The 83,736-nt window shown below is 61.1% G+C and carries 78 protein-coding genes and 5 tRNA genes; 47 read left to right on the top strand and 36 right to left on the bottom strand.

Annotation, left to right across the window (positions count from 1 at the left end; all coding sequences use genetic code 11):
* The first annotated feature begins 112 nt into the window (after positions 1-112).
* Together D0N36_RS12185 and D0N36_RS12180 are read left to right on the top strand one after the other, a co-directional pair.
* A complete protein-coding gene (locus D0N36_RS12185; RefSeq protein WP_116941841.1) occupies positions 113-343 on the top strand; it encodes a hypothetical protein in 231 nt (76 codons plus the stop codon).
* Between the two features lie 181 nt (positions 344-524).
* Positions 525-1,220: a metallophosphoesterase family protein gene (locus D0N36_RS12180; protein WP_116941838.1), complete on the top strand. Its 696-nt coding sequence runs from the start codon at positions 525-527 to the stop codon at positions 1,218-1,220.
* Positions 1,221-1,309: 89 nt separating this feature from the next.
* Here the strand turns inward: D0N36_RS12180 and D0N36_RS12175 are convergent, their stop codons facing one another.
* On the bottom strand, positions 1,310-2,110 hold the full coding sequence (locus D0N36_RS12175) for a hypothetical protein (RefSeq protein ID WP_190242647.1): 801 nt from the start codon (positions 2,108-2,110) through the stop codon (positions 1,310-1,312).
* A gap of 82 nt (positions 2,111-2,192) precedes the next feature.
* Positions 2,193-2,696, bottom strand: coding sequence for a helix-turn-helix domain-containing protein (locus D0N36_RS12170; protein ID WP_116941836.1), 504 nt, complete (start codon positions 2,694-2,696; stop codon positions 2,193-2,195).
* 101 nt (positions 2,697-2,797) lie between these two features.
* Between D0N36_RS12170 and D0N36_RS12165 the strand changes: the two genes are divergently transcribed.
* From D0N36_RS12165 to rpiB, 3 genes are all read left to right on the top strand, one after another.
* On the top strand, positions 2,798-4,090 hold the full coding sequence (locus tag D0N36_RS12165) for a serine hydroxymethyltransferase (protein WP_116941834.1): 1,293 nt from the start codon (positions 2,798-2,800) through the stop codon (positions 4,088-4,090).
* A 155-nt stretch (positions 4,091-4,245) separates the two neighbouring features.
* On the top strand, positions 4,246-5,106 hold the full coding sequence (tatC, locus tag D0N36_RS12160) for a twin-arginine translocase subunit TatC (RefSeq protein ID WP_317191467.1): 861 nt from the start codon (positions 4,246-4,248) through the stop codon (positions 5,104-5,106).
* A 71-nt stretch (positions 5,107-5,177) separates the two neighbouring features.
* On the top strand, positions 5,178-5,609 hold the full coding sequence (gene rpiB / locus D0N36_RS12155) for a ribose 5-phosphate isomerase B (protein WP_116941830.1): 432 nt from the start codon (positions 5,178-5,180) through the stop codon (positions 5,607-5,609).
* Positions 5,610-5,831: 222 nt separating this feature from the next.
* Here rpiB and D0N36_RS12150 read toward each other — a convergent pair whose 3' ends face one another.
* From D0N36_RS12150 to D0N36_RS12115, 8 genes are all read right to left on the bottom strand, one after another.
* Entirely contained in the window at positions 5,832-6,443 is a 612-nt protein-coding gene (locus D0N36_RS12150; protein WP_116941828.1) for a TetR/AcrR family transcriptional regulator, read from the bottom strand.
* A 50-nt stretch (positions 6,444-6,493) separates the two neighbouring features.
* A complete protein-coding gene (locus D0N36_RS12145) occupies positions 6,494-7,147 on the bottom strand; it encodes a carotenoid biosynthesis protein (protein ID WP_190242646.1) in 654 nt (217 codons plus the stop codon).
* A 140-nt stretch (positions 7,148-7,287) separates the two neighbouring features.
* Complete coding sequence (gene crtD, locus D0N36_RS12140) at positions 7,288-8,760, bottom strand: 1-hydroxycarotenoid 3,4-desaturase CrtD (RefSeq protein WP_116941823.1); 1,473 nt, start codon at positions 8,758-8,760, stop codon at positions 7,288-7,290.
* A 108-nt stretch (positions 8,761-8,868) separates the two neighbouring features.
* Positions 8,869-10,062, bottom strand: coding sequence for a class I SAM-dependent rRNA methyltransferase (locus D0N36_RS12135; protein ID WP_116941820.1), 1,194 nt, complete (start codon positions 10,060-10,062; stop codon positions 8,869-8,871).
* 72 nt (positions 10,063-10,134) lie between these two features.
* Positions 10,135-10,680: a hypothetical protein gene (locus tag D0N36_RS12130; protein WP_116941818.1), complete on the bottom strand. Its 546-nt coding sequence runs from the start codon at positions 10,678-10,680 to the stop codon at positions 10,135-10,137.
* Positions 10,681-10,775: 95 nt separating this feature from the next.
* Positions 10,776-11,231 (bottom strand): SRPBCC family protein, encoded by a 456-nt coding sequence (locus D0N36_RS12125; RefSeq protein WP_116941816.1) that lies wholly within the window; start codon positions 11,229-11,231, stop codon positions 10,776-10,778.
* Between the two features lie 55 nt (positions 11,232-11,286).
* Positions 11,287-11,961, bottom strand: a complete 675-nt coding sequence (locus tag D0N36_RS12120; RefSeq protein WP_147320849.1) for a hypothetical protein — start codon at positions 11,959-11,961, stop codon at positions 11,287-11,289.
* Complete coding sequence (locus D0N36_RS12115) at positions 11,961-12,791, bottom strand: metallophosphoesterase family protein (protein ID WP_116941849.1); 831 nt, start codon at positions 12,789-12,791, stop codon at positions 11,961-11,963. Before D0N36_RS12115 ends, D0N36_RS12120 begins: the two co-directional genes overlap by 1 nt.
* Before the next feature lie 529 nt (positions 12,792-13,320).
* Between D0N36_RS12115 and radA the strand changes: the two genes are divergently transcribed.
* The 4 genes from radA (at position 13,321) to D0N36_RS12095 (ending at position 18,634) form a co-directional block, all read left to right on the top strand.
* The gene (gene radA / locus D0N36_RS12110) at positions 13,321-14,709 is read left to right on the top strand and encodes a DNA repair protein RadA (protein WP_116941847.1); all 1,389 of its coding nucleotides are present in this window, start codon (positions 13,321-13,323) and stop codon (positions 14,707-14,709) included.
* 270 nt (positions 14,710-14,979) lie between these two features.
* Entirely contained in the window at positions 14,980-16,434 is a 1,455-nt protein-coding gene (locus D0N36_RS12105; RefSeq protein WP_116941812.1) for a TlpA family protein disulfide reductase, read from the top strand.
* A gap of 171 nt (positions 16,435-16,605) precedes the next feature.
* Complete coding sequence (locus tag D0N36_RS12100) at positions 16,606-17,244, top strand: RNA polymerase sigma factor (RefSeq protein ID WP_116941810.1); 639 nt, start codon at positions 16,606-16,608, stop codon at positions 17,242-17,244.
* The gene (locus tag D0N36_RS12095; protein WP_116941808.1) at positions 17,231-18,634 is read left to right on the top strand and encodes a TonB family protein; all 1,404 of its coding nucleotides are present in this window, start codon (positions 17,231-17,233) and stop codon (positions 18,632-18,634) included. Before D0N36_RS12100 ends, D0N36_RS12095 begins: the two co-directional genes overlap by 14 nt.
* A gap of 251 nt (positions 18,635-18,885) precedes the next feature.
* Here the strand turns inward: D0N36_RS12095 and D0N36_RS12090 are convergent, their stop codons facing one another.
* Both D0N36_RS12090 and D0N36_RS12085 read right to left on the bottom strand, forming a co-directional pair.
* On the bottom strand, positions 18,886-19,173 hold the full coding sequence (locus tag D0N36_RS12090) for a hypothetical protein (RefSeq protein ID WP_116941806.1): 288 nt from the start codon (positions 19,171-19,173) through the stop codon (positions 18,886-18,888).
* An 84-nt stretch (positions 19,174-19,257) separates the two neighbouring features.
* Positions 19,258-19,482 carry a dodecin family protein gene (locus tag D0N36_RS12085; protein ID WP_116941804.1) on the bottom strand — a complete coding sequence of 75 codons (225 nt, stop codon included), beginning with the start codon at positions 19,480-19,482 and terminating at the stop codon, positions 19,258-19,260.
* 201 nt (positions 19,483-19,683) lie between these two features.
* Here D0N36_RS12085 and fumC point away from each other — a divergent pair, with 201 nt between their 5' ends.
* From fumC to D0N36_RS12055, 6 genes are all read left to right on the top strand, one after another.
* The gene (gene fumC, locus D0N36_RS12080) at positions 19,684-21,081 is read left to right on the top strand and encodes a class II fumarate hydratase (RefSeq protein WP_116941802.1); all 1,398 of its coding nucleotides are present in this window, start codon (positions 19,684-19,686) and stop codon (positions 21,079-21,081) included.
* A gap of 146 nt (positions 21,082-21,227) precedes the next feature.
* Positions 21,228-21,824 (top strand): GNAT family N-acetyltransferase, encoded by a 597-nt coding sequence (locus tag D0N36_RS12075; protein WP_116941801.1) that lies wholly within the window; start codon positions 21,228-21,230, stop codon positions 21,822-21,824.
* The gene (locus tag D0N36_RS12070) at positions 21,808-22,209 is read left to right on the top strand and encodes a diacylglycerol kinase family protein (RefSeq protein ID WP_116941798.1); all 402 of its coding nucleotides are present in this window, start codon (positions 21,808-21,810) and stop codon (positions 22,207-22,209) included. The genes D0N36_RS12075 and D0N36_RS12070 overlap by 17 nt, the downstream gene beginning before the upstream one ends.
* 165 nt (positions 22,210-22,374) lie before the next feature.
* Entirely contained in the window at positions 22,375-22,848 is a 474-nt protein-coding gene (locus tag D0N36_RS19645; RefSeq protein ID WP_218136886.1) for a DUF6970 domain-containing protein, read from the top strand.
* 127 nt (positions 22,849-22,975) lie between these two features.
* Positions 22,976-23,479: a DinB family protein gene (locus tag D0N36_RS12060; RefSeq protein ID WP_116941796.1), complete on the top strand. Its 504-nt coding sequence runs from the start codon at positions 22,976-22,978 to the stop codon at positions 23,477-23,479.
* A 156-nt stretch (positions 23,480-23,635) separates the two neighbouring features.
* Positions 23,636-24,262, top strand: coding sequence for a thioredoxin family protein (locus D0N36_RS12055; protein WP_116941794.1), 627 nt, complete (start codon positions 23,636-23,638; stop codon positions 24,260-24,262).
* A 17-nt stretch (positions 24,263-24,279) separates the two neighbouring features.
* Here D0N36_RS12055 and D0N36_RS12050 read toward each other — a convergent pair whose 3' ends face one another.
* Complete coding sequence (locus D0N36_RS12050) at positions 24,280-24,762, bottom strand: DUF4293 domain-containing protein (protein WP_116941792.1); 483 nt, start codon at positions 24,760-24,762, stop codon at positions 24,280-24,282.
* 90 nt (positions 24,763-24,852) lie between these two features.
* Between D0N36_RS12050 and D0N36_RS12045 the strand changes: the two genes are divergently transcribed.
* The 5 genes from D0N36_RS12045 (at position 24,853) to D0N36_RS12025 (ending at position 30,263) form a co-directional block, all read left to right on the top strand.
* Positions 24,853-26,052: a thiolase family protein gene (locus D0N36_RS12045; protein WP_116941790.1), complete on the top strand. Its 1,200-nt coding sequence runs from the start codon at positions 24,853-24,855 to the stop codon at positions 26,050-26,052.
* A 141-nt stretch (positions 26,053-26,193) separates the two neighbouring features.
* Entirely contained in the window at positions 26,194-26,733 is a 540-nt protein-coding gene (locus tag D0N36_RS12040) for a GNAT family N-acetyltransferase (RefSeq protein WP_116941788.1), read from the top strand.
* A gap of 107 nt (positions 26,734-26,840) precedes the next feature.
* On the top strand, positions 26,841-27,632 hold the full coding sequence (gene truA / locus D0N36_RS12035) for a tRNA pseudouridine(38-40) synthase TruA (protein ID WP_116941785.1): 792 nt from the start codon (positions 26,841-26,843) through the stop codon (positions 27,630-27,632).
* Positions 27,633-27,830: 198 nt separating this feature from the next.
* Entirely contained in the window at positions 27,831-29,591 is a 1,761-nt protein-coding gene (locus D0N36_RS12030) for an ABC transporter ATP-binding protein (protein WP_116941783.1), read from the top strand.
* 147 nt (positions 29,592-29,738) lie between these two features.
* Entirely contained in the window at positions 29,739-30,263 is a 525-nt protein-coding gene (locus tag D0N36_RS12025) for a hypothetical protein (RefSeq protein ID WP_116941781.1), read from the top strand.
* 77 nt (positions 30,264-30,340) lie between these two features.
* Here D0N36_RS12025 and D0N36_RS12020 read toward each other — a convergent pair whose 3' ends face one another.
* The 3 genes from D0N36_RS12020 to D0N36_RS12010 form a co-directional block, all read right to left on the bottom strand.
* Positions 30,341-31,015: an outer membrane beta-barrel protein gene (locus D0N36_RS12020; RefSeq protein WP_116941779.1), complete on the bottom strand. Its 675-nt coding sequence runs from the start codon at positions 31,013-31,015 to the stop codon at positions 30,341-30,343.
* 205 nt (positions 31,016-31,220) lie between these two features.
* Positions 31,221-31,293, bottom strand: a tRNA-Pro gene (locus D0N36_RS12015).
* Positions 31,294-31,346: 53 nt separating this feature from the next.
* A tRNA-Pro gene (locus D0N36_RS12010) sits at positions 31,347-31,420 on the bottom strand.
* Between the two features lie 279 nt (positions 31,421-31,699).
* Here D0N36_RS12010 and D0N36_RS12005 point away from each other — a divergent pair.
* Positions 31,700-32,095, top strand: a complete 396-nt coding sequence (locus tag D0N36_RS12005; RefSeq protein WP_116941777.1) for a T9SS type A sorting domain-containing protein — start codon at positions 31,700-31,702, stop codon at positions 32,093-32,095.
* Positions 32,096-32,207: 112 nt separating this feature from the next.
* On the opposite strand, the gene D0N36_RS12000 is transcribed toward D0N36_RS12005, so the two are convergent.
* The gene (locus D0N36_RS12000) at positions 32,208-33,992 is read right to left on the bottom strand and encodes an ABC transporter ATP-binding protein (RefSeq protein ID WP_116941775.1); all 1,785 of its coding nucleotides are present in this window, start codon (positions 33,990-33,992) and stop codon (positions 32,208-32,210) included.
* 403 nt (positions 33,993-34,395) lie between these two features.
* Here D0N36_RS12000 and D0N36_RS11995 point away from each other — a divergent pair, with 403 nt between their 5' ends.
* From D0N36_RS11995 to coaE, 10 genes are all read left to right on the top strand, one after another.
* Positions 34,396-35,487, top strand: coding sequence for a Glu/Leu/Phe/Val dehydrogenase dimerization domain-containing protein (locus tag D0N36_RS11995; protein ID WP_116941773.1), 1,092 nt, complete (start codon positions 34,396-34,398; stop codon positions 35,485-35,487).
* Positions 35,488-35,584: 97 nt separating this feature from the next.
* The gene (nusB, locus tag D0N36_RS11990) at positions 35,585-36,769 is read left to right on the top strand and encodes a transcription antitermination factor NusB (protein ID WP_116941771.1); all 1,185 of its coding nucleotides are present in this window, start codon (positions 35,585-35,587) and stop codon (positions 36,767-36,769) included.
* A gap of 166 nt (positions 36,770-36,935) precedes the next feature.
* A complete protein-coding gene (locus D0N36_RS11985) occupies positions 36,936-37,247 on the top strand; it encodes a YtxH domain-containing protein (RefSeq protein WP_116941769.1) in 312 nt (103 codons plus the stop codon).
* A gap of 222 nt (positions 37,248-37,469) precedes the next feature.
* Positions 37,470-38,480 (top strand): isocitrate/isopropylmalate dehydrogenase family protein, encoded by a 1,011-nt coding sequence (locus D0N36_RS11980; protein WP_116941767.1) that lies wholly within the window; start codon positions 37,470-37,472, stop codon positions 38,478-38,480.
* A gap of 216 nt (positions 38,481-38,696) precedes the next feature.
* Positions 38,697-39,224: a DUF1573 domain-containing protein gene (locus D0N36_RS11975; protein ID WP_116941766.1), complete on the top strand. Its 528-nt coding sequence runs from the start codon at positions 38,697-38,699 to the stop codon at positions 39,222-39,224.
* Positions 39,225-39,309: 85 nt separating this feature from the next.
* Positions 39,310-39,630 carry a preprotein translocase subunit YajC gene (gene yajC / locus D0N36_RS11970; RefSeq protein WP_116941764.1) on the top strand — a complete coding sequence of 107 codons (321 nt, stop codon included), beginning with the start codon at positions 39,310-39,312 and terminating at the stop codon, positions 39,628-39,630.
* 182 nt (positions 39,631-39,812) lie between these two features.
* On the top strand, positions 39,813-40,733 hold the full coding sequence (locus tag D0N36_RS11965) for a YbbR-like domain-containing protein (RefSeq protein WP_116941762.1): 921 nt from the start codon (positions 39,813-39,815) through the stop codon (positions 40,731-40,733).
* 607 nt (positions 40,734-41,340) lie between these two features.
* Positions 41,341-41,835: a hypothetical protein gene (locus D0N36_RS11960; protein ID WP_116941760.1), complete on the top strand. Its 495-nt coding sequence runs from the start codon at positions 41,341-41,343 to the stop codon at positions 41,833-41,835.
* Complete coding sequence (locus D0N36_RS11955; RefSeq protein WP_116941758.1) at positions 41,823-42,584, top strand: hypothetical protein; 762 nt, start codon at positions 41,823-41,825, stop codon at positions 42,582-42,584. Before D0N36_RS11960 ends, D0N36_RS11955 begins: the two co-directional genes overlap by 13 nt.
* Positions 42,585-42,620: 36 nt before the next feature.
* Positions 42,621-43,223, top strand: coding sequence for a dephospho-CoA kinase (coaE, locus tag D0N36_RS11950; RefSeq protein WP_116941755.1), 603 nt, complete (start codon positions 42,621-42,623; stop codon positions 43,221-43,223).
* Positions 43,224-43,363: 140 nt separating this feature from the next.
* Here coaE and D0N36_RS11945 read toward each other — a convergent pair whose 3' ends face one another.
* From D0N36_RS11945 to D0N36_RS11930, 4 genes are all read right to left on the bottom strand, one after another.
* Positions 43,364-44,536 (bottom strand): GNAT family N-acetyltransferase, encoded by a 1,173-nt coding sequence (locus D0N36_RS11945; RefSeq protein WP_116941753.1) that lies wholly within the window; start codon positions 44,534-44,536, stop codon positions 43,364-43,366.
* A gap of 70 nt (positions 44,537-44,606) precedes the next feature.
* The gene (locus tag D0N36_RS11940; RefSeq protein ID WP_116941751.1) at positions 44,607-46,295 is read right to left on the bottom strand and encodes a glycosyltransferase family 39 protein; all 1,689 of its coding nucleotides are present in this window, start codon (positions 46,293-46,295) and stop codon (positions 44,607-44,609) included.
* A gap of 72 nt (positions 46,296-46,367) precedes the next feature.
* Positions 46,368-46,442: transfer RNA gene (locus D0N36_RS11935), tRNA-Val, on the bottom strand.
* A gap of 22 nt (positions 46,443-46,464) precedes the next feature.
* A tRNA-Val gene (locus tag D0N36_RS11930) sits at positions 46,465-46,542 on the bottom strand.
* A gap of 162 nt (positions 46,543-46,704) precedes the next feature.
* Here D0N36_RS11930 and D0N36_RS11925 point away from each other — a divergent pair.
* On the top strand, positions 46,705-49,212 hold the full coding sequence (locus D0N36_RS11925; protein WP_207190724.1) for an AsmA-like C-terminal region-containing protein: 2,508 nt from the start codon (positions 46,705-46,707) through the stop codon (positions 49,210-49,212).
* A gap of 191 nt (positions 49,213-49,403) precedes the next feature.
* On the top strand, positions 49,404-50,303 hold the full coding sequence (locus D0N36_RS11920; protein WP_116941748.1) for a TerB family tellurite resistance protein: 900 nt from the start codon (positions 49,404-49,406) through the stop codon (positions 50,301-50,303).
* Positions 50,304-50,435: 132 nt separating this feature from the next.
* Here the strand turns inward: D0N36_RS11920 and D0N36_RS11915 are convergent, their stop codons facing one another.
* Both D0N36_RS11915 and D0N36_RS11910 read right to left on the bottom strand, forming a co-directional pair.
* The gene (locus D0N36_RS11915; protein WP_116941746.1) at positions 50,436-51,602 is read right to left on the bottom strand and encodes a mechanosensitive ion channel family protein; all 1,167 of its coding nucleotides are present in this window, start codon (positions 51,600-51,602) and stop codon (positions 50,436-50,438) included.
* 164 nt (positions 51,603-51,766) lie between these two features.
* On the bottom strand, positions 51,767-52,996 hold the full coding sequence (locus D0N36_RS11910; RefSeq protein ID WP_116941743.1) for a Glu/Leu/Phe/Val dehydrogenase dimerization domain-containing protein: 1,230 nt from the start codon (positions 52,994-52,996) through the stop codon (positions 51,767-51,769).
* A gap of 231 nt (positions 52,997-53,227) precedes the next feature.
* On the opposite strand from D0N36_RS11910, the gene D0N36_RS11905 reads away from it, so the two are divergent.
* On the top strand, positions 53,228-53,536 hold the full coding sequence (locus D0N36_RS11905; protein ID WP_116941741.1) for an ArsR/SmtB family transcription factor: 309 nt from the start codon (positions 53,228-53,230) through the stop codon (positions 53,534-53,536).
* Positions 53,537-53,656: 120 nt separating this feature from the next.
* Here D0N36_RS11905 and hemA read toward each other — a convergent pair whose 3' ends face one another.
* Positions 53,657-54,928, bottom strand: coding sequence for a glutamyl-tRNA reductase (gene hemA, locus D0N36_RS11900; RefSeq protein WP_116941739.1), 1,272 nt, complete (start codon positions 54,926-54,928; stop codon positions 53,657-53,659).
* Positions 54,929-55,190: 262 nt separating this feature from the next.
* Between hemA and D0N36_RS11895 the strand changes: the two genes are divergently transcribed.
* Positions 55,191-56,384 carry a sensor histidine kinase gene (locus tag D0N36_RS11895; protein WP_190242645.1) on the top strand — a complete coding sequence of 398 codons (1,194 nt, stop codon included), beginning with the start codon at positions 55,191-55,193 and terminating at the stop codon, positions 56,382-56,384.
* 181 nt (positions 56,385-56,565) lie between these two features.
* Here D0N36_RS11895 and D0N36_RS11890 read toward each other — a convergent pair whose 3' ends face one another.
* The 5 genes from D0N36_RS11890 to D0N36_RS11870 all read right to left on the bottom strand — a co-directional run bounded on the left by D0N36_RS11890 (position 56,566) and on the right by D0N36_RS11870 (position 60,237).
* Positions 56,566-57,642 carry a lipocalin family protein gene (locus D0N36_RS11890; protein ID WP_116941734.1) on the bottom strand — a complete coding sequence of 359 codons (1,077 nt, stop codon included), beginning with the start codon at positions 57,640-57,642 and terminating at the stop codon, positions 56,566-56,568.
* 56 nt (positions 57,643-57,698) lie between these two features.
* Positions 57,699-58,181 (bottom strand): hypothetical protein, encoded by a 483-nt coding sequence (locus D0N36_RS11885; RefSeq protein WP_147320848.1) that lies wholly within the window; start codon positions 58,179-58,181, stop codon positions 57,699-57,701.
* 28 nt (positions 58,182-58,209) lie between these two features.
* Positions 58,210-58,926, bottom strand: coding sequence for a carboxypeptidase-like regulatory domain-containing protein (locus D0N36_RS19640; protein WP_242478896.1), 717 nt, complete (start codon positions 58,924-58,926; stop codon positions 58,210-58,212).
* A gap of 116 nt (positions 58,927-59,042) precedes the next feature.
* Positions 59,043-59,384, bottom strand: a complete 342-nt coding sequence (locus D0N36_RS11875) for a hypothetical protein (RefSeq protein ID WP_116941730.1) — start codon at positions 59,382-59,384, stop codon at positions 59,043-59,045.
* 139 nt (positions 59,385-59,523) lie between these two features.
* Complete coding sequence (locus D0N36_RS11870) at positions 59,524-60,237, bottom strand: peptidase associated/transthyretin-like domain-containing protein (RefSeq protein ID WP_116941728.1); 714 nt, start codon at positions 60,235-60,237, stop codon at positions 59,524-59,526.
* A gap of 359 nt (positions 60,238-60,596) precedes the next feature.
* Between D0N36_RS11870 and D0N36_RS11865 the strand changes: the two genes are divergently transcribed.
* Both D0N36_RS11865 and D0N36_RS11860 read left to right on the top strand, forming a co-directional pair.
* Positions 60,597-62,267, top strand: coding sequence for an amino acid permease (locus D0N36_RS11865; RefSeq protein ID WP_116941725.1), 1,671 nt, complete (start codon positions 60,597-60,599; stop codon positions 62,265-62,267).
* A 152-nt stretch (positions 62,268-62,419) separates the two neighbouring features.
* Positions 62,420-64,687 (top strand): M3 family metallopeptidase, encoded by a 2,268-nt coding sequence (locus tag D0N36_RS11860; RefSeq protein ID WP_116941723.1) that lies wholly within the window; start codon positions 62,420-62,422, stop codon positions 64,685-64,687.
* A gap of 182 nt (positions 64,688-64,869) precedes the next feature.
* On the opposite strand, the gene D0N36_RS11855 is transcribed toward D0N36_RS11860, so the two are convergent.
* Entirely contained in the window at positions 64,870-67,644 is a 2,775-nt protein-coding gene (locus D0N36_RS11855; protein ID WP_190242644.1) for a TonB-dependent receptor, read from the bottom strand.
* A gap of 307 nt (positions 67,645-67,951) precedes the next feature.
* Here D0N36_RS11855 and D0N36_RS11850 point away from each other — a divergent pair, with 307 nt between their 5' ends.
* Both D0N36_RS11850 and D0N36_RS11845 read left to right on the top strand, forming a co-directional pair.
* Positions 67,952-68,179 (top strand): hypothetical protein, encoded by a 228-nt coding sequence (locus tag D0N36_RS11850; protein WP_116941719.1) that lies wholly within the window; start codon positions 67,952-67,954, stop codon positions 68,177-68,179.
* 305 nt (positions 68,180-68,484) lie between these two features.
* Positions 68,485-68,763 carry a hypothetical protein gene (locus D0N36_RS11845; protein WP_116941717.1) on the top strand — a complete coding sequence of 93 codons (279 nt, stop codon included), beginning with the start codon at positions 68,485-68,487 and terminating at the stop codon, positions 68,761-68,763.
* Positions 68,764-68,878: 115 nt separating this feature from the next.
* Here the strand turns inward: D0N36_RS11845 and D0N36_RS11840 are convergent, their stop codons facing one another.
* On the bottom strand, positions 68,879-69,832 hold the full coding sequence (locus D0N36_RS11840; RefSeq protein ID WP_116941715.1) for a DMT family transporter: 954 nt from the start codon (positions 69,830-69,832) through the stop codon (positions 68,879-68,881).
* 194 nt (positions 69,833-70,026) lie between these two features.
* Complete coding sequence (gene dusB / locus D0N36_RS11835; protein ID WP_116941713.1) at positions 70,027-71,016, bottom strand: tRNA dihydrouridine synthase DusB; 990 nt, start codon at positions 71,014-71,016, stop codon at positions 70,027-70,029.
* A gap of 167 nt (positions 71,017-71,183) precedes the next feature.
* Between dusB and D0N36_RS11830 the strand changes: the two genes are divergently transcribed.
* The 4 genes from D0N36_RS11830 (at position 71,184) to D0N36_RS11815 (ending at position 75,770) form a co-directional block, all read left to right on the top strand.
* Complete coding sequence (locus D0N36_RS11830; RefSeq protein ID WP_190242643.1) at positions 71,184-72,233, top strand: CPBP family intramembrane glutamic endopeptidase; 1,050 nt, start codon at positions 71,184-71,186, stop codon at positions 72,231-72,233.
* Positions 72,234-72,448: 215 nt separating this feature from the next.
* On the top strand, positions 72,449-73,327 hold the full coding sequence (locus D0N36_RS11825; protein ID WP_190242642.1) for a phosphatidate cytidylyltransferase: 879 nt from the start codon (positions 72,449-72,451) through the stop codon (positions 73,325-73,327).
* Between the two features lie 145 nt (positions 73,328-73,472).
* Complete coding sequence (locus D0N36_RS11820; protein WP_116941707.1) at positions 73,473-74,768, top strand: Glu/Leu/Phe/Val family dehydrogenase; 1,296 nt, start codon at positions 73,473-73,475, stop codon at positions 74,766-74,768.
* 321 nt (positions 74,769-75,089) lie between these two features.
* The gene (locus D0N36_RS11815; protein WP_116941704.1) at positions 75,090-75,770 is read left to right on the top strand and encodes a phosphatidylserine decarboxylase family protein; all 681 of its coding nucleotides are present in this window, start codon (positions 75,090-75,092) and stop codon (positions 75,768-75,770) included.
* A gap of 70 nt (positions 75,771-75,840) precedes the next feature.
* On the opposite strand, the gene D0N36_RS11810 is transcribed toward D0N36_RS11815, so the two are convergent.
* Entirely contained in the window at positions 75,841-76,773 is a 933-nt protein-coding gene (locus D0N36_RS11810; protein ID WP_116941702.1) for a carboxypeptidase-like regulatory domain-containing protein, read from the bottom strand.
* Between the two features lie 66 nt (positions 76,774-76,839).
* Positions 76,840-77,370: a dihydrofolate reductase family protein gene (locus D0N36_RS11805; protein ID WP_116941699.1), complete on the bottom strand. Its 531-nt coding sequence runs from the start codon at positions 77,368-77,370 to the stop codon at positions 76,840-76,842.
* A 309-nt stretch (positions 77,371-77,679) separates the two neighbouring features.
* Between D0N36_RS11805 and D0N36_RS11800 the strand changes: the two genes are divergently transcribed.
* On the top strand, positions 77,680-78,162 hold the full coding sequence (locus tag D0N36_RS11800; protein ID WP_116941696.1) for a GAF domain-containing protein: 483 nt from the start codon (positions 77,680-77,682) through the stop codon (positions 78,160-78,162).
* Positions 78,163-78,320: 158 nt separating this feature from the next.
* On the opposite strand, the gene D0N36_RS11795 is transcribed toward D0N36_RS11800, so the two are convergent.
* A tRNA-Met gene (locus D0N36_RS11795) sits at positions 78,321-78,393 on the bottom strand.
* A 230-nt stretch (positions 78,394-78,623) separates the two neighbouring features.
* Between D0N36_RS11795 and D0N36_RS11790 the strand changes: the two genes are divergently transcribed.
* Positions 78,624-79,784 carry an alpha/beta hydrolase gene (locus D0N36_RS11790; protein ID WP_242478895.1) on the top strand — a complete coding sequence of 387 codons (1,161 nt, stop codon included), beginning with the start codon at positions 78,624-78,626 and terminating at the stop codon, positions 79,782-79,784.
* A gap of 59 nt (positions 79,785-79,843) precedes the next feature.
* On the opposite strand, the gene D0N36_RS11785 is transcribed toward D0N36_RS11790, so the two are convergent.
* Positions 79,844-81,712: a BamA/TamA family outer membrane protein gene (locus tag D0N36_RS11785; protein ID WP_190242641.1), complete on the bottom strand. Its 1,869-nt coding sequence runs from the start codon at positions 81,710-81,712 to the stop codon at positions 79,844-79,846.
* Between the two features lie 183 nt (positions 81,713-81,895).
* Between D0N36_RS11785 and hemW the strand changes: the two genes are divergently transcribed.
* Together hemW and D0N36_RS11775 are read left to right on the top strand one after the other, a co-directional pair.
* Positions 81,896-83,032, top strand: a complete 1,137-nt coding sequence (gene hemW / locus D0N36_RS11780) for a radical SAM family heme chaperone HemW (protein ID WP_116941689.1) — start codon at positions 81,896-81,898, stop codon at positions 83,030-83,032.
* A gap of 141 nt (positions 83,033-83,173) precedes the next feature.
* The gene (locus D0N36_RS11775) at positions 83,174-83,659 is read left to right on the top strand and encodes a hypothetical protein (RefSeq protein WP_116941687.1); all 486 of its coding nucleotides are present in this window, start codon (positions 83,174-83,176) and stop codon (positions 83,657-83,659) included.
* The last annotated feature ends 77 nt before the right edge of the window (positions 83,660-83,736 follow it).

The raw sequence follows: 83,736 nt of genomic DNA, 5'->3' as shown, positions 1-83,736 counted from the left end.
GCTTCCGACCCCACAGTTCGCTCCAGAATTTAACGCCCGATCAAGTAATGGCAGCCGCTATTACAGTCGAGCTTCAAAACGCCTGAGCCTCTAGTTTTGGGCGGTCCAGCTATTGGGGGGAGGTCAAAGCAACCAACAGTCGCCGGAACATAGTGGCAACCCGGCGGGCCAGGGCCAGCGTAAAGCCGACCCGAACAGCAAGCCCCTCGCCACCGGCGAGGACCAGAAAGACCTCGCCGACGAGTACACTGACGACGGGCTTGACGAGATTCCGCCCCACCTCGTTAACAACCCGAACCGCAACTACGACAAGCCCGATATCGACAAGCCGCCTTACAGCTAAGCTGTTGCATGCTATTTGGAATCCGAACGAGCATTCAGGCAACTGAGTGCTCGTTCGGGTTTTGGCCCCTACCTTCCATTGCGCTTTGCGGGCAGATGCTTCTCGTTGTATTCCCTAAAACGCATCCGTTTTCCAGCTAAAAACCGAACAGCGGATAAGATCCCAGCTAAGAGCGAAAAACATGGCCCGCTACGCCCTCACCGATATCCACGGCTGCCTGCTGACACTGCGCGCGCTACTGGCACGGCTGCCGCTGCGCCCCGCCGACGAGTTGTACTTTCTGGGCGACTACGTGAACAAGGGCCCCGATAGCCGCGGAGTGCTCGACTACCTGATGGCCCTGCCCGGCCAGGGCTACCAGGTAGTCTGCCTGCGTGGCAACCACGATCAGGAGCTGCTCGATGCCGCCGAGGGCCGCACCGACCAGGCCTGGCTTGGCACTACCGAGCGCGCCCTGACGCTGCGCAGCTTCGGCATTACCAGCCTGCAGGAGCTGCCCCTGCCCTACCTGCGCTGGCTGCGCGAGCTACCTTATCAGCTTGATATTGCCGGCTGGACGCTGGTGCACGCGGGTTACGATTTCCGCCAGCCCGCCGCCGCCATGCGCCGCGACTGGCGCACCATGCTCAATACCAAAGCCTTTGTGTTTGATGCCTCGCGCCTGCAGGGCCGCCGGCTGGTACACGGCCACGTACCCACCCCCTACGCCGAGGTGCAGCGCCGCCTGGCCCACCACCCGGGAGCAGTCTGCCTCGACACCGGCTGCGTGTACCGCCACAACCCCGAGCTGCGCCACTTGGCCGCCTTCAACCTCGATACTCACAAGCTGACTTTGCAGCCCAACATCGAGCCGGAATACCCGATTGCGAAACGGTAAGTTTAAGTAAGCGAACGATAAAGCCTCTGTCATTCTGCGAGCAAGGCAGGATAACAGAGGCTTTTTAGCTTTTATTTTCTCAGCACTGCTTACTCCTTCAGCACATCGGAGCGCAGCACGCGGCGGGCCGCCTCCTGATAAGGGTTGCGCGGGTCGTTAGACACGGCGCGCAACGTGTTGCGGGCGGCCGTGGTTTGCTGATTTCGCCAGTAAGCCATGCCCAGATGGTAGCGGGCCCGGCCCGCCAGCGGCGAGCTGGCCTGCGTGGCTACCCGCCGCAGAAATGGCTGGGCTGCCTGAATCTGCTCGGGGTCGTCTTGGCTCAGCAGGAAGATGCCGTTGTAGTAGGTAAGCGTATCCTGGCCGATAGCGTTGGTGGGAATACGTTGCAGTGCCTGTAACGCCGGCGGATATTGCCCCTCGCGGTAAAGACGCATGGCCTCGGCCAACAGGGGCCGCTTGCCTTCCCGCACCACCGAATCAGACAGGCCGGCTTCTGGCTGGTAGTAGCGGTTCCAGCTGTTGGCGGCCGAAGGCGCAGCAGGCCGCCACATCAGCCACAAACCCAACAGCGCCAGCAGCACGCCGCCCACCAGCACACCCCAGCGCCGCTGCTGCTCACGCTGGCGCCGCCGCACCCGCGAAAGGGCCAGCTGGCGCTGGTCGAGGCGCTGGTCGAGGGCCAGCAGGCGCTGGCAGAGGGTTTCATGGCCCGCCACCCAGCGCAGGTCGGCCGTCAGCTGCTCGTATTGCTGGTAGGCCTGGTAAAGGGCGGGGTCGGTTTCGAGCCGGGTTTCGAAGGCCTCCTGCTCGGCGGCGCTCAGCTGGCCGTCGGCAAAGCGTTCCAGCTCTTCCAGGTAGAGGCGCAGGTCGGGGGCGGGCAGGGGCATAAGGGCAGAAATAGCGGCAGGCGGGTGAATCGGACGCGGGGCACGCCGGAGCTAAGCTACGCAGAAGCGCGGTGCAACAATACTAAACGGCGGCGCGCAGGCGCAGCTCATACAGCTTGCGCAGGCAGGCCGACTTCTGCATCCGGGCCACGTTGGCGTTGGCGAAGCCCATCTTGCCGGCCATTTTCTCGAAGTGGTAGCCCCGAAAATAAAAGTACATCAGCATCTTCTGGCAATCGAGGCCCAGGGTGCGGAACAGGGCCAGCAGGTGCTGGCGCCGCCCGCTTTCGTGGGCCGGTAGCCGGGCGGTGGTGCGGGCGGCGCGCACCTGCTCGTCGGCCAGGCCATACACGTAGGCGCGTACATTATCGGGCACCTTGGTCAGGCGGCCATCGGCTACCTGGTCGTAGAACTCGACCAGCACGGTGCGCAACAGCTCGTGGGCGGCAGGCGGCTCCAACTGGTGCTGCCGCCGGGCCCAGCGCGCAAACAGCGTCCGGTTCTGCTCGTAGAACTGCACCAGAAATGACTGATTGCCCACGCGAAGACTCGTCAGGACTTCGGCAAGTTGCTGGGGTGTATCCATAGGAAGGGCAAGATAACGGGAATGGATGAATGAGTGCGTGAACTGTTATTCTCTTCTTTGCCTCAGTCACTCATTCACCGCTTCGCCTTACCTTTGAAGATATGGAAACTCAAGCCCGCGTCCTCGCCCCCGATACCGCCATTTTCGACCTCATCAAGCAGGAGAAAGCCCGGCAAACCCACGGAATTGAACTCATTGCCTCCGAAAACTACGTTTCGGAGCAGGTGATGCGGGCCCAGGGCTCCATCCTGACCAACAAATACGCCGAAGGCCTGCCCGGCAAGCGCTATTACGGCGGCTGCGAAGTGGTCGACCAGATTGAACAGCTGGCCATTGATAGGGCCAAGGAGCTGTTCGGGGCGGCCTGGGTGAACGTGCAGCCGCACTCCGGGGCGCAGGCCAACGCCGCCGTGATGCTGGCCATTCTCAACCCCGGCGACAAAATTCTGGGCTTCGACCTCAGCCACGGCGGCCACCTCACGCACGGCTCGCCGGTCAACTTTTCGGGCAAGCTCTACCAGCCCAGCTTTTATGGGGTTGAGCCCGAAACCGGCCTCATTGATTTCCAGAAAGTAAAGGAAGTGGCCCGCCGCGAAAAGCCCAAGCTCATTATATGCGGCGCCTCGGCCTACTCGCGCGACTGGGACTACCAGGCCCTGCGCGAAGCCGCCGACGAGGTGGGCGCCCTCCTGCTGGCCGATATTTCGCACCCCTCGGGCCTTATTGCCAAGGGCTTGCTGAACAATCCGTTCCATCACTGCCACATCGTAACCACCACCACGCACAAAACCCTGCGCGGCCCCCGCGGCGGCCTGATTATGATGGGCCAGGATTTCGAAAACCCCTTCGGGTTGAAGACGCCCAAGGGCGAAACCCGCATGATGTCGGCATTGCTCGACTCGGGCGTGTTCCCCGGCACCCAGGGCGGCCCGCTGGAGCACGTTATCGGGGCCAAGGCCGTGGCGTTTGGCGAGGCCCTCACCGACACCTACGCCGACTACACCCGCCAGGTAATCAGCAACGCCCAGGCCCTGGCCGGGGCTTTCGTGGAGCGCGGCTACCAGCTGATTTCGGGCGGCACCGACAACCACCTGATGTTGATTGATTTGCGTAGCAAAGGCCTGACCGGCAAGCTGGCCGAAAACACCCTTGTGAAGGCCGACATCACCATCAACAAAAACATGGTGCCCTTCGACGATAAGTCGCCCTTCGTAACTTCAGGGATGCGCATCGGGTCGGCGGCCGTTACCACGCGCGGCCTCACCGAGCCCGACATGGTGCGCATCGTGGATTTTATCGACGAGGCCCTGACCCACAACGCCGACGATGCCCGCCTGGCCAAAGTGCGCGGCGATATAAACGAGTGGATGCAACAGTACCCACTCTTCGCTTAAAGATTAAAGGCGGAGAAGTCTGAAAGTCCGTAAGCCGCGTATCTAGGGCTTGCTGAGTTGGAAAGCCGGGAAGTTGCGGGGAGAGTTAAAATCCCTTGCCTCCTGGTTCCCTTTCTTACTTCCCAACTTCCCAACGTATAAATCAACCCCACCAAGTGTCTGTAACTCAACCCGTGCTGGGCAACCAGCAGGAAATGTCGTTTATCGACCACCTGGAGGCGCTGCGCTGGCACGTTATCCGGGCGGCCATTGCCGTGGTAGTGTTTGCCCTCGGGGCCTTCTTTTCCAAGGATTTCCTCTTTCACGACCTGATGCTGGGCCCCTCGCGGTCCGATTTCTGGACGTACCGCATGTCGTGCAAGCTGGCCGCTTTTCTGGGCGCGCCGGGCCTGTGCATCGATAAAATCGGCTTCGTTATCCAGAACCGCGAGATGAGCGGACAGCTGACTATGCACATCAGCACAAGCTTTATTGTGGGTCTGGTGCTGGGCTTTCCGTACCTGTTCTGGGAGTTGTGGCGCTTTATCGAGCCGGGGCTGTATCCAAACGAGCGGCAGAATTCGCGCGGGGCGGTGCTTTTCGTGTCGTTGCTCTTCATTGCGGGCTTGCTGTTCGGCTACTACATTGCCGCGCCCATGAGCATCCAGTTCCTGGCCGGCTACGTGGTAGATGCCAGCATCGAGAACCAGATTGACATGCAGAGCTACCTGAGCACGCTCACGACTATGAGCCTGTCGTGCGCCTTCGTGTTCGAGTTGCCAATGATTGTGTTCTTCCTGGCTAAAGCAGGCCTGATTACGCCCGAAATCATGCGGGTGTACCGCAAGCACGCCATTGTCGTCGTGCTGGTTATTGCCGCCATTATCACGCCGCCCGAAGTCACCTCGCAAATCATTGTAACCATCCCCATCATCCTGCTCTACGAGCTGAGCATCCACATTGCCCGCGTGGTAACGCGCAACCGCACCGCCTCACTCAACGCCCAGCTGGCCGAGAACAAAGGCGTAGCGGAATAACAAACCGCGAGCTACAAGTTGCAAGCAGGTTCTGTCAGCTTGAAGCTTGTAGCTCAATAAAATCCCACCCCATGAAACTAGCCATCGGCTCCGACCACGCGGGCTTCGACTACAAGCAGATGCTGCTGCAGTGGCTGCGCGACAACGGCTACGAGGTGCAGGACTTCGGCACCCACTCGGCCGATTCGGTGGACTACCCCGATTATGTGCATCCGCTGGCGACAGCCGTGGAAAACGGGGAGTTTGAGCTGGGTCTGCTGCTGTGCGGCTCGGCCAACGGCGTCTGCATCACGGCCAACAAGCACCAGGGCATCCGGGCGGCTATTGCCTGGGAGCCCGAGCTGGCCGCGCTGGCCCGCCAGCACAACAACGCCAACATCGTTTGCATCCCGGCCCGTTTCGTGAGCGAAGAAGCCGCCCGCGCCATTGCCAGCCAGTTCCTCAACACCGCCTTTGAGGGCGGCCGTCACCAGAATCGGGTAGACAAAATTGCGACTGTTTAACTCATTGAATCCGTGCGGGCTGTCATTGCAAAGCACGTAACGCATCGAGCCGGCATGCGCCGCTAATGCGTCCTTTTCGTACGCAAAGCCTTGTTAAGCAGAGAGCCCCCAACGCCAGCACTGACGTTGGGGGCTCTCTGCTTAACAAGGCTTTGTGCCAAGCGAAAAGGAAGGGTTGCCCTGGCTCAGGCTAGCACTGAATTGCGGCTTACTCGCGCGCCGCTAGAACCGCTCGAAATGGGTGGCAACGGCGTGCAGGCCGGCAGGAGTGCAGAGGCCGCGCACGTAGGGCGTAAAAATATTGTGATATATCAACGACAGGTCCAATTCGTCGGGCGGAAACAACTGCTCGTTGAGCACCAGGCTGAACTGCGCCAAGATAATGTGGGCAATCAGGCTGGCATCAAGGCTGGCGCGGAACTGGCCCTGGTCGATGCCGCCCTGCAACAGCCGCACCAGCAACGGACGGGCATAGGTGTGCAGGTGCTCGTCGATAAGCTGCCACGCCCGCGGGAATTGTGTCCGCATGATGTGGTAATCGTAGTGGGGAGCCTGACGCAACTCGTTCATATCATAGCGGAGCAGTCCTACCAGGCACTCGGCGGGCGTATCGAGGTTGGCAAATAGCTCGGCGTGCTCCTGGCGCTGGCGGGCCAGGTTGTGCTCGGTTACGGCACACAGCAGCATTTCCTTCGAGCCAAAGACCTGCCGGAACTCGGTGGGGGTGCAATCGAGCGCGGCTGCCAACTGCTCCTCGTGGGGCAGGCGCACCCCTACCTCTCGAAATAGCGCAGCCGCGCGGTCTAGCAGCTGTTGACGTACAATTTGCTCCATATAAAGCAGTTAAAAGCGGCAGAACACGCATTGGCGTATGCCGCACTTACTCAAAGCAACATACCTAGGCTGAAGAAAAACAGCAGTTGTATCAGGTAGACGAACGGCGCCAGCGCATTGCGCTTGCTGAACTCGACCCGGTTGAAATAGACCTGAAAAATCAGGCTCACCACAAACCAACCCTTAAAGTTAAGCAGCGGAATAACGTCGTACTGCCAGCTCCAGAAATCGTAATGTACGGCCACCGGCTCAATACAAATATCAAGCCCAACCATTAGCGTCGCCGCCGCTATGGCCCGTACAAAGCCCGGCACCGGCAGGTAAGTGGCCAGCACACCGGCCGAATAGGTCACAATCACCCAGTTAACACCAATCATCACCGGAACTTCCAGCCACTTGATGCCCAGCGAGGCGCCGTACTGGTAGTGCCCAAACAGCAGGCCCGTGCGCACGCCTACCACCTCCACAAAAAAGCCCATAAGCGCAATAACGGCGCAGAAACTCCAGAACGCGGCCGTGCGCCGGGGCTGAAAAGCCAGCAGCAGCCCCAGCGTAAGCAGCAGCGTGAGGGGCATGAAGCGCAGGAAGAACTCCGGACTTTCGGAAAAAGCCAGCCCCACGAAACCCGTGACGTGAAACAGCAGCAGCACGCCCTGGGCCCAGCGCAGTCGCCGTTGCTGCCGCTCGGCGCGGACAGCGGCCATCGGGACTGCCACAGTATGTTGTTGGGTAGATTCGGGCATTTTGATGATTTCGTGATCAGCAATCAGGACGGAAGAGGGGCCTTCCAGGCAAGGCCTGGGGCTTTGCCGATGCGGTAACTTCTGTTATTGGTTGCTAACGCTCAATTATTCATTAAATCAGAAACGATGTGGGCGGAGAGCAGGCAGAGCGGAATGCCACCGCCGGGATGCACCGAGCCACCGCAAAAGTACAGACCTTTCAGCCGCCGCGAAAAATTGGGGTGGCGCAAAAACGCAGCCAGCGCGTTGTTGCTGGAGCTACCATACAGTGCCCCCCCAAACGACGACGTGCGAGCGGCAATACCCGGCGGGTCCCAGACGTGCTCGGCCCTGATAAGCGGCCCGATATCGGTGCCCAAAGCCTGGCTCACCCGGCGCAGCACCGCCGCGCGGGTCTGGGCCACCAGTGCCGGCCAGTCCTGGCCCTGGTCATGGGGCACATTTACCATCACAAACCAGTTTTCGTGGCCTTCGGGCGCGTCGGTGGGCGTGTGGCCGCTGGTGATGTTGACGTACACCGTGGGGTCGGGGCTGATGGTTTGCTGCCCGAAAATGGCCTCGAACTCACGCTTGTAATCTTCGGAGAAGAAAATATTGTGCACGCCCAACTCGGGAAAGCGCCGGGCCACGCCCCAGTAGAAAATAAGCGCCGACGACGACCGGGGCTGGCTGAGCGTGCGCTCGGGCGCCGGCTGCGTGGGCAGCAAATGGCGGTAAGTGGGCACCACATCCATGTTGCTCACCACCTGCCCGAACTGGTAGGTATCCTGGTCGGTGCGCAGGCCGGTTATATGGCCGCTTTCAGTCAGGATTTCGCGTACCGGCTCGTTGTAGCGGAACTCCACCCCCAGCTCCTCGGCCAGCCGCACGAGGCTTTGGGCAATGGCATAGATGCCGCCCTCAGGATAGAACGCGCCAATGCCGTGCTCCAAGTGCGGAATCATGCTCAGCGTGGCGGGCGCCTGGTAGGGGTCGGAACCGTTGTAGGTGGCAAACCGGTCGAAGAGCTGCACCAGCCGCGGGTCAGAAAAGGCGGCTTCGTGGCGCTGGTGCATGGTGCTGGTGAGGCCCAACTGGGGCAGCGCGGCCAAGGCTTTCAGCACATCGGGGCTGAGGTAGGTGCCGGCCTTGTGCAGGCTTTTTTGCAGAAACGTACCCGCCGTAGCGTCGTAGGCCCGGCCGCTGCGGGCCAGGAAAGCGCGCACGTCGGCGGCCGGCACGCCCAGCTTTTCCTCTACTTCGCGGGCAAACTTCTTCTCGTCGGCCCAGGCTGTAACGCGGGTGCCGTCGGCGAAGAAATACTCGGTAATCGGGTCGAGGCGTTGGTAGCGGAAGTAGTCGGCCGGGTTACGGCCGGCTAACTCAAATAGCTCATCCACTAAGTGCGGCAGCGTAAAAAGCGAAGGGCCACCATCGAAGCGGTAGCCGCCGGGCAGTTCCACTTGGTGCATTTTGCCTCCGAAGCTTTCCTGGGCCTCGAACACCACCACCCGGTGGCCCCGCACCGCCAGCCGCACCGCCGTAGCAATACCGCCGATGCCGGCTCCGATGATGGCAGTGGGAGTCTGGGTCATGTAGTTGAGTTGATGGCGGGTGGTAGAGGCGGGACTTAGCTGCGCCCCTACTTGTTGAACGTAGCTCTTCCCAAACCCACAACTTCAAATTCGGTTCAACCCAAATGCCTATTCCACGGCCAGCACCAACCCTTTGAGGTAGGCACCTTCGGGATGGAAGAGGCTCACGGGATGGTCGGCGGGCTGGGTGAGGCGGTGCAGGATGCGGGCGGGGCGGCCAGCCTCGATGGCGGCGGCCAGCACCGCGCCCTCGAACAGCTCGGGCGACACTACCTGCGAGCAGCTGAAGGTGAACAACAGTCCGCCGGGCGCAATTTGGCTGATGCCGGCCGCGTTGAGGCGCTTGTAGCCCATCAGGGCATTGTGGCGGGCCGAGAGGTGCTTGGCGAAGGCGGGCGGGTCGAGCACGATGAGGTCGTACTGTTCGTCGCGGTGCTGCTTCATGAAGCTGAACACGTCCTCGGCAAACGCCTCGTGCTTGTGGGCCAAACCGGTGAGGGCGGCGTTACGCTCGGTCAGCTCGATGGCCCGCTTGCTCGAATCGACGGAATGTACCAGCTCGGCGCCGGCCTGCAGGGCGTAGGTGCTGAAGCCGCCGGTGTAGCAGAACGTGTTGAGCACCCGGCGGCCGGGCGCGTAGCGGGCCAGCAGGCTGCGGTTGTCGCGCTGGTCGATGAAGAAGCCCGTTTTCTGGCCCGTTTCCCAATCCACGACGAACGGGTGGCCGTTTTCGTGCACCACGTGCTCCTGGCCGCTGCTTTCACCCAGCAGGTAGCCGTTCTGCGCGCCCGGCGCGGCTTTGGCGGGCACGGTTTCGGCGCTCTTGTCATAAATGGCCCGCAGGCCCGGAATGACGGCCTGCAGGGCGGCCGCAATCAGCGGGCGCGACTGATACATGCCCGCGCTGTGAGTCTGGACTACAGCCGTGTCGCCGTACACGTCGATAATGAGGCCTGGCACGCCGTCGCCCTCGGCGTGGGTGAGGCGGTACACATCGGTGTTGCCGGTGCCGGTGAGGCCCAGGCCCTGGCGCAGTTGGTAGGCGTTGCGCAGGCGGTTTTCCCAGAACGCGGCGTCGGGCAGCTGGGCATCGGGGCCGAAATCGAGCAGGCGCACGGCAATCGAGCCGGGCGCGTAGTGGCCCACGCCCAGCACCTCACCGTTGGAGGCGCGCACCGTTACGGGCGTGCCTTCCGTTACCTCGCCCTCCATCCGGCCAATGGCCCCCGAAAACACCCACGGGTGGCGGCGGCGCAAGGATTGGTCTTTTCCGGGTTTGAGTGTGATGGTAGCGGCTGACATGGCGGCGAATTTAGAAATGGAGTGCAAAGGTAAGAACCCCGGCTCCGCTACGCACCAGCAGTTGCCGGGCCCTTACCGAAACGGGTCGAGGTAGGCCACCAGCACCGCCAGCGCCGACAGCCCCAGCAGCACGGCCCATACCGGCCCGCCCCAAATCAGCAGACCAATGAGCGAAATCGGCCCCACCACTAAGCCCAGCACGCCCAGTACCGTGGTGCCCAACCCTACTTCGGTCACGGCCTGTGCTCCATCAGTAGCACCGGCATTGCGCCGTACCGGCCGCAGCACCGCCGTATAGGCCGACCGGCCCACCGGCGACAAATGCCGCGCTAACCGTGCCGGAACCGCTAAGGGGCGCTCCTGAGCCAGCCGCCGCATCGGGCGGGCGGCTGGCGGCCGAACAGCGGCCGCATTGGCCCCTATGGCAGCCGGCGCAGGCGTTTCAGCGAGCCGCGGTTGGGCGGCAGGCGTTGGCTGGGGCACGTGGGCTACTGCCGGGCCGGGCCGGAACTGGTAGGCCGACTGGGCACTACGGCAACCACCAGCCGCAGCCAGCAGGCCGGCCGCAGCGCAGCAGGAAATGAGAAAACGGCGGGCAGGAGTGATGAAAGAGGGCATAGGTGGCGAGCTGAGAGGCGGCAAGATACGCGGGCCGTCGGGCCCTATACGGCAAGCCGCTCACCCGCGCTGTCCGGCAGCCGCCAACGCCACCGTTATTCGGCGGCGGGAGGCCCGAACCAGCGGCGGTAAATGGGCCGCCGCCAGGCAAACTGCCCCCACACAGCCGGCCATAGCAATCGGTCGAGCAGCGGCGAGCCAGTGCGGTATTCCAGATCTTCCACAATGTAGGTACCGCCGCCGGGTGCAGGCTGCAGCAGGTGGCGGTGCTGCCAGTAGCGGAGCGGAGCCGGCAGCTTATCACCTTCATCTACAAAATAATAGGTGCCGTTGGCGGTAACGCCATGGTCAGTGATAAGGGAAGTCCAGCCCTGGTGCAAGGGGCCGGCGCCCAATTCCAGGTGCACCTCGTCGCCGCGCCGGCAGCCATCGAAGCGCAGCAGCTTAAACGGCGGAAACGGCGGGGCCAGGGCCAGAAACAGCTCGCGGGTAAAGCCTTCCCAGACTTCGGCGGGCGCGGCGGCCACGTGGGTACGCAGGTATAGATTCATGCCAAGCTAACTCCCTAATTGGGGCGCGGGTTTAGATAGGTGCGCAAGGTGCCGGCTAAAACTCCAGCTTTAGGCCCAGCGCCAGCGTAGTGATGTCGGGCAGCGAGAGGGCCCGGCGGTTCAGGTAGTAGCTGATGGCGTACAGGTCGTTGGTGGCCAACTCGTAGTAGCCCGTGAGGCGGCGGGCCCGGCCGCTGGGTGCATCGGGCAGCGCGTAGCTCAGGCTGCTGCCCAGCACCGGCCCTACGCGCGTGGTGCGCGACCACCAGTAGTAATCGTCGGGGTACTGGCCTTCCTCGCCAGTGTTGCGCAACCCGAAGGTGTAGCTGCCATACACGCCCACTGCCAGCGGCGTGAAAGCCAGCCTGGAGCTACCCAACGGCAGTTCCCAGGGAGCGTATTTCACCTTAACGGAAGCAATAGTGAGGGCCGTACCCGCATGGCGGGCGGGCACGTAACCCACCAGCGCGTCGAGGTCGAGGCGACGATGGGCGAAGCTCAGGCCGCCACCTACGCTCAGCATGCCCACACCGCCGCCGGTTTGTAGCACCACGTGGCGCGGCAGGTAGCCAATACGCTGCCGACGGGCCGACTTCGCCAAGCCCAAAACGGGTGGAACTGCCACAGAAACCGTGACCGAATCGGAGCCGGTAGGACCGTTGGAGACCAAAGGTGTGGCCGGCGTGGCCGGGGCAGCCAGCAGCGCCGCCAGAAGTAACGTCGGAGCCATTAAAAGGAGACTTGTTTGAGCCGGAATTGCTTGTCGCCGAACACCGTCACGACGAGATACTTCCGCTTCTCGAAAGCATAAGAGTTGACGTAAGTAACGCCATCGTTGAACGGCTGGCCCACGCCGTAGTCGTGGCGGTGGCCATTCATTTCGAATACCAGGCTAGGTGTTTCGCGCAGGGTTCCGGCGTAAGCATCGCGCAGGGTCGGGTCGAAATCACCATCGTGGGGCGGTACGTGGCTGATGACGACCGAGCGGCTGGCCCCGTTCAGGTCGGCCAGCTGCCCGCGCAGCCAGGGCACATCGGGCACTCGGCCGTTGAAGTTGTACTCGCGGCTGTTGGTGTCAATCAGCACAAATTTTGTGTCGGCATACACAAAGGAGTAGTTCAGGGGACCAAATATTTCCTGGTAAGCCTCGCGGCCGTTGGCCACGTGGTCGTGGTTGCCGATGACGGTCAGGTAAGGCACCTTCAGCTTGCGCAGCTCATTGTCTATCCAGCGCATTTCGCGGCCCAGCCCGAAGTCGGAAATGTCGCCGCTGACCAGCATAAACTGGATACCGGGCTGCTGATTGACACTGCGCACCAAGTCCTGGGCATCATCGTAGAACCGTTGCGAGTCGCCGGAGAATACAAAGCGCAGCGTATCGCCGGGCGGCAGCGGCGCGGCAGTCAGGCGGGCCAGGTTTTTGGCCGTCAGATCTTTCTGGTCGGCGCGGGCGCGGTGGTCGTTGGGGCTGAATTCAACCAGCTCGCAGGCGCTCAGTCCGGTGGCCAGGGCCCCGATAAGTGCGTTCCGCAGGAAGGAGGAAGAAAAAAAAGAAAACATGCTGGTCGGCTGATACATTTCCCGGGCAGCAAGCGACAATCGTTGCAGGGCGGAAAAAGCTGTATACCTTTTATAACGTCTCTTTGTTGAACCCGAAACCTGTTTGAGGCCCCGCAAACCCGCTTTCGGGCCGGCTCGTTTCCGGCATAAAGTCCGTTTGGAAGGAATTGGCCGTGCAAAACCAAAGCAGCGGACAATCTGAAGAAAATCTGAGTTTCTGACAGTTTTTTTTTCCGTTGGGCCGTAGCCGGCTTCTGTTGCTCCCTCCTGGCCCTTCCCCGTCTGCCATTTCCTACCGCGGCAGCCCCAATGCTGGCCTCGCCTAAGTTCCTGCGCCCTGCTACTGGGCCGGCCACCGGGCGGTTTCTGCGGGGCTCATCATTTGACCACCCGATCCGCTTATTCGGGCAATTGCGCGGGCAACGCGGCCTTTGCCAGCTACGGCCTGGCAGGAAAGCTGTTTCTTGCCAAACTTTTTGGCTTTGTGCCGCATTTATTAGTTTTCTCCCTCCTGATTCTTACTGCCGGCATGGCCAAAACTAAAACCCTGTACTTCTGCCAGAACTGCGGCGCGCAGTCGGCTAAATGGATTGGCCGCTGCCCCAGCTGCGGCGAGTGGAACACGTACGTGGAAGAGGTAATCACGAAAGCCGACCCCAACACGGCCGCCAACGCCTGGAAGGCCTCATCGTCGGTGGGCGGCACCTCTAAAACCGCCAAACCCAAGCCGCTGGGCGAAATTATTTTTGAGGAAGAATCGCGCCTCAACACCCACGACGACGAGCTGAACCGGGTGCTGGGCGGCGGGCTGGTACCCGGCTCGCTGGTGCTCATTGGCGGCGAGCCGGGCATCGGCAAAAGCACGCTCATGCTCCAGATTGCCATGCAGCTCGATGGCCTGCGCATCCTGTATGTGAGCGGCGAGGAAAGCGAGCAGCAGATAAAGATGCGGGCCGAGCGCCTGGGCCGCCAGCAGCCGGGCCTGTACATCCTCACCGAAACCAATACCCAGAACATCTTCCGCCAGATAGACCATCTCCAGCCCAACGTGGTGGTAGTCGATTCCATCCAGACGCTGCACAGCTCGCTGGTCGAGTCGGGTGCGGGCTCAGTGAGCCAGGTGCGCGAATGCACCGCCGAGTTGCTTAAGTACGCCAAGGATACCGGGGTGCCGGTGCTGCTCATCGGCCACATAACCAAAGATGGCTCCATTGCCGGACCCAAAATTCTGGAGCATATGGTGGATACCGTGCTGCAATTTGAGGGCGACCGGCACCTGACCTACCGCATTCTGCGCACGATTAAAAACCGCTTTGGCTCGACTTCGGAATTGGGCATTTATGAAATGCAGGGCTCCGGGCTACGGCAGGTAAGCAACCCCAGCGAAATCCTGCTTAGCCAGCGCAGCGAAATCCTGAGCGGGCTGGCCATCGGGGCCACGCTGGAGGGCAACCGGCCGCTGCTGGTGGAGGTGCAGGCCCTGGTAACACCGGCCACTTACGGTACGCCCCAGCGCTCGGCCACCGGCTTCGACGGCAAGCGCCTGCAAATGCTGCTGGCTGTGCTGGAGAAGCGCAGCGGCCTACGCCTGGGCCAGCATGATGTGTTTTTGAACATTGCCGGCGGCCTGCGCCTCGAAGACCCAGCCTTGGACTTAGCCGTGTGCGCGGCCGTGGTCAGCTCGCTTAATGATGTGCCCATCCGGGGCGAAATCTGCCTGGCGGCGGAGGTGGGACTGAGTGGTGAAATCAGGGCCGTGAGCCGCCTCGACCAGCGTTTGGGCGAGGCCGAAAAGCTGGGCTTTGCGGAAATGTACATTTCGCAGTTCAACGCCAAGGGTCTCGATCTGGCCCGCTATGGAATTCGGGTGCACCCGGCGGGCCGGCTCGATGAGGTACTGACGGGATTGTTTGGCTGAACCGGACGAATGTGGCCGTTGCGAGCAACGACCGGCGCAATTGCAACGGAGTTGTAAAAATCCTATATTTTCCGGAGCTGGTACCGCCCTAAACCAAGCACGTATAAAACTTTGTCTGTTTTGCCCGACCCGGCAAAAAAACTACCGGTTCCTGTTGGTCGTTGTGGTTTATTCCAACGTATCTTCGGTTTTGAAATTGACTTATACCGCGACCCATCTGCTTCCTTCTCAGGAGCGGGCCGCCGGTAACCAGCCCTTTGCTTTCGCCCGATGACGCATCGTTTTTCGCTTCTTCCAATTACCATTTGGGCTGCTCTGCTGCTGGCGCCGCTACTGGGACAGGCCCAGGGCACGGTAGTGCTTACGGGCAAAGTCAGTGGCCGGCTCAGTAGCGATACGGTAGCCGTGTCGGTACGCGAAAACCCGCTGGAAGCGCACGAGCAAATCACGTATGCCCGTCTCGACAGCAAGGGCGAGTTTCGGCTGGCGCTGGCCGTGCAGGGCCCCACCCGGGCCGAGCTGGTGTACGACGATGACGTAACGGAGCTGTTTGTGGAGCCCGGCAACCAGTTCGACGTACGTTTCAAGAGCAACGATTTGGCAGGTACCGTCCGCTATAAAGGCCGCGGAGCCGAGGCCAATGCCTTTCTGGCCGAGATGGAAGCCAAATTCGTAGAGAATGAAGGCTTCCAGGTACTGCCCGACAACATTATGTTTTATGAGGTGCCGTTTCTGGAGTTTCTGGACTACCGCCGCAAGGAGGAGCTGAAGTTTCTGGAAACCAACGCCGATGGCCTGAGCCAAGCGTTCAAGGACTTCGTGCAGGCGCGCATTACCTACAGTTACGCCAACGACCGGCTCACGTTCCAAGATCTGCGCGAGCAGGTAGTAGCCACCGAGGGCCGGCTGAAAATGTCGCCCACTTACTACGACTTCCTCAACGATAAAAGCCTGATTGATAATGCTTCGGCTAGCCGCAATGGCCTGTACCAGGAATTCCTGCTCAACTACATCCATCACCTGGCTACCAGCAACGGCAAGCAGCGCACCGACCCCGATTTCTACCAGAATTGCTACGAACTGGCCGACAAGCGGCTGAGCGGCTCCATCAAGCCCATCGTGCTGGGCCGCATCCTCAAGGAGTCGTTCCGCTTCGGCCACATCAAGCAGTCGGCGGCTATGCTTGCTGAGTATCGCGCCGTAGACAAAACCAACCAGTACTATCCGCTGCTGAAGGCCGATTTTGAGCTACACAAGGATTTTGCTATCGGCGCCCCGGCGCCCAATTTCCGGTTGGTTTCGACCACCGGCGACACTACCAGCCTGCGGCAGTTTGCAGGCAAGCTAGTGTACCTCAACTTCTGGCGTACCACCAGCGGCCTGGCCCTGCGCGACCTGCCCTACGCGGCCGATCTGGCCAAGCGTTTTGAGGGCAAAAATATTGTGTTTCTGAACGTGGCGCTCGATGAGAACGAAGGCGCCTGGAAGCAGTTGGTAATCAGCAAGAAGCTGCCGGGAATGCATGTACGGGCCGGCGGAGGTTTGCGCTCGGCCGTGGCCCGCTCCTATGGCGTGCAGGACGTGCCCACGTATTTCCTGCTGGCCGAAGACGGCACCTTTCTGAACACCCGACCCAAGCGCCTGAGCAGCCGTGCCGCCGTCGACGAAATCAAGGAGTCGTTCGGCAAGGCTAACACCTATAGCAGCACGCTGGAGAAGAAATAATTTCGCTGGGAAGCTAGAAGTCAGGAGCCAGAATACCAGAATTGTTATTTCGAATAGCGCGAGAAATCTGACCTGAATCGTTGTTCGAAATCGTTCAACGGTTTAACTCAACTTCCTCCTGCGTCGGAATGACAGTTCTGTTATTCTGGCTCCTGTTTTCTACCTTCCCGCATGTTCTTCCGCCGCCCTGCGCCTGCTTCCGCCGAGCCGCTGACTGATACGGTGTTGCTGGCGCGCTACCGTGCTCAGGGCGACGTGCATGATGTGGGCATCCTCTACGAGCGGCATATGGCAGCCGTGCTGGCCGTGGCGCGCCGTTACCTGCGCGACGAAGCCGACGCCCAGGATGCGGTGATGCAGCTTTTTGAGCAGTTAGTCGAGAAGCTGCGGCGGCACGAAGTGGAAAACTTTCCGGCCTGGCTGCACGCTACGGCCCGCAACCACTGCCTGATGCAGCTACGAGCCCGGCAGCGGGCCGGCCCCGCGGCCGGCGGGGCGCTGGTAGTGCACTTCCCGGATACTGCCGGTATGGAATCGGCCGCCGCCCGGCATCAGGGGGATACCGACGAGGAAGCCGCCGACGCCGAAGAGCACGAGCAGCAGCTCCAGCGCCTCGAAAGCACCCTCGCCGAGCTGCCTCCCGACCAGCGCCAGTGCCTGGAGCTGTTTTACCTCGAAAAGAAAAGTTACCGCGAAGTGGCCATCCTCACCGGCCTCGACCTGAAGGCCGTAAAAAGCCACCTCCAGAACGGCAAACGCAACCTGCGCCGCCACCTGCAAGCCAGCCCCGCCCCCGATGCTTCGTCCTGACGATTTCACTACTGCCCCAACCTCCCGGCACCTGCCCACGGAGCTGCTGCGCCGGTACGTGGCCGGCGAGCTGAGCATGGCCCAAGAGCATACTATAGAAGCCCACACCCTGGAGTGCCCACAGTGCGCAGAGGTGCTGGAGGGCCTGGAAATGCAACCCGCCGCCGTTACCGACGCCAGCCTGGCCGAGTTGCGCCAACGGCTGCACGCCCGCGTGGCCGAACTAGCCGACCAAGGCCCTGCCGGCGCAGTAGTGCGCCCCTTGTGGTGGCGCCCCCTGGCAGCGGCAGCGGTGCTGCTGCTCATGCTGGGCGCCGTGGCCTGGCTGGTACTGCGGCCCGTCACCCGGCCCGAAATAGCCGCCCGCTCATCCCAGACCACTAAAAAAGCCCAGCGCGCCGCTGCTCCGATTGTTGCCTCAGCCGAACCGGCTACTGAATCAGCCGAATTGACGGCGGCCTCTGCGCCTGAGGCAGCGGTAGTGTTGCCGCCTGCCCAGCCGGTTCGGCCAGCATTGGCAGCAGCATCGGCAACACTGCCCGCAGCCCGCGCAAAACCAGCCGACGCAACTGACGCTACGGCTGCGGTTGAAGTGACAGGTTTAGCCAGCAGTCCGAATACCGCCGTTTCGGCTGCCGCTGTTGTTGCTGCTACCCCTCCAGACACCGCGGCACTGGCTTCGGATGCGGCCACCCGGAGCCGGCCGGCCACCGCCGACCAGTTGGCCGCCGAAACCCGCACTGTGGAACGGCCCGAAAAAGCCCGCGCTTTTCGGGCGGCGGCTCCGGCAGCAGGCCTGGGGCGCATGGTGCAGGGCCGCATTGTAGATACGGCCGGCCAGCCCCTGCCGGGCGCAACGGTACTCGTGCCCGGCACAAGCGCGGGCGTGAGCACCAGCGCCGATGGCCGGTTTGCGCTAACCGTGCCGCCCGGCAACCGACAACTGGCCGTCAGCTCCATTGGCTACACCACCCAGACCCGCTTTCTGCAGCCCACCGACTCGACCCTGACCCTGGCGCTGGCCCCCGACACGAAGCAGCTCAGCGAGGTGGTAATCGTGCGGCGCGAAGCCCCACCCGGCCTGCCCAGTCTGGGGCCGCTACCGGCCGGCGGCTACCCCGCCTTCCGCCAGTACCTGCACGACAGCCTCAATTACCCAGAGAGAGCCCGTGACCGGAAACAGGAAGGCACCGTGCGGCTGCAATTCACGGTGGGCACCGATGGCAGGCTGTCCGACATCAAAATCGTGCGCCGCCTCTCGCCCGAGTGCGACGCGGAGGCCGTACGGCTGCTAAAAGAAGGACCGTTGTGGTTTCCAGGAGCCCAGAACGGCCGTCGCACGGCCCGCAAAGTCGAAATCAACGTGCCGTTTTCGTTGGAGAATCGGTAGAGTCTGGGCAATAAGAGAAAGGCAGACAGTAGGGGTTTTACACGAACCGTTCGTGTAAAACCCCCACTGTTTGCCTTCCTCTTTGGTTACTTAACCCGAGTTGCGAAGCAAGAGCGGCCTAAGACGCAGGGTTTGTTCGCGCCCTACACCACTCACAAGCATAGCATACCCACGCAACGGTGAACGGGGCCAGCCAGCGCTATACGTTACGCCGGTAGCCTGCCTCGGCGCCCGACTCACTTAAAAAAACACTAGCCGCTGTAGCCGCCGCCGCTTTCGGGGGCGGTGGCGCTACCGCCGGCCTTGTCGGGCGTGGGCAGTTCGGGCTCGGTTTTTACCTGCACGTTGCTGTAGTCGGGAGTACCGTTGCCCTCAGTAGGAACTGGAGTTTCGTCGGTAGCGGAGCCGCCGTCATTTTTAGGTGCCGGAGCCTCTTTGTTTTCGAGGTGCGGCGGCGTAATGGCAGACGGCTGGCTGGTGGTAGGCTGGTCGCCGGGCGTGGCCAGGGCGTCGGATTCGTCTTCGAAAGTCTTTTTCATGGGATAGAAAAGGGAGGAATAAGGGTTCTGCGTGAACTGCAGCCAGCAACGGCCTGCCCAAATAAAGCCAGGGCTATAGGGGGTTTAGCCGATAGAATTACCGGAACGCTCTACGGCGAAGCTGATTTTTGCGGTAATCCGGTACTCAGTAATCTTGTTGTCGCGCACTTTGCAGCTCTGGTCTTTGATGTAGATGGAGCTAATGCCCTTAATGGTAGACCCGGCTTCGTTGAGGGCATTTTGCATAGCATCTTCGAAGCTTTTTTCGGAAGAGGCCAGTACTTCGATTACTTTTTTGATCGAGCTCATAGAACGAGAGTTAAAAGGGTAGAAAAACGAACAACTGCTCGGTTCTACGGGGCCAGTGGCTCGGCGGACGAATAGTAGCCCGGAAAGGCCGCTACTGCTGCGGACGAACTGGTTTTGGGAGTCCGTGTAGGCGGCTCGCGGCGGGCTGCGTACTTTTACCACCGGGGTTTCCCTTCATCAACTACCTTTCTACTGCTGATTATGACCCAGTTCCGCCAGGAAAAAGACACGATGGGCACCGTGCAGGTGCCGGCCGACGCCTACTACGGCGCCCAGACCCAGCGCAGCATCGACAATTTCCAGATTGCCCAGGACATCAACCGGATGCCCAAGGAAATCATCCGTGCCTTTGCCTACCTCAAGAAAGCCGCCGCCCTCACCAACCAGGAAGCCGGCGTACTCGATGCTGATAAGGCCGCGCTGATTGGCCGCGTGGCCGACGAGATTCTCGAAGGCAAGCTCGACGACCAGTTCCCGCTGGTGGTGTGGCAGACCGGCTCGGGCACCCAGAGCAACATGAACGTGAACGAGGTAATTGCCTACCGCGGCCACGTGCTACAGGGCGGCAGCCTCGCCGACGAAAAGAAGGTGCTGGCACCCAACGACGACGTAAACAAGAGCCAGAGCAGCAACGACACCTTCCCGACGGCCATGCACATTGCGGCCTACAAGATGCTGATGGAAACCACCATCCCGGGCCTCGAAAAGCTGCGCGACACGCTGCGCGCCAAGAGCGAGGAGTTCATGCACGTGGTTAAAATTGGCCGCACGCACCTGATGGACGCCACCCCGCTGACCGTGGGCCAGGAGTTTTCGGGCTACGTGAGCCAGCTCGACCACGGCCTGCGCGCCATCAAGCACACGCTGGCCCACCTGAGCGAGCTGGCCCTGGGCGGCACGGCCGTGGGCACCGGCATCAACACGCCCGCCGGTTACTCCGAAAACGTGGCCCGGCACATTGCCCAGCTCACCGGCCTGCCCTTCATCACAGCCGAAAACAAGTTTGAGGCCCTGGCAGCCCACGACGCCATTCTGGAGTCGCACGGCGCGCTGAAGACGGTGGCCGCTTCGCTGATGAAAATTGGCAACGATATCCGCCTACTGGCTTCGGGCCCGCGCGCCGGCATCGGCGAGTTGCACATCCCCGACAACGAGCCCGGCTCCAGCATCATGCCCGGCAAAGTGAACCCCACCCAGTGCGAGGCCCTCACGATGGTGGCCGCCCAGGTAATGGGCAACGACGTGGCCATCAACATTGGCGGCATGAACGGTCACTTCGAGCTGAACGTGTTCAAGCCGATGATGATTTATAACTTCCTGCACTCGGCCCGCCTCATCGGCGACGCCTGCGTGAGCTTCAACGACAAGTGCGCCGCGGGCATCGAGCCCATCAAGGCCAACATCAAGAAGCACGTAGACAGCAGCCTGATGCTGGTAACGGCCCTCAACCCGCACATCGGCTACTACAAAGCCGCCGAAATTGCCCAGACGGCCCACAAAAACGGCTCGACCCTGAAGGAAACCGCCATCCAGCTCGGCTACATCACCGCCGAGGATTTCGACGCCTGGATGAAACCCGAGGAAATGGTGGGCATGTAGGTTTCAGAGCCTGGTATAAGAACGTCATTCTTCGCTGCATCCTGAATGACGTTTCGGTTATTCGCTCGTGAGCCGCTGCCCCGCCCGGGGTGGCGGCTTACTTTTTTTCCGGGCATCTTTACCAATATCCGTAAATTGATTCTGCTATGGATTTCTCTCAGAACATCATCCTCGAAAACGAGCGGGCCCAACTGCGGCCCCTCACAACGGCCGACTACGAGGCCCTACTATCCGTGGCCGCCGACCCCGAGTTATGGGCCTACACCCTGACCCGCGCCGACGACGCCATTGGGCTGGCCGCCTATATTGCTCAGGCCCTGGACGGCCGCGAGCGGGGTCTGCGCTATCCGTTGCTCATTATTGATAAGCAAACCGGGCTGGCCGCCGGCAGTACCAGCTTTTACAACGTAAGTGCCGAGGAAGCGCGCATTAGTATCGGGTACACCTGGCTGGGCACCGAGTTTCAGCGCACCGGCCTGAACCGGGCCTGCAAATACCTGCTGCTGCGCTACGCGTTCGATGTGCTGGGCTGCGAGCGGGTTGAGCTGGAAACCGACGCCCGCAACACCAAGTCGCGCGAGGCAATGCGCCGGTTGGGGGCCACCGAGGAAGGCACGCTGCGCAGCCACCGCTACACCCAGGGTGGCGTGCGGCGCGACACAGTGATTTTCAGCGTTATTCGCTCTGACTGGGAAGAGCTGCGGGCGCGCGTGTTCCGCCAGACCGATGACGACCGAGCCTAAGCCACCACCGCCCGTCCCTGGGCGACCCACTACCCTGCTGCTGCGCCGGATGGCCAGCTTCGGCCACGCCTTCCGGGGTGTGGGGGCGGCATTGCGCACCGAGGTTCACCTCTGGTTTCATGCCGTTGCCACGGCCGCCGTGCTGGGGCTGGGGCTGTACTGCGGCCTGGCGCGCTGGGAATGGGCGGCCGTGGCCCTGAGTGTGGGCGCGGTGTGGTGTGCCGAGCTGCTGAACACGGCTATCGAGGCAGTCGTCAACCTGGTGTCGCCGGAGTACCACCCGTTGGCGGGCCGCGCCAAGGATGTGGCCGCCGGTGCCGTGCTGGTAATGGCCCTGGCCGCGCTGGTGGTAGGCCTGCTGGTGTTCGGGCCGTATTTCTTTTAGGCGCCGGGAGGGACCGTCATTCAGCGCGCAGCAAAGAATGACGGTCCCTCCCGGATTATAGCTCCAGCCAACGAACTACGGCGGGGCTTCGTACCATGACTGGGGCGCACGGCGGCTTTCCGGCAATTGCTGGCAAGGGCCGTTTTTCCGCCACCCACTGCCTGTATGCGAACTTCTTTTCTGCTGACGGCCGGCCTGGCGGCGGCGCTGTTTACCACTACTACGGCCTGCCAGCGCGGCATAGCCCTTACCACGCCCACCGACCCGCCACAGTCGGGCAACGCCAACGGGGTATCGACGCCCGCGCCCACTAGCGCCAACACCATCGAGCCCACGCCCAACCCCGAGCCCACCTTCAGCACGGCCAAGCGCCCGGCCTGGCTCGAAGAGAAAATTAAGGCGCATTTTGAGGCAAAAAAGGCCAATCCGCCCATCCAGATCTATAGCTACCAGTACAACGGCGCTACGGCATACTACGAAACGGCCGGCTGCTGTGACCAGTTCAGCAACCTGTACGCCGCCGATGGCAAGCTGCTCTGCCACCCCGACGGCGGCCTGACGGGAAAGGGCGACGGCCAATGCCCCGATTTTACCAAAGCCCGAACCGAAGAGAAGCTCGTCTGGAAAGACCCACGGTAGTTTTTCTGTAGAAATACGGAAGGCAACAGGGGAAGCGAGATAATGTAGTTTTGTGTCCTTCCCATTTCTCTTTCGTTACGCGCGGTCGGGTCGCACCGCTCCCGTCTCCCATTTCATTTTCAGTAGAATGATTAACACCATTGAAAAGCTTGGCGCATACAACGTGTGGGCCAACAACACCCTGCTCGGCCACCTTGATAGCCTCGTAGCCCAGGGCGCCACGCTGCCCGCAGGCGGAATGCGCATCTACAGCCACGCACTCAACGCCCAGGCCATCTGGCTCGGCCGCCTCACCAACACGGCCAGCCCCGTAAAAGTGTGGCAGGAGCACGATTTGGCCGGCCTGCACCACTGGCACGAGCAAACGTCGGAGCGCTTCCATCAGTACTGCCAGCAGGCCGACGATGCGGAGCTGAACCGCCTCATTACGTACACCAACTCGGCCGGCGACGGTTTCACCAGTCAGGTTTCCGATATTCTGACGCACATGCCCATTCACGGCAACTACCACCGCGGCCAGGTGGCCAAGGAGCTGCGCGCCGCCGGCCTGGAGCCTATCAACACCGACTTCATCACTCACTGCCGCGAACTGTCGGCTAAGGCTGCGGCGGCCGACGTGCCCAGCCTGTAGCCCGGCCGAAAGCTGCTTACGCGTATCGGGCAGTGAGCAAACGCAAAACCCTTTCGGGCGGCTCGGGCAGCCAACCGAAAGGGTTTTGCGTTTGTTAGAAAGAAAGCGCGTGTGGCTGATGCTGCCGCTCTACCGTTTCCATCCCTTCCCCTTTCCATGACCAACCCGCCTATTCCGGCCCAGCCGCCCGTGCTCAGCGCCGAGCGCCTCGCTACGGCCCTTTCCTACGCCCAGTACCGCCAGCGAATCGATGAGCTGATGGCCCAGGGACAGACCACCGGCGAGACGCAGTCGCCCGAACTGACGGATTACGCCAGGCTCAACATCCAGCGCATGCAGCGCCTCGACAAGAAAGCGGAACTGCTGCCCGAGCTGCAGCAGGCCTTGGAGGCCCTGACGCGGGAGTATGCCTGGGTTATTATTACCGAAGGCTGGTGCGGCGACGCGGCCCAGATTGTGCCCGTACTCGAAAAAATGGCCCAGGCCAGTAAGGGCCGAATCAGGACGTACTACTTGCTGCGCGATGAAAACTTGGACCTGATGGACCGCTACCTCACCAACGGCGGCCGGGCCATCCCGAAGCTGCTGGTGCTGCACGCCGACACCCGTACCGAGGTAGCCAACTGGGGCCCGCGCCCCGCCGAAGCCCAGGATTTATTTCTGGAAACCAAGGCGGCCGGTGCTACTCACGAAGAATTTGCCGAAAAACTGCACGGCTGGTATGCCCAGGATAAAACCCGCGCGATTCAGCAGGAGCTGCTGGCGTTGGTGCGGGGCCTGTAAAAGGCTACTGCAAACTGCTACCGCAGCCGGTCCATGCTGCGAACCAGCCGCTCATCGCGCCGGATGAAGCGGCTGGCCAGCAGGTTAAGCATCAGGGCCAGCGTGGGCAGGTAGAACCCGGCCTCATAAGTGCCGATAAGCTTGATGTTGAGCAGCTGCTCGCCCTGGCTGGAGTAGTAAAAGTTGGCGGCGATGGTGCCCACAATCAGCAGGAAGTTGAGCATGCCCAGCTTGAGCTGGTTGAAGCGGTTGCGGAACTGGAAGATGGATAGCAACGCCACGGCCGCCGAAGCCACGGCCAATGCCGCAATGGCCCAGGTATTGGTTGCGCCGAGGGTGCTGCCGCCCGGCGCGGCACTGGCGAAACTGAGCGTAAAGGCCGTTAGCAGGGCCGTTCCCTGGCTGGCGGGGTCGGTTTTAGTCCAGATGGGCACCACCAGTACGCTGAGCATGGACAGGGCCAGCAGCAGCAGAAATACGCTTTGGATTCTTTGTATCATCTTTGTGGATTGACTGTTCGGCTGACTAAAAACGCCCCTGCGGGACGACAAAAGTAGCCAACTGCGACCAGAAAAACAGGATTCCTCTCCATGCCTACCGCCTATATCGTGGACGCCGTCCGCACTCCCATTGGCAAATTTGGCGGGGCGCTCAGCAGCGTCCGCCCCGACGATATGGCCGCCCACGTCCTGCGTGAGCTGCTCCGCCGCAACCCCACCCTCGACCCCAGCGCCGTTGAAGACGTGATTCTGGGGGCTGCCAACCAGGCTGGAGAAGACAACCGTAACGTGGCCCGTATGGCTGCGCTGCTGGCTGGCTTGCCCGTTACGGTGCCCGGCAACACCGTCAACCGCTTGTGCGCCTCGGGCCTGCAGAGCATCATGGACGCTTCGCGCGCCATCCGGGCCGGCGAGGGCGACGTGTACCTGGCCGGCGGCACCGAAAGCATGACCCGCGCGCCCTTCGTAATGGCCAAATCGACGACGGCCTTCGACCGCGACTTTACGGCCCACGACACCACGCTGGGCTGGCGCTTCGTCAACCCCAAGCTCTCGAAGCTGCACCACCCTTACGCCATGGGCGAAACGGCCGAAAACGTAGCCCGCCAGTACAACGTGAGCCGCGCCGACCAGGACCAGTTCGCCTTCGACTCGCAGCGAAAGTACCAGCGTGCCTTCGAGAAGGGCCGCTTCCGCCGCGAAATCGTGCCCGTATTCATTGCGAATCCGAAGGGCCATGCGGCTCTCTTCGATCAGGATGAGCACCCGCGCCTTTCCACCCTCGAAAAGCTCGCCACGCTACGGCCCGCCTTCCAGGTAGATGGCAGCGTAACGGCCGGCAACTCGGCCGGCATCAACGACGGGGCCGCCGCCCTGCTCCTGGTAAGTGAAACTGCTTTGGAGAAGTATGGCCTCAAGCCCATGGCCCGGGTAGTGGCCTCAGCCGTTACCGGCGTCGACCCCGCGTACATGGGCATCGGGCCGATATCGGCTACCCGTAAGGTGCTGGAGCGCGCCGGCCTCAGCATCGACGACATCGACCTATTCGAACTCAACGAAGCCTTTGCCGCCCAGGCCCTGGCCTCCATGCGCGAGCTGGGCATCGACCCGGCCAAAGTGAACGTGAATGGCGGCTCCATTGCCATCGGCCACCCGCTGGGAGCCAGTGGCACCCGCATAACGGCCACGCTACTGCACGAAATGCAGCGCCGCGACAATGTGCGCTACGGCCTGGCCACTATGTGCGTGGGCGTCGGCCAGGGCGCGGCTATTATTTACGAGAAGCTGTAGGTACGAGCTGTAGCGCGAACCGCAGAACAGTGAAACTAAGCTCCGGCTTCGCCTATCATTTCTGACTGCCGCGCCGCGTGTAATCGTTCAACGATACGCGAAGCCGGAGTTTCGCGCTACAGCCGATAGTATAATTCATTCATGCACGACCCGCTGCTGAACCCGACACTGGAGCTGCCCGTAACTGGGGCCCGGCTGCGGCCCTGGACGTTTGCCGATGCGCCAGCCCTGGCCCGCCATGCAAACGACGACCGGGTAGCGCGCCACATGCGCGACACGTTTCCGTTTCCCTACTCGGCCGGCGACGCGGAGTTTTTCCTGTGTCTGGTGGCCGACAGCACCCGCGACCTGTTTCTGGCCATTGAAGTTGACGGCGAGCCGGTGGGGAGCGTAGGGGTCCACTTCAAAACCGACGTGCGCCGCCGCTCGGCCGAAATCGGATATTGGCTCACGCCCGCCTGCTGGGGCCGGGGGCTGGCCACGGCCGTCGTGCGCACCACCTCGGCCTACGTGCTGGCCCATTTCGACGTCTGCCGGCTCTACGCGGTAGTATTCGCCAACAACCCCGCCTCAGCCCGGGTGCTCGAAAAGGCCGGCTACGAGCTCGAAGGCCGCATGCGCCGCAGCGTAGTAAAGGATGACCAAACCCTGGATTCGTTGCTCTACGCGCTGGTGGTATAGCGTCCTTGAGCTGTTAGCTTGTAGCTGACAGCTGTTAGCTCTCTACTGACATAACGACTTCACAAAAAAGCTAACAGCTCTCAGCTAAAGGCTAACAGCTCAAAAACATGCGCTACTTCCTGCACCTAGCCTACGACGGCACTGAGTACCACGGCTGGCAGATTCAGCCGCGGGTGACGACGGTGCAGCAGGAGTTGGACCGCTGCCTGAGCCAGGTGCTGCGCCAGCCGGTGTACTGCCTGGGCAGCGGCCGCACCGATTCGGGCGTGCATGCCAGCCATCAGGTGGCGCATTTCGATGCCGATGTGCCCGACAGCCTCGATTTGCCCACGCTGCTCTACCGCCTCAACCGGGCGCTGCCCACCGGCATTCGGGGGCAGGTGCTACACCCGGTGCCGGCCGATGCCCACGCCCGCTTTGCGGCCCGGGCCCGCACCTACGAGTACCATGTGCGTCTCATCCCCGACCCCTTCGCCACCCGCTTCAGCCTCTACCTCGACCGCGCCCCCAACCTGGAAGCCATGAACGAGGCAGCGGCCCTGCTGGTCGGCACCCACGATTTCACCAGCTTTTCCAAAGTGAAAGGTGCCGAGAAGCATTACAACTGCACCTGCTTCGAGGCCGGCTGGCACCTGGAGCCGGGCGGATTGGTGTTCCGCATCCGGGCCAACCGTTTCGTGCGCGGCATGGTGCGGCTGGTGGTGGGAACCCTGCTGAGCGTGGGCCGGGGCAAGCTGAGCCCGGAGCAGTTCGGCGAGGTTTTCCGGAGCCTGAGCCGCGTGCACGCCAGCGGCGCGGCCCTGGCCGGCGGCCTGTTCCTGTGCCGCGTCGAGTACCCGGCCGAGCTGGTAGACGCGGCGCTGCTGCCCGCCGGGCTGCCGTATTTTAAAGGGGAATAGAACGGAGCTGAAATAGCACGTCATTCAGAGCGAAGCGAAGAATATCGCGTGAAGTCGTTGAGCAAGCATTGGCCAGCGTCAGCATGCGAGATTCTTCGCTTTGCTCTGAATAACGTGCCATTCTGACTTCTATCTTCTGGCTCCTCCTCACATTCCGCCCGCCGGCTGGTTACCTTTGCATTCTCGTAGAAACCACGAATGGAGCAAGCTACCCCCGCCACCAAAACCGGCAACGTATTCGACTGGCAGGTGCTGCGCCGGCTGATGAAGTACGTGCGGCCCTATAAGCGCGTCTTTTATTTCCTGATTTTCCTCACCGTTGCCACGGCCGCGCTGGGCACGCTGCGGCCCTTCCTGATTCAGCAGATGGTCGATGTGAGCATCGAGCAGGGTGATGTGGCAGGGCTAAACAAGATGTTCGGGCTGCTGCTGGTGCTGCTGACGGGCCACGCCGTGGTCAGCTACCTGCAGACGTATTTCGGCGGCTGGCTGGGCCAGTACATCGTGCGCGACATCCGCGTCGACCTCTACCAGCACATCCTCGACCTGCGCCTCAAGTTCTTCGACCGCACGCCCATCGGCCAGCTCGTCACGCGCAATATCTCCGACGTCGAAACGCTGTCGGACGTGTTCAGCGAGGGTCTAGCGGCCATGATTGGCGACATTCTGCAGCTCGTGTTCATCGTGAGCTTCATGTTTTACATCGACTGGCGGCTGACGCTTATCAGCCTGTCGGTGATTCCGCCGCTGCTCATCAGCACCTACGTTTTCAAGGAGAAAATCAAGCAGTCGTTCCAGGAGGTGCGCACGGCCGTGTCCAGCCTCAACTCCTTCGTGCAGGAGCACCTGACGGGCATGAACGTAGTGCAGATTTTCAACAACGAAGCCCGCGAGCAGCGCAAGTTCGAGGCCATCAACCAGGAGCACACCCGCGCCAACGTGCGCTCGGTGCTTTACTACAGCATCTACTTCCCGGTGGCCGAAGTGCTGGCCGCTGCCGGTGTGGGTCTGCTGGTGTGGTACGCCGCCCAGGGCCAGATTGAGGGCACGATTTCCAAGGGCGCGCTCATCGCCTTCATCATGTACAACGCCCTGTTCTTTCGGCCCATCCGCCAGATTGCCGACCGGTTCAACACGCTGCAGCTGGGCCTGGTAAGCACCGAACGCCTGCTGAAGCTGCTCGATAGCAAGGAGCTGATACCTGACAATGGCTCCTACATTCCCGAGCAGCTGCGCGGCGACGTGCAGTTCGAGCACGTCTGGTTTGCCTACAACGACGAGGATTGGGTGCTGCGCGACGTGAACTTCGATATCAAGGCCGGCCAGACCTACGCCTTCGTGGGGGCCACCGGGGCGGGCAAAACCAGCATTATCAACCTGCTGAGCCGCTTCTACGAAATCAATAAAGGCACCATCCGCATCGACGGCCACGACCTGCGCGACTACGACCTCAAGGACCTACGCCGCCACATCGGCGTGGTGCTCCAGGACGTGTTCCTGTTCGCTGGTACTATCCGCGACAACATCACGCTGGGCAAAACCGACATCTCCGACGCGCAAATCTGGGAAGCCGCCGACCTTGTGGGTGCCCGCCGCTTCATCGAGCGGCTGCCCGGCGCCCTCGACTATGCCGTGATGGAGCGCGGCGCCACCCTCTCGGTGGGCCAGCGCCAGCTCATAAGCTTCGTGCGGGCCATGGTGTACCAGCCGCGCATCATCATTCTCGATGAGGCCACTTCGTCGGTCGATTCGGAAACCGAGGAGCTGATTCAGCAGGCCATCGAGAAGCTGATGCAGGGCCGCACGAGCCTCGTTATTGCCCACCGCCTGAGCACTATCCAGAAAGCCGACCAGATTATCGTGCTCGACAAGGGCGAAATCAAGGAGTCGGGCACCCACGAGGAGCTGCTGCGCCACCAGGGCTTCTACGCCAACCTCTACCAGATGCAGTACGCTTGATTTTGAGCCTACCAGAACGTCATGCAGAGCGCAGCGAAGCATCTCGCGTGCTGACGGTGCTACAGTGATTCAACGCCAGCACGCGAGACGCTTCGCTGCGCTCTGCATGACGTCCTTTTTGACAGTTTTTTCTCTCTTATTTATTCCATGAATCGTATTCTCCTTGGCCTCTCTTTGCTGCTGATTGTTGGTTTCTCGGCGGTGTACTGGCAGATGGGCGGCTTCAAGGCCGCTACCGTTACGCTCGAAACCACCACCCAGCCCTACTTTGTGGCCGGCCGCTACTACGCTGGCCCGGCCAACGACGAGGCGTTTGGCGACCTGACCCGGGAGGCTTACAACGTGCGCAAATCGGGCAAGCTGCGCGGCGACTTTGGCAACATCTTCTACAACAGCCCCGAAAGCACCCGCGACTCGGCCCGCGTGTTCGTGGGCGTACTCGTGGCCGATACCACCAGCCAAACGCTGCCGGCCGGCTACTCCTACCGCACGTTCGCGGCTGGCCAGCGTTTGCTGCACGCCCGCATTCAGGCCAGCTACCTCGTGGCTCCCGACAAGCTCTACTCTGGCATCAAGGCCGCCGCAGAAGCGCAGAAGCTGACACTTTCCCACCTCTACTTGGAGCACTTCCCCGACCAGGGCGAATCGGAAGTTTTTGCAGTGGTGAAGTAGATTTTTGTAGTTCCTAAACGTCAAACGCCCTCCCGAAGCTTTCGGGAGGGCCGTTTGGCACGGGTAATTTTGTGGATTTAGTTGCGGCCAAGGTAGAGCGAGATGCCTAGGTTCAGGTCGTTGAGGCCGAAGCCGAAATTGAAACTACTATCAGTCGTACGGAGCCCATTTTGGCCATATGCCGTCTTCACGTGGCCGTATCTTACTCCGCGAAGAGCGAGTTCCAACCCCAGCTTATCAACGGGGAAAAATACGATGCCCGGCAACAGATTAGCATATAAACCCCATTGCCGACTCGTGATTGGATAAGGTGCCGCGACATCTGGGCTGTTGGAATTATAAACGTTCTGATAGCCGCCGCCTAGCTGGCCGTATAAAGCGAATTTATCCCCCAAAAATTTATAATAACGACCGAAGATTCCGCCGCTTAATGCTCTGGTTTTCCTCTCTTCCTTCTGGACCTGCCCAAGGGATAAAGCGTAGTTATAGTTTTGGGAAGCAGCCAGATATAGCCCGCCTGTTATGCCTAGGGCTAGATTATCAGCCACAAAATAGCCGCCGCTCGGATTAAAATTGAATTGCTTGTATTTCACGTCTAGGCGTTGGCCCCTAATAATCGGAGAGCTTGTTTCCTGCTTCTGCTGGCTATAGCCAATAGAGCCGGTAAGTAGCTTGGTACCAGCCGAAATCTGAGCCTGGGCCGATAGGGCACCGGCGCTTAGGAGAAACGCGCCGAGGAGGGCCTTTTTCATAGTAGAGGAAAGATAAAAAATAGGCGAAATTGAGCGTTTACTGATGATCGGACGACGATTCAACGGCCGCTTTATATTCTTTAGTATCGGTATAACTCTATCTATTTTCTATGGCTCAACTCCCACCGACATCCAATTGCCTTAAACGCCAAACTGCCCGCCGGACCAAAGTCCAGCGGGCAGTTTGAGAGAGAGTACGGTGAAGTCGGGGTGGCAGGATTCGAACCTGCGGCCTCCTGCTCCCAAAGCAGCGCGATACCGGGCTACGCTACACCCCGAAAAAAAGCCTCCGGGTGGGGTTCCCGGAGGCTTAATCGAAAAACATTCGTCGTCGGAGTGGCAGGATTCGAACCTACGACCTCCAGCACCCCATGCTGGCGCGATACCAGGCTACGCTACACCCCGATGAATGATGAGGCAAAGGTAAGGCTACCGGTGGCTATGATGCAAGCAAACCCGCGGTTTTTCTTGCGCCTGAGCGGGGCCTGTTGCCAGTGAAACCCTTTATGCAACTGTTTGCGTGTTGATTGTCTCCTACTGCGAAAGCAACGGCCGCCAAATAAAGTTGGTTTGGCGCGCTTCTTGTCCAGCATTGGCGGCTTACTTTTAGGCCGGCAAAACCGGTAGCAGGGGTGTTCATCGTATCTTCCCTGCCCGCATTGAACCTCGTTTTTCAGCACGTCTATGAAAACCTTTACTTTCCTGGTTTGCCTGCTGGCGTTGCTGGCGGTTGGCTCCGTAGCGCGGGCCCAGGCCCCGGCCGCTACCACCGTAGCCGCGGCTCCCCCGGCCCTGATTACCAACAAGATGGAGACGCCGGCGGCTCATAACGAGGCCCTGAAGTTGCGGCTCGACCTCAACCCCGTTACCAACGCCCTGACCGTGCGCACCGACGCCACCGGCCCTACCCGCATCGAGGTCAACGGTATCGATGGCCGCCCCGTCATCACCCGCGACGTGCTGCTGGCCGGCGAGTCGGCGGTGGTGCTCAGCGTGGCCAACCTGCCCCGCGGCGCCTACATCGTGAAGTGCGTGGCCGGCGAGCGGCGTGGCATGAAGCGCGTGATTCTGGGGCAGTAGCTTCTGTAAGTCAAAGAGAATAGGTCAAAAGTAAAAGCCGTTGAATGGGCCAAGCGCCAATATTCAACGGCTTTTACTTTTGACCTTTTCTCTTTGACTTACTCTTTACCCCCTACGCTTCTTCGCTCTGGAGCTGCCGCTCGTAGAGGGCGCGGTAGAGGCCCTGCTCGTCGCGCATGAGGACTTCGTGGGTGCCGTGCTGCACAATCTGGCCGTCGTCGAGCACCAGGATTTCGTCGGCCAGCTTTACCGAGCTCACACGGTGGCTGATGATGAGGCTGGTGCGGTTGTGCATGATGCGCTGCAACGCCCCCAGAATGGCGTTTTCGGTGTCGGTATCCACGGCCGAGAGGGCGTCGTCCAGAATCAGGATTTTGGGTTCCTTCACCAGGGCCCGGGCAATGCTGACGCGCTGCTTCTGCCCGCCCGAAAGCGTAATGCCCCGCTCGCCGAGCTTGGTATCGAAGCCCTGCGGGAAGTCGATGATGTTGTTGTACACGTTCGCGTCGCGGGCGGCTTGCAGCATCCGGGCCTCGTCGGGCTCATCGAGACCGAAGTTGATGTTATTGCGAATGGAATCGGAAAACAGAAACACGTCCTGGGGTACGTAGCCAATCTGGCTGCGCAGCGAGGTGAGGGCCAGGTCGCGCACATCCACGTTATCGACGCTGATGCTCCCCTCGGTGACGTCATAAAGGCGCGAGAGCAGGGCCGCCACGGTGCTTTTGCCCGAGCCGGTGTTGCCGATAACGGCTAGCGTCTGGCCCGGCCGGATGCGGAACGACACGTCGCGCAAAGCCTGGATGCCGGTGTCGGGGTAGGTGAAGGAAACGTGCTCGAAAGCAATGTCGCCCTTGATGTCCAGCTCAATGTTCTGGCGCGAGACGATATCCGTTTTCTGGTCCAGAAACTCGTTGATGCGGGCCTGCGAAGCCTCGGCGCGCTGCACGAGCGAGGAAGTCCAGCCCAGAGCCGTAACGGGCCAGGTGAGCAGGTTCACGTAAATCAGAAACTCGGCAATGCTGCCGGTGGTAATCGTGCCCCGAATCACTTCCTGGCCGCCTACCCACACAGTAATAATCGTGCTCAGGCCCACCAGAAACAGAATCAGGGGGAAAAATAGCGAGTTGACGAAATTCAGGCTCAGCGACTTTTCCTTGTACTCGTTGGAAGCCGCCGTGAACTGCCGGTGCGAGTCCTGCTCGCGCACGAACGACTTGATGACCCGGATACCCGAAAAGGCCTCCTGCACGAAAGTCGTCATGCCCGAGAGCGAGCGTTGAATTTCGTCGGATTTGCGCTGGATGATGTTATTGACGTAGAAAATGCTCACGCTGAGTACCGGCAGCGGCAGCAACGTGTAAAGCGTCAGCTTCACGTTCACCATGAGCATGAGCGGCACGATGAGCACGAACAGCAGCACGAGCTGCATAAAATACATGATGGCCGGCCCGATATACATACGCACCCGGCCCACATCTTCCGAAATGCGCGACATCAGGTCGCCGGTGCTGTGGCGGCGGTAGAAGCTCAGTGGCAGGCTCTGGTAATGCTGATAAATTTCGTTCTTCTGGTCGTTTTCCACCAGCCGGCTCATCACGATGAGTGTCTGGCGCATGAAAAACAGGAAGATGCCCCGTAGTAGCGCCATGGCCAGAATCAGCAGTGCGTAGAGCAGCACGTTGCGCCCGAACAGCTCGTAGACCTGCGTTTGAGCGCGGGTACCGCCGTAGAGGTGGTAGAGGTCTATGCCCTCGCCTACCAGATCGAAGGCGTAGCGCACAATCTGGGCCGGGAAGATGGCCAGCAGCGTGCTCAGGCCCACAAACAGCACGCCCCCAAGGAAGTGCCATTTGTAGCGCAGCAGGTATTTGTTGGTTGCGGAGAGTGCGGGCACTAGGCGGAATTGAAAAGTTTGGCAACAGGAAGTTAGAAAGCCAGAAAACGCGGAAAGGGTTTCATTGGGTTATCTGACCGGCGTAGAGATGCCCTATTTTGCGTCCGTTGCACGACCTATATAGTACGAGCAACATCCGCAACGACGATACGCAAAATAGTGCGCCTCTACCCGTACCGTAATTTCTAACTTCTAAACTCCCGCAAATCGGCGTACTTTTGCACCCGAATTGCGGGGGCATCGGGCCGGAGCCGCGCGGGGCGTTCATTGAGCGAAGGGAAAACAGCCACAAGGCGTTACCAATCGTTTAACGACTGCCGGGCGTTGGCAGCGGGCCGCAACCACCGCGAAGGTACGCCAATCCTCCCCTTCCCACCCACCCATTTTCCATCTCCCCCACGTTATGGTTGAAACGCAAGTAGTAACCGAGGCCTCCATTTTCGGACAGATTGCCGAGTTCCAGCACGAGCAGGTAGTGTACTGCCACGACCACGAAACCGGCCTGAAGGCCATCATCGGCATTCATAACACCGTACTCGGCCCTGCGCTGGGCGGTACCCGCATGTGGCACTACGCCTCCGACGCCGAAGCCCTGAACGACGTGCTGCGCCTAAGCCGCGGCATGACCTACAAGGCAGCCATTTCGGGCCTGAACCTGGGCGGTGGCAAGGCCGTCATCATCGGCGACGCCGCCACCATGAAAACCGAGGCGCTGCTGCGCAAATTCGGCCGCTTCGTGCAGAACCTCAACGGTAAGTACATTACGGCCGAAGATGTGAACATGACCACCCGCGACATGGAGTTCATCCGGATGGAAACCAAGCACGTTTCGGGCCTGCCCGAGAGCATGGGCGGCAGCGGCGACCCTTCGCCCGTAACGGCGTACGGTACCTACATGGGTATGAAAGCCGCCGCCAAGCGCGCTTTCGGCTCCGACTCGCTGGCCGGCAAGCGCATTGCCGTGCAGGGCATGGGCCATGTGGGCACCTACCTGCTGGAATATCTGCAGAAAGAAGGCGCTCAGCTCATCGTGAGCGACTATTATGAAGACCGGGCCCTCGACGCGGCCAACCGCTTCGGTGCCCAGATGGTCGGCCTCAACGACATCTACGACCAGGACGTGGACATCTACTCGCCCTGCGCGCTGGGTGCTACGCTCAACTCCGATACCATTCCGCGCCTGAAGTGCCAGGTAGTGGCCGGCTGCGCCAACAACCAGCTGGCCGATGAGAACATCCACGGTCCCGAGCTGGTGAAGCGCGGCATCGTGTACGCCCCCGACTTCCTCATCAACGCCGGCGGTCTCATCAACGTGTACTCGGAAGTAGTGGGCGGCAACCGCGAGGCAGCCCTCATCCAGACCGAGAAAATTTACGACATCACCACGCAGGTGCTGGCCAAGGCCGAGCAGGAAGGCAGCCACCCACAGGCCGCCGCCACCCGCCAGGCCGAAGAGCGCATCGCCGCCATCGGCAAGGTAAAATCCACTTATTAATTTTTAGAGCTTAGTGATTTGTGCATAGTGCTTAGGACTCAATAGAACAGCCTAAGCACTATGCACAGATTACCAAGCTCTAAACCAATTCTACCCAATGCTCAACCGTCGCACGCTCCGCATCAAGGTCATGCAGGCCCTGTACGCCTACCATCAGGCCGTCGGGTCCGATTATTCTTTGGCTCTTGAGCGGATTGCGGAAGCCTTCCTACCCGACCTGACGGCGGCTGAAGCCCCCGACCGCAAGCTGCTGCAAGGCCAGCGCAAGATGGGCGAGGTTATCTTCAAGGAGTGGCACAAATCGGGCGAAACCCCGGAGCCGACCGACGATGCCGACGTGAACGACGCGGTGCAGGAGGCCATCAAGTTCTACCAGAAGGCCGTAGCCAAGGACAAGGTGTACTATGCCGGCCAGCTGGTGAGCGGGGCCGAGGGCATTCATGACCAGTATCTGCACCTGCTCAACATTCCGGAGGTGCTGCTGCAGATACTGCAGCAGGAGCGTGGCCGCGACTCGCGGCGGCTGACGGCCTCTCCGGAGCCGTTGCTCGACACCACCCGGCTCTCGGAAAACCAGGCCCTCATCAAGCTCATGGAGAACCTGCAGCTGCAGGATCTGACCATCCGGCGCAACCAGAAGTGGCACGGCCAGCCTGAGCTGGACGCGCTGCGGGCAGCCTGGCGCAATGAGATGAAGCAGGACCCCGCGCTGCTGAGCTATCTGGCCGCCCCAGCCGGCAGCTACGCCGAAGACCAGGAAATGCTCAAGCACCTCTACAAGGAGTTCGTGTTTAAGGGCACGGCCCTGCCCGAGTACATTGAGGAGGACGACCAGAACTGGGAGGAAAACCGCTCAGTGGTGAAGAACCTGGTTATCAAAACGGTGAAGATGCTCGACGAGGCCGCCGACGAGAATATGGTGCTCATGTCGCTGTCGGCCAACTGGGCCGAGGACAAGGAGTTTGCCGAGAGCCTCTACCAGCAGACGCTGGCCGACGACGCGCAGTACGAGCAGCTTATTGCCGACTCGTCGCAGAACTGGGACGTAGACCGCGTGGCCCTGACGGACAAGATTCTGCTGAAAATGGCGCTCTGCGAGATGCACCTGTTCCGGGCCATCCCAGTAAAGGTGACCATCAACGAGTACATCGAGATCAGCAAGAACTACAGCACGCCTAAAAGCAAGCAGTTCGTCAACGGCATCCTCGACAAGCTGGCCCAGGACCTGACGGCCAGCGGCGCCATCCGCAAGTCGGGCCGCGGTTTGCTGGACAATCAGTAGTCAGATACGGGTACAAAGACATGAGAAGTAAGACGGATGCTCCGTTAGGGCGAATCGCTGTCTCACCTCCCGCGTCTTTGTACTCGTGTCTTATGCCAACTACTCCCTACTCATCTGCGTACTTATAGCTAATATTCCTTTCCACCTCCCCGTACTCACCTCTCCCATGAGTAGCAAAACCACTACTGGTATTCTCTGCTTTGCCGGCGGCGCCCTCACCGGGGCCGTGGTTGGCCTGTTATATGCCCCCGAAAAGGGCCGCGAAACCCGTAGCTGGCTCAGCTACCAGCTCGAAAAGTACCGCGAAACCCTGGCCGACCTCACCGAAAACCTCGTAACGAGCCGCTCCGACCAAGGGCCCAGCTCGGCCAAGAGCGAGGGCCAGCGCGTAATTCAGGATGCCAAGAGCAAGGCCGAACAGCTGCTGGGCGACGTCGACCAGCTCATCGACCAGATTAACTCGCGTAAAACGCTGTAAGCAGCTCTACCACGCACCGGATATCCGGCGCACCGTTGCGGATGCTTTCTGCTTTTTTGTTGTTTCTGTTCAGAAAAGTGCCGGAGAACTGACGCAACTGTCGGGGCTTCGGCACTTTTCGTTGCCCGCTCCGCTTCGGTATCGGTACCTTTACGGAAACGTTCCCGCTACTGCTGCTCCGAGCGGCCGGGCCGCCCTTCAAACCATCAACTCTTCCACGCAATGCAACTCATCACCCTCATCCCCGGCGACGGTATTGGTCCCGAAATCACGAAAGCAGTAACCGATATTTTTGCCGCCGCCGAGGTGCCGGTGCAGTGGGAGGAGCAGAACGCGGGCCAGACCACCTTCGATGCCTCGGGCGAGCTTATTCCACAGGCCCTGCTCGACTCGCTGGAGAAAAACCGGGTGGCCCTCAAAGGCCCTATCACAACGCCCGTGGGCAAGGGTTTCCGCAGCATCAACGTGAGCCTGCGCCAGAAGTACGACCTCTACCAGAACGTACGCCCGTCCCTGACTACCGCCGGCATTGCTTCGCGCTACGCCGATTCGGGCATCGACTTGGTGCTGTTCCGCGAAAACACGGAGGGCCTGTACTCGGGCTTGGAGGTGTACGATGAGAAGCTGGGCATTGCCGACTCGTTCAACCGCATTACCCGCGAGGGAGCCCGCAAAATCTGCCGGGCTGCCTTTGCTTACGCCGCCAAGCACAAGCGCAAAAAGGTAACGCTGGCCCACAAAGCCAACATCCTTAAAATGGCCGGTACCATTATGCTCGAAGCCTGCCAGGACGCCAGCCGCGAGTTTCCGCAGATTCAGTATGAGGAGAAAATCATCGACAACATGTGCATGCAGCTGGTGATGCGGCCTGAGCAGTTCGATGTGATTGTAACCACCAACCTGTTCGGCGACATCCTCTCCGACCTGTGCGCCGGCCTGGTAGGCGGCCTGGGCGTGGTAGCTGGCGCCAACATCGGCGACGACATGGCCATTTTTGAGGCCGTCCACGGCTCGGCCCCCGACATTGCCGGCCAGGGCAAGGCCAACCCCACCGCCCTGTTACGCTCGGCCCTGATGATGCTGCACTACATCGGTCAGCACGACAAGGCAGACCAGATTGAGAAAGCCCTCAACCTGACGCTCCAGGACAAGAGCAAGTGCACCGGCGACCTGGGTGGCTCGGCATCTACCAGCGAGTTCACCCAGGCCATTATCGGCAACCTGGGGAAGTAAGAGGTGCGAGGTGAGCTGTTCGCCCTATCGTTCCGGCGAAGAAGGAGTCCAAGTTAAGCCATTTGAACGCTGGTGTTCAGCTATTTGACTCTGACTCATCCTTCTTCGGAGTGACAGGGCCGTTGTTCCACCTCATTTCTTACTGCAACTCAAGCGTGCTTATCTTTGTCTTTTAGAAGCCATATATCGGCTTCTCATCTTGATTTTCAGTCTCCTATGAAACGTACACTGCTTTCTTCTCTGCTGCTTTCCAGTGCGCTTCTGTTGGGCGCCTGCAACAACAACCCGGGCGAAGTGGGCACCGAGGGCATGAATGCCGCCGCTGCCGATGCCAACGCTGCCACGGCTGCCCCGCTCATCGACAATCCCAACGTGAGTTCGGAAACAGAGGCGCCCAACCCCAACGCGCCGGTCATGACTTTTGCCAAAACTGACCACGACTTCGGTGATATTCAGCCGAACGCGGTAGTGAAGACCACCTTTGAGTTTACCAACACCGGTAAGTCGCCGCTCATTATTGAAAACGCCACGGCCGCCTGCGGTTGCACCACGCCCAACTGGACCAAGGAGCCTATTGCGCCCGGTGGGAAGGGCATTATCGACGTACAGTTCGACGCCCACGGCAAAACGGGGATGCAGAACAAGGAAGTGGCTATTCAGGCCAACACCCAGCCCAGCATCAACAAAGTGGTCATCAAGACCAACATCCTGCCCGACGGCCAGAACGGTCCCTACCGGCAATAAGCCAACGGCAGAGGGGAGCGGACGGTAGCGCCCGCTCCCCCCTGCCGTTGCCAACGCTGCCTCTCTCCCGCTGAAACTCCCGCTTATGTTCGCTTCTCTTTTGCTGCAAGTCCCCGCCGCCGGTGCCGGAGGTCTTATCCAATACCTACCCCTCGTGGCCATGGCCGGAGTGGTTTACTTTTTCATGATCCGGCCCCAGCAGAAGCGCACGGCCACCGCCAAAAACTTCCGCGCCAACCTGGCCAAGGGTGCCCATGTGGTAACCATTGGCGGACTGCACGGCAAAATCGTGGACCTGAGCGAAGAATCGGTGACGGTGGAAGTAGATAAGGCTGTACGCCTGCGCTTCGACCGCGCGGCCATTGCCCGCGAGGTAGCCAGCAAAACCACCGCAGCGGCCGAGTAGCACCTGCGGCGGAGTACCAGTCCGGCTCTTATAGTATCTTGTGGATTCCGGAATTCCGGCTTCGGGCGCAACCGGAGGCCGGAATTTTGGTTTTTGCATCGGTTTCCGCCGCGTTTTCACCTTTTTTCAGTTGACTTCCTGTGTCGTCTGCCCACCCCAGTATTCGTCTGCTTCGCTGGTTCTTGCGCCCGTTTTTCGGGCAGGAGCGCAGCTATTGGCGGGCCGTACTGGCTTGCTTTCTGGTAGCCAGCACCTTCTGGCTGCTCAACGCGCTCAACAAAACCTACACCACCCGCATCAGCTACCCGCTGCTGTGCCGCTACGACAACACGCGTTTTGTGCCGGTGCAGCCGCTGCCCAACGAAGTAGCCGTGAACGTAACCGGCCGGGGCTGGAAACTGCTGCGGGGCCAGCTACCACTGGAGGTGCGCCCCGCCGAAATAGTGCTGCGCGACCCGGCCACCCGCTACCTCACGGCCGGCAGCCTGCGCCCCGCCCTGCAGCAGGCGATGGATGGGCTGCAGCTTAATTACCTGATTTCTGATACGCTGTGGGTTGACCTCGACCGGCTGGTAAGCCGCCGCCTGCCGCTGGCCCTAAGCCCGGCCACCGACGGCGCCGCGCTGCCCTACGAAGCCCGCTTCGAGCCAAACGCCGTCACCTTCACTGGGCCAGCCAGTAAAGTCAACTCCCTACCCGACCCCTACCCCGTACACCTGCCCCAGGCCCCGGCCGGCTCCACCCAGGGCGACGTACAGGTGCCCATTGGCGGCCCCGATCAGGTGCAATCCGATGTAACCGATGTACGCGTGCGCCTCGTGCGCCGGCCCGTAGTAACGCTGCCCGTAGATGTGGTGCCCGAGCTGCTCGACGCGCCCGCCGGCCGCCGCTTCCGTCTGACGCCGGCCACGGTACGGGTGCGGCTGCAGTTCTTCCCCGAAGACACAGCAGCCTTCCGGCCCGACCAGTTGCGGGTGCAGCTGCACTACGGCCAGTTCGCCAGCCCCACCGACTCAGTACTGCGCCCCTTCCTGTCGCGCAAACCACCCCAGGTACGCGGCTACCTCGTGCTCACCCGGGGCGTGCGGGTGCAGAGCGAATAGTACACGTCTGGCTGCCGGAAAGCGTGATAAAAGGCTCCGGTTCTGCAAACGCCAAAGCCCCGAAGAGGTAGCCCAAGTTGTTTGTCAACCAGTGCTCCTCTACGGGGCTTTATTAGCCTATATCACTCACTATTATACAAATAAGCCTTTCAGCCCTGCTGTCTTTGTGCCGTTGCCCAAAGTTTAAGGAACCGGGTATATACCCCGCCCACTGTTGCGCTCAACTGAAAAAGGACTGCTTGGGTCTGGCTGGCGGCTTCTCCTGCTTGCTGGGGAAAAGCAGGTTTAAAGAACCACTTAAAACACTGTTGTTATCGTGGTTACGCGTCCCACAGCACGAACAGGTGCTCTGGAAGTACGTGTTTTTCCGGGCACAGTAAGGGCATTTCATGTACGCACTGATTGCGGTTAGTGAAGCCGGGTTGCACTTTGCTTTCCCCGCTGAGGGAGCTTTTTTGCGGCTTTTCAAAAGAACTGCCAAGAGAACAGAAGAGGAGGTTGTATAGCTTCTCCCTATTTGCTGAGCACAAAATTCTATTTCTATCCGCATATCCGCAAAGGCCAAAAATTTCTTTTTCTTTGGGGTTCGACTACGCCCTGCCCCACTGTGCCCCGCCTTACCCCACCCACTCATGCGGCCCTGCAGGCCGCCGTTGCGACCCGCTTTGGGCAGCCGCTACGCTACCCCAGCCACTGCGACGCCCTTGAGGAGGAGTTGCGCCAGGCGCCAGCCACGAGCGGACGACGGCTCAGCCCCAGCACGCTGCGCCGGTTTTTCGGCCTCGTTGAAAAAGAAGGCGGCTACCATCTGCACACGCTCGACACGCTGGCCCGCTACGCCGGCCACGCCGATTTTGCGGCCTTCGGGCAGGCTTTAAGTCAGCAGGCGAAAGTAGAAGCCGGCCACCTCGCCGATATTCCGGAGCTGCTGGCCATGCAGCAGCTGGCGTACTCCGAGCGCCTGCTGCTGGGCTATTTCCTGGGGCGCATCACGCGGCCGGCCATGCCTACCGGCCCGGCTCCGGCGCTGGCGCTGCGGCTGGCCGCCCACCGGCCGGGCAGGAGTACTACGTCGAGTCGTTTGTGGATTTGGCTTACCTGAACGGGGCCTATGGCCAGGTGTTGAACACGTATCTGCAGCACAACGCCACGCCCCAGGCCCAGCTTTTTGGGCACTGCACGCTGTTTCTGGGTGAGTTTCTGGCCCAGAATGAACCGGCCTGGCGACGGCGGCTGGCGCAGCTGCTGGCCCTGCCCCTGCCCGCCGAATGCCACGCGTTTCCGCACGGCCGCCGGGCTTTTGCCGAGCTGATAGCCGCCCACCATGATGCGCCGCAGCACCCGTTTCCGACCGCGCTGCTAAGTAGGCTACGGCAGCAGGCTACTGCCCATGCCGCCCGCACGGTGGCTGCCCCGGCCGCTTTGCCGGCCTTCTACAACCTGTTTCCGGCGGGGTTTCATTTCCTGGTAGCCGAGGCACTTTTTCTGACTGGCCAATACGAGGCGCTTGGCGAGTGGGTGGCCGCTACCTGGACCGAGGCTCCGGCCGTGGCCGCACTCGAAAACAACGTGTACACCGAGCTGCTATACGCTTTCGAAGCAGTAGCGGCCCACCGTACGGGCCGGGCTGTACACCGCCCCACGCGGCTGCGGACGCTGTTTATGCTCGATACCCACGGCTGGCTGCTCGATTATTACCAGGTACACCTGTGGCTCGTGGAGCTGCATTTTGCAGCCAGTACGGCCGAGCAGCAGGAACTGCGCGGCTATATAGATACTTTTGCGCTGCAGCACCGAATGCCCTTTTTCGGGCAGCTGGCCGGCCTTATTCCTCCGGCCGCACCGCTGTAGCAACCAATCCCGATTCGCTCACTAAACGCCAGCCAGATGCTCAAAATAGGAATCACGGGCGGTATCGGCTCGGGCAAGAGTATGGTGGGCCGGCTGTTTACCGTGCTGGGCGTGCCCCTCTACGACTCCGACAGCCGGGCCAAGCAGGTAATGGCCCACAACCCGCAGCTGCGCCGGGAGCTGACTGAAGCGTTTGGCGCCGAAACCTTCGACGCTTCCGGCCGCCTCGACCGCACTTACCTGGCCCGCGTCGCCTTCCCCGACCCCGCCCAGCTGGCCCGCCTCAACGCGCTGGTACACCCCCACGTCGGCCGCGACTTTGCCGACTGGGCCACGGCCCGCCATGCCGAGGGCCACGCCTATGTGCTCAAGGAGGCCGCGTTGCTCTACGAATCAGGCGCTTACAAACAGCTCGACCGCATCACCACCGTTTTTGCGCCCCAGTCCCTGCGCCAGCAGCGGGTGCTGCTCCGCGACCCGCACCGCAGCGCGCAGGATGTACTCACCATCATCGGCAAGCAGTTGAGCGAGGACGAAAAGCTGGCTCGCGCCGACTACGTGATACATAATGACGACGAACACCTGCTCATCCCGCAGGTGCTGCAGCTGGATGCGGAGTTGAAGGGGCTAGCAAAGTAAAGCCCTGTCATTCAGAGCGAAGCGAAGAATCTCGCAGGCAGTAGTAAATCTGTTATCAGAAGTTGCCCTTGCCCGCGAGATTCTTCGCTTCGCTCTGAATGACAGATCTTTTACCCTGACATATTCCTTCACTTCGCCAACTACCGGATAATCGGGCTGCGCTCGAACGGCCGTTCGCGGTCGAAGAGGTAGCGGTACGTGACGTGGGTTTTGTAGATGCGGGCGCCGATGGAGCGCGTGAGGGCCAGCATGCGGGGGTTGAAGTCACCAATCCAGTTCATCTCAATTTCGCGGTAGCCGGCGCGCATAAACTCGGCGCGGGCATGCACCATGAGGGCGCTTTCGACGCCCTGGCCCTGCCACTCGGGCACTACCCCGAAGATCACGCCAAACAGCTTTTTATCGCGGCGCAGCATGTATTGGCGCTTTTCCCAGAGGAAGCGCAGCTTGGCCAGCAGCCCGAACCGGCGGCTGACGTGCTTGAAAATCTGATTTAATTCGGGCAGGCTCACGAAGAACGCAATCGGCTCGTCGTTGTGGTAGGCAAACCAGAGCAGGCGCTCGTCGAGCACGGGCTGCATCTGCTTCACCAGCTCGCGGGCCTTGTCGAGGCTCATGGGGTTGATGCCGCTATGGTTGGCCCAGGCCAGGTTGTACACATGGTGGAAATCATGGGCCAGCTTCTCGGTGTCGCGCTTGTTGGCGTGCCTGAACTGAAAAACCGGGTACTGTTGCGCGTACTTGTCGAAGGCCCGCGAAAACGTAGCGTGCAGCGGCATATCTACGTCGCGGTAGCAGGTATACTGCCGGAAAAACAGCTCGAAGCCGTACTGCTCGAACAGCGGCTGATAGTAGGGCTGATGGAAGAACATACCGTAGTTGGGCTCGGTAAAGCCATCCGTCAGCAGTCCCCAGAACCGGTCCCGCTCCCCGAAATTGATGGGCCCGTCCATGGCCTCCATGCCGCGGGCGGCCAGCCAGTGCCGGGCGGCTTCAAACAGCTCGTTGGCCGTCGCCTGGTCGTTCTCGCACTCAAAAAAGCCCATCCCGCCCACCGGCAGCGTGGGGTCGGCCGGCCCGGCATCACGATTGACGAAGGCCGCCACCCGCCCCACCACCGTGCCGGCCGCGTTGGTTAGCACCCAGCGGATGGCCTCGCCCCGGACAAGCAGGCCATTTTTGGCCGGGTCGAATACGGCTTCAACATCTGGGTCGAGGGGCGAAATCCAGTTGGGCTGATTCTGGTAGAGCCGGACCGGCAGGTCGAGAAACTGGCGGACGAGGGCGGGGCTGTTGACTTCGAGGAGCGGCATATTTTTTTTAAGCTAGCAGCCAGCAGCTGGTAGCTGCTGGCATGGGAGAAATTGGCCCGATAAGCGCGGGCTACCGGCGGGCAGCTCCGGCACGAGGCCTTCGGAAGATGCTCAGCGTTTTTATTCCCTCAACCCGGAGCGTATAGATTTCGGTGCCTAGCGTATCGGGGTAGGCCTGCGGATGCCAGCGGTAAGCTCCCATAAAGTAGTCGGCTTCGGCCAGCGGCACATACTGAATACGGTGCCGCTGGGCAGCGGGCAGCATCAGGCTGTTGTTGTACAGCGGATGGTAGTTGGGCACGGTTACGTTGATGCGCACCGGCCCGGTCGGCTGATTTGCCAGCAGCCACTCCAGCCCCCGACGGTACGAAAGGCCCCAGTAGTCGCGCTCGAACAGCCGCTCGGCTGCCGGGGCACTCAGAAAGCTGAAATAGAGGTTCTGAAACGGATGCATGCGCGCCATGCGCCACACCGTGTGGGCCGTAGCCAGCCCGAAAACGGCCAGCCCGGCCAGGGCCAGCTGCCGGCCCCGCCCCGGTTGCCGGCTACGGCACCAGACCAGCTGTACGCCCCGGGCCGCCAGCAGCACCAGCGCCGGATACACAAAGTACAGGTGCCGCCAGCCGTCGTAGATGGAAGCGCCCATCAGTATCACTACCCCAATCGGGCCCAGCAGCCAGGTAGCCACTAGCGCATCGAGGGCAGGCCCTGGGCCAGCCGGCCATACCCGCCGGGCCAGGGCCTGCCCCCAGCGCCAGCCCACCGCCCCCAGCCCCACGGCCGCTGCCAGCGAGTACCCCACCGGCGTCGTTATCAGCAACCAAACCGGCACGTAATGCCACGGAACCCCGGCCGATTTGTAAAACTGCCCCCAGTACAGGTTGGTGAACTTCCAGGGATAATGCATGGCATGCGCACTGACGTCGAGCAGCTTTGGCAGCGAATGCACCCACAGATAGGGCCAGATACTCACCAGCCCCCCCAGCGCCGCCACCACTACCAAAGCACCCATTCGGCCGTAGGCAGGCCGGGCTGCGGGCTGCGGCCGGTAATGCCCAGCGGCGGCCGTTAGTGCCAGGCCCAGGGCGGTAAACAGCAGCAACTGCAGGCCCTGCACCCGGATACCGGCTGCCAGCGCTATTGCCAGGCCGTGCACCAGGGCCCGGCTCGGCGTGGGCCGGGCCAGCAGCCGGGCCAGCGTGTGCATAGCCAGGGTAAAGCACGCCATAAATACGATGTCCTTGCCATTGTAGAAAGCCTCGGCAAAAAACCGGGGCGAGGCCACCAGCAGCGCAGCCGCCAACAGGCCCCAGCGCCAGCTGCCAAGCCAGCGCCGGGCCAATTGGTACACTGCCCATACGCCGCCGACAAACACGCCGAACACCATCAGGTGGCGTACCAGAAAGTAGGAGCGGGAGTCGTGGTCGGTGAAGAGGAAGTTTACAACGACGGCTGCCATTTCGAACAGCGGCCCATGATGGGCATCGGGGAAGTCGCGGATGTCGGGGGTGATGGCGAAAGTAGGGTGCTGCCGCAGCCCCTCGCCCACCGGCAGCAGGCTGGCCAGGTATTTCAGGTTGACGAGGCCATTGAGGTGGTTGTTGGCCTCATCCCACGACACGCCATAGTCGGCCACCAGCAGCATACCCAACGCCAGCAATAGCCCAAAAAACAGCCATTCGGCCAGTTTACGGCCGCCCTGGGGCTCTTCGGGCAATGGCAGCCACTGCGGGGCAGACGTGGTTTTTGATCGGAACATGCAGTACGAAGAAGCCTGAAAACCGGCCCAAAACAAAAAAGGACTGCCGTTACCGGCAGTCCTTTTACTGTGTGGGAGATACTGGGTTCGAACCAGTGACCCTCTGCTTGTAAGGCAGATGCTCTGAACCAGCTGAGCTAATCTCCCGATGGGTGAGCGTACTAAAAAATGGTGGGAGATACTGGGTTCGAACCAGTGACCCTCTGCTTGTAAGGCAGATGCTCTGAACCAGCTGAGCTAATCTCCCGATGGGCGTTTCCCGTCGTTTGGGATGGCAAAGATGGGGGCTCATTTCTGAAAACGCAACACTTTCCCCCATCTTTGGGCGAAGAAATTTTCCTGTCAGGGCTACCTCCATAGGGAACACCCTGCCAGTCAGAAATTTCTATTGCAAAAAAACACGCGGCCGGTGGGCAGAATTCTGAAAATTGTGGGGCTGACGCTACTGAGCCTGCTGCTGGCAGCCGGCTTGGGCCTGTGGCTGGGCCAGGACTGGCTGATTGGCCGCTTCGTAGTGGCCCTCAACCAGCACCTGGCCGTGCCCGTGCGCGCCAGCCGCCTCGACGTATCGGTACTCGACCAGTTTCCGCGCCTGTCCATTACACTGCACGATGTGGTGATGCAGGGCTCGTTGCCCGCCGATACCACCCGGCTGCTGCGGGCCCGCCGCCTCTACTGCGCCTTCGACGCCCTCGACTTGCTGCGCGGCCATTACCGCATCCGCCGCCTCACGCTGGCCGACGGGCAGCTGCACCTGCACCGCGACGCCACCGGCCAGCCCAACTACCTCATTCTGCGGCCCGACACTGCGGCTTCCGATGATGAGCAACCGTTCGCGCTGGAGCTGCGCGGCATCCGGCTGGAGCGCGTGAGGGCCACCTACACCGATGCGGCCCGCCGGCAGTTTTTCGCCTTGCAAACGCCCGATTTGCGGGCCGCCGTGCGTTTGGTCGGCCCCCGCGTGGAAGTGGCCGTGACGGGCCCGGCCCGCATCGAAACCGTACGGCTGGGCTCCGACGACTACTTCCGGGCCAAGGATGTGCGTCTGAACGTACTGCTCGACGTCGACCGGGCGGCGCAGTTAGTCAACATCAGCCCCTCCACCATTGCCGTGGGCCCGGCCAGCTATTCGGTTTCGGGCACTATCGATTACGCGAAGGCCTCCCAGCTTGATTTGCGGGCAGCCGCCCGCCAGGCCGACTTGCAGGCCGTGCTGGCTCTGCTACCGACCCGCCTGACGCAACGGCTGGCCGGCTACCGAAGCCGGGGCCAGGTATACTTTGAGGGCACCGTACGCGGGGAGTGGTCGGAGCAGCGTAACCCGGCCGTGGAGGTGCGGTTTGGCTGCCGGCAGGCCTCCTTCTTTCACCCCGAATATCGCCAGCAGGTAGAGGCCGTAAGCCTGACGGGCCAGTTTAGCAACGGTGCGGGCCGGACGGCCAGAACAGCCGTCCTGACCTTGAAGCAAGTGCGCGGGCAACTGGCCGGCCGGCCGTTTAGCGGCAGTATGCGGCTCGAAAACCTGGCGCAGCCAACGCTGCAGCTGGCGTTGCAGGCCGAGCTGGATGTAGCCCGGGCACTGAAGTTTTTTCCGGTGGCGGCCGTGCGCTCGGGTGCCGGCGAGGCCAGCCTGCACCTGGTGCTGAACGGGTCGCTGGCAACGCTGCGCCGCCGGCCTTCAGCCCAACAGGCCAGTGGCAAGCTGGCACTACGCGGCGTTACGCTACAGCTGCGCGACTTCCGGCAGCCGCTCACCGGCCTTACGGGCCAGCTGGAGTTACGCGGGGCCGATGTGGCTGTGAGCAGCATGCAGGGCCGCCTGGGCAACTCCGATTTCCGGGGCCGGGGCACCGTGCGCAACGCCACCGGCTGGGCCCTGAGGCCGGGCCAGCCGCTGCGGATTGAGGCGACGGTTACCTCGCAGCTACTCGATTTCAACCAGTTGCTGTATGCCTACCAGCCGGCGAGCGGCCAACGCGGCAGCGGCGGCGCGGCCCAGGCCGGGGGCCTGCACGTACCGGCCCGGCTGGTGCTCGATGTGGGGCTGCAGGCCCAACAGGTGCGCTACCGGCGGCTGCGAGGCCGGCAGTTGCGCGGCACTCTCCGGCTGCAAAACCAGGTGTTCAATTCGCCGGGCCTGCGCCTTACGGCCGCTGGGGGCCAGCTGAGCGTGCGGGGCACCGTGGATGCCCGCCGGCCCCAACTGCTGAAGGCCAGCACTGTGGCCAGCTGCCAGCAGGTACAGCTGGATAGTCTGTTTTACGTGTTCGAGGATTTCGGCCAGCGCTTCCTCACCAGCCGCCACCTGCGGGGTATGCTTACCGCGTCGGCCGAGTCGGACACGTACTTTGATGGCCAGCTACGCCCGCTGACTGACCGCCTGGAGGCCCAGGTGAAGGCTACCGTCCGGCAGGGCGAGCTACTCAATTTCGAGCCCCTGCAGAAGCTCAGTCTGGTAGCCAACCGGGCTACGCTGCGCCATCTGCGCTTCGCCGAGCTGCAAAACGACTTCTATATCCAGAGTCGCACGGTGTACATTCCGGAGATGGAAATCCGCTCCAACGTGCGGGCGGCGGCCCTTATCCGGGTTACGGGCACCCACACCTTCGACCAGCAGCTCGACTATCACGTGCGTATTCCGCTGCTGCCGGGCCTGCTGCCCCGCACTGCTGCCCGTGCCGATGGCCCCACGCTGCGCCTGGGCATAAAAGGCACCGAAAGCAACTTTGTGGTGCGCTACGAAACCGGCTTACTCTCGCGGCCGGCTTCGCCGGGACGTAACCCGGCAACTGGCCCGGCCACGGCTGTCCCGGCCGATCCGGGTACAGCCGCGCCCAAAACCCGGCCTTCGTGGGAGCTGAAGAAGCCCACGAAAAAGCCTGCCGAGCCCCAGCCGGGCGACTACTTCGAGTTTTGAGCCACCGCCGTTGGCAGTGGCCGGTGAGTGCTCTCAGGCCCTACTTGTGCCCGTTATTCTAGCCTTCGTACGGTTTTTCAGCGGCTCGGAGCACCATTTTGGGATACTTGTTCGAGCCCGGGCCAACCTCAATCTCAAAGCCGCGTTAAGGGAGCAGAATATAGTCTTCCCACCTCCTTCTAACTTCAACCATGAACGACTCACAACTGCTCCAGAACTACTCCGACCAGGAAAAAGCGGCCTATCTGAGTGCTATTGCCAGCCTGGCTTCGGCCGACCGGGAGGCTTCGGCACCCGAAATCGAGTTTTTGCAGCAGCTTGCCCACCAGGCCGGCCTCAGTGGTGCCGCTACCCAGCAAGTGCTGTCGGCTGCCAAAAGCTCGAACAACGAAACGGTACAGAGCAACCTCGACACGTTGCGCAGCAGCGACCTGCGCTTCTCGCTCGTTACCGACCTCATCAGCTTCGCCCGCGCCGATGGTGCCTACTCGAATACCGAGGAAGAGATGGTAAACAAGATTTCGCAGTACCTGGGCATCAATGAGGAGCAGCAGCACACGCTGGAGCAGGTAGTGGACCAGGCTTCCAACATACCCCACAACGCCAGCGACCCGGCCAAGCAAAGCTTTTTGGGCGGCATTGGCGACAAGCTCGAAAGCGCGGGCATTCCTAAAAACGCCCTGATGGCCGGCCTGCTCGGTATTGTGGCCCCCATGGTGATTTCGAAGGTGATGGGCGGCCGGGGCCAGAGCGGCGGCGGCGGAATGATGGGCGGCAGCATGGGCGGCCTGCTCGGCGGCGCGGCTCAAAGCGGCATGGGCGGCTTGCTGGGCGGCTTGCTCGGCGGCGGCCTGCTAAGCGGCGTAATGGGCGGTGGACAGCAGCAGCCAACAGACCAGTACGGTAACTACCCGCAGCAGGGCACACACACCGGCGGCGGCGGCCTCGGCTCCCTCATGTCGATTCTGGGCGGCCTGGGTGGCCAGCCCAACTCGCAGCCTCGTAGCAGCGGTGGTGGCGGCCTCGGCGGCCTGATGGGCGGAGGCCTCGGCGGCTTGCTCGGGGGCCTGCTAGGCGGCGGCAGACGTTAGGCTATTCGCTGAAAAACGAAAAAGGGCGTCGCACTCAGCTGAGTGCGACGCCCTTTTTCGTACGGCTTTTTACGAATTTCTGCAGGGTGTCCGGCGCTCCTGTACGGGCGCTGACAGCAGCCGGCCCGATATTCAGGAGTTGGCAATCGACTGGCCGCCACCCTGGGGCTGCAGGCTTTTGGGCAAGTCGGAGGAGCCACCGGTGCCGCCGGATAGCCGGGTCATGGTGGTGTCAACGAAGTCGGCCCCCACTTCCTCCACTGCCGAAACGATTTTGAAATTGATTTCCTCCATCACATCGAGGTACTCGTCGTAGCTGTCGGTACGCACATAGTACTGCACCCGCACGTCCTTCGAATTAGATGTCAGAGAGGTGAATTTCACCTGCACATCGGGCTCGATGAGGCGGTGCGTGAGGATGGCCTCGCGTACCAGCTCGATGATGCGGTGGAGCTGGGTGCTGGTCGTCATTTGGGTGAGCGACATCATGAAGAACACCCGGCGGGAAGTGCGGCGCGAGAGGTTGTCGAGCGGCTTGTCGATCATGGATTTGTTGGGCACCGTCACGTAGCTTTTCTCCACGGTACGAATCCGGGTACTGCGGAAACCGATTTTCTCTACCGAGCCCGTCAGCTCGCCCACACTCACCAGGTCGCCCACCTCAAAGGGCCTGTCCAGGAAGATGGTAAACGAAGCCAGCAGGTTTTCGAGGCTTTCCTTGGCAGCGAAAGCCACCGCCAGCCCGCCAATGCCCAGGCCGCCCACCAGGGCCGTTACATCGATGCTGAACACGCGGCCCAGCACCACCAGAAAGGCAATAATGCCTACGAATAGCTTGATCAGGTCGCGGGCGAAAGGCACGAGCTGGTTGGTGAGCCGCGAGGGGTCGCGTAGAGCCCGTTTCATAAACACGAGCACCGCCAGGTCAATCATGCGCAGAAAAATCCAGGTAACGCCCGCTATAAAGGCAATCTGGTACACCCGGAAGGCCAGCTTCGCAAACCATGGCGTGTTATGGCCCACCTCCGAGGAGCGCACCGGAATATCCAGCACGCTGTAGGCGATGAAGATGGTGATGAAGAAGATAACGACGCTGATGGGCTTGATGAGCAGCTCGTGAAACTGCTGCTCCGTAACGCCCTCGCCCACCTTCTTGAAAAACCGGAACAGCACCTTCGTCAGCAGGCGCGACACCAGGTTTTTGAACACGAAACCAGCCAGCAGAATGGCGGCGGCTGTCAGGTATTCCTGCACTTCAATGCCGAGAATGTGGTAGTGAAGGATTTCGGAAAGGGGCATAAGCGCGGGTAAAAAGGGTAAAGGGGCAACAAACAAGCCGGCCGCCAGCTGCCCCGGCGGGCAGCAAGCAGACGGCTTGTTAAGACTGTGTAACGCAAAGATTCGCTTCGCGTTATGCGCGGCCCGGCTGCAAATACCGGGCCGCGCACCTGGCTTCCCGGGAGCTACACCAGCTGGCGCAGCGCCATTTCGAACGACTTCTGGGCCAGGCCGGTGCGCTCCTCGCCCTGGGCGCGGGTGCGCTCCAGCGCCGCCCGGATGATACGCGAGGTATCCTCGAAAATAGCCTGATCGGTAATTTCGGCATCCGACTCCATCAGGTAGGCAAACACGCGGGCCATGCCGCAGTTGGCAATGAAATCGGGGATGACGCTGACGCGGGCATCGGCAAACTCGCCAGTGGGGCCGAAGAAGATTTCGGGGTCCTGGAAGGGCACGTTGGCCCCGCAGGAAATAACCTCAAGGCCGTTGGCAGCCAGGGCTTCTACCTGGGCTTTGGTAACGAGGCGCGAGGCGGCGGCGGGCACAAATATCTCGGCCCCACTGCTCCAGATCTGCTCGTTTATTTCCTCAAACGACAGCTTGTTGTCGGCCGTCAGCTCGTTGCCCTGGCGGTCGAGCATCAGCTGGCGGATTTCTTCCAGCCCGAAGCCTTCGGTGCGCAGCAGCCCGCCGGCCCGGTCGATGATGCCGGTGATGCGGGCGCCCTGGCTGGCCAGGTAGTAGGCCGCCGCGGCCCCCACGTTGCCCCAGCCCTGAATAATGGCCCGCTTGCCTTCCATTGAGCCATTGCCCCACAGCGCGTAGTAGTGGCGCACGGCCTCGGCCACGCCGTAGCCGGTTATCAGGTCGGCCACGGTGTACTTGCGGCGCAGTTCGGGCGAGTAGGCTACGTCTTCGAGCACCTTCACCACGCCCTGGCGCAGCTGGCCCAGCTTCTGAATTTTCTGGGGCTCGGTGGCCTGATAGTGGCCATTCACCACTCCTTCCTGAGGGTGCCAGAGGCCGTATTCTTCGGTGATGGGAATGACTTCGTGGATTTCGTCCACGTTCAGGTCGCCGCCCGTGCCGTAGTAGTTTTTCAGGAGCGGGAAAACGGCCTTGTACCAGCGCTCCAGCACGCCGCGCTTGCGGGGGTCGCGGGGGTCGAAGTTGATACCCGACTTGGCCCCGCCAATGGCCGGACCCGATACAGTGAACTTCACTTCCATGGTTTTGGCCAGGCTCTCGACCTCGCGCTTATCGAGGCCCAGACGCATGCGGGTGCCGCCGCCGGCCGCGCCGCCTCGCAGCGAGTTGATGACCACCCAGCCTTCCGCTTCAGTTTCGGCGTCCTGCCACTCAAATACGATTTCGGGGCGTTTATTTTCAAACTTGGCCAGCAGGTCTTTCATCAGGTAGGAGAGGGTGGGGTAAGACGGTAATTTCGGCAGCAAAGGTAGGCACACGGGCGGCAGGCCCCGTCGGGCGGCGGGTTCCGCCGCCCGTTACTTACCCCGCTAGTGTCGGGCTTACCCAATATTTACAGGTACAGTATTCCGGTAAAAGGAACTTTGCAGGCCTCGAATATCGTATTAGCCCTATTCACGCTTACCGTTCCGTAATACCACCTTTGCATTGCCGAAATGAAGCCATTACTTGCCCGAGTCGAATCGAAGAAAGTTTATAAAGCCGCTGCCATTCTCAAGGTGCTGGCTCATCCCAAGCGGCTGGCCATCGTGGACCTGCTGGGCAAAGAGGATAAGATGACCGTCACGGAAATTTACCGGACCCTCGACCTGCCCCAGGCCATTGCCTCCCAGCACCTCATCACCCTCAAAGACCGCGGCATTCTGTCGTCGCTGAAAGTAGGGACCAAAATCTACTACTCTCTTTCCATCCCCAAACTGCTCGACGTAATCGATTCACTCGAAGAGTGCTGCGAGTCGATTTAGATTTTGAGCTGTTAGCTGCAAAAAAGAAGAAGGCCCCGTACTCGGTTGAGTGCGGGGCCTTTTTTGAGTTGGGGTAATTCGTTTTTCTCGAACGAAAGCTAACAGCTCTCAGCCAACAGCTTAGTAAGCAGGCTGGCGCTCCAGGTCGAACAGGTCGGTGAGCGTGTCGATGAGCTGGTCGGCCTCGCCGCGCTTGCAGGCAGCCTTGAGCTGAAGCACGGGCTGCTTGAGGATCTTCTGCATCAGCGAGCGGGTGATGTCGTCGAGGCGCTTGGTTTCCTCGGGGGTGAGCTTCTTTTTCTGGTAGCGGTCCAGCTCTTCGAGGCGAATCTGCTCCAGCGCGTTTTTGAGCTTCTGAATGGTCGGCGACACCATCATTTCCTTGGTCCAGTCGCGCAGGCCCTCCATACTTTCTTCGATGATGGCCCGCACCTGCGGCACCGAATCCAGCCGGCGCTCCAGCGCGGCCGAAGCCTTGCTCTGGATGGCGTCGATGTTGTACACCAGCACGCCGGGCACCTGCTCCACGTCGGGCGCAATGCTGCGCGGCACCGACAGGTCGATGAAGAACTTGTAGCTCAGCACCTCTAGGTTGGCTACCAGGGCGCGGCTGAAGAACGGCTCGGGCCGGGCAATGCTACTAATGATGACGTCGGCCTCCTTCAGCCCTTCGGCCAGGTTCTCGAAGTCGAGAACTTTGAGGCCACACTCTTCGGCCAGGGCTTCGGCCTTGCCGCGCGTACGGTTACAGATGGTGACGTCGGTGAAGAGCTTGCTGTCGCCGAAGTGGCGGCAGACGTCGGCCCCGATTTCGCCCAGGCCCACCACCAGCACCCGGGGGTTGGCCACGTCGGCAGTCAGCTCCTCTACCAGCTCCAGCGTGGCATACGAGGTAGAAGCGGCACCGTCGCGGAAAGCAGTTTCCTGCTGTACGCGCTTGTTGGTGAAGAAAACGGTGTGCAGCAGCCGGTGCAGGAAGGGTCCCGCCGCGTCGGCATCGGCCGACCACTGGTACGCCTGCTTCACTTGGTTGCTGATCTGCAAATCGCCCACAACCTGCGCCTCCAGGCCCATGGCTACTTCAAAAAGGTGACGCACGGCGTCGAGCGAGCCGGCAAACACATCGAAGTAGGGCGTAAAACCGGACACATCGGGCAGGTTTTTCAGGCGGGCCAGAGCTTCGATAACGGCCACGCTCTGGTCGTGATCGGCCGAATAGTAAACTTCGGTGCGGTTGCAGGTACTCAGCACCAGCAAGTCCGTCAGGTCGAGCTCGTGATGCAGGGTTTGCAGCAAACGCCGGCAGGCCGCCTCATCCAGCGCAATCAGCTCGCGGATAGCAAGCGGCGCTTTTTTGAACGAGAGGCTGACGGCTTGAAAGGGATGAGACATAGCAAAAAGCCAGGACGAATAGCAGGGAGCAAAATTACATACAAATTGCTGGGGTAAAAACAGCAGATGTGGTATGGTGGTTCGGCCCCGCCCACTATTACCTGGGAAACAGGCGGGAAATGGCACCAACGCAGTTTCCATCCGGAGCCGGTTGATGAAAATCATGGTTATAGACCAGGCGGCCTGACTTTGGTCGGGGCCGTATCTTCGGGGCCGGGGCCGCCGTATCGGGGGTCTGCCTTCCGCTGTTTTGCTGCCTGCCGTGCTCCCTACTATTGCCATCTACGACCAGAAGTCGCGCATCAAGCTCCTTATCGTGGCCGTGGCCCTGCTGATTGGGGCTGCTACCGTCATTTATACCAACGTGCTGGTGCAGCGCCTCTCCGAGCGGGAGCAGCAGCAGATTGACCTCTACGCCAAAACCCAGCGCTACATCATCAACACCGAGGAGGAATCGAACCTGTCGTTTCTCTACGACGAAATCATCGACGCCAACAAAACCATCCCCGTCATTATCACTGACGGCGACGACAACATAATCGACGCCCGCAACGTGAGCGTGCCCGAGGGCATGGATGAGGAAAAAACGACCCGGCTTCTGCGTAACCAGATTGCCCAGATGCGGGAGCAGCATCCGCCCATCGAGATAAAAATAGGGGCCGGACTGCGCAACTACCTGTATTACAAAGAGTCTGATTTACTAACCCAGCTGCGGCTGTATCCGCTGGTGCAGCTGGCCATTATCGGCTGCCTGGCCGTAATTGCTTATTTCGCCTTCAGCTACTCGCGGCGGGCCGAGCAGAACCGCGTGTGGGTGGGCCTAGCCAAGGAAACCGCCCACCAGCTGGGTACCCCCCTTAGCTCGCTGGTGGGCTGGCAGCACTATCTGCGCGATTCGGAACGGTTCCGCGACGAGCCCATTGTGGAGGAGCTGGGCAAGGATATCCGGCGGCTCGAAATCATCACCGAACGATTCAGCAATATCGGCTCGGTGCCGGTGCTGGCCGATGAAAACATCCTGCGCGTAACCGAAAACGCCATCAGCTACCTGCAAAGCCGGGTTTCGCGCAAGGTCATTTTCGAGGTAAAAACCGACCTGCCCATCGACACACCAGCCCAGATAAACATCCCCCTGTTTGATTGGGTGATTGAGAACATCTGCAAAAATGCCGTAGACGCCATGGACGGGCGCGGCAGCATCACGCTGCACCTGCGCCGGCCGGTGCGCGGCAACACAAACCAGATTGCCCTCGACATCACCGACACGGGTAAGGGCATCTCGAAAGGCAAGCTACAGCGCGTGTTTCTACCCGGCTACACCACCAAAAAACGTGGTTGGGGCCTGGGCCTGGCGCTGGCTAAGCGCATCATCGAAAACTATCACAAGGGCCGCCTCTTTGTAAAATGGAGCGAGCCCGGCCGCGGCACCACCTTCCGGGTTATCCTAAACGGGTGAAGCAGTGGGTTGTCAGTTGTGAGTAAAAAGCACATCATGCTGAGCGAAGGCGTAAGCCGTAGTCGAAGAATCTCTACCGCAATGGCAATCCAACATCTAATCAGCATCACAACGAAGCGGTAGAGATTCTTCGGCTTCGCTCAGAATGACGTTCCTTTTCCCCCTTCTTCCTTCTCACCTCTCACTTCTTCTCCCCCTTGCCCCGATTCGTGATTTCGACGTAGCTATTGCCTTTTACGGGCTTGCCATGATGCGTGCCCTCGACGCGACACATGCCTTCCCAGTAGCTCATTTTGAGGCCAGCCAGCAGCTTGAGCGTCAGTTCCTGGTCGGGCATAACGGGGGTTATGGTGAGGTCGTAGCCTTGGCTGGGCACGCGCAGGCGCCACTTTATCGGGTAGCGAAGCTTGGTTTTGGGGCTGGTCCAGTAGTCGAGCACGTCGAGCTGGAAATCGGCGGCGTTCAGGTGCTGGCTGCTCAGGTCGGGGCCGTAGTGAGTGCCGCCGCTCACCGTCAGGTCCGATTTCCGGTCGAAGAGCTGGTAGGCCATTAGCTCGGTGCGGGGCTCGTCGAGCTGGATGGAAAACCAGTCCCAGCCGATGCCTTTGCCCATAACGGAGGTGCCATTCCACTGCCGGTCGTACCACAGCTCACCTTCCACCTGGCGCACTTTGCCCCCAATTTCGAGCGTGCCGGTGGTGGCCAGGCGCGGGTAGCTGTAGTAGCCGGCGCGGGCTACGTTACCGTAGTTTTCGTAGCCGGTGCCGTTGTGCAGCAGCACGGGCTTGGCGGGCGTAGTCGTCAGGTCGATGGCGTGGCCGGCGTGCTCGGCCATGCGCCCGCGCAGGTGGTAGCGGCCCTCCTGGCCCGTCAGGGTCCAGGTTTCGTCCTTTTTGCGGGTGCTCAGGTTGAGGGGCAGCGTGGAAGGCAGCAGCTCGGGCAGGCGCTCCACTTTGTAGTCGTAGCGAAACTGCTTCTGCTGGGGGTCGGTGAGGGCAAAATTCACCATCTGCCAGTCGCGCTTGCCGTTTAGGTTGAAGTGGAAGAACACGTACTCAACCCCGAACGTCTCGCCGGTGGCCTTGTCGCGCAGGTGGCCGGTGAAGTACCACCATTCCAGGGAGTTGCGCTCATGGGCAGCTTCCTCGCGGGGCAGTTCGGCCCGCTCGTTGAATACATCGTTCTTGCGGGTCGGCTTCAACACGCAGCCGGACGCGGCAAATAACAGGATCAGGGTAGCTAACAGCAGGTTTTTCATACTGCTGCCATAAGGGCTTCGGGGGCCGAAAGGTTTTTGAAGCGACTGCGAAGCACCTAAGGCTTCTTCTGTTTCCGCTGCTGCTCCTGTTGCCGCTGGGTCCTCCAGTCCTTTCCAAGCACATCTTCGATATTGTCTTCTTTCAAAGGGCCAAAGCTTGGCTGTTCTGATAAAGTAAGCGCCCGAAAGTCAATTGGCCCGGCCTCAAACAGTTCGACTTCCAGCTCCTGCAGGCCCAGCGACGACTGCTTCAGAATGATAACGTCGCGTGAAACACGTAGTGCCCGCCGCATCGGCACGACCAAGTGAAATTCACCGGCCGCGTCGGTAGTCACCGTCATTTTCAGCCGTTTGAAGTGAAGCGGCATATGGGGCAGCGGGCCGTTTTGGTCGTGGAGCTGCCCCCAGCGGTACAGCGAATCGGGAGAAGCGGCTCTCGCTTGGGCTGATATTGATGAGGCGCTTAGCATCCCCAGCAACAACAGACTGGCAACTGATAAGCGGATAAAGGTGCGGGGACCTGGTAATGCGGCGAGCATAGTCTAAACCAAGAGTTCCAAGGCTGATTTACCGCCGAAACGGCCGCGCCAAGCGCTGCCACAGGCCGCGAGGTGTGTACCAACGAGCATATCCAGTGTAAACAACCTCTCCCATCACAACGCAGGCAGCCTTCATTGCTGTCGGCTTTAGCGTAGCAGCCCATGCAATTGGCTCAGTAAGCGTTTCGAAGCCAATGCTTGAAAACACCAGCCGCGAGTCGTTCATACTTACTGCTACTTCCAGCTCATAAGTGCCATCAGCTCGGGTTGAAGTGCCATGACGGGTGCCCTCTACCAGCACCGTTACGCCCGGCAGGCCCTGTCCGGTGCTGGCCTCTAGTACGCGGCCCCGCACGACGCGAACTGGCAAAACGAGGCGGGAAGGGGTCGTGGCTACCATGCCCATCGTTATCGTCTGTTGCGTCAGGACCTGGGGGGTTGGCAACTGGGCCACGGCTGGCGCGGCAACTCCCAACCCTAACACGGCCAGCGCGGCGGCGGCCCACCGCTGCGAAACAGGAGCCACTGGGGCCAACTGCAACGGCCGGCTTAGTTGCCCGGCCCGAAACCGCCCGCAGCTCGGGCCACTGGCCCGGCTCAGGTAGGCTACCACTTCGGCATCCGTCATCCGGCTGAAATCGACCACTGTTTTGGCGCAGGCGGCGCAGTGGCGGCCCTGGGCAGCGGGCGTCATGGCAGCCCAGTTTTCGGAACAGGGCTGAGCAACGGCAAGGGTGAGGAACATTGGGTAGCAGCTTGGGATAAATGTATGCCACCCTGATGCCAAGCCGCCCCGGATTCCATACCAATAAGGCCAGAAATCCGGGGCGGGTAGTTTAGAAGCGCGAGAAGCCGGGCGGCTTATTTGTAGGCAATACCGCGCAGGGTGGTAGCACCCATGCGGTCTTCACTCACAATCAGGACTTTGGTAGCCCCCAGCGCGGCGGCGGCTTCCTTGAGCTTTTTAGTAGCCCCTTTGTCGCCTAGCTTGCCGCTGAGGCCGAAGAAGGGCGAGCGGCCTTCAATTTCGCCCAGCTTTTTCAGGCCTTTCACTTCATTCGGGTCGCGGGTAATCATAATATCGCCCTGCACAGAGACAACGACGGCAGTACTATTGGCTGCGGGGCCGAGGGTGGGTGGAGTGGCGGATGACAGCATGGGCAGAGCCAGCAGCACGGCAATAGTAGGGAGGAGAGCTTTCATCTTATCAAATCGGTTAGTGGAGAATACGGATTGCTGATTCCTACGTAAAGCTTCACCCAGTTAGTTGACTGTCAGGCAGAATTTTGCACAGCCATAGTAGCAGGCGGCTCCTTCCAGTTACTAAGCGGCGGCGCCTGTTCTACAAGGGCGGCTTCTGCGGCGGCTCGTGGCCCGCGACCTTGCCCATAATCTGCCCCCGGCCGGGCACCGACTTCAGCCGCACCATAAGCAGGGCCGGAGCCGGGCTTACTGCCACGCGCAGCGTCTGGGGCACGAATACGAACGGGCTACCCGCCACGCGCAGGCTCACCGAACCGTTCTGCACCGCCGCCCACTGCTGCTTCATCGTGAAGCTAAAGTTGCCCTGCTCGTCGGCAACGGCCCCGTAGGGCGTGTCGGCAATGAAGATTTCGGCGCCCGCCACGGCCAGGCCGGTAGAATCGTCGAGCACCCGGCCGCGGATGGTTACCTGGCCCTGCGGTGCGGTGGCCAGCTCATCGGCCTGCTCGGTAGAACCGGTGGAGGTAGTGGCGTTCGATTGGGCATTCTGGCAGGAGGTGAGCAGGGGCTTGAGGCTAAGCAGCGCCAACCCCGTAAGCAGCCAGCGCCGCCAGCGCGGGGCAGCCGCTGCCACAGCGCCGGCCGATACCGGAGGCGCAAACTGCCCGGCCCGGAAAAGGCCGCACACGGTGCCCACCCCCGGCTGCGCCAGCCACGCGTGCACCTCGGCTTCGTTCAGGGCCGAAAAATCCACGACTTCGTGCTGGCACTGCCCGCAGAAGCGGCCGGCGGCGGTGGGCGTCATGGTGGCCCAGGGCTGGGGGCAGGGGTTCGGGACGGAGAAACCAGGCATGGCGGAGGGAATTTAAGGAAGAAGTAAGTATAAGAATATTTGACGGTTACGGGATATTAACAGCCAGAAAAAAGGGTATTCGTAGTGGCGCACAGAGCGACGCGTGCTGACGCTATGATAGTATTGCAACGTCAGCACGCGAGATTCTTCGCGCCGCTCTGGATGACGTTCTTTTATTCCTTATCTGCTGCCGGCCGCTAGGCAAATAGGGGTTGCAACCGGCAGATTTCTGTATCTTTTGCCCTCTAAACCTGTTCTCCGCTCCGTTGTCAAGCCCTCTACCTCCCTCCCGCCTCAGCGGACTGTTCCGCCGCAAAAACGTTTCGGACCTTCTCGTCAACCCGCCCGTCGACCTGGATATGCTCGCCACTGACTCTGGCTCGCAAAGCCTGGAGCGCCACCTCACCGTCCGCGACTTGACGTCGCTGGGTATTGCGGCCGTTATCGGGGCGGGCATTTTCAGCACCATCGGTAACGCCGCCCACGACGGCGGACCGGCTGTGTCGCTGCTGTTCGTGTTCACCGCCATTGCCTGCGCCTTCTCGGCGTTGTGCTATGCCCAGTTCGCGGCCACTATTCCGGTAAGCGGCTCGGCCTACACCTACGCCTATGCCTCGTTCGGCGAGCTGGCGGCCTGGATTATCGGTTGGGCCCTGATTATGGAATACGCGGTGGGCAACATCGTGGTGGCCATTTCGTGGTCGGATTACTTTACAGGCCTCATGGACGGCGTGGGGCTGCATATTCCTATCTGGCTGACGATGGGCATGCAGAGTGCCCACCGCTACTACGGCGAAGTGCTGGCCATTATGCAGGCCGGCCAGCCGCTAAGCGAGGCCACGGCCACGCAGCTGCTCGGCTACAATGCCTGGAACTCGGCCCCCGAGCTGCCCGGCGGCCTGCGCCTGGTTATCGACCTGCCCGCCGGCCTGATTACGCTCGCCATTACGGCCCTGGTGTACATCGGCATAAAGGAATCCAAGAACGCCTCCAACATTCTGGTGGGCCTCAAGCTGGTGGTGGTGGCCGTGGTAATTCTAGTGGGCGCCTTCTATGTTAAGCCCGAAAACTGGAGCCCGTTCGCGCCCAACGGCATTGGTGGGGTACTTAAAGGTGTGTCGGCGGTGTTCTTCGCCTACATCGGCTTCGATGCTATTTCGACGACGGCCGAGGAGTGCAAAAACCCGCAGCGCGACCTGCCCCGGGCCATGATTTACGCCCTCATCATCTGCACCATTCTGTATGTGATTGTGACGCTGGTGCTCACCGGCATGGTGAATTACACGGAGCTGGCCGTGGGCGACCCGCTGGCTTACGTGTTCAATAAAGTGGGCGTGGAGTGGCTGGGCGGCGTGGTAGCCGTATCGGCAGTGTTTGCCATGGCCTCGGTGCTGCTCGTGTTCCAGATCGGCCAGCCCCGCATCTGGATGACCATGAGCCGCGACGGGCTGCTGCCGCCGGTGTTTGCGCGGGTGCATCCCAAGTTCCGCACGCCCTCGTTCAGCACCATCGTTACGGGCTTCTTCGTGGGCATTCCGGCGCTGCTGCTGAACATGGATCTGGTGATTGATTTGACCAGCATCGGCACGCTGTTCGCCTTTGCGCTGGTGTGCGGCGGCATTCTCATCATCGACCCCTACGGTACTTCCGATGCCCGCTTCAAGGTGCCCTACATCAACGGCCAGTTCCTGGTGCCGCTTATTCTGGCCATCTGCGGTGTACTGGTGCTGATGTACAACCAGGACGGCATCCGGGAATTCACCCGCGCCCTAGGCTCCTACGAGGAGGGCCGCCATTACATTCCGATGCTGGTGTTCTTCGGCTTCTGCCTGGGCCTCTCGTGGCTGTCGTTCCGCAAGCGCCTGAGTTTGCTGCCGACGCTGGGCCTGCTCACCAACCTGTACCTGATGACCCAGCTGGGCCTCAACAACTGGCTGCTGTTTTTCGGCTGGCTGGTTATCGGCTTGGCGCTGTACTTCAACTACGGCTATAAGCACTCGAAGCTGCGCTTGAAGCACGCCCAGGCGTAATTTATCGACCCGAACGAGTACCCTGGAGGCCGCCTCCGGGGTACTCGTTTGCGTTTGCTGGACCAGGGAATTGGGCTGGCCCGGGAATTTTGACCACCCCGACGCGTTGTATATTCGCACACAGTTCCTTTTCCTGCCCGATATTTTACCTCATGAATCCACTCTTTTCGCTTTCCCTCCCCTTGCTGGCCGGCCTCGGCCTAGCCGGTGCTACCTTTTCGGGTGCCCAGGCCCAACCTACGGCTATGGCCAAAACTGTTGCCGGCCGGCCCGCCATGCTGCCGCTGTTGCAGCCCTGGAACGGTCCCCACGGCGGCATACCGCCTTTTGATAAAGTGAAGGTGGCCGATTTCAAGCCCGCGTTGGAGGCCGGTATGGCTGAAAATCTGGCCGAAATCAACGCTATTGCCAACAACCCCGCCGCGCCTACTTTCGAAAACACCATTGCGGCCATGGAGCGCAGCGGCCGCACCCTCGACCGGGTGCAGACGGTGTACGGCATCTGGGGCACCTCGCTCAACGACGCCACTTTTGCGGCCGTGCAGGCCGAAATGGCGCCCCGCATGGCCGCGTTCAGCGACCAGATAACCCAGAACGCGGCCCTGTTCAAGCGCATTGAGACCGTGTACAACAGCCTCGCCAGCAAGCAGCTCACGCCCGAGCAGCAGCGCCTGACGGAGGTGCGCTACAAGGCCTTCGTGCGGGCCGGCGCCAAACTCGACGCTCCGGCTAAAGCCCGGCTTTCGCAGATAAACCAACAGCTGGCCGGCCTCTTCAACAACTTCTCGCAGAACGTGCTGGCCGATGAGTCCAACGAAACGCTGGTGCTCAAGACCGAGCAGAACCTGAGCGGGCTGCCCACCTCGCTGCGCGACGGCGCCAAAGCCGCCGCCGATACCCGCAAGGTGGCCGCCGCCGGCGTCATCACCAACACTCGCTCCAGCGTCGACCCGTTCCTGACCTACTCCGACCAGCGCCCGCTGCGCGAGAAGGCCTGGCGCATGTTCACCAGCCGCGGCGACAACGGCGGCGCCCACGACAACAACGTCCTCATCACCCAAATTCTGCAGCTGCGGGCCGAGCGGGCCAAGCTGCTGGGCTACAAAACGCACGCCCACCTGCGCCTCGACAATACGATGGCCAAAACGCCCGAGGCCGCTATGGAGCTCATGGAGCAGGTCTGGACGCCGGCCGTGGCCCGCGTGCACGAGGAAGTAGCCGATATGCTGGCACTGGCCAAGAAGGAAGGCGCTCCGGCCGACTTCAAAATTGAGCCCTGGGACTACGCCTACTACGCCGAGAAGGTGCGCAAGGAGCGCTACGACCTCGACCAGAACGAGGTGAAGCAGTATCTGCAGCTCGATAAGATGCGCGAGGGCATGTTCTGGATGGCCGGCGAGCTGTTCAACTTCAGCTTCCAGCCCGTTACCGACGTGCCCGTGTTCCACCCCGATGTGCGGGTGTGGCAGGTGAACGACAAAACTACCGGCAAGCAGGTGGGCCTGTGGTATTTCGACCCCTACGCCCGGCCGGGCAAGAAATCGGGGGCCTGGATGAATGCCTACCGCAGCCAGGAGCGCATGGATGGAAAGGATATTACCACCATCGTGTCCAACAATTCCAACTTCGTGAAGGGCAAGCCCGGCGAGCCGGTGCTCATTTCGTGGTCGGATGCCACTACGCTGTTCCACGAGTTTGGCCACGCCCTGCACGGGCTGTCGAGCAACGTGACCTACGGCGGGCTTTCGGGCACGAGCGTGGTGCGCGACTACGTGGAGTTCCCGTCGCAGGTACTCGAAAACTGGCTGCCGACGCCCGAGGTGCTCAACCGCTTCGCCCTGCACTACCAGACCGGCAAGCCCATTCCGCAGGCCCTGGTCGACCGCATCAACAAGGCCAGCACCTTCAACGAGGGCTTCGCCACCACCGAGTTTCTGGCCAGCGCCCTCATCGATATGAAGCTGCACCTGGCCGGCGACCAGAAGATTGACCCCGACAAGTTCGAGCGCGAAACGCTGGCCCAGCTGGGCATGCCCTCCGAGCTGGTGATGCGCCACCGCACGCCGCAGTTCAACCACGTATTCGCCTCCGATGGATACTCGGCCGGCTACTACTCCTACCTGTGGTCGGTGGTGTTGGCGGCCGATGCCTTCAGCGCCTTCACCGAGGCCGGCGGCGCCTACGACAAGTCGGTGGGCGAGCGGCTGCGCAAAAACGTATTCACGGTGGGCAACACCGTCGACCCGGCGGCCGGCTACCGCGCCTTCCGTGGCCGCGACCCGAAAATCGATGCCCTGATGGCCCAGCGCGGCTTCCCGATGACGACGACCGCGCCCACAACTCCGGCCGCGCCGGCAGTTCAGGTGGCGGGCCAGCCGGAAAAGGTCAAGGTGAAAATCAAGAACGGCAAGCGCAAGTAGCATCGGCAACAGTCGGGGTCGGCGGTATCAAAAGGTGCCTGCTGCCGTTCCCGCTACCCCTAAACCCGCAGCTCCTGGAGAGCCAACGGAAACCCTGGCTGTGTTCTGAGCTCAGCCCACACGAAAAAGGCCCCGCGACGATTGTCGCGGGGCCTTCTCTGTAAGCGGTACGCCGCTACGTGCTACTGCAAATCGAAGCGCAGGCCCAGGTAGCCGAGGCGGCCAACCTGCGGGCCGCCGTACACCTGCGTGTTGTTGGTATCGAAGGCGTTGGAAATACCCGCCTGGAACGTAGTGCCCCACTTCGACACCAGGTAGCCCAGGTAGGCATCGGTGGTGCTGTAGTCGCGGATGTTGCCGACGGCGAAGGGCATCTCCTGCAGATGGCCCTGTACCCAGCGGTAGTTGATGGAGTAGCTCAGGTTTCCGGTCTGGCCATTCGCGCCCACATTGTACTTGTGCTTGGGCGTGTTGAAGGACGTCTGGAAACCAGCCGGCAGGTCGCTCTTGTCGATGACGTTGAGCGAATAGTTGCCGGTCAGGTTGAAGGCTTTGTGGAAATAATAGGTCAGGCCCGCCGTAACGCCCTGCGTTTTCACTTCCCGGGTGCTATTGACATAAGTGTATAACACTCGGGTCGGCTTACTCTGGTCGGAGTAGGCTGTGGAGTAGCCGGCGCTCAGCTGCTGCGCGGTGGGGCGGCTGCCGTCGGTGTTGCCCACGAACAGCTGCGTACCGATAAAGCCATCGTAGCGGTTACGGAAGTAGCTCACGTCGGCGTACAGGCTGCCAATCAGGGCCCCTTTGTAGCCTATTTCAACCGTTTTCACCTGCTCCAGCCCCAGAGAAGCGGCATCGTACTGGTAGGTTTGAAGCAGGGCCGGGTTGGCCAGGCCCGCGCCCAGCGTCTGGGGCGAATCGAACAGGGCCACGTTGTAGCCCTGGAACCCGTTGCCCACGTTACCCAGCAGCACCGCATTGCGGATGTCGCTGTACAGAAACTGCTCCAGCTGCGAAGGCGAGCGGAAAGCCTGCGCGTAGCTTGCGCGGAAGTTGTGCTGCTTGTTTTTGCCTACCGAGTAAACGGCCGAAACGCGCGGCGAGAAGGCGGCGTCGAAGTTTTTGAAGTTGTCGACCCGGCCGGCCAGCGCCAGCTTCAACCGCTCCTCAAATAGCGTTTGAGTCAGCTGGGCGTAAGCGCCGTACTCGTAATTGACGATGCGTTTGCCATCAAAATCGGAAAACAGCAGGCCTTTCGAGCCCAGGCGGTACTGGCGGTAGGCGCCGCCCACAATCAGGTTGGTACCAGCCTCGCCAAGCGTGAACAGGCGTTGCGCACTCACGTCGTGCAGGTAGGACTTGAAGTACTGCTGCGCCCCAACCCCGGGCACCCGGTTCTCGATGATTTGCTCCCGGAGCGTGTTAAAGCGCGGGTCCGACGGCTGCAGCCGGGTAGCATTGGCCGCCGCCTGGGCCGTAGCCAGCGCGGCGTCGGGCAGCTGGCCCGCCCGGCGGGCCTGGGTGTAGGCATTGTTGTAGGTAGCGTAAAACAGCTCCTGGAAGCTGAAGCTGCCGCCCTCGGTAACGGGGGACTGCTGCAACAGGGTGCCCAGCTGGTTGAATTCGTACGATTTACCCGAAAAATCCTGCGTGGTGTAGGCCCGCACAAATCCTTTGCTGCTTTTGAGCTCGACCCGATATTGGTTGGAGCCCAGCCCTTTCACCCGAAACCGGCTCAGGTTCTGGTAGGTGGCCGTGCCTTCGGCGTGCTTCGCCTCTACCGTCAGCTTCAGGTCATTGCGCAACAGGTACGAAACCGCGCCCTGCAACCGATACGAAGAGGTGCGGTTGTCGTTGGCCGTTAGCTGCTGCTCCGTGAAGCCGGGCAAATAGGCTGTTTTGTTGTACAGCTCCGAGTTGGTGCCGCCGGGCAGCTGCTGGAAAGGGTTGAACGTGTAGCCGCCCTCCCCGTAGCGGTTCACCGCATTGTAGCCTAAAGTGGAGCCGGCCGGGTTATCAGAGCTTTGGGTGGCTTCGTAGTTCTGGGCCAGCCAGTCATCGGCCCGAAAAGCACTGGCATTTAGCTTGAACGCCAGCTTTTCGGTCAGCTTTTTGGCGTAGCGCACCTGTCCATCCAGCAAGTTCCGCTCTCCGCCACGCAGGCGCACGCTCAGTCCTTCGTACACAAAGGGGTCTTTGGAGTTGAACAGGATAACCCCGCTCAGGGCGTTGGCACCATATAGCGCCGAGGCGGCCCCATGGATGATTTCGATACTCTCCATATCCAGCTCCGGAATTCCGACCAGGTTGCCGGGGCTCAGGTTGAGCGAGGGCAGCTGGGTGTCCATGTAATCGACGAGCTGGACCACGCGCTCCGATTTGGCCGTGTTGAAACCTCGGGTACTCACGCTGGTAAACAGCATGGAAGCCGAGCTTACGTCGATGCCCTTCAGCTGCCCCAGGCCGCTGAGAATTTCCGGCGTCGTGATGCGCTCAATCTGCCGGGTGGAGAGCTTGTCGATCGTTACTGGGGCGCGCAGAATATTTTCCTCGATGCGCGAAGCTGATACAATGGTTTCATTCAGCAGGGTTGCGCTGGGCGTGAGCCCCACATTAAGGGCTTGCTCAGGAGCCTGGAGCTGTATTTCCCGGGTATCAAACCCTACGTAGGAAAAAACCAGCGTTACCGGGCCATTTGCAAAGTCGGTGCTTACCCGAAAGTTGCCTTGCTGGTCGGTACTGGTACCGATGAAGGTGCCTTTGATGAAAACGGTGGCTCCCGGCAAGGGGGCCCCCTCATCGGTCAGCACCTTGCCGGATACAGGCACTTCGGCCAGATTCGGGGCAACGGCAGCATTGTAAACGACGGGGGTTGTCGCGGCAGGAAATGCGGTAGCCGAAGCCAGTTGCGGCAACAGCGCCGTGGTAACCAGCAGAGAAGGGTAATAAGACTTCATACAAGTGAGAGTGCCCAGGGACGTGTGTAATGGGGCCGCAAACGTAAGCTGCGACCAAGACGCAGTACCGTGTTTTTCGATGAACCCGGCATAAACGCGGGTAAAGCCGCCATTTACGCCGGGTTCGGAAATGGCTGGAACGCCGCGCTGCCAACCCGGCCGCGCCCCCTGGGGCCAGTGCGCCGTATGGGTACGCATGCCGAACCTAACCCGAACTGGCCTTTGTGCCGGTGCGCCTGCCCAAGCTGGCCGGCTTCCGGGCTGGCCTGATGGAGCAATTTGCGGCTACGCCCTGCCAGCGCCGCTGGTGGAAGCATATGCCGCGGCGCTACCCTTCGTGGAAGGCGGCATTGGCCTGCTGCTGCTGGGCTTGTTTACCCGCCCGGCGCCGGTGGCGGCTATGCTGGTGATGATGCGCCTGGTAATGGGTAGCAGCCTGCTCGCCCGGCACAACCGCTGGTGCCTCGCCCGGCGGCGCAGCCATCTGGAACCGATACAGCTGCGCGAAACAGGCCCTGGCCTGCCGCCACGGTAGCAGCCACCCCAACCGTAGTGCCAACGGCTGAGACACACCGGGAAACCGGCCAATTTGCGCGTGCAGAATTCTACCTTATCTTGCTGTCTGCAAATTCGTTATACCTGCCGTGGCCAACAACGAAACCATCTTGCTGACGTTGCGCCTGGCCGGCTCAGTGCCCGCGCGGCCGGGCCGCCGAGCTGCAGGCGAAGCGGGTAGCCGCCCAGGCCACCGCCCGCGCCGCCCTCGACCCCGTCGCGGCCGGCCGCCGGGCCGAAAAGCAGTTCTTCGCCGCCTTCGATGCGCTACTGGATGCCCATACCGTGGGGCCCGACTATCTGGGCCGCGAGAAGCTGGCCGGACTGGTAGCCGGCGAGCTGCTGATGCTGGAGGAACAGGGTTTGCGGGTGCCCGGCTTCGCGCTGCTGCCCAACCACCTGCACGCCGTGCTGGTGCTGCCGGCCAGCACGGGCCTTTCGCTCTACAAAACCGTCGAGCTGCTGCACCAGCGCACCGCTGCCCAGGCACGCCGCCTGTTGCGCGGCCAGCTCCCGCCCGAAGCCGACTTCTGGCATCCCGGCTCCCACGAGCTGCCCATCTAGGACGAGGCCGAACTGACGCGCGTGCTGGCCTACCTGGCCGCCCACCCCGCGCGCCTAAGCCTACCCGAGCGGTTCCACGCCTGGCCTTACGTGCCTGAGTAAGTCGTGGTGAAGCCTATTTCGCCCGGTGGATGATGGCTACGCTGATCATGATAATCACCATGCCCAGCAGGTGCCAAAGGTTGAACTCCTCGCCGTCGAGCAGACCCCAGCCCAGCGCTACCACCGGAATGAGGTAGGTATTGGAGGCCGCAAATAGGGCAGTAGAAGTCTGGATGAGCTTGTTGAACAGCACCATGGCCACGGCCGTGCTCATGGTAGCCAGCAGGGCAATGTAGCCAAAGGCCGGCCAAGCCCCCGGCACGGTGGCCAGCTTGTCCAGAAAATCGGTGCCCACCAGCAGAAACGCCAGCGCCGGCCCACCGATGAACAGCAGCAACAGTCCCGTTACGGCCAGAGCCGGAATATCGCTCAGGTGGCGCTTAATCACGTTCACGCTCACGCCGTAGCCCAACGTGGCGGCCACAATGAACAGGCCGTACCAGGCGTTGCCAACCCCACCGGCGGGGGCCGTGCCGGCCGCGGCGCTGCCGCCCAACACCATCAGCACCAGCGTACCCGCCAGGCCCAGCGCAATGCCCAGCACCCGCAGGCCGGTGAGCTTCTGCCCGAAAAAGGCGGCACCCACCACCAGCGTAAACACGGCCGTGAGGGCGTTGAGCACCCCCGCCAGCCCCGAGGCCAGCCGGGTTTCGGCATAGGCAAACAGGAAAGCCGGCAGCAGCGTACCCACCACGCCGCTCAACAGCAGCCACTTGAGTTTCTCCCGATTCACCCGCCCCAGGTGGCGTAGCGCAAACGGCAGCAGCAGCAGCGCCGCCACGCTCACCCGGGCTGCGCCCAGCTCCAGGGCCGAAAACACCACCAGTCCCTTCTTCATCAGAATAAACGACGTGCCCCAGATACCAGCCAGCACCAGCAGCAACACCCAAGCCGTAGCCGTTGGGGCGGGCGGCGGCGCAATGGCGACGGGTGGAGCAGTAGGTGTGGCGGCGGGGGTAACGGACATAATGAGGGAAGGGAAGGCAGATGAGGAAATGAGGATAGAACCAGACAAAAAACGTCATGCTGAGCGAAGGCGCAGCCGCAGTCGAAGCATCTCTACCGCCTCTTTGTAGTGGTTTTGATTTTACTACTACGGTAGAGATGCTTCGACTACGGCTGCGCCTTCGCTCAGCATGACGTTCTGATAAACACAAACGGCTATCCTACCAGCATCGGCTCAGCGGCGGTTATTTCGTCCATAATGGCGAAGATTTCCAGCGGGTCGTTGGTATCTACGAGGCGGCTGCGCCACTGCCGGGCGCCTTCGAGGCCGCGGAAGTACTGGGCGTAGTGGCGGCGCATTTCGAACACGCCGGCCCGGGGGCCTTTCCACTCCAGGCTTTTCTCGAAGTGCATGCGGCAGGCTTGCACGCGCTCCTCCACGGTGGGCGGGGCCATTAGCTGGCCAGTAGCCACGTAGTGCTTCACCTCCCGGAAAATCCAGGGGTAGCCGATGGCGGCCCGACCAATCATAATGCCGTCCACGCCGTAGCGGTTTTTGTATTCCACGGCTTTCTGGGCCGAGTCGATGTCGCCGTTGCCGAAGATGGGTATTTTGATGCGCGGGTTGTTCTTGATGGCCGCAATCAGCCGCCAGTCGGCGTCGCCCTTGTACATCTGCACGCGGGTGCGGCCATGCACGGTGAGGGCCTCAATGCCCACATCCTGGAGCCGCTCGGCTACCTCCTCCACGTTTTTGGTATCCTCATCCCAGCCCAGGCGGGTTTTTACGGTTACCGGCAAATGGGTGGCCCGCACCACAGCGGCGGTCATTTCCACCATTTTAGGAATGTCGCGCAGCAGCGCGGCCCCCGCGCCCCGGCAGGCCACCTGCTTCACCGGGCAGCCATAATTGATGTCGATGAGGTCGGGGCCAGCCTCGGTGCTGAGGCGGGCGCACTCGCCCATCGTGGCCACGTCGGAACCGAATAGCTGGATGCCAATGGGCCGCTCGTAGTCGAACACGTCGAGCTTCTGGCGGCTCTTGGCGGCGGCCCGAATCAGGCCTTCCGACGAAATGAACTCGGTGTACATCAAATCGGCCCCACCCTCCTTGCACACGGCCCTAAACGGCGGGTCCGACACGTCCTCCATGGGCGCGAGCAAAAGCGGGAAATCGGGCAGGGCAATGTTGCGGATGTGGACCACTTATTTTTAGCTGATAGCTAGCAGCGGTTAGCTGTTCGCTTTTTGTTGAGGGAAAGTGCCTGGCCGGAATGGGCCGGTTGGCGCTGGCGCTGGTATTTTGCGCAAATTTACGATTAGTTAGGGGCCCGAAGCTCCCCGGACTCCCAAACCCCAACCCCGCCCCCGACATGAAAGGTTTCGTTTCGAGCCGGCTGCATCCGCTGGCCAACCTGGCGCTGCTGCTGGTGCTGCTGATTGCCACTGCCTGCCTGAGCATGCTGCTGATTGCCATTACCAGCAACCTGCTGTATGGGGTAGGCCTCACGGCGCTGGGCAACGTGCAGCAGCAGCCCAGCAACTACGCCAACGGCTGGGAGATTTCGATGCTCAGCCAGGGCCTGCTGCTGCTCGGCGGCTTTGGGGGGGCGGCCGTGGCCCTGGCCAAGCTCACGGGCTACGAGTTGCCCGACTACTTTGCGCCCCGCCACCGGGTGCCGGCCGGCTGGCTACTGTTGGCGGGTGTACTGATTGTGGCCAGCCTGCCGGCCATGTCGGTGCTTATTGCCTGGAACGCCAAGCTGCACCTGCCCGAGGCCCTGGCCCACTGGGAGGAACTGGCCCGCCAGGCCGAAGCAACTGCCCAGAACACCATCAAGTACCTGACCCGCTTCTCGTCGCCGGCCCGGTTTGTGGTGGCCCTGCTCGTTATTGCGGTGGTACCGGCCGTAAGTGAGGAGCTGTTTTTCCGGGGCGTGATTCAGCGCAACCTCGTGCAGTGGACCAACTCGCGGCACGTGGGTATCTGGCTGGCAGCGGCCATTTTCAGCGCCATCCACTTCCAGTTTCTGGGCTTCTTTCCGCGGTTTGTGCTGGGGTTGCTGCTGGGCTACTTATATGAGTGGAGCGGCAATATTCTGGTGCCCATGGCGGCCCACTTCGCCCAGAACGCCTTCCAACTGGTGCTGCTCTATGCCCAGCAGCGCGAGTGGTCGGCCACCGATTTCGACCCCGACTCGACCGAGGCGCTGCCCTTGCCCTGGGTACTGGCTTCGCTGCTGCTGTGCGCCGCCCTGCTCTGGTACCTCTACCAGCGCATGCAACGGCCCTTCGCCGACGGCCCGCCCACCGAAATGCACACGCTGGGCAGCCGGGGCGTAACCACCGTGCAGGCCGCCGATACCCCGCTTCCGCCTGCCCGTACCCTCAGCCACGACGGCGTAGACACCACGCGGGAGTAGGGTTTTCAAGCTCTTAGCCATTAGCTGTTAGCTGTTAGCTGACAGCTTTCGTGCTGAAATCCTATTCCGTCAGTGTTGGCTGAATGGTGTCGGATTTTGTACGGAAATTGAGCCGTCGATTAGCGGCTTCTGCGCCGCTGACCATTTTTGAAATTCTCCAAAAAGCTACCAGCTAACCGCTAATGGCTAACAGCCCAAAAGAAGCTAACGCCCCGATGTCCAACCTGAGTCAGCGCATCATTTTTGGCGTGCTGGGGGCCGCGCTGCTGCTGGGCAGCGTGTGGTTCAGTGTCTGGACGTTTGCTCTGCTCTTTGCCGTTGTACAGGCCAGAATGCTGCTGGAATTCTACCGCATGATGCGCCAGGCGGGCTACAAGCCGGCCGCCGGGCTGGGCGTGGGCATCAGCCTGCTGCTGTTTGCCAGCGTAGCCGCGCTCACCGATTTCCGGACACTGGCCAACGCAACCGTACCCCTGGCCGTGTCCGATTTGGGTTACCTGCGCAACTCGGCCCTAGGCCTGACTGCGCTGCTGCCGGTGCTGCTGATTCTGCGCGAAATGTACTCCTGGCCTCGCGCCGAGCAGCGGTTCGCGCCGTTTTCTAACGTGGGCGTGGCCCTGCTGGGGCTGCTCTATGTGAGCCTGCCCATGAGTTTGCTCACGGTGGTGGCCTTTAGCGGACCGGGCGGCTACGACTACCGCCGCGTGTTTGCGCTGCTGTTTATGGTCTGGGCTTCCGATATCGGGGCCTACGCGGCCGGCAAAACTATGGGCAAGCACAAGCTGGCGCCTAAAATCTCGCCCGGCAAAACCTGGGAAGGTGCCGTTGGCGGCTTCCTGTTCACGTTGCTGGTAGGCGCGGCCCTGGGCTGGCTGCTACCCGAACTCTCGCTCACTTACCGCTTGGTAGTGGCCGGCGTGGTAGCCCTGTTCGGGCCGCTCGGCGACTTGGCCGAATCCATGCTCAAGCGCAGCGTGGGGGTCAAAGATTCAGGCCGCATCATGCCCGGCCACGGCGGCCTGCTCGACCGCTTCGATGCCTTCCTGTTTATTCTGCCCGTACTGGCCGTCCTGCAACTGGTTTTCGGTTCGTAATCAGACCATAAGCGGAGGAAATACGCCTGCATCACTGCCCCCCTCTCCACTCCAAAGTAAAGGCCTACCTTTGCTCCCGAATTCCACCCGCGGCTCCGTTTTTTCGGGGCCGCTATCTTATTCCCCCCACCCAATCCCCACCCGTATGGCTGCTACCACGGTCTACAAGTACAAAGAGCCGGCCCCCCGCGTTGATGCCGAAAACCCGCTCGAATCGATGATGTCGCGCTTCAACGTGGCGGCTGAAATTCTCGGCCTCGACGAAGAAACGTACGAAGTGCTCAAAGCCGCCGACAAGCAGGTCATCGTGCACATTCCCGTCACGATGGACAACGGCAAGGTGCGCGTGTTCGAGGGCTACCGCGTGATTCACAACACCATCCTGGGCCCAAGCAAGGGCGGCATCCGCTACGATAAAAACGTGCACCTCGACGAGGTGAAGGCCCTGGCGGCCTGGATGACCTGGAAGTGCGCCGTGGTAGACATTCCGTACGGCGGAGCGAAGGGTGGCGTCATCTGCGAGCCATCCACCATGAGCAGCGGCGAGCTGGAGCGCATGACGCGCGGCTACACGCTGGCCATGAAAGACGTATTCGGCCCCGACCGCGACATTCCGGCGCCCGACATGGGCACCGGTCCGCGCGAGATGGCCTGGCTGATGGACGAGTTTTCGAAGACCGTGGGCGGCACCTCGCCGGCCGTGGTAACGGGCAAACCGCTGGTAATGGGCGGCTCGCTGGGCCGCACCGAGGCCACCGGCCGCGGCGTGATGGTAGCCACGATGGCGGCCCTCAAAAAGCTCGACCTTGACCCGCACACGGTGTCGGCGGCAGTGCAGGGCTTTGGCAACGTGGGCTCGTGGGCAGCTAAGCTACTGAGCGAGAAGGGCGTGAAAATCAAGGGTCTTTCGGATGTGAGCGGCGCTTACTGGAACGAAAACGGCATCGACATCGACGAGGCCATTGCCTACAAAAACGCCCACGCCGGCCGCCTTGACGGCTTCCAGGGCGCCACAATGCTCGCGCGCGCCGACGACCTGCTCACCACTGATGTGGACGTGCTCGTGCCAGCCGCTGTTGAGGACGTCATCACCGAGCACAATGCCCACGCCATCAAGGCCAAGCTCATCGTGGAAGGCGCCAACGGCCCTACTTCCGCCTCGGCCGACCCTATTATCAATGAGAAGGGTATTATGGTGGTGCCCGACATTCTGGCCAACTCGGGCGGCGTAACCGTTTCCTACTTCGAGTGGGTGCAGAACAAGCAGGGTTTCAAGTGGAGCGAGAAAATGGTGACCGAGCGCGCCGACCGCATCATGAACGACGCCTTCGAAAAAGTGTACCAGACCAGCCAAAAGTACGATGTGCCCATGCGCATCGCCGCCTACGTGGTAGCCATCGACAAAGTAGCCCAGACCTACAAGTTCCGCGGCGGCTACTAAAGCCCCGGCTTCATGGATGCGCCTGACTGCCGCTGATGCAAGCATACCGGGCAGACGGACCATTTAGCGGCCGGCGCTTGGCAGCTTTCGGGTACTGGCGCGACATATGGCTTGTGCACGTATATTTGTTTTCGGATAGCCCGAGCCGCTGGTTCGGGCTATCTTCGTGTAGCCTGGCTGCTTTGAGCGCTATTCTACCATCGAAATTGGCTAACTCAACGTAAGCAGTAATCCGCGCAAAGCTCCAACGGTCCACTTACGGACCGGCCACGAGCTACCTGAATCAGTGTAATCAGGCCAACAAGCGCACATCAGTGATTTATGAAAATCCACAAGGAAGGACGACGGATTCTATTTTTTACGCTGCTGGCGCTGCTGGTCGTAAACCTGCTGCTATTCCGCTACAACGCCGACAACCGCGGTTTTAATCAGGTTTTCGCCGGCATCTCGGTTATCGTATTCCTGATTCTGCTGCAGTTTTTCCGCAGCCCGGCCCGCCGTCTTTTCACCCACGAAGACCTGATTATCGCCCCCGCCGACGGCAAGGTGGTGGTAATTGAGAACGTGCAGGAGCCCGAGTACTTCGACGACATGCGCATGCAGATCAGCATCTTCATGTCGCCAATTAACGTGCATATCACCCGGAACCCAATTTCGGGCATTGTGCGCTACTTCAAGTATCACCCGGGCAATTATCTGGTGGCCTGGCATCCCAAAAGCAGCACCAAAAACGAGCGCACCACGGTGGTGGTCGAGTCGGAAGCTGGCCCGCTGGTGCTTTTCCGCCAGATTGCCGGCGCCATGGCCCGCCGCATTGTGTGGTATGTGAACGAGGGCGACGAGGTAAGCCAGGGTGAGGAGTTTGGCTTTATCAAGTTCGGCTCGCGAGTCGACATCTTCGTGCCCCTCGACACCGAAATAAAGGTGCAGATTGGCGAGAAGGTAAAAGGCGGCCAGACCGTTATTGCCCAGCTCAAAACCCCGCCACCAAGCTTGTTTTAAGCGGTTGACAATATTCAAAAACAGCAGCGGCGTCTTCCGAATCGGGAGCCGCCGCTGCTGTTTTTGGATACTATGGCTGGAATCGCGCTTGGATAGCAGCATCACCCACCATACGCTGGCCGGTCGGGTCGCGGCTGGTAAATTTGAGCCAGCCATATTTTATGGTGTAATACCAGGTTTGCGCGGCTGTTTCTGGCACGTGAGCAGCCATCAAAGACTGTCCGTAGGAGAAATCCTGCTTTTTCTGCTTGGAGTTGAAATCGGTAGTGGTGTAGGAGCAGAGAAATTCATCGGAAGTATGCACCCATTCCATTGCCACGTACACCCCCTGCCGTGGAAATAATATTCCGTAGCGGCTCAAATCCATAGAAACCCAGCCTTTGTTGAGAGCTGCTGTTAATACGGACACAGACAGCAAATCGGTACCGGGGCTGCCATTAGGTCCGTCGGCCGCATACACCCGCACCCGAAAAGGAGTGCGTACACTGGTTTTACTGCATCGTCCGGGCTTCACGAAGAAGCGTACGGCTGTAAGGTAGCCATCGGTAGGAGGTTGACAAAATCGGGCTATCTGCCAGCCCGTGTTGTTTTCCTTCGATAGACCACTCTGGCCAAAACCGGTATCTTTCAACTCACCTGCAAATCCCACCCACATGGCAACTCCCGGCCGCACCACCACCTCATTCAACGACACGGGTAGCGCGGCCAACCGCAACGCGGCCGTAGCCCCAGCCGGCACTGGCACGCGCCGCCGCTCATATCCTAGGGCCGAGACAGACAATGAATCGGTGGGGGTGAGGCCGGCGGGGAGCGGGAAGGAAAAGCGGCCCTCGTTGTCGGCCTGCACGCCGAGCTTCTGGGTTGGCAGCTCCAATACCGCGAAGGGCACCGCGGCCCCTTGCACGTCCTGCACGGTTCCGGTGAGGATGCGTTGGGCATAAAGCGGATGGGCCAGGGCTACGAGCAGGGCGGCGGCAAGTAAAGCTCGAAAATCGAGAGACATAGAAATGAAAAACCGGCTAAAGCCGTGAAGCTAGCCGGTTTTACCGTTTATCCGGTTGACTCAGAATCAATCTTTTTTGGGCAGTTTATAATGCAGTAGCACCGTCCCATCGGGCCAGGTTTGGGTGCGTATCACCTGAAGCATCTGGGGCTGCGCCTGGTGGCGCCAGAGCGGAATACCAGACCCCAGCACCCGGGGCAATACCAACAGCATCAGCTCATCTACCAGCCCGGCCGTGAGCAGTGGCGAGGCCAGCGTACTGCCTCCAATCAGCCAGATGGTGCGGCCGGACTGCTGGCGCAACGCACGTACAAAATCCACCGGCTCGTCGCTGACGAACTGCACCGACGCATGCGGGGGCACCCCGGCCGGGGGCTGGCGACTGAACACGTAATTGGTGAGGTTAGCGTAGGGCCAGGGGCCGGAGTCGAGTACCTGCTCGTAGGTGGCGCGGCCAAGCAGCGTGGTATCGGCGCTGGCCAGAAATTCGGCGTAACCGTAGTCGTGGCCGGCGGTGGGCAGCCACTCTACCGAGCCATCGGGTGAGGCAATGTAGCCATCGAGGCTGGTAGCAATATAGAGTACAACTTTACGCATGCGGGGGTGGGATTTGGCTGTGTGGGAGAGAGCAGAGAACCAGGTGAAGCGCGGCGCACAAGCCCGGTTTGATAGCTGATACGAGCCGGGCGGCTATCAGGATTGGGGTTTGGAATTTTGTTTTCGCAACAACACCAGCAACCCGGCCGATCTTTACTATTGAGCTAATTTCCATTTTTCGGTCGAGATTTGGAAGTGCCTCCCGCGTTGAGCGGGCACCAGGTTGGCACTGTATCTTTGTACCCGCACCAAGCCGGTGCCCGGCCGATACCCCGGTCTGCTACTTCTCTCTTTGCACTTCCTTTTTATATGGCCGAAGAACTTCTGCTCGATACGACCCTCAGCAAAGCCGACCAATACCGCCAGCTGCTACCCCAGCTTACCGCCCTGACCACCGGCGAGCCCGACCTAGTGGCCAACCTGGCTAACACCGCCGCCGCCCTGCGTCAGGCATTCGGCTTTTTCTGGGTGGGTTTCTACCTGGTGAAAGACGATGAGCTGGTACTCGGCCCTTTCCAGGGACCTATTGCCTGCACCCGCATCCGACACGGCAAAGGCGTGTGCGGCAGCAGCTGGGCCCAGGCCACTACCCTGCTCGTACCCGACGTAGAGCAGTTTCCCGGCCACATTGCCTGCAGCTCCGCCTCAAAATCTGAAATCGTGGTGCCCGTAATCCAGGATGGTTGTGTAGTGGCCGTCCTCGACGTCGACAGCGACCTGCTCAACGACTTCGATACCACCGACCAGCACTACCTGGAGCAGCTGGCGCAGCTGGCCGCCCGCTGGTTCTAAAGTGCCCCGCTATGGGATATAACGTAAGGGGCCTCAACATTCAGTTGCGGCCCGTTACGTTTCCGGCATACTACACTGGCCATTAACATCGGCAGTGTACTTTCTACCGCTATGGACAAAAGAAAAGGGCATCTCCGTAATGGAGACGCCCTTTTAGGTAGCGGGGACTGGACTCGAACCAGTGACCTTTGGGTTATGAGCCCAACGAGCTACCAACTGCTCCACCCCGCACTGTTTGGTAATACAAATGTAGCAGGGTTTTTCGGAAACCTACCAGTAACAGGCCTAAATAACGCGGCAATGGCTCCTGTCGGTTGAGTATCAGCTATAAAATTTATTGTGCAGTGCCAGACTCACTTTAGCAGTGTATACAATTTGGGTGCATTGGTTACAATTAAATACGGGTTACGTACCAAATAATCGCAACCCCAATCCACGCTTTCCCACTAGTAATGCTCCGTATGATGAAGAACTCTTTTTATTCGCGCCAGCTTTGGCTGGCTCCCGTCTTGCTTGCCGGCCTAGGCCTGGCAGCCTGCGGCCCTAACCAAACCGCTGAAACGACCACCACTAGCACAGACAGCGGCGCAGGGGCCACTACCGACAATATGCCCGCAGCCAGCAACGCCGCAATGGCCACCGTAAAGCCCACTGGCCCGGCTCCGGCGTGGGCGCCCAACATTGCCCCCGAGATGCTGGCCGTTATCGAAAAACTCGACAGCCTCAGCGGCCCCACCCCACCCGATAAGCTCACGCCTGCCGAAGTGCGCAAAGCACCTTCTTTCAAGGAGGCGCTGATGGCCGTGATGCAGAAATACAACATTCCGGCGCCCTATGCCGACGTAGATACCCTGAGCAAAATGGTGGAGCCGGGCCTAAAGGTGCGACTCTACACACCGGCCGGCGCCACCGGCCCCCTGCCGGTGGTAGTGTACTACCACGGCGGCGGCTGGGTAATTGCCAACCTCGACACCTATGATGCCTCGGCCCGCGCCCTGGCGGCTAAAACCGGCGCCATCGTGGCTTCGGTAGCCTACCGCCAGGCCCCCGAGAACAAATTCCCTACTGCCCACAACGATTCGTTCACAGCCTACCAGTGGGTACTGAAAAACGCCGGCACTTTCAACGGCGACCCTAAGCGCGTAGCCGTGGCCGGCGAGAGTGCCGGTGGCAACCTGGCCGCCGCCGTGAGCATGATGGCCCGCGACAAAGGCGTGCAAATGCCCAAACACCAATTGCTCGTCTTCCCGATTGCGGGCTATGACATGAACACGCCATCTTACCTAGAGCATAATAAGTCGAAGCCGCTTTACAAAGACTTCATGGGCTGGTTCTTTAAATACTACCTACGCAGCCCTGCCGATGGCAAGAACCCCATGATTGACCTGGTAAATGCCAACCTGAAAAACCTGCCGCCTGCTACCGTTATCGGCGCCGGTATCGACCCGCTCATGAGCGAGGGCAAAACGCTGGCTGACAACTTAAAAGCGGCCGGCGTGCCCGTTACTTATCAGCTCTACCCCAACGTCACGCACGAGTTCTTCGGGATGGGGGCCGTGGTGCCCCAGGCCCGCGAGGCCCAGGATTTGGCTGCCAGCGAACTGAAGAAAGCGTTGAAGTAGGATTCTTAACCCGTTAAAAGACCGGTCGTCCTGGGCTGGACGACGTCTTTTAACGGGTGCTAAAACCGGCTGGTAATTCCGAAGTGGATTTTACCCGAGCTTAACCCGAAGCGCTGCTGCTCGCTGCGGCCCAACGCGTACACGAACTGGAACTGGCCTGCGCCGGTGCGGAAGCTCAGGCCTGCCCCCAGGCCAGTGGGCGTATCGCGCGGGTAGGGGTCGTTGGGCAGGTCGCGGCGCAGGTAGGCTTGGTCGGCAAAAACGAACAGGTAGGTATCGGGGCCGGTGAACTGGCGGAACTCGGCCGTGCCCACTGCATACTGGCTGGCGTAGAAATTCAGCTCGTTGAAGCCGCGCAGCGTCGCCAGCCCGCCCAGCCGGAACAGGTCGTTAAGAAACAGCCGGTCGTTGAGCAGGGCCTCGCCCCGCAGCCGTGTGAGCAGCACCCCGGCCCGCCCGAGGCGGAAGTAGCGTTCGGCCCGTAAGCCCAGGCTCACCTGGCGGGTGCGCAGGGCCAGGCCGTTGTATAGCTCGGGCTTCACGTCGGAGTTGGGGCTGAGGCGCTTGGTGCCGATGGCCGCCTGCCCGCTCAATAGCAGGCCTCGTCGCGGGAAATAGGGGTCGTCGAGCGTGTTCCAGGTGTAGTCGAGGCCGTAGGAGCCAAAGCGTGAGTCGATGTTGTCGGGCAGGCTGGTAGCCTGTTGCAGGGTGGAGTTTTGGTTGAGCAGGCGGGAATTGCGCTGCTCGAAAAACACAGCCAGCCGCCCTGCCCGGGCCGTGGGGTAAGCCACCTGCACTCGCGGCCGGGTAGTAAGGAAGGATGTATCCTGCTTGAGCAGATTAAACGAGGCACTGACTTCCAACGGAGTGCCAAAAAAGGTGGGATGCAGGTACTGAGCGTCGAGCAGCTGGGATGTGGCATCGAGCTTGCGCCACTGCACGCCCAGGCCCTTGCCCCCGCCCCCGATGTTGCGCAGGTTCAAAGTAACGTCGCCGGTTATCTGCACCTTCTTCTGGCCCAGTCCCGGGTTGGGGTTGGGTAGCACACCCACAATGGCGTCAAACTGATTGGCCGTGCGGTCATCAAGCAGGAAGTACACCCGCGCCCGGCCCCGGGCAAAACGTACCTCGGGCGCAGCCTTCACCTGCAGATACGGCAGCTGGCGCAGGCGGCGGTCGGCCTCCAGCAGGCGCTGCTGGCTGAAAGGCTCGCCGGGCGTTATCTGCAGGTATTTGCTCAGGAAGCGCGCCTTGGTTTTGGTCTGGCCAACAATCTGAATGGAGTCGAACACAATGGCCGGCCCCCGACGCAATACCACCCGGCCCTCAATATCGGTACCGCGCAATGCCAGCGAGTCGAGGCCCACGGTGGCGAAGGGGTAGCCCTGGTTTTCAGCCTCATGAAGCACGTTTTCCTGGAACTTCACCCATTCCTGCGGCCGCAACGGCTGTTGCTGGTAAAGTTTTTCGCGGAAGCCGGCCCGCTCCAGCAGTGCGTCGCCGAGGTTGCCGTTGCGCAGCCGGGCCCATCGGAACTGCTCACCCACGTACAGACGCACGCGCAACGTATCAGCGTCCTCCCAGCGCAGCTCATCAGCCGAGGCTGTGAGGTAAGCATCGGCCTGTAGAGCCAGCACCAGCGTACGGACTTCGCGCAAGGCAGCCAGCGAGTCGGGCAGCTGCCGACGGTAGCGGTAGGACCGCAACAGGGCTTCATCAGCAGCCTCGATTTCGAGGCGCAGCACCACGGGCCGCACCGGGCGGATCGGGGCCGGCACAGCTTTACGGGCTGAATCGGGCGGCGGGGATGCGGCGGGCACGGCCGAAACCGGCGGGGCAGCCGGGTTCAGCGGCGTGCTGCCCTGGGCCGCTGCCCACCCGGCCGCGCTCAGCAGCAAACACCAGAAAGCGAGGATGCGGACGTACATTTGTGCCAGTGCAACGCGAACCGCGACGTTTAATTTCCCGAAGATACTTTTTGGGTAGCGGAACACGCTTCGTCGCCGCCGGCCCCGCCTCACTAAACGACCCCGCATAACTTATTTACAGCCGGGGCGCCGCTCCAGCGGGCCCGCTTCGCGCATATTTCAGCAGTTCTTCTGCCCCCTCCTTTGCCCGGTATCTACCTCCATATCCCCTTCTGCAAGCAGGCCTGCCACTACTGTGACTTCCACTTCAGCACCAGCATGGACCTGAAGAGCCGCCTGGTAGATGCGCTGGTAGCCGAGATGGATCTGCGGGCCGCTTACCTGGAACCGGGCGCAACCATAGAAACCGTTTACTTCGGTGGCGGCACCCCCTCCCTACTTTCGGCGGCGGAGCTGGACCAGCTACTCACGGCCATCAACAACCGGTTTTCAGTGGCCACCGATGCCGAAATTACGCTCGAAGCCAACCCCGACGACCTGACTCCCGCCAAAGTACGCGAGCTGTCGGCCTCGCCCGTCAACCGACTCAGTATCGGGCTGCAAAGCTTCCACGAGCCACACCTGCGTCTCATGAACCGGGCGCACTCGGCCGAAGAGTCAGGCACGGCCGTCCGGCGGGCCCAGGACGCGGGCTTTGAGAGCATTTCGGTGGATTTGATTTATGGAGTGCCCGCGCCCGACCACAGCATCTGGGAAGCTGACATGGCAGCGGCGTTTGCGCTCCAGGTACCGCACCTCTCCTGCTACGCTCTCACTATCGAGCCTGATACTGTGTTCGGCCGGCAGCTGCGCAAAGGCAAGTTCCTGCCGCCCCCCGACGAGTTCGTAGCCCGGCAGTTTGAAATGCTACTGGCCGAAATGGCCCGCCACGGCTACGAGCAGTATGAAATCAGCAACTTCTGCCGGCCCGGCCGCGAGTCGCGCCACAACTCGGCCTACTGGGCTGGGGTGCCTTACCTGGGCCTGGGGCCCAGCGCCCATTCCTTCAACGGCCACAGCCGCCACGCCACGCTGGCCAACAACCCGCGCTACGTAGCCGCCGTGCTCGACGAAGGCACCGTACCAGCCACCGTGGAGGTCCTCAGCCCGGTGGACAAGGCCAACGAATACCTCATGACCAGTCTGCGCACGGCCCGCGGCTGCGACCTGAACTACCTGCGCGACCAGCTGGACACAGACTTGCCAGCTACCCGCGCCGCTTACCTGGCCCAACTCCAGACGACCGGCCTTGCAACGCTGGAAGCCGGCTGCCTGCGCCTGACCGATGCCGGCAAGCTCTTGGCCGACCACATCACGCTGGAGCTGTTTCAGGCAGCCTGACAACGCAGACTACGAATTAACACAGGACACTCTGCCCCGACATTCCGGGGGCAGGTAGCACCGTTTTGCCTCTTTTGTTATTTCTTTGAAAAGAATAACGGCGACAATGACCAGTTACTCCGTTTCGCCAACCCCAAAAAGATGAGAAGACTAATTGACGCGCTGGCCGATGACACGGATTTTTTTATCGAACAGGTACACCTGACCGCCATTGTTTTCGATAACTCCGACGACGTGACTATCTGGGCGACTACCGATTTCGATGGGGATACGCACTTCTTCCATCTAGGGCTACCCTTTCAGCAACTCGACCTACTCCTGCGCCTAGCTGGCCCTCGTTCGCCAGTGCTACAGGAAGACGTAGCCGAAGCACTAGCCACTGTTCAGAAGTGGCCCTGTTTACTCGAATATACGACCGAAGCCAGCGCTCCTATTTCATTGCCGAACGTAGCACTCAAGCTCTCCTGTACCTATCCGGCCGATGAGCTATTTGGTGAAGATGAAGAAGACGAACAGCCGTTCGATATAAACGTGCAGGAGGATGAAGAGGAGGAGGCAGCCGAATACGAAGCAGAACAGCCGCACAACATATTCTACCTGGAAGGCGTGTTTCTCCGAGTAGTATAACCAGCAATACCTCTCCCCGGGAAGTATGGTGGAGGTAGTGTCGGGCCCGAAGCGGTAGCCCGCGGCACCGCCCTGGT

The organism is Hymenobacter lapidiphilus (assembly GCF_003417065.2).
Taxonomy (GTDB): domain Bacteria; phylum Bacteroidota; class Bacteroidia; order Cytophagales; family Hymenobacteraceae; genus Hymenobacter.
Note: the sequence above shows the minus strand (reverse complement) of the source record. Positions and strands in the feature narration are given on the sequence as shown.

Coding starts and splice junctions, on each gene's coding strand:
- D0N36_RS12180 (WP_116941838.1), top strand. CDS start 525: ATGGCCCGCTACGCCCTCACCGATATCCACGGCTGCCTGCTGACACTG.
- D0N36_RS12175 (WP_190242647.1), bottom strand. CDS start 2,110: ATGCCCCTGCCCGCCCCCGACCTGCGCCTCTACCTGGAAGAGCTGGAA.
- D0N36_RS12170 (WP_116941836.1), bottom strand. CDS start 2,696: ATGGATACACCCCAGCAACTTGCCGAAGTCCTGACGAGTCTTCGCGTG.
- D0N36_RS12165 (WP_116941834.1), top strand. CDS start 2,798: ATGGAAACTCAAGCCCGCGTCCTCGCCCCCGATACCGCCATTTTCGAC.
- rpiB (WP_116941830.1), top strand. CDS start 5,178: ATGAAACTAGCCATCGGCTCCGACCACGCGGGCTTCGACTACAAGCAG.
- D0N36_RS12150 (WP_116941828.1), bottom strand. CDS start 6,443: ATGGAGCAAATTGTACGTCAACAGCTGCTAGACCGCGCGGCTGCGCTA.
- D0N36_RS12145 (WP_190242646.1), bottom strand. CDS start 7,147: ATGGCCGCTGTCCGCGCCGAGCGGCAGCAACGGCGACTGCGCTGGGCC.
- crtD (WP_116941823.1), bottom strand. CDS start 8,760: ATGACCCAGACTCCCACTGCCATCATCGGAGCCGGCATCGGCGGTATT.
- D0N36_RS12135 (WP_116941820.1), bottom strand. CDS start 10,062: ATGTCAGCCGCTACCATCACACTCAAACCCGGAAAAGACCAATCCTTG.
- D0N36_RS12130 (WP_116941818.1), bottom strand. CDS start 10,680: ATGCCCTCTTTCATCACTCCTGCCCGCCGTTTTCTCATTTCCTGCTGC.
- D0N36_RS12125 (WP_116941816.1), bottom strand. CDS start 11,231: ATGAATCTATACCTGCGTACCCACGTGGCCGCCGCGCCCGCCGAAGTC.
- D0N36_RS12120 (WP_147320849.1), bottom strand. CDS start 11,961: ATGGCTCCGACGTTACTTCTGGCGGCGCTGCTGGCTGCCCCGGCCACG.
- D0N36_RS12115 (WP_116941849.1), bottom strand. CDS start 12,791: ATGTTTTCTTTTTTTTCTTCCTCCTTCCTGCGGAACGCACTTATCGGG.
- radA (WP_116941847.1), top strand. CDS start 13,321: ATGGCCAAAACTAAAACCCTGTACTTCTGCCAGAACTGCGGCGCGCAG.
- D0N36_RS12105 (WP_116941812.1), top strand. CDS start 14,980: ATGACGCATCGTTTTTCGCTTCTTCCAATTACCATTTGGGCTGCTCTG.
- D0N36_RS12100 (WP_116941810.1), top strand. CDS start 16,606: ATGTTCTTCCGCCGCCCTGCGCCTGCTTCCGCCGAGCCGCTGACTGAT.
- D0N36_RS12095 (WP_116941808.1), top strand. CDS start 17,231: ATGCTTCGTCCTGACGATTTCACTACTGCCCCAACCTCCCGGCACCTG.
- D0N36_RS12090 (WP_116941806.1), bottom strand. CDS start 19,173: ATGAAAAAGACTTTCGAAGACGAATCCGACGCCCTGGCCACGCCCGGC.
- D0N36_RS12085 (WP_116941804.1), bottom strand. CDS start 19,482: ATGAGCTCGATCAAAAAAGTAATCGAAGTACTGGCCTCTTCCGAAAAA.
- fumC (WP_116941802.1), top strand. CDS start 19,684: ATGACCCAGTTCCGCCAGGAAAAAGACACGATGGGCACCGTGCAGGTG.
- D0N36_RS12075 (WP_116941801.1), top strand. CDS start 21,228: ATGGATTTCTCTCAGAACATCATCCTCGAAAACGAGCGGGCCCAACTG.
- D0N36_RS12070 (WP_116941798.1), top strand. CDS start 21,808: ATGACGACCGAGCCTAAGCCACCACCGCCCGTCCCTGGGCGACCCACT.
- D0N36_RS19645 (WP_218136886.1), top strand. CDS start 22,375: ATGCGAACTTCTTTTCTGCTGACGGCCGGCCTGGCGGCGGCGCTGTTT.
- D0N36_RS12060 (WP_116941796.1), top strand. CDS start 22,976: ATGATTAACACCATTGAAAAGCTTGGCGCATACAACGTGTGGGCCAAC.
- D0N36_RS12055 (WP_116941794.1), top strand. CDS start 23,636: ATGACCAACCCGCCTATTCCGGCCCAGCCGCCCGTGCTCAGCGCCGAG.
- D0N36_RS12050 (WP_116941792.1), bottom strand. CDS start 24,762: ATGATACAAAGAATCCAAAGCGTATTTCTGCTGCTGCTGGCCCTGTCC.
- D0N36_RS12045 (WP_116941790.1), top strand. CDS start 24,853: ATGCCTACCGCCTATATCGTGGACGCCGTCCGCACTCCCATTGGCAAA.
- D0N36_RS12040 (WP_116941788.1), top strand. CDS start 26,194: ATGCACGACCCGCTGCTGAACCCGACACTGGAGCTGCCCGTAACTGGG.
- truA (WP_116941785.1), top strand. CDS start 26,841: ATGCGCTACTTCCTGCACCTAGCCTACGACGGCACTGAGTACCACGGC.
- D0N36_RS12030 (WP_116941783.1), top strand. CDS start 27,831: ATGGAGCAAGCTACCCCCGCCACCAAAACCGGCAACGTATTCGACTGG.
- D0N36_RS12025 (WP_116941781.1), top strand. CDS start 29,739: ATGAATCGTATTCTCCTTGGCCTCTCTTTGCTGCTGATTGTTGGTTTC.
- D0N36_RS12020 (WP_116941779.1), bottom strand. CDS start 31,015: ATGAAAAAGGCCCTCCTCGGCGCGTTTCTCCTAAGCGCCGGTGCCCTA.
- D0N36_RS12005 (WP_116941777.1), top strand. CDS start 31,700: ATGAAAACCTTTACTTTCCTGGTTTGCCTGCTGGCGTTGCTGGCGGTT.
- D0N36_RS11995 (WP_116941773.1), top strand. CDS start 34,396: ATGGTTGAAACGCAAGTAGTAACCGAGGCCTCCATTTTCGGACAGATT.
- nusB (WP_116941771.1), top strand. CDS start 35,585: ATGCTCAACCGTCGCACGCTCCGCATCAAGGTCATGCAGGCCCTGTAC.
- D0N36_RS11985 (WP_116941769.1), top strand. CDS start 36,936: ATGAGTAGCAAAACCACTACTGGTATTCTCTGCTTTGCCGGCGGCGCC.
- D0N36_RS11980 (WP_116941767.1), top strand. CDS start 37,470: ATGCAACTCATCACCCTCATCCCCGGCGACGGTATTGGTCCCGAAATC.
- D0N36_RS11975 (WP_116941766.1), top strand. CDS start 38,697: ATGAAACGTACACTGCTTTCTTCTCTGCTGCTTTCCAGTGCGCTTCTG.
- yajC (WP_116941764.1), top strand. CDS start 39,310: ATGTTCGCTTCTCTTTTGCTGCAAGTCCCCGCCGCCGGTGCCGGAGGT.
- coaE (WP_116941755.1), top strand. CDS start 42,621: ATGCTCAAAATAGGAATCACGGGCGGTATCGGCTCGGGCAAGAGTATG.
- D0N36_RS11945 (WP_116941753.1), bottom strand. CDS start 44,536: ATGCCGCTCCTCGAAGTCAACAGCCCCGCCCTCGTCCGCCAGTTTCTC.
- D0N36_RS11940 (WP_116941751.1), bottom strand. CDS start 46,295: ATGTTCCGATCAAAAACCACGTCTGCCCCGCAGTGGCTGCCATTGCCC.
- D0N36_RS11920 (WP_116941748.1), top strand. CDS start 49,404: ATGAACGACTCACAACTGCTCCAGAACTACTCCGACCAGGAAAAAGCG.
- D0N36_RS11915 (WP_116941746.1), bottom strand. CDS start 51,602: ATGCCCCTTTCCGAAATCCTTCACTACCACATTCTCGGCATTGAAGTG.
- D0N36_RS11910 (WP_116941743.1), bottom strand. CDS start 52,996: ATGAAAGACCTGCTGGCCAAGTTTGAAAATAAACGCCCCGAAATCGTA.
- D0N36_RS11905 (WP_116941741.1), top strand. CDS start 53,228: ATGAAGCCATTACTTGCCCGAGTCGAATCGAAGAAAGTTTATAAAGCC.
- hemA (WP_116941739.1), bottom strand. CDS start 54,928: ATGTCTCATCCCTTTCAAGCCGTCAGCCTCTCGTTCAAAAAAGCGCCG.
- D0N36_RS11890 (WP_116941734.1), bottom strand. CDS start 57,642: ATGAAAAACCTGCTGTTAGCTACCCTGATCCTGTTATTTGCCGCGTCC.
- D0N36_RS11885 (WP_147320848.1), bottom strand. CDS start 58,181: ATGCTCGCCGCATTACCAGGTCCCCGCACCTTTATCCGCTTATCAGTT.
- D0N36_RS19640 (WP_242478896.1), bottom strand. CDS start 58,926: ATGTTCCTCACCCTTGCCGTTGCTCAGCCCTGTTCCGAAAACTGGGCT.
- D0N36_RS11875 (WP_116941730.1), bottom strand. CDS start 59,384: ATGAAAGCTCTCCTCCCTACTATTGCCGTGCTGCTGGCTCTGCCCATG.
- D0N36_RS11870 (WP_116941728.1), bottom strand. CDS start 60,237: ATGCCTGGTTTCTCCGTCCCGAACCCCTGCCCCCAGCCCTGGGCCACC.
- D0N36_RS11865 (WP_116941725.1), top strand. CDS start 60,597: ATGCTCGCCACTGACTCTGGCTCGCAAAGCCTGGAGCGCCACCTCACC.
- D0N36_RS11860 (WP_116941723.1), top strand. CDS start 62,420: ATGAATCCACTCTTTTCGCTTTCCCTCCCCTTGCTGGCCGGCCTCGGC.
- D0N36_RS11855 (WP_190242644.1), bottom strand. CDS start 67,644: ATGAAGTCTTATTACCCTTCTCTGCTGGTTACCACGGCGCTGTTGCCG.
- D0N36_RS11840 (WP_116941715.1), bottom strand. CDS start 69,832: ATGTCCGTTACCCCCGCCGCCACACCTACTGCTCCACCCGTCGCCATT.
- D0N36_RS11830 (WP_190242643.1), top strand. CDS start 71,184: ATGAAAGGTTTCGTTTCGAGCCGGCTGCATCCGCTGGCCAACCTGGCG.
- D0N36_RS11825 (WP_190242642.1), top strand. CDS start 72,449: ATGTCCAACCTGAGTCAGCGCATCATTTTTGGCGTGCTGGGGGCCGCG.
- D0N36_RS11820 (WP_116941707.1), top strand. CDS start 73,473: ATGGCTGCTACCACGGTCTACAAGTACAAAGAGCCGGCCCCCCGCGTT.
- D0N36_RS11815 (WP_116941704.1), top strand. CDS start 75,090: ATGAAAATCCACAAGGAAGGACGACGGATTCTATTTTTTACGCTGCTG.
- D0N36_RS11810 (WP_116941702.1), bottom strand. CDS start 76,773: ATGTCTCTCGATTTTCGAGCTTTACTTGCCGCCGCCCTGCTCGTAGCC.
- D0N36_RS11805 (WP_116941699.1), bottom strand. CDS start 77,370: ATGCGTAAAGTTGTACTCTATATTGCTACCAGCCTCGATGGCTACATT.
- D0N36_RS11800 (WP_116941696.1), top strand. CDS start 77,680: ATGGCCGAAGAACTTCTGCTCGATACGACCCTCAGCAAAGCCGACCAA.
- D0N36_RS11790 (WP_242478895.1), top strand. CDS start 78,624: ATGATGAAGAACTCTTTTTATTCGCGCCAGCTTTGGCTGGCTCCCGTC.
- D0N36_RS11785 (WP_190242641.1), bottom strand. CDS start 81,712: ATGTACGTCCGCATCCTCGCTTTCTGGTGTTTGCTGCTGAGCGCGGCC.
- D0N36_RS11775 (WP_116941687.1), top strand. CDS start 83,174: ATGAGAAGACTAATTGACGCGCTGGCCGATGACACGGATTTTTTTATC.